The organism is Arthrobacter sp. Soil764 (assembly GCF_001428075.1).
Taxonomy (GTDB): Bacteria; Actinomycetota; Actinomycetes; order Actinomycetales; family Micrococcaceae; genus Arthrobacter.
The window spans coordinates 228,087-340,051 of the sequence record NZ_LMSI01000001.1 but is presented as its reverse complement, the minus strand read 5'-3'; the positions used below and the strand labels follow the sequence as shown (position 1 = coordinate 340,051).

114 protein-coding genes (2 of these 114 cut by a window edge) are annotated in these 111,965 nt (G+C 64.5%); 66 read left to right on the top strand and 48 right to left on the bottom strand.

The window, feature by feature from the left end:
* Positions 1-276, top strand: partial view of a DMT family transporter gene (locus ASG86_RS01560; RefSeq protein WP_056329214.1) — the final stretch only. The gene continues 630 nt to the left of window position 1, outside the view; only the last 276 of its 906 coding nucleotides appear in the window; its start codon lies beyond the left edge, outside the window; it ends in the stop codon at positions 274-276.
* Positions 277-278: 2 nt separating this feature from the next.
* Here the strand turns inward: ASG86_RS01560 and ASG86_RS01555 are convergent, their stop codons facing one another.
* Positions 279-659: a hypothetical protein gene (locus tag ASG86_RS01555; RefSeq protein ID WP_056329211.1), complete on the bottom strand. Its 381-nt coding sequence runs from the start codon at positions 657-659 to the stop codon at positions 279-281.
* A 46-nt stretch (positions 660-705) separates the two neighbouring features.
* On the bottom strand, positions 706-1,266 hold the full coding sequence (locus tag ASG86_RS21170) for a LysM peptidoglycan-binding domain-containing protein (protein WP_442854281.1): 561 nt from the start codon (positions 1,264-1,266) through the stop codon (positions 706-708).
* 689 nt (positions 1,267-1,955) lie between these two features.
* Between ASG86_RS21170 and ASG86_RS01545 the strand changes: the two genes are divergently transcribed.
* Positions 1,956-2,687 (top strand): hypothetical protein, encoded by a 732-nt coding sequence (locus tag ASG86_RS01545; RefSeq protein ID WP_156386088.1) that lies wholly within the window; start codon positions 1,956-1,958, stop codon positions 2,685-2,687.
* A 125-nt stretch (positions 2,688-2,812) separates the two neighbouring features.
* Positions 2,813-3,352: a hypothetical protein gene (locus ASG86_RS01540; RefSeq protein WP_056329202.1), complete on the top strand. Its 540-nt coding sequence runs from the start codon at positions 2,813-2,815 to the stop codon at positions 3,350-3,352.
* Positions 3,353-3,367: 15 nt separating this feature from the next.
* Here the strand turns inward: ASG86_RS01540 and ASG86_RS01535 are convergent, their stop codons facing one another.
* Both ASG86_RS01535 and ASG86_RS01530 read right to left on the bottom strand, forming a co-directional pair.
* Entirely contained in the window at positions 3,368-4,237 is an 870-nt protein-coding gene (locus ASG86_RS01535) for a class II glutamine amidotransferase (RefSeq protein ID WP_056329695.1), read from the bottom strand.
* Between the two features lie 451 nt (positions 4,238-4,688).
* A complete protein-coding gene (locus ASG86_RS01530; protein ID WP_056329200.1) occupies positions 4,689-5,390 on the bottom strand; it encodes a GntR family transcriptional regulator in 702 nt (233 codons plus the stop codon).
* A gap of 234 nt (positions 5,391-5,624) precedes the next feature.
* Here ASG86_RS01530 and ASG86_RS01525 point away from each other — a divergent pair, with 234 nt between their 5' ends.
* The 4 genes from ASG86_RS01525 to ASG86_RS01510 are packed head-to-tail and all read left to right on the top strand — an operon-like array spanning position 5,625 to position 9,421.
* Positions 5,625-6,494 carry an ABC transporter substrate-binding protein gene (locus ASG86_RS01525; protein WP_162253487.1) on the top strand — a complete coding sequence of 290 codons (870 nt, stop codon included), beginning with the start codon at positions 5,625-5,627 and terminating at the stop codon, positions 6,492-6,494.
* Positions 6,495-6,498: 4 nt separating this feature from the next.
* Positions 6,499-7,461, top strand: coding sequence for an amino acid ABC transporter permease (locus tag ASG86_RS01520; protein ID WP_056329194.1), 963 nt, complete (start codon positions 6,499-6,501; stop codon positions 7,459-7,461).
* Entirely contained in the window at positions 7,458-8,222 is a 765-nt protein-coding gene (locus ASG86_RS01515; RefSeq protein ID WP_056329192.1) for an amino acid ABC transporter ATP-binding protein, read from the top strand. Before ASG86_RS01520 ends, ASG86_RS01515 begins: the two co-directional genes overlap by 4 nt.
* A 23-nt stretch (positions 8,223-8,245) precedes the next feature.
* Positions 8,246-9,421, top strand: a complete 1,176-nt coding sequence (locus ASG86_RS01510) for an alpha-hydroxy acid oxidase (RefSeq protein ID WP_056329189.1) — start codon at positions 8,246-8,248, stop codon at positions 9,419-9,421.
* Positions 9,422-10,124: 703 nt separating this feature from the next.
* Here ASG86_RS01510 and ASG86_RS01505 read toward each other — a convergent pair.
* From ASG86_RS01505 to ASG86_RS20375, 6 genes are all read right to left on the bottom strand, one after another.
* Positions 10,125-11,477 (bottom strand): O-antigen ligase family protein, encoded by a 1,353-nt coding sequence (locus tag ASG86_RS01505; RefSeq protein ID WP_235565049.1) that lies wholly within the window; start codon positions 11,475-11,477, stop codon positions 10,125-10,127.
* A gap of 1,041 nt (positions 11,478-12,518) precedes the next feature.
* Positions 12,519-12,806 (bottom strand): acyltransferase family protein, encoded by a 288-nt coding sequence (locus ASG86_RS01500; RefSeq protein WP_056329183.1) that lies wholly within the window; start codon positions 12,804-12,806, stop codon positions 12,519-12,521.
* 147 nt (positions 12,807-12,953) lie between these two features.
* On the bottom strand, positions 12,954-14,021 hold the full coding sequence (locus ASG86_RS01495) for a MinD/ParA family ATP-binding protein (protein WP_235565048.1): 1,068 nt from the start codon (positions 14,019-14,021) through the stop codon (positions 12,954-12,956).
* Positions 14,022-14,576: 555 nt separating this feature from the next.
* Positions 14,577-14,723 carry a hypothetical protein gene (locus ASG86_RS20380; protein ID WP_156386086.1) on the bottom strand — a complete coding sequence of 49 codons (147 nt, stop codon included), beginning with the start codon at positions 14,721-14,723 and terminating at the stop codon, positions 14,577-14,579.
* A 283-nt stretch (positions 14,724-15,006) separates the two neighbouring features.
* Positions 15,007-15,834, bottom strand: a complete 828-nt coding sequence (locus ASG86_RS01490) for an MBL fold metallo-hydrolase (protein ID WP_056329178.1) — start codon at positions 15,832-15,834, stop codon at positions 15,007-15,009.
* Positions 15,835-15,890: 56 nt separating this feature from the next.
* Positions 15,891-16,112, bottom strand: coding sequence for a hypothetical protein (locus ASG86_RS20375; protein ID WP_156386085.1), 222 nt, complete (start codon positions 16,110-16,112; stop codon positions 15,891-15,893).
* Positions 16,113-16,500: 388 nt separating this feature from the next.
* Between ASG86_RS20375 and ASG86_RS20370 the strand changes: the two genes are divergently transcribed.
* The 3 genes from ASG86_RS20370 (at position 16,501) to ASG86_RS20025 (ending at position 19,385) form a co-directional block, all read left to right on the top strand.
* A complete protein-coding gene (locus ASG86_RS20370; protein ID WP_156386084.1) occupies positions 16,501-16,836 on the top strand; it encodes a hypothetical protein in 336 nt (111 codons plus the stop codon).
* A gap of 54 nt (positions 16,837-16,890) precedes the next feature.
* Complete coding sequence (locus tag ASG86_RS20030) at positions 16,891-18,249, top strand: nucleotide sugar dehydrogenase (RefSeq protein WP_235565047.1); 1,359 nt, start codon at positions 16,891-16,893, stop codon at positions 18,247-18,249.
* Positions 18,250-18,443: 194 nt separating this feature from the next.
* Complete coding sequence (locus ASG86_RS20025; RefSeq protein WP_235565046.1) at positions 18,444-19,385, top strand: glycosyltransferase; 942 nt, start codon at positions 18,444-18,446, stop codon at positions 19,383-19,385.
* A gap of 510 nt (positions 19,386-19,895) precedes the next feature.
* Here the strand turns inward: ASG86_RS20025 and ASG86_RS01485 are convergent.
* From ASG86_RS01485 to ASG86_RS20015, 4 genes are all read right to left on the bottom strand, one after another.
* Complete coding sequence (locus tag ASG86_RS01485; protein WP_056329176.1) at positions 19,896-20,279, bottom strand: transposase; 384 nt, start codon at positions 20,277-20,279, stop codon at positions 19,896-19,898.
* A gap of 491 nt (positions 20,280-20,770) precedes the next feature.
* Positions 20,771-21,934 (bottom strand): lipopolysaccharide biosynthesis protein, encoded by a 1,164-nt coding sequence (locus ASG86_RS20360; protein WP_156386082.1) that lies wholly within the window; start codon positions 21,932-21,934, stop codon positions 20,771-20,773.
* Positions 21,931-23,076 carry a glycosyltransferase gene (locus ASG86_RS20020; RefSeq protein ID WP_156386081.1) on the bottom strand — a complete coding sequence of 382 codons (1,146 nt, stop codon included), beginning with the start codon at positions 23,074-23,076 and terminating at the stop codon, positions 21,931-21,933. The genes ASG86_RS20360 and ASG86_RS20020 overlap by 4 nt, the downstream gene beginning before the upstream one ends.
* 4 nt (positions 23,077-23,080) lie before the next feature.
* The gene (locus ASG86_RS20015) at positions 23,081-24,190 is read right to left on the bottom strand and encodes a glycosyltransferase (RefSeq protein ID WP_082566620.1); all 1,110 of its coding nucleotides are present in this window, start codon (positions 24,188-24,190) and stop codon (positions 23,081-23,083) included.
* 259 nt (positions 24,191-24,449) lie between these two features.
* On the opposite strand from ASG86_RS20015, the gene ASG86_RS01480 reads away from it, so the two are divergent.
* The 6 genes from ASG86_RS01480 (at position 24,450) to rfbA (ending at position 31,865) form a co-directional block, all read left to right on the top strand.
* Entirely contained in the window at positions 24,450-25,841 is a 1,392-nt protein-coding gene (locus ASG86_RS01480; RefSeq protein WP_056329172.1) for a polysaccharide biosynthesis tyrosine autokinase, read from the top strand.
* A 203-nt stretch (positions 25,842-26,044) separates the two neighbouring features.
* On the top strand, positions 26,045-27,526 hold the full coding sequence (locus tag ASG86_RS01475) for a sugar transferase (protein WP_082566638.1): 1,482 nt from the start codon (positions 26,045-26,047) through the stop codon (positions 27,524-27,526).
* 21 nt (positions 27,527-27,547) lie between these two features.
* Complete coding sequence (locus tag ASG86_RS01470) at positions 27,548-29,413, top strand: DUF4012 domain-containing protein (RefSeq protein ID WP_235565045.1); 1,866 nt, start codon at positions 27,548-27,550, stop codon at positions 29,411-29,413.
* 181 nt (positions 29,414-29,594) lie between these two features.
* The gene (locus ASG86_RS01465) at positions 29,595-30,206 is read left to right on the top strand and encodes an LPXTG cell wall anchor domain-containing protein (RefSeq protein WP_056329166.1); all 612 of its coding nucleotides are present in this window, start codon (positions 29,595-29,597) and stop codon (positions 30,204-30,206) included.
* A gap of 293 nt (positions 30,207-30,499) precedes the next feature.
* The gene (locus ASG86_RS01460; protein ID WP_056329689.1) at positions 30,500-30,913 is read left to right on the top strand and encodes a VanZ family protein; all 414 of its coding nucleotides are present in this window, start codon (positions 30,500-30,502) and stop codon (positions 30,911-30,913) included.
* A 46-nt stretch (positions 30,914-30,959) separates the two neighbouring features.
* Positions 30,960-31,865 carry a glucose-1-phosphate thymidylyltransferase RfbA gene (rfbA, locus tag ASG86_RS01455; RefSeq protein WP_056329685.1) on the top strand — a complete coding sequence of 302 codons (906 nt, stop codon included), beginning with the start codon at positions 30,960-30,962 and terminating at the stop codon, positions 31,863-31,865.
* Between the two features lie 71 nt (positions 31,866-31,936).
* Here the strand turns inward: rfbA and galU are convergent, their stop codons facing one another.
* The 3 genes from galU to ASG86_RS01440 all read right to left on the bottom strand — a co-directional run bounded on the left by galU (position 31,937) and on the right by ASG86_RS01440 (position 37,497).
* Positions 31,937-32,827 carry a UTP--glucose-1-phosphate uridylyltransferase GalU gene (gene galU, locus ASG86_RS01450; RefSeq protein WP_056329163.1) on the bottom strand — a complete coding sequence of 297 codons (891 nt, stop codon included), beginning with the start codon at positions 32,825-32,827 and terminating at the stop codon, positions 31,937-31,939.
* A 105-nt stretch (positions 32,828-32,932) separates the two neighbouring features.
* The gene (locus tag ASG86_RS01445; protein ID WP_056329160.1) at positions 32,933-35,779 is read right to left on the bottom strand and encodes an FAD-binding and (Fe-S)-binding domain-containing protein; all 2,847 of its coding nucleotides are present in this window, start codon (positions 35,777-35,779) and stop codon (positions 32,933-32,935) included.
* Positions 35,779-37,497, bottom strand: a complete 1,719-nt coding sequence (locus tag ASG86_RS01440) for an L-lactate permease (protein ID WP_056329158.1) — start codon at positions 37,495-37,497, stop codon at positions 35,779-35,781. The genes ASG86_RS01445 and ASG86_RS01440 overlap by 1 nt, the downstream gene beginning before the upstream one ends.
* A 143-nt stretch (positions 37,498-37,640) precedes the next feature.
* On the opposite strand from ASG86_RS01440, the gene ASG86_RS01435 reads away from it, so the two are divergent.
* Positions 37,641-38,333 (top strand): GntR family transcriptional regulator, encoded by a 693-nt coding sequence (locus ASG86_RS01435; RefSeq protein ID WP_056329155.1) that lies wholly within the window; start codon positions 37,641-37,643, stop codon positions 38,331-38,333.
* Position 38,334: 1 nt separating this feature from the next.
* On the opposite strand, the gene ASG86_RS01430 is transcribed toward ASG86_RS01435, so the two are convergent.
* From ASG86_RS01430 to ASG86_RS01420, 3 genes are all read right to left on the bottom strand, one after another.
* Positions 38,335-39,060: a FadR/GntR family transcriptional regulator gene (locus ASG86_RS01430; protein ID WP_056329152.1), complete on the bottom strand. Its 726-nt coding sequence runs from the start codon at positions 39,058-39,060 to the stop codon at positions 38,335-38,337.
* Between the two features lie 96 nt (positions 39,061-39,156).
* The gene (locus ASG86_RS01425) at positions 39,157-40,527 is read right to left on the bottom strand and encodes an FAD-binding oxidoreductase (RefSeq protein ID WP_056329149.1); all 1,371 of its coding nucleotides are present in this window, start codon (positions 40,525-40,527) and stop codon (positions 39,157-39,159) included.
* Between the two features lie 100 nt (positions 40,528-40,627).
* A complete protein-coding gene (locus tag ASG86_RS01420; RefSeq protein ID WP_056329146.1) occupies positions 40,628-42,373 on the bottom strand; it encodes an L-lactate permease in 1,746 nt (581 codons plus the stop codon).
* A 228-nt stretch (positions 42,374-42,601) separates the two neighbouring features.
* Between ASG86_RS01420 and aceB the strand changes: the two genes are divergently transcribed.
* A complete protein-coding gene (gene aceB / locus ASG86_RS01415) occupies positions 42,602-44,218 on the top strand; it encodes a malate synthase A (RefSeq protein ID WP_056329143.1) in 1,617 nt (538 codons plus the stop codon).
* A gap of 80 nt (positions 44,219-44,298) precedes the next feature.
* Here aceB and ASG86_RS01410 read toward each other — a convergent pair whose 3' ends face one another.
* From ASG86_RS01410 to paaA, 6 genes are read right to left on the bottom strand one after another with little or no spacing between them, the layout of a single operon-like run.
* On the bottom strand, positions 44,299-45,084 hold the full coding sequence (locus tag ASG86_RS01410) for an enoyl-CoA hydratase/isomerase family protein (protein ID WP_056329141.1): 786 nt from the start codon (positions 45,082-45,084) through the stop codon (positions 44,299-44,301).
* A 29-nt stretch (positions 45,085-45,113) separates the two neighbouring features.
* Positions 45,114-46,340 carry a 1,2-phenylacetyl-CoA epoxidase subunit PaaE gene (paaE, locus tag ASG86_RS01405; RefSeq protein ID WP_056329138.1) on the bottom strand — a complete coding sequence of 409 codons (1,227 nt, stop codon included), beginning with the start codon at positions 46,338-46,340 and terminating at the stop codon, positions 45,114-45,116.
* 9 nt (positions 46,341-46,349) lie between these two features.
* The gene (gene paaD, locus ASG86_RS01400; RefSeq protein WP_056329683.1) at positions 46,350-46,871 is read right to left on the bottom strand and encodes a 1,2-phenylacetyl-CoA epoxidase subunit PaaD; all 522 of its coding nucleotides are present in this window, start codon (positions 46,869-46,871) and stop codon (positions 46,350-46,352) included.
* A 5-nt stretch (positions 46,872-46,876) separates the two neighbouring features.
* Positions 46,877-47,803 (bottom strand): 1,2-phenylacetyl-CoA epoxidase subunit PaaC, encoded by a 927-nt coding sequence (paaC, locus tag ASG86_RS01395; protein WP_056329136.1) that lies wholly within the window; start codon positions 47,801-47,803, stop codon positions 46,877-46,879.
* Entirely contained in the window at positions 47,800-48,180 is a 381-nt protein-coding gene (gene paaB, locus ASG86_RS01390) for a 1,2-phenylacetyl-CoA epoxidase subunit PaaB (protein WP_056329133.1), read from the bottom strand. The genes paaC and paaB overlap by 4 nt, the downstream gene beginning before the upstream one ends.
* The gene (gene paaA / locus ASG86_RS01385; protein WP_056329132.1) at positions 48,177-49,181 is read right to left on the bottom strand and encodes a 1,2-phenylacetyl-CoA epoxidase subunit PaaA; all 1,005 of its coding nucleotides are present in this window, start codon (positions 49,179-49,181) and stop codon (positions 48,177-48,179) included. The genes paaB and paaA overlap by 4 nt, the downstream gene beginning before the upstream one ends.
* Before the next feature lie 592 nt (positions 49,182-49,773).
* On the opposite strand from paaA, the gene ASG86_RS01380 reads away from it, so the two are divergent.
* The 11 genes from ASG86_RS01380 to ASG86_RS01330 all read left to right on the top strand — a co-directional run bounded on the left by ASG86_RS01380 (position 49,774) and on the right by ASG86_RS01330 (position 60,692).
* A complete protein-coding gene (locus tag ASG86_RS01380; protein ID WP_056329129.1) occupies positions 49,774-50,340 on the top strand; it encodes a hypothetical protein in 567 nt (188 codons plus the stop codon).
* 118 nt (positions 50,341-50,458) lie between these two features.
* Entirely contained in the window at positions 50,459-50,707 is a 249-nt protein-coding gene (locus ASG86_RS01375; RefSeq protein WP_056329126.1) for a hypothetical protein, read from the top strand.
* 19 nt (positions 50,708-50,726) lie between these two features.
* Positions 50,727-51,092, top strand: a complete 366-nt coding sequence (locus tag ASG86_RS01370) for a hypothetical protein (RefSeq protein ID WP_056329122.1) — start codon at positions 50,727-50,729, stop codon at positions 51,090-51,092.
* Between the two features lie 298 nt (positions 51,093-51,390).
* Positions 51,391-52,395, top strand: a complete 1,005-nt coding sequence (locus ASG86_RS01365; protein WP_056329119.1) for a hypothetical protein — start codon at positions 51,391-51,393, stop codon at positions 52,393-52,395.
* Between the two features lie 199 nt (positions 52,396-52,594).
* Positions 52,595-53,359, top strand: a complete 765-nt coding sequence (locus ASG86_RS01360) for an LPXTG cell wall anchor domain-containing protein (RefSeq protein ID WP_056329117.1) — start codon at positions 52,595-52,597, stop codon at positions 53,357-53,359.
* 281 nt (positions 53,360-53,640) lie between these two features.
* Complete coding sequence (locus tag ASG86_RS20865) at positions 53,641-54,081, top strand: sortase domain-containing protein (protein WP_235565044.1); 441 nt, start codon at positions 53,641-53,643, stop codon at positions 54,079-54,081.
* A 54-nt stretch (positions 54,082-54,135) separates the two neighbouring features.
* Positions 54,136-54,768 carry a hypothetical protein gene (locus tag ASG86_RS01350; protein WP_056329111.1) on the top strand — a complete coding sequence of 211 codons (633 nt, stop codon included), beginning with the start codon at positions 54,136-54,138 and terminating at the stop codon, positions 54,766-54,768.
* A gap of 222 nt (positions 54,769-54,990) precedes the next feature.
* Positions 54,991-56,202: an alcohol dehydrogenase catalytic domain-containing protein gene (locus ASG86_RS01345; RefSeq protein WP_056329109.1), complete on the top strand. Its 1,212-nt coding sequence runs from the start codon at positions 54,991-54,993 to the stop codon at positions 56,200-56,202.
* Positions 56,203-56,505: 303 nt separating this feature from the next.
* A complete protein-coding gene (locus ASG86_RS01340; RefSeq protein WP_056329106.1) occupies positions 56,506-57,024 on the top strand; it encodes a hypothetical protein in 519 nt (172 codons plus the stop codon).
* A 297-nt stretch (positions 57,025-57,321) separates the two neighbouring features.
* Positions 57,322-59,949, top strand: a complete 2,628-nt coding sequence (locus ASG86_RS01335; protein WP_056329103.1) for an AMP-binding protein — start codon at positions 57,322-57,324, stop codon at positions 59,947-59,949.
* A 278-nt stretch (positions 59,950-60,227) separates the two neighbouring features.
* Entirely contained in the window at positions 60,228-60,692 is a 465-nt protein-coding gene (locus tag ASG86_RS01330) for a hypothetical protein (RefSeq protein ID WP_056329101.1), read from the top strand.
* A 19-nt stretch (positions 60,693-60,711) separates the two neighbouring features.
* Here ASG86_RS01330 and ASG86_RS01325 read toward each other — a convergent pair whose 3' ends face one another.
* Entirely contained in the window at positions 60,712-61,593 is an 882-nt protein-coding gene (locus ASG86_RS01325; RefSeq protein WP_056329098.1) for a helix-turn-helix transcriptional regulator, read from the bottom strand.
* Between the two features lie 93 nt (positions 61,594-61,686).
* Here ASG86_RS01325 and ASG86_RS01320 point away from each other — a divergent pair, with 93 nt between their 5' ends.
* The 4 genes from ASG86_RS01320 to ASG86_RS01305 all read left to right on the top strand — a co-directional run bounded on the left by ASG86_RS01320 (position 61,687) and on the right by ASG86_RS01305 (position 65,034).
* A complete protein-coding gene (locus ASG86_RS01320; RefSeq protein WP_056329096.1) occupies positions 61,687-62,568 on the top strand; it encodes an aldo/keto reductase in 882 nt (293 codons plus the stop codon).
* A 28-nt stretch (positions 62,569-62,596) separates the two neighbouring features.
* Positions 62,597-63,625, top strand: coding sequence for an aldo/keto reductase (locus tag ASG86_RS01315; RefSeq protein ID WP_056329093.1), 1,029 nt, complete (start codon positions 62,597-62,599; stop codon positions 63,623-63,625).
* A gap of 48 nt (positions 63,626-63,673) precedes the next feature.
* A complete protein-coding gene (locus ASG86_RS01310; protein ID WP_056329091.1) occupies positions 63,674-64,504 on the top strand; it encodes an oxidoreductase in 831 nt (276 codons plus the stop codon).
* A 95-nt stretch (positions 64,505-64,599) separates the two neighbouring features.
* Complete coding sequence (locus tag ASG86_RS01305; protein WP_056329088.1) at positions 64,600-65,034, top strand: hypothetical protein; 435 nt, start codon at positions 64,600-64,602, stop codon at positions 65,032-65,034.
* 22 nt (positions 65,035-65,056) lie between these two features.
* Here the strand turns inward: ASG86_RS01305 and ASG86_RS01300 are convergent, their stop codons facing one another.
* Positions 65,057-65,617: a DinB family protein gene (locus ASG86_RS01300; RefSeq protein WP_056329085.1), complete on the bottom strand. Its 561-nt coding sequence runs from the start codon at positions 65,615-65,617 to the stop codon at positions 65,057-65,059.
* A 119-nt stretch (positions 65,618-65,736) separates the two neighbouring features.
* Between ASG86_RS01300 and arsA the strand changes: the two genes are divergently transcribed.
* Positions 65,737-67,500, top strand: a complete 1,764-nt coding sequence (arsA, locus tag ASG86_RS01295; protein ID WP_082566617.1) for an arsenical pump-driving ATPase — start codon at positions 65,737-65,739, stop codon at positions 67,498-67,500.
* A gap of 12 nt (positions 67,501-67,512) precedes the next feature.
* On the opposite strand, the gene ASG86_RS01290 is transcribed toward arsA, so the two are convergent.
* The gene (locus tag ASG86_RS01290) at positions 67,513-67,863 is read right to left on the bottom strand and encodes an ArsR/SmtB family transcription factor (protein WP_056329083.1); all 351 of its coding nucleotides are present in this window, start codon (positions 67,861-67,863) and stop codon (positions 67,513-67,515) included.
* A 120-nt stretch (positions 67,864-67,983) separates the two neighbouring features.
* Here ASG86_RS01290 and arsB point away from each other — a divergent pair, with 120 nt between their 5' ends.
* The 6 genes from arsB (at position 67,984) to ASG86_RS01260 (ending at position 73,330) form a co-directional block, all read left to right on the top strand.
* The gene (arsB, locus tag ASG86_RS01285) at positions 67,984-69,081 is read left to right on the top strand and encodes an ACR3 family arsenite efflux transporter (RefSeq protein ID WP_056329082.1); all 1,098 of its coding nucleotides are present in this window, start codon (positions 67,984-67,986) and stop codon (positions 69,079-69,081) included.
* A gap of 13 nt (positions 69,082-69,094) precedes the next feature.
* Positions 69,095-70,480 carry an FAD-dependent oxidoreductase gene (locus tag ASG86_RS01280; RefSeq protein WP_056329081.1) on the top strand — a complete coding sequence of 462 codons (1,386 nt, stop codon included), beginning with the start codon at positions 69,095-69,097 and terminating at the stop codon, positions 70,478-70,480.
* Positions 70,477-70,899, top strand: a complete 423-nt coding sequence (locus ASG86_RS01275; protein ID WP_056329080.1) for an arsenate-mycothiol transferase ArsC — start codon at positions 70,477-70,479, stop codon at positions 70,897-70,899. The genes ASG86_RS01280 and ASG86_RS01275 overlap by 4 nt, the downstream gene beginning before the upstream one ends.
* Positions 70,900-71,055: 156 nt before the next feature.
* Positions 71,056-71,832, top strand: coding sequence for a type I methionyl aminopeptidase (gene map / locus ASG86_RS01270; RefSeq protein WP_056329079.1), 777 nt, complete (start codon positions 71,056-71,058; stop codon positions 71,830-71,832).
* 217 nt (positions 71,833-72,049) lie between these two features.
* Positions 72,050-72,673, top strand: coding sequence for an AAA family ATPase (locus ASG86_RS01265; protein ID WP_056329078.1), 624 nt, complete (start codon positions 72,050-72,052; stop codon positions 72,671-72,673).
* 315 nt (positions 72,674-72,988) lie between these two features.
* Positions 72,989-73,330: a peptidase inhibitor family I36 protein gene (locus tag ASG86_RS01260; RefSeq protein WP_162253484.1), complete on the top strand. Its 342-nt coding sequence runs from the start codon at positions 72,989-72,991 to the stop codon at positions 73,328-73,330.
* Between the two features lie 607 nt (positions 73,331-73,937).
* Here the strand turns inward: ASG86_RS01260 and ASG86_RS21090 are convergent.
* Positions 73,938-74,072, bottom strand: coding sequence for a hypothetical protein (locus ASG86_RS21090; protein WP_268760550.1), 135 nt, complete (start codon positions 74,070-74,072; stop codon positions 73,938-73,940).
* Between the two features lie 71 nt (positions 74,073-74,143).
* Between ASG86_RS21090 and ASG86_RS01255 the strand changes: the two genes are divergently transcribed.
* Positions 74,144-74,344, top strand: a complete 201-nt coding sequence (locus tag ASG86_RS01255; RefSeq protein WP_056329073.1) for a hypothetical protein — start codon at positions 74,144-74,146, stop codon at positions 74,342-74,344.
* A gap of 62 nt (positions 74,345-74,406) precedes the next feature.
* On the top strand, positions 74,407-75,192 hold the full coding sequence (locus tag ASG86_RS01250; RefSeq protein WP_162253483.1) for a GAF domain-containing protein: 786 nt from the start codon (positions 74,407-74,409) through the stop codon (positions 75,190-75,192).
* Here the strand turns inward: ASG86_RS01250 and ASG86_RS01245 are convergent.
* Positions 75,189-75,431: a hypothetical protein gene (locus ASG86_RS01245; protein ID WP_156386080.1), complete on the bottom strand. Its 243-nt coding sequence runs from the start codon at positions 75,429-75,431 to the stop codon at positions 75,189-75,191. The genes ASG86_RS01250 and ASG86_RS01245 overlap by 4 nt on opposite strands.
* Positions 75,432-75,580: 149 nt before the next feature.
* Here ASG86_RS01245 and ASG86_RS01240 point away from each other — a divergent pair, with 149 nt between their 5' ends.
* The 4 genes from ASG86_RS01240 to ASG86_RS01225 all read left to right on the top strand — a co-directional run bounded on the left by ASG86_RS01240 (position 75,581) and on the right by ASG86_RS01225 (position 78,631).
* The gene (locus ASG86_RS01240) at positions 75,581-76,870 is read left to right on the top strand and encodes an MFS transporter (RefSeq protein ID WP_056329066.1); all 1,290 of its coding nucleotides are present in this window, start codon (positions 75,581-75,583) and stop codon (positions 76,868-76,870) included.
* On the top strand, positions 76,830-77,207 hold the full coding sequence (locus tag ASG86_RS01235) for an ArsR/SmtB family transcription factor (RefSeq protein ID WP_056329065.1): 378 nt from the start codon (positions 76,830-76,832) through the stop codon (positions 77,205-77,207). Before ASG86_RS01240 ends, ASG86_RS01235 begins: the two co-directional genes overlap by 41 nt.
* Before the next feature lie 43 nt (positions 77,208-77,250).
* Positions 77,251-77,859: a hypothetical protein gene (locus ASG86_RS01230; RefSeq protein ID WP_056329064.1), complete on the top strand. Its 609-nt coding sequence runs from the start codon at positions 77,251-77,253 to the stop codon at positions 77,857-77,859.
* Positions 77,860-77,980: 121 nt separating this feature from the next.
* Positions 77,981-78,631 carry a copper resistance CopC family protein gene (locus ASG86_RS01225; protein ID WP_056329059.1) on the top strand — a complete coding sequence of 217 codons (651 nt, stop codon included), beginning with the start codon at positions 77,981-77,983 and terminating at the stop codon, positions 78,629-78,631.
* Between the two features lie 49 nt (positions 78,632-78,680).
* On the opposite strand, the gene ASG86_RS01220 is transcribed toward ASG86_RS01225, so the two are convergent.
* The gene (locus tag ASG86_RS01220) at positions 78,681-79,199 is read right to left on the bottom strand and encodes a GNAT family N-acetyltransferase (protein ID WP_056329058.1); all 519 of its coding nucleotides are present in this window, start codon (positions 79,197-79,199) and stop codon (positions 78,681-78,683) included.
* A gap of 157 nt (positions 79,200-79,356) precedes the next feature.
* On the opposite strand from ASG86_RS01220, the gene ASG86_RS01215 reads away from it, so the two are divergent.
* Positions 79,357-79,797 (top strand): hypothetical protein, encoded by a 441-nt coding sequence (locus ASG86_RS01215; RefSeq protein ID WP_056329057.1) that lies wholly within the window; start codon positions 79,357-79,359, stop codon positions 79,795-79,797.
* Here the strand turns inward: ASG86_RS01215 and ASG86_RS01210 are convergent.
* From ASG86_RS01210 to ASG86_RS01200, 3 genes are all read right to left on the bottom strand, one after another.
* The gene (locus tag ASG86_RS01210) at positions 79,766-81,742 is read right to left on the bottom strand and encodes a hypothetical protein (RefSeq protein WP_056329056.1); all 1,977 of its coding nucleotides are present in this window, start codon (positions 81,740-81,742) and stop codon (positions 79,766-79,768) included. The two genes, ASG86_RS01215 and ASG86_RS01210, sit on opposite strands and share 32 nt — an antisense overlap.
* A 141-nt stretch (positions 81,743-81,883) precedes the next feature.
* Positions 81,884-82,567, bottom strand: a complete 684-nt coding sequence (locus ASG86_RS01205) for a response regulator (RefSeq protein ID WP_056329053.1) — start codon at positions 82,565-82,567, stop codon at positions 81,884-81,886.
* Entirely contained in the window at positions 82,564-85,137 is a 2,574-nt protein-coding gene (locus ASG86_RS01200) for a DUF4118 domain-containing protein (protein WP_056329044.1), read from the bottom strand. Before ASG86_RS01200 ends, ASG86_RS01205 begins: the two co-directional genes overlap by 4 nt.
* Positions 85,138-85,310: 173 nt before the next feature.
* Between ASG86_RS01200 and ASG86_RS01195 the strand changes: the two genes are divergently transcribed.
* The 6 genes from ASG86_RS01195 (at position 85,311) to ASG86_RS01170 (ending at position 92,219) form a co-directional block, all read left to right on the top strand.
* Complete coding sequence (locus ASG86_RS01195; RefSeq protein WP_056329041.1) at positions 85,311-86,057, top strand: ABC transporter permease; 747 nt, start codon at positions 85,311-85,313, stop codon at positions 86,055-86,057.
* A 93-nt stretch (positions 86,058-86,150) separates the two neighbouring features.
* Positions 86,151-87,464 (top strand): alpha/beta fold hydrolase, encoded by a 1,314-nt coding sequence (locus ASG86_RS01190; RefSeq protein ID WP_235565043.1) that lies wholly within the window; start codon positions 86,151-86,153, stop codon positions 87,462-87,464.
* A 158-nt stretch (positions 87,465-87,622) separates the two neighbouring features.
* Positions 87,623-88,999 carry a TrkH family potassium uptake protein gene (locus tag ASG86_RS01185; protein ID WP_056329038.1) on the top strand — a complete coding sequence of 459 codons (1,377 nt, stop codon included), beginning with the start codon at positions 87,623-87,625 and terminating at the stop codon, positions 88,997-88,999.
* 4 nt (positions 89,000-89,003) lie between these two features.
* Entirely contained in the window at positions 89,004-89,684 is a 681-nt protein-coding gene (locus ASG86_RS01180; protein ID WP_200946089.1) for a potassium channel family protein, read from the top strand.
* A 66-nt stretch (positions 89,685-89,750) separates the two neighbouring features.
* Complete coding sequence (locus ASG86_RS01175) at positions 89,751-90,863, top strand: FAD-dependent monooxygenase (RefSeq protein WP_056329035.1); 1,113 nt, start codon at positions 89,751-89,753, stop codon at positions 90,861-90,863.
* Between the two features lie 141 nt (positions 90,864-91,004).
* The gene (locus tag ASG86_RS01170) at positions 91,005-92,219 is read left to right on the top strand and encodes a sensor histidine kinase (RefSeq protein WP_056329032.1); all 1,215 of its coding nucleotides are present in this window, start codon (positions 91,005-91,007) and stop codon (positions 92,217-92,219) included.
* 9 nt (positions 92,220-92,228) lie between these two features.
* Here the strand turns inward: ASG86_RS01170 and ASG86_RS01165 are convergent, their stop codons facing one another.
* Both ASG86_RS01165 and ASG86_RS01160 read right to left on the bottom strand, forming a co-directional pair.
* Complete coding sequence (locus ASG86_RS01165; protein WP_056329029.1) at positions 92,229-93,590, bottom strand: phenylacetate--CoA ligase family protein; 1,362 nt, start codon at positions 93,588-93,590, stop codon at positions 92,229-92,231.
* A 21-nt stretch (positions 93,591-93,611) separates the two neighbouring features.
* A complete protein-coding gene (locus ASG86_RS01160; RefSeq protein WP_056329028.1) occupies positions 93,612-94,157 on the bottom strand; it encodes a YceI family protein in 546 nt (181 codons plus the stop codon).
* 145 nt (positions 94,158-94,302) lie between these two features.
* On the opposite strand from ASG86_RS01160, the gene ASG86_RS01155 reads away from it, so the two are divergent.
* Entirely contained in the window at positions 94,303-94,731 is a 429-nt protein-coding gene (locus ASG86_RS01155; RefSeq protein WP_235565042.1) for a hypothetical protein, read from the top strand.
* 42 nt (positions 94,732-94,773) lie between these two features.
* A complete protein-coding gene (locus ASG86_RS01150; RefSeq protein ID WP_056329027.1) occupies positions 94,774-95,517 on the top strand; it encodes a CDP-alcohol phosphatidyltransferase family protein in 744 nt (247 codons plus the stop codon).
* Here ASG86_RS01150 and ASG86_RS01145 read toward each other — a convergent pair.
* Genes ASG86_RS01145 through ASG86_RS01135 form a run of 3 tightly spaced genes read right to left on the bottom strand, consistent with a single transcriptional unit; the run spans position 95,504 to position 97,700 of the window.
* On the bottom strand, positions 95,504-96,331 hold the full coding sequence (locus ASG86_RS01145) for an alpha/beta fold hydrolase (protein WP_056329024.1): 828 nt from the start codon (positions 96,329-96,331) through the stop codon (positions 95,504-95,506). The two genes, ASG86_RS01150 and ASG86_RS01145, sit on opposite strands and share 14 nt — an antisense overlap.
* A 45-nt stretch (positions 96,332-96,376) precedes the next feature.
* Positions 96,377-97,051: a haloacid dehalogenase type II gene (locus ASG86_RS01140; protein ID WP_056329021.1), complete on the bottom strand. Its 675-nt coding sequence runs from the start codon at positions 97,049-97,051 to the stop codon at positions 96,377-96,379.
* Between the two features lie 40 nt (positions 97,052-97,091).
* A complete protein-coding gene (locus ASG86_RS01135) occupies positions 97,092-97,700 on the bottom strand; it encodes a flavodoxin family protein (RefSeq protein WP_056329018.1) in 609 nt (202 codons plus the stop codon).
* 187 nt (positions 97,701-97,887) lie between these two features.
* Here ASG86_RS01135 and ASG86_RS01130 point away from each other — a divergent pair, with 187 nt between their 5' ends.
* The 3 genes from ASG86_RS01130 (at position 97,888) to ASG86_RS01120 (ending at position 99,427) form a co-directional block, all read left to right on the top strand.
* Entirely contained in the window at positions 97,888-98,223 is a 336-nt protein-coding gene (locus ASG86_RS01130) for a hypothetical protein (protein ID WP_156386079.1), read from the top strand.
* Positions 98,224-98,276: 53 nt separating this feature from the next.
* Positions 98,277-98,684 (top strand): four-helix bundle copper-binding protein, encoded by a 408-nt coding sequence (locus ASG86_RS01125; protein ID WP_056329013.1) that lies wholly within the window; start codon positions 98,277-98,279, stop codon positions 98,682-98,684.
* Between the two features lie 167 nt (positions 98,685-98,851).
* Positions 98,852-99,427 (top strand): DUF305 domain-containing protein, encoded by a 576-nt coding sequence (locus ASG86_RS01120; RefSeq protein WP_235565041.1) that lies wholly within the window; start codon positions 98,852-98,854, stop codon positions 99,425-99,427.
* A gap of 62 nt (positions 99,428-99,489) precedes the next feature.
* Here ASG86_RS01120 and ASG86_RS01115 read toward each other — a convergent pair whose 3' ends face one another.
* Positions 99,490-100,071 carry a TetR/AcrR family transcriptional regulator gene (locus ASG86_RS01115; protein WP_056329010.1) on the bottom strand — a complete coding sequence of 194 codons (582 nt, stop codon included), beginning with the start codon at positions 100,069-100,071 and terminating at the stop codon, positions 99,490-99,492.
* Between the two features lie 66 nt (positions 100,072-100,137).
* Here ASG86_RS01115 and ASG86_RS01110 point away from each other — a divergent pair, with 66 nt between their 5' ends.
* Positions 100,138-101,316, top strand: coding sequence for an MFS transporter (locus tag ASG86_RS01110; RefSeq protein WP_235565040.1), 1,179 nt, complete (start codon positions 100,138-100,140; stop codon positions 101,314-101,316).
* Positions 101,317-101,345: 29 nt separating this feature from the next.
* Here ASG86_RS01110 and ASG86_RS01105 read toward each other — a convergent pair whose 3' ends face one another.
* Together ASG86_RS01105 and ASG86_RS01100 are read right to left on the bottom strand one after the other, a co-directional pair.
* Positions 101,346-101,765, bottom strand: a complete 420-nt coding sequence (locus tag ASG86_RS01105) for a DUF302 domain-containing protein (RefSeq protein ID WP_056329009.1) — start codon at positions 101,763-101,765, stop codon at positions 101,346-101,348.
* Between the two features lie 44 nt (positions 101,766-101,809).
* The gene (locus tag ASG86_RS01100; protein ID WP_043452296.1) at positions 101,810-102,067 is read right to left on the bottom strand and encodes a metal-sensitive transcriptional regulator; all 258 of its coding nucleotides are present in this window, start codon (positions 102,065-102,067) and stop codon (positions 101,810-101,812) included.
* A 126-nt stretch (positions 102,068-102,193) separates the two neighbouring features.
* Between ASG86_RS01100 and ASG86_RS01095 the strand changes: the two genes are divergently transcribed.
* From ASG86_RS01095 to ASG86_RS01065, 7 genes are all read left to right on the top strand, one after another.
* Positions 102,194-102,811: a rhodanese-like domain-containing protein gene (locus ASG86_RS01095; protein WP_056329008.1), complete on the top strand. Its 618-nt coding sequence runs from the start codon at positions 102,194-102,196 to the stop codon at positions 102,809-102,811.
* Entirely contained in the window at positions 102,808-103,566 is a 759-nt protein-coding gene (locus tag ASG86_RS01090; protein ID WP_056329006.1) for a sulfite exporter TauE/SafE family protein, read from the top strand. The genes ASG86_RS01095 and ASG86_RS01090 overlap by 4 nt, the downstream gene beginning before the upstream one ends.
* A 21-nt stretch (positions 103,567-103,587) precedes the next feature.
* Entirely contained in the window at positions 103,588-103,929 is a 342-nt protein-coding gene (locus ASG86_RS01085) for a rhodanese-like domain-containing protein (RefSeq protein ID WP_056329004.1), read from the top strand.
* 47 nt (positions 103,930-103,976) lie between these two features.
* Positions 103,977-104,273, top strand: coding sequence for a rhodanese-like domain-containing protein (locus tag ASG86_RS01080; protein ID WP_056329003.1), 297 nt, complete (start codon positions 103,977-103,979; stop codon positions 104,271-104,273).
* A 42-nt stretch (positions 104,274-104,315) separates the two neighbouring features.
* Complete coding sequence (trxA, locus tag ASG86_RS01075) at positions 104,316-104,678, top strand: thioredoxin (protein WP_056329002.1); 363 nt, start codon at positions 104,316-104,318, stop codon at positions 104,676-104,678.
* Positions 104,679-104,790: 112 nt separating this feature from the next.
* Complete coding sequence (locus tag ASG86_RS01070) at positions 104,791-106,191, top strand: MBL fold metallo-hydrolase (RefSeq protein WP_056329001.1); 1,401 nt, start codon at positions 104,791-104,793, stop codon at positions 106,189-106,191.
* Between the two features lie 142 nt (positions 106,192-106,333).
* A complete protein-coding gene (locus ASG86_RS01065) occupies positions 106,334-107,611 on the top strand; it encodes an MFS transporter (RefSeq protein WP_056329000.1) in 1,278 nt (425 codons plus the stop codon).
* Positions 107,612-107,620: 9 nt separating this feature from the next.
* Here the strand turns inward: ASG86_RS01065 and ASG86_RS01060 are convergent, their stop codons facing one another.
* The 5 genes in view from ASG86_RS01060 to acsA are tightly spaced (at most 29 nt apart) and all read right to left on the bottom strand, a layout consistent with a single transcriptional unit that may run on beyond the window.
* On the bottom strand, positions 107,621-107,863 hold the full coding sequence (locus ASG86_RS01060) for an acyl carrier protein (RefSeq protein ID WP_056328994.1): 243 nt from the start codon (positions 107,861-107,863) through the stop codon (positions 107,621-107,623).
* Positions 107,864-107,892: 29 nt separating this feature from the next.
* Positions 107,893-109,374, bottom strand: coding sequence for a dihydrolipoamide acetyltransferase family protein (locus tag ASG86_RS01055; protein ID WP_056328993.1), 1,482 nt, complete (start codon positions 109,372-109,374; stop codon positions 107,893-107,895).
* Entirely contained in the window at positions 109,367-110,359 is a 993-nt protein-coding gene (locus tag ASG86_RS01050) for an alpha-ketoacid dehydrogenase subunit beta (protein ID WP_056328992.1), read from the bottom strand. Before ASG86_RS01050 ends, ASG86_RS01055 begins: the two co-directional genes overlap by 8 nt.
* Complete coding sequence (gene pdhA, locus ASG86_RS01045) at positions 110,356-111,411, bottom strand: pyruvate dehydrogenase (acetyl-transferring) E1 component subunit alpha (RefSeq protein ID WP_056328990.1); 1,056 nt, start codon at positions 111,409-111,411, stop codon at positions 110,356-110,358. Before pdhA ends, ASG86_RS01050 begins: the two co-directional genes overlap by 4 nt.
* Positions 111,408-111,965: the end of an acetate--CoA ligase gene (acsA, locus tag ASG86_RS01040; protein WP_056328987.1), read on the bottom strand. 1,293 nt of this gene lie beyond the right edge of the window; 558 of the gene's 1,851 nt are visible here — the last part of the coding sequence; its start codon lies beyond the right edge, outside the window; the stop codon is at positions 111,408-111,410. Before acsA ends, pdhA begins: the two co-directional genes overlap by 4 nt.

Genomic DNA, 111,965 nt, shown 5'->3' with positions numbered 1-111,965 from the left:
TGGCTTTCCCTGACGTGCCTGGCGGGGCTGCTCATTGCCGCCCTGGGCGGCAGCTTCCTGGTCCAGAATGCCCACACCCGGGGCTCCCCGGAACTCGTGGTGGCCGGCCTGACAGTCATCGATCCTCTCGTCGCCGTCGCCATCGGCATCACCATCCTCGGCGAAGCCGACGCAGCTCCCCCGCTGGCGATCGTCCTGTTCCTCCTGTCAGGAGCCACCGCCGTGGCCGGAGTCATCCTGCTTGCCACGGTCAAGAAACCGGTCACAACTGGGTAGCTCTACAGCGCCTGGCCGGCTTTCCCATCACCGGCGGAGCCGGCGAAAAGCCGGATACGGACTATCCGAACCACCACTCCGGTCAGGACCAGGCCGACGCCCAGGGCCATGAGGATCCAGACAGGGACGGAATCGGCTTCGATAGTCCGATAGCACGTGGCCGCCGCCCCAACATTGCCTTGCGCAAAGTCGAGCTGTTCAGCAGCACGGCTGTTCGGGAACAAGGGGCTGCCGCAGAGAGGGCCGGAGGGCTGCAGCCCGATGACGAAACCAAGGATGTACACGTCGAATCCCGCGGCGACAATCCACATCCATGTCCGCTGCTGCCAAAAACCCAGTTTGCCGGCAGGAACAGGCTTCGCCTGGGGATCACGCATCTTCATAGGCCGAGCATAATCGGCACCCGGCGCTTTGCAGAGGCGTGGCAGGTCAGGCTTCGGGTTTGTTGATGGGACGGGCCAGGGAGAGGCTGATGACCTGGCCCGGAGCGAGGTGTCCGGTTGGAAGGTCGGAGAATTCGTACCAGACGCGACCCGTGCCAGTGGACGGGCGGTTTGCCGCTTCCAGATCCGCCAAGTCCGGCATCCCGAAGCGGAAGGATATCTGGCGCTCGGTGTCACCAGGAGCGGTGGTGTAGGTGAGGGGGATTCCTTCGGGGTCTGCGGTGTACGTGCCTTGGGCGCCCTCAATCTTCACATCCCCGGCGATCAGCCGAAGCTTGCTGCCGGCACCAAGTTGGTTTTCAACGAGTCCAGGGTTGTAGGCCAGGAGCTGGGCCGTGGTGACACGGAATTTGTATCCGATGCCGTCGAAGGAGTCGCCTTCAACCGTGGTGTAGAAAACCGTTTGGCCAAATGAGTTGTTGACGGCTGTTCCGGTGCCGGACCTGCTGTCCACGGGGTTCTTCTGAAGTTGAATCGTGTGTCCGGCTTGGATGAAGTAGACGTTGCCCTTTTCGTATGTGAAGGGGACTTTGTTTGCCTCTGCCAACTGCTCTTCTGTGATGTTGAATCGGTAGGTGATACCGCTGAGAGTGTCCTCAGGTTCGAGTACGACACTTGTGGGGATCCCGTTTGCGTCCGTTGTGGCGGCCCCCTTGGCGCCCGTCGTCGGCCCGGCCGGTATCAACCGGAGCTTTGTGCCCGGGGTCAAAGACGCCCCTGGCTGGATTCCGTTGAATTCGGCGACCTTCGCTTCGGAAAGTTTGTAGGTGACAGCTACGTTCGCCAGAGTGTCGCCTGGGACTGTCGTGTAGAAGTCCACATTCCCAAAAGAGTCGGCCTGGGTCTCCCCGCCCAAAACCGGCTTTGACTTAGCCGTGCTAGCCGGCGACGCGGGCGCGGCAGTCGATACCACTGCCGAAGAAGGCTCGGAGTAGCTGCATGAGGTGAGTCCCATCGGCAGGAGTAAGAGACCAGTGGCGAGCGCCCAGGTCGCCGTGAGCCCTTTCCGCATCTTTGAACCACCGACGATTTTCAGCACGAGCATCCCCCCAAAAAAGCCCGGTCAAACCGGGAGTACAGTCCACCAGACCAGATCCGAGCATAGTTGATGGATTTGGAGTGGTGCCTGCTGAGGACGGCTCTCAGCATTTCCCCAGCCTGCGCTCCTAAAGTGAAACTGCGTGCGCCGGCCCATGCCCCGGCGCGAACGCATGCGCAAATGTGGAAGGACACACCGTGGTGAAACCATCTATCCCGTCAATGAAAGCCCGCATCGGCGTCGGAGCGGCAGCCCTCCTGGCCGCCGGTGCCATGGCCGCCGCGGGCGTCGGCGCCGCGTCCGCATCACCCAGCCCAACACCCTCCTCGGCAGCTTCCCCCGCTGCAAGCAGCGAGACCAAGGCGGTAAAGGGTGCCGGCGGTCTTGAGGCCTTCCTGCGCCTGAACGCGGACAGCCCGCAGGCCGCCGGAGACCACGCGGCGAAGGCGGCCGCGGCGCTGGTCAACCACCCGAAGCTGTTCGCCAAGCTCCCCGCGGCCCTCCAGGCGGATGTGACCACGCTCAAGGACGCCGCCCCGGCAGACCGGGTGAAGGACGCCTACAAGATCAAGACCACCGCCCTCTCCGGCGGCTACGGCCCCGAGATCCAGAAGCGTGCCGAAGCGCTGGAGAAGACCGCCACTGGCCTGGCCGGCCTGCGCCAGGAGCTGCGCACTGCATTCAGCTCGGACAATCCTGGCGCGGGGCTGCAAAAGGTGGCGGACCAGCTCATCAGCCACCCCAAGCTGTTCGCCAAGCTCCCCGCAAACCTCCAGGCGGACCTGACGGCCCTCAAGAACGCCGCCCCGGCGGACCTGGACGCCCAGGCGAAAATGATCAAGGACACCGCGCTGAACGGCGGCTACGGCGCCAAGGTGCAGAAGATGGCAGAGGCCTTGCAGAAGAAGGCGGCCACGCCCAACACGTAAAAGAAGCACCTGGCGTCAGGACGTTTACGACGGCGGCGCGGACGGTTGCAGGATGGCCAGCGTGAGCGGTTGGCAGGTTTCCCTGGTGCACCCCATTGTCAGGGACGTGAGCGCATCATATTCCCATGAGAAGGATCATCTGGTGCCTGGCGGCGGTCATCATCACCACACTCGCCTTTGGGAGCATCTACGTCACCCTCCAGCAGATTGGCCGCCAGTCGGCCAACATGGCGCCTGCCGCCGCGGCCGCAGCGCGGCTTCAACAAGCGGGATCCGATCCAATGACAGGCCCCCGGCTGGAACTGACACATGACAGTGGCGTCTTCCTCATCGTTTACGGGGACGGCAACAGCCCGCTTTCCTCCACCGTGACCCTGCACGGGACCATTCCCGTGGTACCGGCCGGGGTGCTCAATGCGGCAAGGGCGTCGGGCAGCGACACGGTGACCTGGCAGCCCGATCCCGGCTTGCGGATGGCAATCGTCGCCAAGCAGGCGGCCGGCAAAGTGGTAGTGGCCGGTCAGTCGCTGGCACCCTTTGAGGAAATCGACCGCAGGACCTTGATGTTCCTCGCGGCTGGATGGCTGGGCAGCATGCTGGTCCTCGCAGCGGCGTATAGCGCGGCCACGTTGATGCGGCGGGGCACGCCACCGCCAGCGCGATAGGAGCGGCCGGGCCCGTCAGGACGTTTGCGACGCCGCCGCGGATGGATCGAGGTCGGCGAGCGTGAGAGGGTGGGCGGGTTGGTCCGGGAAGGGGTAGGTGCAGGTCACCGCCAGGTCCGGGCCAACGTGCACCAGCTCCCCCGGCGCCAGCGGCCGCCAGCCGGGGTTCTGGTTCATCGGCTTCGTGGCAAAGAGGACCGAACGGGAACCCGACAGTTCGGTGCTTCGGGAGTGGATTCGGGCACTCCTGGCGTCCAGCGGTGCTGCCGGGGCGGGCTCAGCCGAGGGGTCCCTTTCCAGGATGTACAGCGGGTGGGTTGCCGGGTAGCGGAGCGCCCAGAGGTCCGCCGCCGTGGTCACAATGATGTTCAGGGCCAGGACGGGCAGTTCGCCGGCCGCCCAGCCCACCGCCCGGATGATGCCTTCCGCCACGTCCCCGCCGGCCCTGCGGGTCTCGGCAGTGATGAGGGCAAAGAGGCGTTCGCTGTCGGTCTGGCCCTGCACCAGCCCCGCCACGCCCAGTTCACGAATCCGCTCCTCCAGCCGGCCCAGCCCGTGGAAGGCGCCGTTGTGCGCGAACAGCCGCCCGTCCTGCTCGAACGGGTGGGTGTTCACCATGGTGTGCGCACCGGTGCTGGCGTACCGGACGTGGGCCAGGAAGGTGGTGCTTCTCAGCTCCCGTGCCTCCCGGGCAAAGGCGTGGTCCTCCCACGCGGCGAGCGGCCGTTTGGTGACCCGCGCGCCGCCGTCGGAATCGAAGGTCCCGATCCCCGCACCGTCGGGCTCTTTCCTGCTCTGCTCTGACAGGCTGTCCGGGGCGTCCAGGAGCCAGAAGGTAGCGCGGACGGGCCGGGACCCGGCGTGCAGCCCGAACAACCGGCACACGGAACGCTCCTTCCCTGCAACCTTGAGTGCCAGGCTTTCAGTCCGGCTGACTTCCGCCGCCACGTACCAGCCAAAAATGAAGCTACTGTTCGTGGCGGGAAGTGTCGTTGCTGGCCTGGTAGCTGTCGTAGCAGTCGCGGGAGCAAAACATCGCGGAGGGATTTTGAGGCAGCGGCCGTCCGCAGAAACGGCATCTCGATTTACGTCTGCTTCGGAACACGGCTTTTAACATGGATGCAGGCTATGCGCCCGCTCTGGACATTGGACCAGTAAAGCGATACCTGAATCTGCCGGCCGGGATACTTGCCCCAAGATGCTCCACGGAACCTAACGGTGGGCTTTGGAGGCCTGACGCCGGAAAAGGTATGCCAGCGTGCTCTCCTCACGCCCAAACCTTGACTTTTATTTACGCCCGCATTCCACGGGGCCACAAGTCTGTGGCTGCTGCACTTCAGGCCTGCTGTCCGAACTTGGCGAGACTAAGGGAGCGGGACCTGATCCCCTCAATGTGTTTGTCCATGGCCGCGGTGGCAGTTGCGGGATCACCGGCTTTGATGGCATCAATGATGGCTTGGTGCTCCTGTACCGTATGGTCCCCGCTCATGTCGTTGTGAACCATGAGCCGGAACCGCTGGATACTTCCCTCAATGGCGGAGTAGGCCCTCAAGAGGAACTCGTTGTCCGTGGCCTCCACGATCCGCCGGTGAAAGTTCTCGTCCGCCTTCCAGTAGGCGCGGTAGCCGGCAAACGTGTCACCGCCCCGTCGGGACGCCTCGAGGTCGCGGTGAAACCCTTCCAGGTCCGCCACTAACTCATCCGTTGAATTGCCGGCGGCAATGTTGGTGCAGGCGGGTTCAAGAATCTGCCGGGAAGTCAGCAGCGCGGCAATATCGCTGGCCGTGGGTTCCGGCGCCACCTTGTATCCGCGCAGTGCTTCCCGCCTGACCATTCCGGTTGTTTCCAGGCGTGCCAGCGCTTCCCGCACCGGGGTTGAGGAAACCTTGAAGCGCTTGGCCAGTCCATCGATACTCAGCGGCGATCCGGTGGAGATCTTGTCATCCAGCAACAGGGACAGGATGGCCTCAAACACCTGGTCCACCAACATCGGCCGGCCGGGGATTAGGACTTCTTCTTCAGGCGAAGCGGCGTTCATTTCGGAATCCTATGCGAATCTTCGGGCAGTTGGAGGAGGTGCTGACACCGTCCCCGTCACAAACCGGAGAAAGGGGAAAGCTGTTTGCAGAAAATCGTGCATGATGTACGGTACATGATACCGGACAGCAAAGTGATCTGTAACACAGCTCTCCCATCACCCTCCTCCCCCAGATCCGAAGGCGTGTAGATGATTCAGTTTCGATCGATGTTGGTAACCGTCGCCGCAATTTCCATGGCAAGCGTCCTTCTCTCCGGGTGCTCCAACCCGGAAATGACCAGCTCGGCCCAGTCCGACGCTCCTAAATCCACCGGTTCCGCGGAGGCCGTCAAAGTCGACGACGCCGCCGCGGCTGCCCTCCCCAAAGACGCACGGGACAAGGGAACCCTGACCGTCACCATGAGCCAGAGCTCCCCGCCGCTACACTTCATGGCCGCGGACGGAACAACCATCCAAGGCGTGGACCCTGAGATTGCCATGGCCCTGGGGCAGACGCTCGGCCTGAAAACGGAGGTCAAGAGCGGCCCGTTCGATGGCATCATCCCCGGTATAGCGGCCGGCAAGTTCGACATGGCCGTCTCACAGATGTCCCCGTCAACGGAACGCATGAAAGTGCTTGATTTCGTCGACTACTACCAGTCAGGCAGTGGCATTGGCGTGGCTCCGGGCAACCCGCAGCACCTCACGCTGGACACCCTCTGCGGCAAGCGCGTCGGCGTGCTGAAGGGTTCCTTCCAGGACCTCAAGCGCCTCCCCGCCCTGTCCCAGGCCTGCACGGCGGCCGGCAGCCCGGCGATTGAGGCCATGACCTACCCGGACATGCAGGCCCCCAACCTCGCGCTGACCGCCGGCCGGATTGATGCCGTCTACATTGACGGACCCACCCTGGGTTATGCCATCAAGCAGGGCGGCCAGATCGAGCTGCTGGGCGAGAAGGACGTCTCCCCCGTCAGCATCGGCTTCAAAAAGGGCGCGGGACTGGAGAAGGCCATCCAGCTCGGCATGGAGTCCCTTGCCAAGAGCGGCAAGTACAAGGAAATCCTCGATAAGTGGGGTGTAGGCAGCGGTGCAATCTCTGACTTCGCCTTCAACAAAGCGCAGTAGCCCCATGGCCAACACAGCCACGGAACCTGACGCCAAGGCACCAGCCGGGGACGGGCTGGACCGCCAGCTTCTCCAGGGCCGTCCCCACCAGCGCCACGGAGGGTTGTGGCTAACCGCGGCAATCGTCCTCTTCGCGATCTTCCTGATCAGTTACTCCCTCATCACCAATCCTCGTTTCGAGTGGAACGTGGTCTTCGGCTGGTTCACCTCGGAGCGGCTGTTCACCGGTCTCCTGCGGACACTGGGACTGACGGCCATCTCCATGGCCGTGGGAATCGTCGTCGGCGTCCTGCTGGCGCTGGCCAGGCTCGCGCCTAACGCCGTCGTGGCAGGGACCGCCGCGTTCCTGGTGTGGCTCTTCCGCGGGGTGCCGGTCTTCGTCCAGCTCCTCTTCTGGGGCTTTATCGCCGCCATCTACCCGCGGATTGCGGTGGGCGTGCCGTTCGGTCCTGAGTTCTTCTCCGTGGATGCCAACGTGCTCATCACCCCGTTCATGGCGGCGATCCTCGGGCTGGGCCTGAATGAAGGCGCCTACATGTCCGAGATCGTCCGCGCCGGGCTCCTCAGCGTCAACCGGGGGCAGACGGAAGCGGCCACAGCCCTCGGCATGCGGCGCTTCGCCATCCTGTCCCGGGTTGTGCTGCCCCAGGCCATGAAGATCATCATCCCGCCAACGGGCAACCAGACCATCTCCATGCTGAAGACCACCTCCCTGGTGAGCGTCCTGGCCTTCCCCGAGCTGCTGTACTCCGCGCAGCTGGTCTACAGCGCCAACTTCAAAACCATTCCGCTGCTCATCGCCGCCAGTATGTGGTACCTGCTGGTCACCAGCATTTTGAGCCTGGGGCAGTACTTCATTGAGCGGCACTTCAACCGGGGCGGCATCACCCCGGGACGCAGCACCCGGCGCACACGCAAAGCCAAAGCAGAGAACTCCCGCACCGCACCCCAGGAGGTCCAGCCATGACCGAGGTAATGATCGAGGCCCAGGGCGTCACCAAGAGTTTCGGGGACCTCGAAGTCCTCAATGGCATCGACCTCACCATCCCCAAGGGCAGCGTCACCTGCATCATCGGGCCGTCCGGCTCCGGCAAGTCCACGTTCCTCCGCTGCATCAACCAGCTGGAAACGCTCGACGGCGGGTACATCCTTGTGGAGGGACAGCCGGTTGGGGTGAAGGTCAGGAAAGGCCGGCTGCACGCGCAGAACAACGCGGAGGCGGCGAAGATGCGCGAGAACATCGGCATGGTGTTCCAGAGCTTCAACCTCTTCCCGCACATGACGGTGCTGGAGAACATCTGCGAGGCACCCGTCAGGGTGAAGAAGGAGAGCCGGAAGGCCGTCCAGGACCGGGCAAAGATCCTCCTGGAGCGGGTGGGACTCTCCGAGAAGGTCCACGCCTACCCTGCGTCGCTGTCCGGCGGCCAGCAGCAGCGCGTGGCCATCGCCAGGGCACTGGCCATGGAGCCGCGGCTGATGCTGTTCGATGAGCCCACATCGGCCCTGGACCCGGAGCTTGTGGGCGAGGTGCTAGACGTGATGCGCAAGCTCGCGGACGGCGGGATGACCATGATCGTGGTCACCCACGAGATCGGCTTCGCCCGGGAAGTTGGCGACCACCTGATCTTCATGGACGGCGGCGGCATCGTGGAGCAGGGCGACCCCCGGACGGTCCTGAGCGACCCCCAGCATGTGCGCACCAAGCAATTCCTGGCGAAAGTAATTTAGACCTTCACATTGGAGCAGGACTCTTGAGAAACAAATGGATTGTCAGCGTTGAGGACTACCGCAAAGCCTCCCGCAAGCAGCTTCCGAAAATGATTTCGGACTATTTGGAGGGCGGTGCGCTGGACGAGACCACCATGCGCGCGAATGAAGACCGTTTCGATGCCTTGATGCTTCGCCAGCGGTCCATGGTGGACCTGCGGGGCATGAATACGTCCACCACCGTGCTGGGCCATTCCCTGGCGATGCCGCTGATGGTGGCACCGATGGGAATGCTCACCATCTTCCACCCGGGCTCGGATCCTGCCGTTGCCAGGGCCGCGGTCAGGGCAGGATCGATCTTCATCCACAGTGCCTGGGCCGGCTGCTCGCTGGAAGAGGTGGCGAAGGTGGCGCCCAACAATCTGTGGGCGCAGATCGCCTTCTGGAAGGATCCGGCGGAAACCGCCAGCTACATCAACCGGGCACGGGCTGTGGGAGTTGAGACGCTGGTGGTGGCAGGCGACGTCGGGTCGTCCAGCAAGCGGGAACGGGACCTGCACCATGGCCTGTCCATGCCGCCGCGCCCGCCGGTTGCCGACTACTTCAATGCCGCCACCCGCCCGGCCTGGCTGTGGCGCTGGCTCACCGGCCGGAAGATGACGTACGGGAACTACCAGATCAACGGCCGCCCGCTGCGCATGGACGAGATGAACAACTGGATGGCGTCCAACAAGAACCCGGGCGCCAACTGGGAGGACTTCGCCAGGCTCCGCTCGGAGTGGAAGGGGAACCTGGTGATCAAGGGCATCATGGACGCCGAGGACGCAGCCCGGGCAGTGGATGAGGGGGCGGACGGCATTTTCGTCTCCAACCACGGCGGCCGGCAGTTCGACTCCCAGCCCGCCACCATCGATGTGCTGCCGTCCATTGTTGAGGCAGTTGGCGGCCGCGCGGAGGTTTATCTCGACGGCGGCGTGCGGCGTGGCCACGACATCGTCAAGGCAGTGGCGCTGGGGGCCAAGGCTGCACTGGCCGGACGTCCGTTCGCGTACGCCCTGGCCACCGGAGGTGAGCCCGCCGTGGACCGGGTGTTCGGAATCCTTCAGGAGGAGCTGAAGGGGGCCATGGGATTCGTGGGGAAGTCCTCCGTCGCGGACCTGGACAACACCATTTTCGCTGCCACGAGCCCCGCTGCCCTTCCGGAAAGCCTGCTCGTCTAAAAGCCGCACTACAAACTGCCCGCCTATCACCCAGATAGGCGGGCAATTCGGCGTCTCCGACCTTTTTGCCGGACATCGGCAGCATGAGCAGCGGACGCCTTCTTGCCCTGATGCGGAGACCCGTGTGACTGGCCAGGACGGCGATGCTGGGCGCTGCGATCCTTCTCCAGCTCACCAGCCTGCGGTTTTCACCCTGATCGTGGTGCAGCCCATTGGGCACCCCGGCGTCGGCGCAAACGTCATGGGCCGAGGCTGACTTCGCTGGGGCTGTGGCCTACGAGGCAGCATCCGGCGCTGCCATCCGCACCTACGGGGATGCTGTCAAGGAAGGTCTGCGGCGCAGCGCCGATCCTTAAGCGCGTGCAGACGGATATTGCAACCCCCGAACCATACGGTTGCCAGCTCTACGACATCGGCCACCGTGGCGGGGATGACTGTCACCTTCACATCCAACAGCGCCGCAGCCATCCACCAGATCACCGTCCGTTTTGACATCAAAGCGGACGGTGGCGCGGCGACGATGCTCGGAAAAGTTTTGACGGGACCGCGAACGCCCCTTCGCTGAATTTCTCCGAGCCGTCCCTGGTCCGTCCCGGGGGGCGACGAAGGAATGGACGGTCACGGGGTTGCAGCCAGGAACTCAACCCGCAGAGTTTCAGACGGCTGCGCCGCGACTCGAACGACAGGGTTCACGATCTATGCATCATCGACTATTGAGGTGGTATCCCCGCCGGCCATTTAGCAATGGCAAGGGGCGGGCTTCCAGTTCCTCCCTGGTGCTGGAAGCACTCCCGCCCTCTGCCCGGACGCCGAGCCCGGCAACCATGAAGATCAAGTAGGTCACCGGCAGTGCCTCAATAGCAGACCCGGTGAGGCCAAGGCCGAACATGCCCAACACGGACACGACAGCCAACGAACCTGGCGGCGTGCGGGTATCCAGCGCGTGCCACAGAACCATAATGAGCAGCAGCCACAGGCTCATCCCGATAGCACCGCCCTCAACGAGGATCTTCAGGAGCAGGTTGTGCGGGGTGACGTGTTCGTGAGCGCCGAATGCCGGGCCAAGCGTGTCACCAGCAGACCCAGCACCCTTGCCAACCAGCTGGGACTCGCCAAACATTTTGAAGCCCAGAGCGTACTCGGGTAGCCGGTTCAAGAACCTGCCATCGGTGGCGAAGTTACCAATGGACTCAATAACTGTGAGCACTTTCCCGCCGCCGAAGGCTTCCACGAACATCAGCGCTACAAGAGCCAGCCCGGACACTATACCGAGCCGTTTCATGAATGACACGAACGATGACGCGAGGATCACCAGCGCCGCAACCACCAAGGCCACGGCTATGTAGGCGGTCCGGACCAGAGTCAGGTACATCCCCAGCGCGCCCACGACGAGTACCACCTTGGGCAAGACGCGGGACGAACGCCAGCGGACAATCGCCCAGCCGATCAGGAACACCCCGGCAATGGCGGCGTGGAACGGGCCGGCAAACAGGCCCTGCATCCGGACCTCGCCGCCGTAGAGCCCCGTGTACATGTCAGCGTCGTTCTTGGGAAAGAGTTTGTTGATGGCCGGTATCCAGAGGTGGCCAACGATGGACAACCCGAGGACGGAAGTGACGAGGTTGATCACAAGACGCTCCACCGGCACGCGCAGGCGCTCACGGATAGCACACCCAAACACAACACCGGCAACAGCCAGTGCGGTCTTGCGGAAGCCCAGCAGGCCGGTGGAAATGTCAGGTACGTTCGGGTGGAACATCAGCAAAGCCCAGAAACCGATGAACAGACCGGCCGTTAGGACTACGCCGTTGCCCCGGCGCTCAGCAGCAGGCGTGCAAAGCCACTCAAGGAACGCCCCGACAAGGGCAACGATTTGTAAGGGCAGGCCGACGCTCTGCGGCAGCACTGACGAGAACGCAAACGCGCTCAGGAACACAACATACCGGCGGGGAATCGCCCCCTCCTTGCGCGGCCACACCAGCCACATCAAGCCAAGAATCGCGGCAAGGAGACCGGCCCCGAGCATCGGCGTACCACTAGACGCCAGAACCGCCACAACAACCAGCCCCGCCGTCACCGCAGCGGCAACGGCCGCAATCCCCCACTTGTGCATCAGTCAAGGCTATCTGACGGCACGACCTCTACGAGGTGCCGCATACGCATCACTACACGATTGGTCCAGTAGACCTAAACAACGAACCCACTAGTCCTGCAGCGACAACCGCCCAGGGATTACGACTATCAAGCCCATCGCATCCATAAATAACGCAACCACCTCAGCGGCAGGCGTCGACCATCACCGGTGTTCAGTCCACTGTGACGCCATCCGAGGTTCAGGGCCGGTTGGTGTTCGTGCGGCTCCGGTCGAGGATGTCGGTAACGGCGGGCACGGGTTCGCTTGCCGTTAGTGAAGTCCAGCAGGGCCGGTCGTTCCCCGTATTCGGGACCATCTCAACAGCGAACACGTCAACGCAGCTACAGGCCGGACCGTGGATGCCGTGGAAGTTTAGGCCGCCCATGTTCGGTGACTCGTTCCTCCGCATCTTCGGTTCATGCACGGCAGGCGGAACACTCACCCTGTCTCCTTGCACGCTGGAATAGGCGTTCTGGAAGGGCGTGGCACCCCTGCGAACTAACCGCGACTAGTCGCGGTTAATAAGACACGGCTGTCTAGGATCACAAAGCCCCTGCCTTCCATCATTTCCCGGAACGCAGGGGCGATCACCGTCTGATAGGCGGGGGACATGTGCATTCGGTCATGCTTCATGGGAACCTTGCCAGCAAAGCTGGGACAGCTCCTCTGATAACCGAACCACTGATGGCAATGCCAGCCCCCTGGCGCGCTGCGCCGGGGCGCCCCATTTTGCCAACGAGGCCGAACACCAGGAGCATCGCTCACGGCCACACGAAGTAGAACTGTTCCTCAACCGCAAGTGACCAGTAGTGCTGTAGACCGGACCGTCAGCCTGAAAATAGTCGGTGCCCAGTGTTGCGAAGCGCCAGTTGCCGGCGAATACTGCAGCAGCTAAGGCGTCCCACGCTGTGGCTACGAATCGCGCCCACCCGAAGACGAGGAATGCTGCCGCAAGTGTAACTGTCAGGACGAGAACGGAAGCCGGAAGGATTCGTTTGGCCCGACGCCTGTAAAACCCGAGAAACGAGATGGTCCCGTCCGCTCCTGCTCGCGCAGCAGAATGCCCGTGATTAGGAACCCTGAAATCACGAAGAAGATGTCCACTCCGACGAACCCTCCCGAAGGCCAGCCGATAAGGTGGTCCAGGATCACAGCCACGACGGCGAATGTCCCGAGACCTTGGATGTCTGGGCGGAACTTCTTCCTGGTCGGGGTGCTGGCGGTCTTCTTGCGCCGCAGCGAATTGGGCACGACTCGTTCAAGAAACAGCGACAAAGAATCCCTCAGATATCAGACCAGCGAGTAGGCGCTATTCTTCGGCCTGTATAGGGCTTCTATCGACCGGTTAAGTTCGGTTCTGCAACTGTTGGAGAGAGAGGAGAAATCTACTCCGTGCGGTTACTGATACCCGTCCACGATGGCGGCAGCAATCTCCTTGTAAGCCCGCCGCGTCTCCGGCTTCAAAACGTCCAGAGTCACTAGGTCGCCGTCAGCCACGCCACGGTCGTGCGGAACCGCGATGAGTTCGCGGCAGATCCCGGCCAGGTGCTCCTCGATGGCATCCTTGTCCACCCGGGAGGACACCTCGTCCTTGTCGGTAATCACCACAATGGCGTTCCGGGCTAACTCCTCGTAGCCGTGGCTGGCCAGCCAGTGCAGGGTGCTGCGGGCCCGCTTGGCGCCCGACACCGCATAGCCGGCGGCAATGACCAGGTTGTCGGCCGACTGCAGGATCCCGCTCATGGCGTTGTGGGTCACGCCGGTGCCACAGTCGGTCAGCGCCACCGAGTAGTAGCTGGAGATGAGCTTGCGGATCCGGAGGTACTCCTCGGCCGTCAGTGAATCCGAGACCTCCGGGTCCTGCTCCCCCGCTATCAGGTGCAGCCGGCCGGCGTGGTGCATGTACCGGGCCAGCGCCGTCAGGGAGTCGATGGACTCGATGTTTTCCAGCAGGTCGGTAATGGTCCTCGGGCTGGCCTGCTGGTAGATGCCCTCGCCCAAGGCGCGCTCCACCAGGTCTCCCGAGTCCGGGTTGGCGTCGATGGCACACGGAGCATCCCCGCGGAATTCAGCGAGGGTCAGGCCCACGCCCACGGTGGTGGACGTCTTGCCGATCCCGCCCTTGAGGCTCAGGATCGCGGTGTTGTAGCTGCCTTGGAGCTGGCGCGAGATCCGGCGGGCCAGCTCGTCCTCCTGGCGTTGCTTGGGTCCAGGACCCATGTTCCAAGCGCCCCCGGTGAGGTTGTACAGCGCACCACGGATGCCACCCCTGGGACGGGGCTTCTGCTCCTTGACGAACAGGCCCGGCGAGCTGATGAAGTCCGGCATCGGGCTCTCGGCGATGGCGTCCGCAACAGTGGGTCGGCTGCGGCGGAAGGACGGCGCCTCGGTGGGAGCGTCCGACAGAGGTTCGGCAGCTTCAGTCGCCACCTCGCCCGGAGCAGCCGCGGGTCCAGAGGACGGCACGGCGGAAGGCACTGAGGCGGTCGGTGCCTCGGGATCGGCTGCAGGCTGCCTGGCGGGTGGCGCCGGTTGTTCATCAGCGACGGGTGCAGGTGATGGTCCACGGGTCGGCCTGCTGGCGTCGGCTGCCGCAGCCGCCTCGGCCCAGGACGTGCGGCGCGTAGCCGGCTTCCCGGCGTCGTTTGAACTGGAAGGGGAAGGGGTTACTGCTGGCATGGTTCCTGTCCAGGCATCCTGAACTGAGCCGTCGGCACGACGTAGGTCGCGGCGTCGGCGCAGCTGCGGCTGCCCTGCATCCTCTGCTTGGGCGCCTGCATTCTGATCCGCCGGATCTGGCATATCTGTCCCCCGGACGTTTCGGCAAACGGTTCTGCGGCACTGGTTCAATCAGTAAGTCTAGGGGGTCAGATAGGAGCTCCTGCCCCGTATCCGCTGGTCAGTGGTGGATGAGTGCCGCTGACACCACGGCTGCGGTGAGCACCAGGAGAACGGCAAGAATGGTGTAGCCCACCCACTTGGGACGGCCTTTGTGGGGGTTGATGTCGACGTACGGCATGGTCAGCGGTGGTTACCTCGGGGTGCGGGCCGGACGGGGATCCTGAGTGCGCGGCGCTTGAGCCGCAGCATCTGGTACAGGACAGCGAAGGGAACCAGCAAGGTGCCCAGCAAAGCGCTCAGCGCCAGGGCGTAGTCCGAAAAAGCCACAATAGCCTCCATTGGTCAAGGTGATCCCCATCGCCTTGACCTAATCACGCGACCTATCGATTGACAAGTCACGTCGAAAAGCGGGACCTAAGCCTCTAGTCCCCTGAGTTCGGGTGGGAGTAAGTGCGACCAGCCTGTTGTAACCACCAAGGCAGCCAATAAACAATGAGAAGTAGGCTTAGATTTCACCTTCAGCATTCCTGCCCGGGCGGCCGACACCATCGGCCCCCTATCGAGGCGCCCAGGGACCAAAGCTCAAGGTTTCGTCAAGAAAGGCGTATTGTTACGGCGTTTCCTGGGGATTGCGTCGGGTCTCCTGCAGCCGTTTGATGAACCAGCGGGACTGCTCAGGCCCATATGGCAGCACGGGAATGGCCTTAGTGGCGTCATTAGGGGTATCCCGGATGGATTGGCGGGCCTGGCGAACAGCGGTAGTCATGGTGTTAGCCATCGTCTTGACGAACTGGTCGCTGCAAGGCTTTCCGTGTCCTGGTATGAGGAACTCGTAGCGGTGACGCAGTGCAGAGATGTGCCGGAGCACATCGGCCCACTCCTCCGGATAGGAGTCCTCGAAGGAGGGATAAGCGCCCTGTTCCACAAGGTCGCCCACGTAAAGAGTGGTCGGCGTGCCAACCAGAAGGTCCCCGTCGGTGTGGCCGCGGCCAAGGTAGAAGAGGGTTGCAGTCAAGCCACCGAGGTCGACCAGGACGGGCTGATCCTTAACTATGGCGTTGGGAACAACGAGTTCCACGTTCTCGCCTTCAGCGGTGAACATCTCAGGTTCGAGCGTCCCTACGTACCGGCGCTGCAGGTTCCCACGCTGGTCTATTTCGGTGGCGCAGTTCTGGTGGCTCCAGAACTCTGTGACGCCAGCTTCGGCAAACGCGGCGTTTCCGAAGAAGTGGTCGTAGTGCGCATGCGTGTTGACTACCACGAGGGGGAGATGTGTTCTCCTACGGACTGCCTCAAGGATCTCGCCTCCCTGACGGGGACCACAGCCCGTGTCGATGACCATGGCCCGCTCGGACCCGACGACAATGCCCGTATTCAGCAGAGATCCTTCAGTAACCAGTACATAATTGTCCGTGCCGACTTCACGCCATTCCGACATCGTTTCTCCGTACCTCCGGCAAAGCAGCCTGCATTCGTCTAGGTGACCGATTGTACCTATCCAGCCCGACGCGGATCCCTGACGACGGTCACGTCGCAACGGACTGCCGTGCCAGCGGCACCGAGATCACAGTCGTTTTGTTCGAAGAAGGTAACGGCAGAAGACGGCGGCGAACTTGAAAGCTTCTCTGAATCTACCTGGCTGGTGGCGCCGTCACCGCATATGGCCAGGACTCCGATCTCCTCGCCGCGGCCCTTGGTGGTGTGCGTTACGCTCATGGCTTGCAGCAGCTAGGTGGTCGGATGCATTGCACTGGATGCCCACCTTGTATTGGGAAAGTTGAACCCGCAGTGCCAGTCCTCGCGGAATATGATCATCACCTAGAGGGGCCCGGACCGTGCGTCTCCAGAGTTCCCCTCCGGTGGACCGGCCGCCCCGCCCCGCCCCGGAGCAACAAAACTTCAAAGTCTTCCTCAGCCCGGTGACTAGCTCCCCGTAACTAGTCGCGACTCAGTGGTATAAGGCAAGAGCGCGCTTCTCGGCTCCGCTGTCAGACGTGGATTTCTCTGCGCATGTTGGGCACAAGCTCTGCAACCATGAATATCAAATACGTAATTGGCATGCCTTAATTGCAGACCCCGTCAGACCCGCCGGAACAATCCCACGATGGAGACACGCTATAGCACCGACCTCAGCGTGGCTGTCGACAGCCTTACAAATGACCCACAGCAGGATCAACCAGAGAATCATACCTATGGCGCCGCCCTCGACATCGTTCTCCTCGCTCCTGCAGAAGAACGTCCAGGACCGTCAGAAGGTGGTCCAGAACGGCAGGGAACTTTGGCTGGCGATCACAACATCTATCAACTTCCCGAAGCCCGCCGTGGTCAGGGCCAAGAGACACTTGGGAAACTCCCGGTCAACGGATACGAAAAACAGAGCGCCAAAGAGGCACAATGCCGTGAGTCAGCAAAAGTCAGGGCAGTCCCTACTCGACGCTAACTACCGTCGACTCAGACTTCAGCGGCTCCCTGGGCAACCCATATACTGGCGGTCGTGCTTTCTCAAGAATCCCATTCCGTTAAGGAGCACGCTTCAATATTGATGATCAAATTAGGGGGGCACTGCGTGAAGACAGGGCAAAACCACAAAGTAGACGTGGTTGTCATCGGACTCGGTTACGTTGGATTACCGCTGGCACAACGAGCAGCTAGTCAGGGGCTTCGGGTAGCTGGCCTCGACAAGAGCAGCGAAACCGTAGCACTGCTGAATTCCGGTAAATCGCACGTAGACGACATCTCTGACTCGGCCGTTCAGCAGATGGTGGATCAGGGCTTCGAGGCAAGTACCGACGACCGTATTCTCAACTTAGCTAAGAACGTCATCATCTGCGTGCCTACTCCGCTGTCAGAAGATGGCTCTCCAGACTTAGCGGCTGTCAGGTCTGCTTCGGTAGCCGTGGCTAAAAACATTTCTCCAGGTACTTTGGTTTCCCTCGAATCAACGACCTCACCCGGCACGACGGAGGAGATACTGCTTCCGCTACTGGAGGACCAAGGATTCGTAGTGGGGGAAACGGTATTTCTTGTGTTTTCCCCCGAGCGCATAGACCCAGGGAACACGAAGTACACGCTGCAGAATACTCCAAAAGTTGTAGGAGGTGTAACTTCCAAATGCCGAGACAGGGGTGTGACCCTGTACCAGTCCTTGGTGGACGTAGTTGTCCCGGTCAGCGGCGTCAAAGAGGCGGAGTTAAGCAAGCTGCTCGAAAACACTTACCGCCAACTTAACATTGCTCTGGTGAATGAACTGGCACGCTATTGCCATGAACTTGAAATAGACATTTGGGAAGTAATCCGAGGCGCCGCCACAAAACCCTTTGGATTCCAAGCTTTCTATCCTGGTCCAGGCATTGGTGGACACTGCATCCCGATCGACCCTAGCTATCTTTCGTATACGGTAAACGCTAAATTAGGGTATCCTTTTAGACTAGTTGAGCTCGCCCAAGAGGTGAATAATTCAATGCCGCAGTACGTGGTTTCGCGAGTTCAAGAAAAACTCAATGAAAAAAAACTCGCGGTCAATGGTGCCTCTGTAGTGCTAATTGGCATCACATACAAGGCGAATATCTCCGATAAACGCGAATCGCCAGCTCGTGAAATCGCAAGACGGCTTTCATCACTTGGAGCACAAGTTTCATTCAACGACCCCTATTACAGCGAGTGGGACCCGTTGAATGAGGGTGCCACTTTGCCGTTCGTTTCCGTCGAAAAAATAGTTCCCGAGGCTGCAGACCTCGTGGTTCTCCTACAACACCATGACGCCACCGACGTTGCCTCGATCGAGAGGTCGGGCTGTACAATCTTGGACACGCGGGGCAAGCTGGCAGCTTCCAACACCGTCTCCCGACTCTGAATCGAAGAGACAAGACGATGCATATGTCACCCACCACATTTCACGCCTTTCCCATGCACGGCCACCATAAGATGCTGGCGGAAGGTTATCGAACACGCGACGCACATGTCTTGGAGTGGATGTCGAAGCTCTTCCCAACTTCCGATATTCAAGTTCACTCACGACCTGACCCGTTCCCACTCAGGCGCTTGGCTATGCGCGGTGCCAGCACTGATGCCCAACTTCCAAACGTTCATGACGACTACAAAACTGTATTGACCGTTCCTCCTCTCCGGCATCCTAAGAGATGGTGGGTTAACTCGATTCGTCATTACGGAACAGTTGTGAAAAACGAGGCCACAATCGTTTGGAATCCGATGATGGGCCTTCGCGGCGAAATCAAAGAACACCAAGGTCCCCTCCATGTGGATTTGCTAGACAATTGGTTAGAGCATGAAGCCTTCAGAACCTTCCGCAATGAGGTAGCAACGAGTTACGCGAACCTCTTTAGATATGCAACTTCTGTAACAGCAAATTCTGAATCCACGCTTAGATTGGCATTGGATCACGGGAGGGATGACGCAGTACTAGTTCCGAATGGATGCGACCCCGACAAGTTCAGTTCGAATAGTACAGCGAGTGGACGCCCCACAGTGGGATACATTGGGAAAATAGGTAGGCGGCTCGACGTCTCACTGATTCGTTCAACCGCCGAGAGTAATCCGAATTGGAAATTCGCTTTTGCGGGGCCAGTTCTTGATAGGGAAGTCGGGATCGCCCTAAAGAGATTACAAAATATTGTCATGCTCGGTGACGTGCACTACTCAAATATTCCGGCATTACTACAGACGTTCGATGTGGGATGGGTGCCTCACGGCGTTTCGAAGGGACAGGTTGGCGGGGATGCAATAAAGATCTACGAATATCGGGCGGCGGGACTTCCCGTAATCACGACGCCAATTATAGGAACCCGGGAAAGACCGATGCCAGGAGTAACGGTTGCGGATGCAAATGCTCATGGAAAACTGATCCGATCGCTCGACTTGCACAACGGAAGAGTGCCACGGATGCCGTATTCCACGCCTCCAGAGCTTACTTGGAAGGCAAAGACAGAGAAAATTCTCGCCCTTATGGAGGTCCATCCGTCCGTTTCTTAGCTCCGCTCCGTCGAACCACTCAGCCGGAGGTCCTCACCTTGCGAGGATCCCACTGTAGCGAAGCGGAGAGCCCAATCTAGGGTTAGGGGCTCTCCGCGGCTGACGACCTTCCTGGTCGTGGGGAAGTGGGTTCGTCCCTTGAAAAGAAGCGGCCAGTAGCCCGGCTGGGATGAGTGTCGCCAGGCGTTCTCGTATCGGTGGGCCAGTCTCGGTCGCGGCCCCTGATCCCCGTTGACGGTGCCGGCGAACGGCCGAAGCGGGCAGAGACAGCGGGCAGGATGTTGTGGACTTTGGAGATGTTCAGATGCAGGTGGTATGCGCTTCTGAACGGACCCCAGCGCCTGGTCACCCGCAGCCCTAGAACACATCGCTCGGTGCGCATTCGGGTCCGGCGCGAGTACGTCAGCGGCTCGCTCCTACGGCCCTCCAGCCCGTCTTCACGGCTCAGTACGGTTTGTGGGGACAAGGATCCCTGGGATAAGCGTCATGCCGCCGTCCGGACGGCAATTCTCAGAGAAAAACCGATTTGTAGTTATCTGCATTGCGATAGCCGCGGGTAGTTCGCTTGATGTTCTTGATCGCTGTGTTTTTGGCTTCAACCTTGCCTGTCGCGGCGCCGGTGATGATGAGCACCTTGACCTCTTTCCACCTCCTGCAGACGGTGCGGTAGAGCCCGTTGGTTTCCGGCCGCGCGGCAGCCTTGACCAGTTCCTCGAGTTCTTTCTTGGCCGCTGCGGCCTCCTCCAGCGAGCCGGTGCGGAGCAGGGTCCGGAGTTGTTCCTTGACCTTCCAGACGACGTGGAGCGTGCCGGTTGGATCGTCCAGGGCGAACACCTCCTCCAACCGGAGCGCCGCCCTGCAGCTGAGGTTGTCGCCGCCACGGAAAAGCAGCATGCGGTGCGCCCAGGCCTTGTCGATGGCCCGGCAGGACCATCTCGCGGCTGCCGGTACATAGACATTGACCCTTTCGGCAGCCCGGTGCAACGGCCACCATCATCAAAAATGCAAAGGGTCAACTGCAAACGCCCCGAATGAAGCCAAAAACCCGCTTGAGGTGAGACACGAGGACTTCGTGTTTTGTTTTACGTCTTGACAAGCACCAAACAGCGCCCGGAGGTCCTCTTATTGCCCCAAATCAGTCCCCACGTCACCTAGCGGGAGAGTTCAGCTAGAGGCCCTTCAACTTTCAAAAGACGCAGCCTGTCTCATCATCAATCACGCAGAGCCAGTTCAGCCAATAGAACTCATAGCAGCGGTCGCGGTTGAGTAGCCTAAGAAACCTTTTCTACTTCCACCTCGACGCTGCGGGTCGATATTGCGCGCTCAATAGCACCCGAAGTTGCCTTTGCTCGCTATGACGGATGCGTTCGCGCAACACCTAGTTCTCAGTCAGATGCGGACATCATACGTCTGGTTCTCAGCGCCAGCCATACCAGCCACATTATGTAGGAACCTAGCGAAATGGAAGCGGCACCCAATATACCAAAATAACCGTCGAGTGATGCATTAAAGGTTATATTAAATACTGCAATGAGACCGACAATAATGAGACTGCCTTTATATTGAGCGCCTGCCAGTAAGGCAACGTAAAACGGTGCACTCCACAGCATGGCCAGTCCGGCTCCCGCAATTAGCAGCGAAAGAAGAATGCTCGGCGAGTATCGCCCACCCGAAACTATTTCAACGGCCCATCCTGCGCCAAGAACAACACCAAAATAGAGTAGCAACGTAACAAGGAAATACTTAACATCGGGAATGGTATGCGCACCGCTAAAAGATGCGCCAAGTGAACGCGTAATATAAGCATTAGACAGCGCTCTAAAGAACCGGTCCATCAATCCGTAGGTAAGAGCATATAAAGCCAGATCCGTGGGGTCGACTAGGGGCTCAAGAATGATCCGATCTGCGCTTGCCATTACCCACAGGCCGAAATTTAGCGAACCAACCATGTGGCTTGAGTAGGAGACCCCCGTATACCGCCTTGCGGACCAGCGCCACAGGGACGGGACAATACTGAGTACATTGCCCAAAAGCACCGCCATGAAAGCCCAAGTTAGAGACAGTATGTCGAATAAAATACCGCTCATTAAAACAATAATTGGACTGACTACGCGAATTATCAGAAGAAACAAATATCTTTTGAAGCGAGCTGCGCCAATTTCAAATGAGATACTGGCTTCCGCGAGAACGAAAGTCATCATAGAGGCTGCTGCCAGCACGCCATCTATATAAGAGGCGCGAAGAATAACTACGTAGCCGCCGCATAGTATCGACACAACAGAAGCTATAAGAAGCTCCGAGAGCCTGAAAGAGATCTTATGAGCGCCTTCAGCAGCGGTCCGCGCAATACGAGTACCGGTGGCTGTTCCAACTACAGCATTGCCTATAGCCCAAATCGCGGTCACCACGGCGTAGTGAGCATAATCCTGAGAAGGCATCCAGCGAGAAAGTATCACTATTGCGATAATGGCACTTAGAGCTGATAGGATTTGCGCAACAACGGTCTGGTGCACAAAGACTTTTCCCAAAAGGTCAAGTGCCTTTTTCATGAACAGTCTTTGCGCCCAAGAAGGTTCTCGAGCTCAACAGCAGCAGCTTGGGGAGTAAGGACTTCCATGAACCTATTACCGCTAGAATGAGATAAGTTACTCATGGCCGCCTTCCGGATCAGGCCTATGATTTCGCCGTAAGTCTGATCATGCCTCAGTGGCGATATCGCATCCCCCGCGATTTCTTCGATCGCAGGTGTCGGCGTTGCGACTATCGGAACCCGCGCGCGCATCGCGTCCACAATCTTGGCAGGCAGCTGATATTGCGCGCCCGCATTTGAATCAGTGATCGGAATAACGGCGACATCAATATTTGCGTAGGCACGATCTAGCGGGGTCGCGGGGTCAATTTCCAGCCAATTACAATCCGTAGAAAGCGGCACACCCAGCCCACAGTTTCGAAAGGTAACTAAAGTAAGGTCTCGATCAGCGCGCATGATGTCAAGTAAAAGCTGGCTCCCTTTATGGGGTCGGAGTGTACCGAAACACCCGAAGTGCAAATTTCCGTCCTTTAAACGACTTTGCCTCGCCTTCACCGAGGCCGGTACGCGGACGTGCGGCACCCTAGCGTACGGAACATAGGAATTGGGATACCTTGTAGCGAGCGCATGTGTGGAAAAGGTGAAGCTGTCAGCCACGGAAGCAATAGCATCTTGCGATTTACGGATCCTCCACGGGTTTCCGCGTCGAAACCATGACAGTTTGAGATGGTTGGTCATCGAGCTTTTTCGAAAGGCGATTGCCAGCGCTGCATCATCATCATCCAAATCCAAAATAACGGTCGTGTCGGGATAGCGCCGGCGCACGTAGCTTGCGACCTTAGACAAAGGATCTAAACCTTTGGAGAGCCATACAACGGATGAGTGACCGCGATGGCCCAACAACACGCGGTCAAGATCTTTTCGCCAGTTCCGGGATACACGCAATACAGGCGTGTCGAACTGGGATACTCCTGGCCAGATTTTTCCACGTCCGAACGAGATCAGCGTGGTTTCTCCCAACTCTTTAGCGACTAAGGCCATTGATAAAGCCCGGCCAAGCGCGTTAGAACTTATATTCTGGTTGACGATAACAAAGTGAGGCTTCATACCACCGTTTAGTGAAGGGCTGGTATCCTCGCTTCTTTCCAATTTGTAGTTCAATCGGCTACACCGAAACCTTGGTTAAGTGAGCGCCGATAGTTGCATCGTATAATCCACAGACATACATCCAGCTGTATTCGTCTTCCGACCTGACTTTGACCTTTTCCGATACCTGTGCTTGTAGTTCATCCGAACCCATCATGGCTTCCACGCCCGTGGCTATGGAGTCACAATCAGGATTCACGAAAATTGCATCAGTTCCTTGTAAGACCTCACGGTTGTAGACCGTATCCCTAGCGACGACTGGAGCGCCACATGCCATCGCTTGCACTAGCGCGGGATTTGTCCCGCCTACACTATGACCATGGAAATAGGCACCTGCGTTTTGCCACAGGGCCATGAGCATTTCATCGTCACTAACATGCCCAAGCCAGCACACATTCTCGTTTTTTGCTAGGGTCGCGGCGCGGGCATCAAGATCGCCGCCATAACCCGAAGACCCAACAATCACGACCTGGTAATTCTTGGAAATTCGATCTACCGCCTCAAAAAATTCAGGAACCGAATTTTCAGGAACAAAGCGAGCGACAAGCAAGACGTATTTGCGCTTACTGAGCCTAAGAGGAGGATCCAACCGGCCGGGTATTTCACCGCCGTAAGGAATGAAGACGCTGTCGCGCATAAATTCTACTTGCCAGCGTCGCTGAATCTCAAGGGCATCGGTGATGAGAGTGGTGGCAAATTTAGCTGTCAAGAAGGCGCCAAGCCTGAATATCGTCTTAGCAAGACGCCCCCATTTTGCACGCTCCCACTCCATGCCATCAACATTGACGACTACTGGTATTCCACGAAGTCGCAAAAGTGGAAGCCAAAAGCCATTTGCAACATTCATCACCAAAGCGACGTCCGGTTTGTGATGCAGGGCATGCAACACCGCTGTGAGTCCGTAAGATAGGGTGCTAACGGATTTTCTTTCGACTCCTACGGTGACAACTGTCTTGACCCTGGAGTCGGTGGCCGGATCATTGATCTTGGTAGCGCCTCTGCGACCGTAAACTGTAACATCCCAGCCTTGGTCCGCAAGATATGGGGCCAGCTTTCGCACCGCGGTCTCGAACCCACCATAGTAACTCGGGTACCCCCGAGTACCGATAACTGCCACAGATTTTGTCATGCAGGACCCCAATCCAGATCGCGGAAACAATTTCAAACACCGGATACTATACGTGGCAGCCAAGACGTTGAAGGCTTCGATGCGCCGGGCGCATACCCCGACGCAATGTGGGGTGAGTGAGCAAGGTCCGGGTGTATATTTGTCTGCTGGGGACGTGCATTCCGGATAACATCGATTAGCGATCGGCCGGCTTCACAGACGCCGAAGTAGAGATCTCCTGCTGGGGTCGGAGACCAGAACGCTCTGAGAGGTAATTAGTTTGGAAATTGGCGATTACTTTCGGATTCTAAGACGTCGATGGCTAGGCGTAGTATCATCTGCACTTCTAGGTCTTCTCGTGGCCGGAGCGGTCTCACTAGCGCTCAAGCCTACTTACCGAGCCGAGACGCAGTTGTTCGTGGCGATCCAGTCGTCTGGTTCTGTCCAAGACTTGCAGCAAGGGAACACCTTCAGCCAGTCGCGTGTGCAGTCGTATGTACAAACCGTCGCAACCCCCTCAGTCTTGCAGCCAGCGATCGATACCCTTGGGTTAGACGTAACGCCGACGGCCCTTGCGGAACGTGTTAAAGCTAATGCAGATCTCAACACGGTCATCATCACAATTTCTGCTGAGGACGAGTCCCCCGTTCAAGCCGCTGCTATCGCAAAGGCTGTGGGCGACAGTCTGGTCAGGACAGTAGCAAACCTTGAACGGCCCTCCGTCGATGGCACTTCTCTTGTCAAACTTTCCGTAGTCACGCCCGCGTCAGCCCCCCTCAAGCCCTCTGCCCCGGCGACAAGCCTTAACCTGCTCCTGGGGCTCATGATAGGTAGCGCGGTGGGAATTTCCGTGGCCATCCTGCGCACGACCTTGGATACTGCGGTTCGTGGTGAGGCTGATCTAAGGCAACTGTCCGACGCTCCTGTTCTGGGCGGCATAGCCTTCGACGGAGACGCCGAGAGGCGGCCTTTGCTGACACACGCACGTGCACAGAGCCCGAGGGCGGAAGCTTTCAGACAGATTCGCACTAACCTGCAATTCGCGCACGTGAGCCACAACTCTAAGGCTGTTCTAGTGACGTCCTCATTGCCGGGAGAAGGTAAGACAACGACCGCTGCAAACCTCGCTATAGCTATCGCACAAGCGGGAAAGACTGTGGTCTTGGTTGATGCGGACCTGCGGCGCCCACGCATTGACGACTACCTAGGCTTGGATCGCAATGCTGGGCTCACAACTGCTCTTATAGGTGCCGCTGACGTGAATGATCTTCTTCAGCCCTGGGGAGAAGATCAGCTTTACGTGTTGACGTCGGGCCAGATACCCCCTAATCCGAGTGAACTATTGGGCTCCAGCACCATGAAGGACCTGATTAAGGGTCTCGAGCGCGCTTTTGACGCTGTGATTATTGATGCTCCCTCTCTTCTCCCTGTCACGGACGCTACGGTTCTATCCCAGCAAGTCGGTGCTGTAGTGCTGGTCGTAGGGTCGTCCAAGGTCAAGCTTCCTGACTTGAAAAGATCTCTAGAGGCATTAGAAATGGTCGAGGCCCATCTTCTAGGAGTCGTCCTCAACTTGCTTCCTTCCAAGGGGCCAGACGCGTACTCGTATAGCTACTACAGTTATGAGGCGCCGAAGAAGAAAGTTTCTGGTTCCGCAGCAGGCATTCGTTAGGCAAGCAAAGCCAAAACAAGTAAATCTGTGTGGATCTACTCGTCCTTCCGTTGTCGCACGTACCTCGGTTATTTAGCAAGCAAAATCGTGATGGACGTCAGTACCAGAAGTCATTGAAAAACGACATTGGATTTTAAGTTTCGGTGCAACAGCGTGATGATTAATGAAGTCCTGATGGTCACGGCATCACAGTAGTTCTATTGATGAGTCTTGGTCGAGTGCGACTTCGACGAGGAAGGTTAAACAAATTGGGGGCTAATGACAATTGGCGCGTTAGGACTTCGCACTTGCTACGCGCGGTTGATGCATTTGTTATTGTTTGGGCTGTTGTCGGTGCTTATATCACACGCTTTGGTCTTGACCCTAATTTTCCTTTGGCTGGGGGGGAAGCCGCCTACGGTATTTTTTCTTTAGCCCTTATTGTCGCTTGGTGGTTGATGTTGGGAGCATGGAGTAGTCGACAGAGCCGTGTGCTCGGTGCTGGACCCGAAGAATATAAACGTGTAGCGGCAGCCTCTCTATGGCTGTTCGGCCTTGTTGCAATATTTTCCTATGTCTTCCGCGTCGATACAGCGCGCGGTTTTGTAGGCTTCGCGTTGCCCGTTGGGATTGTCGGGCTCCTCTTGGCTAGATGGCTGCTACGGCAACATTTGAACGTAAATCGTCTTAAGGGTCATAGCATGTCTCGGTTGCTAATCATAGGAGGAGCCAGTGCGGTCGCGCACCTCGCCAGATCGCTCCAGCGGTCTAAAGAAGCGGGTTATTCACCCGTAGCCGCATATATACCAGGGGTTCAGGGCTGCATAGATTTGGAGCCAGAATCTGGCCTTCCCGTACTCGGAAACGCAAGCGATACCGCCTCCATATTGGAAGCAATAAAGCAGAGTGGCGCCGACGCCGTAGCAGTGTCTGCCGGTGTACAACTGCATCCTCAAACTCTTCGCCATCTCGGTTGGGAGCTGGCGTCGAGAAACATCGGTCTGATCATGGCCCCAGCCTTAACTGACATTGCTGGTCCTCGGATCCACACCCAACAGGTATCAGGGCTCCCACTTATTCACGTCACGACGCCAAGCCTCGAAGGAGGGCAGCGGGTAGCTAAGCGTCTCTTCGATATCTCCGCCTCGGCTTTGCTTATTGTCCTTTTATCCCCATTGATGTTCATAGTTTCGATTTTGATTCGATTCGACAGTTCCGGTCCCATCCTATTTAGGCAAACGCGCGTCGGCATTGAAGGCAAGAACTTCTATATGCTCAAGTTCCGATCAATGGTCGCAGACGCAGAACAAAGACTGTCGGAGCTGGTGGAACTGAACGAGGGCAACGGTGTCCTATTCAAGATGAAGAGAGATCCGAGGATAACGCGCGTTGGGCAATACCTGCGGAGATTTAGTCTGGACGAACTTCCCCAGTTATTCAATGTCCTTGAGGGAACAATGAGTCTCGTCGGCCCACGTCCGCCACTTCCACGAGAAGTCGAATCCTACGAGAGTGATGTTAGGCGGCGGCTACTCGTCAAGCCTGGACTAACTGGCCTCTGGCAAGTGAGTGGGCGGTCGAACCTATCTTGGCAGGACTCTGTGCGGCTAGACCTCTATTACGTGGAGAACTGGTCGCTTCTTGGAGACCTCGTTATTATCCTCCGTACCATTCGCGCCGTATTCGGCAGCGCAGGTGCATACTGACGTCCACGAAAGGCTGCCACGATGAAACCCTTTGAAGGTGCAGGTCCGCCTAACAATGCATCGGACAGATTCTCAATAACAGGGATGAAGAAAACCGCCAAGACACGTCTTTTTGCAGTCGTTGCCATTTTTTTGACTTTCATGCTTGCCGGATTCGTCTGGTTGGGATTGAAGACTTCGACTATCAATGAAGAGTTAAATGCTGCAATAAGCCTCGGGCCAAAGCTTAAGTCACAAGTTCTGAATGGTGATTCCGAGGGAGCGACAGAGACCATTGGCACTCTCAAAATTCACACTGCCAAGGCTCGAGAAGCCACATCCGACCCTCTGTGGATGACGGCTTCGGTCCTACCTGGGATAGGTTCTAATTTGCAGGCTGTAACTACAGTGGCTACATCCGCCGATGACGTCGCCCGCCTTGCTGCCGAACCCCTTGTTTTGAGTCTCCACAGTCTTGGGTGGGACTCCCTTCGCCCGGGTCCAGAGGGTATGGATCTACAGCCTCTCGTGGACGCCCAACCGCTGATAGCCAGGGCAGCAAACGCTGTGGAACAATCCTTAGACAGGCTGCGGGCAATTGAGACCCAGAACCTCATTGCAGAAGTAGCAAGCCCTGTAGTGGGCGCACGGAAACAACTATCTTCTTTGAGCGGAGGTATCACTACAGCCGCCGACGTCGCACGCCTAGCCCCGAACATGATGGGCAACTCCGGGCGCCGAGAATACCTCCTCATGATTCAGAATAATGCGGAAGTCCGTGCAACCGGAGGAATTCCAGGAGCGTTAGCAGTACTCACAATAGACGGTGGGCGATTGAGCCTAGGGAATCAAACGAGTGCCACGGAGCTTGGCGTCATATCTCCTCCGGTCGTAATCGGGGGAGAGCAACAGCAGATCTATTCAGCTCGTTTGGGAAAATTCATGCAGGACGTCAATCTAACGCCTGATTTCCCTACGGCTGCTTCAACTGCTCGTGCCATGTGGGAGAGAAAAACCGGGCAGCTTTTAGACGGGGTTATCTCCATTGACCCCGTGGGCCTGAGCTACATCCTCCGGTCTACAGGACCAGTTTCGGTCACCGGTCCCGAACTCGCGGCGGTCAAGGGATCTGGCCTGCCAACGGAACTGACGGGGGACAACGTCGTGTCGACACTACTCTCAGACGCCTACGCCAAGATTCAGCAGCCAAAGCTACAGGATGCTTACTTCTCTGGTGTGGCCCAGGAAGTCTTCGCCGCTCTTTCCAGCGGCAAAGGCGAGGCCAAAGGCCTTATTACTGGCATTACCCGCGGGACGGAAGAAGGACGTGTCTTGGTTTGGTCTGCTAATTCGGACGAGCAGTCTGTGCTGGGAAAGTACACGTTAAGCGGCTCCGTTTCAGGGGTGAGTGTTTCCCCCGCCGAGTTCGGCATCTACCTCAATGACGGCACTGGCGCCAAAATGGACTACTACGTCAAGCGCACCGTTCAACTCGTTAAAGATTGCCCGGTGGACGGCTATGAACAAACAACGGTACGTGTGACCAGTACAAACACTGCACCGGCCAACGCCGCAACCTCATTGCCGTCATACGTCACCGGGGCTGGGGCGTTTGGGGTTCCACCTGGAACGGTGCAGACCAATATCGTTGCATACGGACCAGTTCAGGCAAACATCGAATCAGCCGCCCTCGAGGGCCAAAAAATTGCCTTCGCTCCCTACTTGCACTCGAACCGGCCTGTCGGCGTCGTAAGCCAACAACTGGCACCAGGTGAAACCAAAACTTTGGAGTTCACCTTTGGAAAGATCGTGCAGCACACGGAACCTAACGTGGTTGTCACGCCCACTGTCCAGTCTGTAAAGGACGTTGTCTTGCCTAACGTAAATGCAAGCTGCGACCAAGGCTGAAAGCTATGTGACTCTTGCGTTAACACTGTGTAAATCAACTGGATTGAGGTTGGTTGCGCAGGCGCTGGGATGGTATCTTCTATCTGGGATATCTATCCGTGGTTCTGCACTGGTCTCGTGCGGAGGGGACATTTCCCCATATCGGGTATCAAAGAAAATTAACGTCTCCGGGGGGACACACATGAAGAAGACTTTCGCTGCACTCGCACTTGCGGGCTCCATTGCACTCATCGGTTCCGCGCCCGCGATGGCCGCAACCTATCCGGCACTTCCGCCGCAGGCGGCCGTTTCCGATGGCACCGTTGGCCCGGGCGAGACCTTTGTCTTCCGGGGCCAGGGCTTCCTTGCCGGAGAACGGCTGATCATCCGCGTTACGCCGGGCCAGGCACCCGCTTCCAACGGCGCCAACATTGCCGGTAGCCGGGCAGTGGCAGCACGTATCGCCGTTGTCGCCGAAGCGCAGGAGCTTTCCACCACGGCCGACGCACAGGGTGCTTTCGCCCTGCCGATCGCCATCAACGAGGCCGGCACCTATAGCCTGACCGCAACCGGCACCACGTCCGGTGTTGTCGTTGGCCCCGTCACGGTCACCGTGGCAGCTTCGCTGGCCAACACCGGTGGCAACGCTGCCGGCACCACGGGCGGCGCTCCGCTGGCCAACACGGGCCTGGCCAACACCGGCGCCGACTCCGGCCTGGTTCTCTGGACCCTGGTCGGCGCTGGCGCACTGGCCGCAGGCGCCACCTCGGTAGTAGTGGTTCGCCGCCGCGCCAAGGCAGAGGCTGCTGCTTAGCCGCAACCCTTCATAGCACCAACGAAGGTGGGTGCCTCCCCGATATTGGAGAGGCACCCACCTTTTGCTTTGTGTGGTATCTATTGGATCTATGGGGAGACATTGGCGCAGAGCACCACGCGAGTACGACTTTTCCGTTCCACTCCCCCAGCCTCAAGTAGTCCGTTACGCCCTACTGTCGCTCCTCGCCCTCTCTGCCCTCGGAACCGCGGCCTACGCCCTTCTAGTGACCGCTTGAGACGTCTTTGACAATCCTCCAGAACCAGCGGCTTTGGCGCACTGCCCTGGCGGCTATGCTCATCCCCCTCGCCTTCATTGCGTTCTGGCCCTCCCCCATAGATCAGCCAGTCCAGGGGCAATTAGCAAGTGTCCTAGACATTCTTCACCGGCTCGGCGTTCCCGGCTGGCTGAACTACACGTTGGTTGAAGCGGCTGCCAACGTCCTGCTGTTTGTTCCGCTCGGAATTGTCAGCAGCCTTGCTTTTCCCAGGAAATACTGGTGGCAGATAGCTGCCCTGGGACTGTTGGTTTCAGGGTGCATCGAGCTGGGTCAACTTTTGTTTCTCCACAGCCGCTTTGCAGCTTTGTCAGACATTGTCACGAACACTGCGGGATCGACAATAGGTGGTCTTCTCGTGGTGCTGTTGAGGCGTGAATTCGAGGTCAGCCCAGGTCCAGGCCCAGGAGCGATCTCTGGCCCATCGTGACGTGAACAAATTTGGTTCCATTTCCGGCGTCACGGAAAATACAGTAATGCGCGGAATTATCCTCGCCGGGGGAACCGGTTCACGTCTTCATCCAATCACTCTGGGCATCAGCAAACAGCTGGTCCCGGTATACGACAAACCCATGATCTACTACCCGCTGTCCACACTCATGCTGGCCAGCATCCGGGACATCCTGATCATCACCACACCGCACGACGCAGACCAGTTCCAGCGACTGCTGGGCGACGGCAGCCGCTTCGGTGTCAATATCACGTACACCCAGCAGCCCTCGCCGGATGGTCTGGCTCAGGCCTTTGTCCTGGGTGCTGAGCACATTGGTGACGGCCCCGTCGCTCTGGTGCTTGGCGACAACATTTTCTACGGCCAAGGCATGGGAACCCAGCTGCGGCGGTTTGAAAACATCGATGGTGGAGCTGTCTTCGGCTACCGTGTCGCGGACCCTTCTGCCTACGGCGTGGTGGAGTTCGACGAGAACGGGCGGGCAATCTCCCTTGAGGAGAAGCCTGCCGAACCCAAGAGCCATTATGCAGTGCCCGGCCTTTACTTCTATGACAATGACGTAGTGCAGATTGCCCGCAACCTGAAGCCCTCCGCACGGGGCGAGCTGGAGATAACCGACGTCAATCGCGTCTACCTGGAGCGGGGCAAGCTGCAGGTGGAGATCCTTCCCCGCGGCACCGCCTGGTTGGACACGGGGACCTTCAATGACCTTAACGACGCGTCTGAGTTTGTCCGCACAGTGCAGCACCGGCAGGGACTCTCCATCGGCTGCCCGGAGGAAATCGCGTGGCGTCTCGGCTTCCTCAGCGACGACGAGCTCCGGGAACGCGCCGAGCCGCTTGCGAAGAGCGGCTACGGCAAGTACCTGCTGGAGCTCCTGGCAGAAAGTGCCGAGACATCCGCCGAGCGGCTGGAGCTCGTAACTCGCTAATCACCGACAATCGCCTTAAATGACATCGGGCCCATCACGAACAGTGATGGGCCCGATGTTTTGCGTCAAAACTACCCGACGAAGCTCTTCATCCAGGTCTTCAGGTCCTCGCCGAACTCCACGCGCTCGGATGCGAGGGTGATGACGGCCTTGAGGTAGCTGAGCTTGTCCCCGGTGTCGTACCGGCGGCCCTTGAAGACCACACCGTAAACGCCAGAGCCTTCGCCCTCGCCGGCGGCAAGGGTCTGCAGGGCGTCCGTCAGCTGGATCTCGTTGCCGCGGCCGGGCTCGGTGTTCTCCAGGACGCCGAACACGGAGTGGTGCAGCACGTAGCGGCCGATCACGGCCAGGTTGGACGGCGCCTCGCCGACAGCCGGCTTCTCCACCAGGCTGTTGACGCGGACGTAGTCCTCGCCTTCCACAGCGGTGATGTCTGCGCAGCCGTACGCACTGATCTGCGACGGATCAACCTCGATCAGCGCGATCACGGAACCGCCGGTCTTTTGCTGCACCTCCATCATGGTGCTCAGCAGGTCCTCAGCCTCGTCAATGAGGTCATCACCCAGGAGCACCGCAAAGGGCTCGTCGCCCACGTGCTGCTGCGCGCAGAGCACTGCGTGGCCCAGGCCCTTGGCCTCGCCCTGGCGGACATAGTGGATGGGGCCCAGATTGGAGGCGTAGTCCACCATGCCCAGCTTGTCCTTGTCCCCCTTGGCCTCCAGCGCGGCCTCCAGGCCGGGCTCGCGGTCAAAGTGGTCCTCCAAGGCGCGCTTGTTGCGGCCCGTGATCATCAGCAGGTCCGTGAGGCCCGCATCAACCGCTTCCTCCACCACGTACTGGATGGCCGGGCGGTCAACCACCGGCAGCATTTCCTTCGGCATTGCCTTGGTGGCGGGCAGGAAGCGTGTCCCCAATCCGGCAGCAGGAATGACGGCTTTGGTAATAGCTTTCCCCTTAGTCATAGCTGAACCTTACAAATCAGCGGGAGACAAAGGCAATTTGCCGCCTGTGAAGTTCGGCTCACGCTTCTCCTGGAAAGCCCGTTTCTGCCCGCGCGCGCAGAAGGCCTACCGCGTGACCTCTTCCAGCAGTTCCAGTACGTGCCGGTACTCCTGGCCGGTTGCGCGGGTCATGCCCAGCTCGCAGGTGCGGTTGCACGAGGCGTGCGCCGACGCGTCCAGTTGCCCCACTTCCAAAGCCTGCTTCCGGGTGGCGGACGCCGTGAGCTCGGGGTGGAGCATTCCGCGGTCCCCCGCGAAGGCGCAGCAGCCCCAGTTCACCGGCACATCCACCCTCTCCGCCACGGCCTGGGCCACCGACTCCAGGGCGCCGTTGATTCCCAGCCGTGTGGAGGAGCAGGTGGGGTGCAGAGCCAGCGATTCGAGCTTTGCGTGTTCCGGCAGCCTGGGCAGGATGTGCTCGGCGACGAAATCAACGGCATCCACCATCCGCAACGGCCGCTGGCCAACTAACGGGTTATCGGCTTCAACCGCCTGCCGGAGGCCCTCCGTGCAGGACGACGCATCGCAGATGATGGCCAGCTCGCCGTCCCGGGTTGCCTCCCGCAGCGCTGCCAGCGTCTTCTCCTTCATGGTGGCCTGGCCAGCCTCCATTCCCTTCGAAGACCACGGGGTGCCACAGCAGAGTGAATCAATTCCCTCCGGCACCAGCAGCGTGATCCCGGCCCGTTCACACAGCTGCTCAAAGCTGTACTGGACGCCGCTGTACTGGACGCCCCGTCCGGCAGCAGGCCCGCCGGGTTCGGAACCTGCCCCGGCCGGCCCGAACATCGTCCCCACGCAGGCGGGGAAGTAGACGGCGTCCGGTGCCCGGTCCGGCGTCGGGCGTTTCCGTGCGGAACCGCCGCCGGGCAGCTCCGGCGAGTACAGCGGCACAGTGTCCGTGCCCAGCACTGCGCGCGCCGCCTTGTTGGGCGCCATTACGGCCGGGGCCGGCAGCTTGTTCACCACGGTCAGGGCCAGTGACGCCCCCCGCGTGACCCCGCTCCAGTGCTTGGCCGCGGCGTTCCAGGCGCCGTTGGCCACGGGCCCGGCCTCGGAACGCCGGATCCGCTTGACCAGCACGCCGGTGTTGATGTCCACCGGGCAAGCAGTCTGGCACATCCCGTCCACGGCGCAGGTCTGCACGGACTCGTAGTCGTAGTCCCTCTCCAGCTCCTTCACCAGCGCCGTGTCGCCGGCGAGCCGTGCGGCCTCGATGGCGCGCAGGGTGACGATGCGCTGGCGCGGCGTCAGGGTGAGGTCCTTGCTGGGGCACACCGGCTCGCAGTACCCGCAGGAGACGCAGCGGTCCACTTCCTCTGCCACCGGCGGCGCCGTCTTGATATGCCGCATGTGCGCCTGGGGATCGTCGTCCATGAGCACGCCCGGATTGAGCATGCCGGCAGGATCAAACAGCTCCTTGATCCGACGCATCACGCCGTACAGCTCATCCCCGTACTGCCGCCGCACATACGGTGCCATCACCCGGCCGGTGCCGTGCTCCGCCTTGAGCGAGCCGCCCTCCCCCAGGACCAGGTCCACCATGTCCTCGGTGAACGCGCTGTACCTGTCCAGCTCCTCCGCCGTGGCGAAGCCGTCCGTGAGCATGAAGTGGACGTTGCCGTCCTTCGCGTGTCCAAAGATCACGCTGTTTTCGTACCGGTACTTGTCGAACAGCCGTATCAATTCACGGCATGTGCGCCCCAGGACCGGGACCGGCACCACTATGTCCTCCAGCAGCGCCGTGGTCCCCTGCGGCCGCGCACCCGCCACCGAGGCGTATAGGCCCTTGCGCAGGTGCCACAGCTGCGCACGTGCGGACGCGTCCGCGGTGAACTGCGCCGGGGCAGCCAGCTTCAGGCCGGCGAGGGTGCGTTCGCCCAATTCCCGCAGCGCCGCAACCTGGTCCTGCTGCCCGGCGGAATATTCCACCAGCAGCGCCGCGTGCTCGCGCACCGCAAGGTCGCGGACGACGGCGGGAGTCCCCTTCAGCGTCTGGCCCACCTTGAGCGAGAGCGCGTCCAGGAGTTCCACCGTGGCGGCCCCGGTCTCCACCAGCGCCGGCAATGCGGCGTTGGCGGCCTGCAGGTCCGGGAAGACCAGCAGGCCGGTGGCGGAATGCGGAAGCCGCGGGATGGTCCGGAACACCGCCTCCGCCACGAAGCCCAGAGTGCCTTCGCTGCCGACGATCAGGTGCGCCAGCATGTCCACCGGACGCGTGTAGTCCAGCAGGGAGTTAAGGCCGTAGCCCATGGTGTTCTTCATGCTGAACTGCTGCCTGATGCGGTCCACGGAATCGCTGTTTCCCCGCACCCTGGCCCCGAGCTGCGCCAGGCCCTCATACAGTTCCGGTTCCAGCGTCCGCAGCCGGGTGTCCGCGTCCGCTGCCCCGGTATCGATCACCGTTCCGGACGGCAGCACCACGGTGAGCGACTCGAGTGTGCGGTACGCGTTGTCAACCGTGCCGCAGTTCATGCCCGAGGAGTTGTTCGCCACCACGCCGCCGATGGTGCACGCGGCCTCGCTGGCCGGGTCCGGCCCGAACTTGCGCCCGTAGGGTGCCAGCCGCGCATTCAGGGCCCGGACCGTGACCCCAGGCTGCACGCGGACCCTGGCGCCGCCGTCGAGCACTTCGACGTTTCGGAAGTTGCGCCGCACGTCCACCAGCACGCCGTCCGTGACCGCCTGTCCGCTGAGGCTGGTGCCGCCGGAGCGAAGGGTGAGCGGAACGCCCTGCGCAGCGCTGGCCCGGAGCAGGGCGCCCACCTCTGCGGCGTCCCTGGCTACGGCCACCGCCTGCGGGATGAGCAGGAAGTGCGAGGCGTCATGGGCGTTGGCGTGCAGGTCGATGGCACGGGTCTTCACCTGTGCCGGATCGGCCACAGCCTGCCGGAAGATGTCGAGTTTCTGCATCAGGGCACCATCCAGCCCAGGACCGGGGTGGACTGCAGGACAATCAGCACAGTGATGAGGGCCAGCAGCCCCAGGCTCCAGCCGATCAGCTTACGGAACAGGGTTCCCTCGGCGCCTTCCAGCCCCACCGCGGCCGCGGCGACGGCCAGGTTCTGCAGTGAGAGCATCTTGCCCATGACACCGGCGGAGGAGTTGGCGGCGGCCATCAAAATCGGCGAGAGTCCTGTCTGCCCGGCGGCGGTGGCCTGCATCTGCCCGAACAGCGAGTTGGACGACGTATCCGAGCCGGTGAGCGCCACGCCGATCCAGCCGATCAGCGGCGAGAGGAGCGCGAAGAAGCCGCCGGCCGAGGCAAGCGCGAATCCCAGCGTGGTGGTCTGCCCGGACAGGTTCATGACGAAGGACAGGGCCAGGACGGTGGTGACCGTGAGGATGGTCCAGCGCAGCTGCTTCAGGGTCTCCCAGTAGATGCCCAGTCCCTTGATGGCAGAAATTTTGTACAACGCCATGGTGAGCAGGCCGGAGAGCAGCAGCAGCGTCCCGGTGGATTTGAGGTGGTCCAGCTTGAACTTGGTGGCCGCAACCGCCTTGCCGTCCGAGTCCTCGATGTGCAGGCCGGGCCAGGCGAACGTCGTAGTGCCCACCTGCCCCAGCCAGGTCTTGATGAACGGGATCTGGGCGATGGAGAACACGGCGATGATGATCAGGTAGGGCGCGACGGCGAGCCACACCTCACGCGGCGCCGGGCGGGTATTGTCCGCGGGGACTCCGGAAAGGTCCGGAACGCTCCCCTGCCGGCCGCCCGCCGTCGTGCGTTCCTGTCCGCCGTTGCTGCCCGCACTCTTCCCGCCGGCCATGGCGGGAACGGACGCGTCCTGTACTGATCCTTCCACGCGCACCGACTCCTTCGGCTGCCAGGCCTTCAGCATCAGCAGCACCGCCGCTACCGTGACCACCGCCGCCACCACGTCAGTCAGTTCCACGGCAAGGAAATTGGACGTGACGAACTGTGCGGCGGCGAACGCTCCGCCGGCCACCAGTGCAACGGGCCAGGTCTGCTTGACGCCGCGTTTGCCGTCCACGATGAAGACAAGCAGCAGCGGCACGATCAGGGCGATGAAGGGCGTCTGCCGGCCGGCCATGGCGGAAAGGTCGTGCAGCGGCAGGCCGGTCACGCCGTTGAGGGCGATGATGGGCGCGGCCATGGCGCCGAAGGCCACCGGTGCGGTGTTCGCCAGCAGCGAGACGACGGCGGACTTGAGCGGTTTCATGCCCGCAGCCATCAGCATGGCCGCCGAGATGGCGACAGGCGCGCCGAAACCTGCGAGCGACTCGAGGAGCGCACCGAAGCAGAACGCAATCAGGATTGAAAGGACCCGGAGGTCGTTGGAGATGGAGCGGATGGTCCGCCCCAGGGCATTGAACCACGGCGTGGCCACGGTGAGCTTGTAGATCCACAGCGCGTTGACCAGGATCCACAGGATGGGGAACAGGCCATAGAAGATGCCGGCCGCGGTGGCACTGAGGGCCTGGTCCAGGGGCATCCGCCAGCCCGCGACGGCCAGGACGAAGGACAGGGCCAGGCTGGCGATGGCAGCTTTGGCGGCCTTGACCCGGAAGACGCCCAGCAGGACGAACAACAGGACCAGGGGAAGTGCCGCGCACAGGGCGGAAAGCAGGAGGGACCCGGCGATGGGATCGAGGATCTGCTGAAACATATGACTCCAGATGGTGAGCAGCGCCACATCGGCGTGACGACTTCTCGATTGTCTAACAAGTACACATGTAGGTCAATAGAAGTGAATACTTGTCTGGCAAAATGGAAACCAACACGCACCCTTGTTTGTTGGAACGGAGATTTGTGGCCGGCCGTATTGCAGCTGTCTCGATTGTGGAAGCGGTGGCCTCGGACCTGCGGCTCCGCATTTTTTCCGGTGAGCTGCCCTCCGCCCACGCGCTGACGGAGACCGAGGTGGCCACGTCCTACGAGGTGGCACGGCCCACCGCCAAGGCCTCCATCGAGAAGCTGGTGGCCGAGGGGCTGCTGGTTCGCGGCGTGCACAAGACCGCCCGGGTGGCGGACCTGGGACCGGAATCCGTGCGCGATATCTACCTGGCCCGGGCGTACCTGGAGAGCGAAGTGCTGCGCCGGCTCGCCGCCGCCCGCACGGTGCCCGCAGGGGCGGTCCAGGCCAACCGGGATATCGCTGCACTGGCAACCGGCGCACCGCTGGACGTGGTGGAACCGGACATGCGGTTCCACACCAGCCTGATCGACGCCGTGGGGAATGAGCGGATCAGCAGGATGTACTCGTCCCTGGTGGCCGAGGTGCGCCTGTGCATGTCCCGGGTGCAGTCGCTGCACCTCCTGGACACCAACCTGATCCAGGCTGAACACCAAAAGCTCCTGGAGCTGATCGAGGCCGGAAAGGGCGAAGAGGCCGCCCAGCTCCTGGACCAGCACCTGGGCCGCGCCCGCGAGCGCCTGGTGGCCGCAATGGGTGGCGAGGCGGGCCCGGAGGCGGACCTGCCGTCCGGCCTGGCGGGGCAGTAACTCAGCCCGCCCTGCTGGCTGTCTGCTCGTACAACCAGGCAATATGGCTCCGCAGCAGCTCCGCGGCGCCATCAGCGTCCTTGGCTTCCACAGCATCGAAGATCCCGTGGTGGTGGGCCCTGAGCTGCTCGAGCACCACGGGCCACTGCCCGAGGGCATCCAGTGCATCCTTGATGTAGCCACGGATTGAGCCGCTGAGGGATTCCATGATCGTTTCAATGACCGTGTTGCCGGCCAGGGCACTGAGGGCCAGGTGGAACTGTGCGTCGAGGGCGTGGAAGGCGTCGGGGTCTATGTCCGGGGCATCCATGGCCTCGAGCAGTTCCCTGGCGCGTTGGATCCCGGCCGGATTGTCATGCTGGGCCGCGGTCCTTGCTGCCCACGTTTCCAGAAGGATCCGGGCTTCTACGATCTCCTCCACCGGAAGACTGCTGCTGGCAACGTGCAGGCGAAGCGTGGCGGACAACCCGGCTGACGGCTCGGAAACGATGACCGCGCCCGATTTGGGGCCAGACCTGTTGGAACTCCGGAGGACCCCCATTGCGTCCAGCAGGCGCATGGCCTCGCGCACTGAAGCGCGCGAGATCCCGTAGGTTTCCGCGAGTATCCGTTCGCCGGGCAGCTGGTCCCCGACCTTGAACCGGCCTGAGCGCAGGCCCGCCTCAATGTCCTCCACCAGGACGTCGTACGTCCGCTTGGACCCGGGTGCCACCGAAGGTTTGGTCATGGATCCATCCTGCCCTAACAACCGGCGCCGGCGTCCGATCCTGCTGCGCCGGCGGAAACCGGCGCAGCAGGATACACGGTGGGACGGGTTTCCGGCTCAGATCGCCTTGCCGGGGTTCAGGATTCCCTGCGGGTCGAACACCTTGCGGATGGAGCGCTGGAGTTCCAGCGAGATGCCGCCGAGCTCATCCTCGAGCCAGTCGCGCTTGAGCAGCCCGACGCCGTGTTCCCCTGTCAGGGTGCCGCCCAGGCGCTGGGCCAGGTAGAACATGTCGCCGAGGGCCTTTTTGGCCGGTCCTTCAGTGATGGACTGGTCGGGTTCGACGACGATCATCGGGTGCAGGTTGCCGTCCGCCGCGTGGGCCACGTTGAAGATCCGGACCCCCGTTTTCCGGGAGATGTCTTCGAGCCCCGCGAAGACATCCGCCAGCCGGTTCCGCGGCACTCCGATGTCGCAGATGGACACGCGGCCCATCTTCTCAAGGGACGGGATCGCTTCCCGCCGGGTGGCCACGAGTGCCTCCGCTGCCGCCGCATCCACAGCTTTCTCGACGTGGCTGGCGAAGGGTGCAATGGCCCTGAGGAGGACGTCCTGCTCGAGGAACGCGCCGTACCCGTCCGTCTGGGCCAGCAGGAATGCCCCGCCCTTGGACCGGTGGTTGGTGCCATGGACCGTGTCAACGGCTTCCAGGGTGGGGCCGTCCATGAGTTCCAGCACCGAAGGCTGCAGCCGGGCAGCGATGATGGCGGATGCGGCCAGCGCGGCGGCGTCCACGTCCGGGAAATAGGCGGCGACGGTGGCGGTCTGGATGGGCTTGGGCCGCAGGCGAAGGGTTGCTTCCACCACCACGCCCAGCGTTCCTTCGGACCCGATCATCAGGGCGTTCAGGTCATACCCCGTGACGCCCTTGATGGTGTTCCGCCCGGTCCGCAGCACCCGGCCATCGGGCAGGACCACGCGGAGGGCGAGCACCGATTCGCGTGTCACGCCATATTTCGCGCACCACATCCCGCCGGCGTTGGTGGCAATGTTGCCGCCGATGGAGCAGATGGCCGTGCTGGCCGGGTCCGGCGCATAGAAGAGTCCGTGCTCCCCCGCGGCGGCATTCACCTGCGCATTGAGCACGCCGGGTTCCACCACGGCCAGCTGCTCCACGGGATCGATGTGCAGGATCCGGTTCATCCGGGCCAGGTCAAGGACCACTTCGCCGGCCTGCGCGGAAGCTCCGGCAGCAAGGCCGGTTCCGGCTCCCCGGGGGACCACCGGGACGTTGTGGGCCGCGGCAAGCTTCATGGTGGCCACAACCTCTTCGGCGCTCGTGGCATAAACCACGCCGTCGGGCAGGCTGGGCGGTACGTAACCGGAACGGTCCGTGCTTACCCTGACCCTCTCATCCAGGTCTGTGGAGGCGTGGGCGCTTGCAGCGAGGACCGCTGCTGATGCTGTGACAGCTGTAGTTGTGCTCATGGGAAGGAAACCTCTTTGTTTTCTTGAGTGTGTTCTTTGGGAACCCGGCCAGGCGGAACCACTCCGGCGGCCGTATTTCCATGTGTAAAGGTGGCGCCGGCTAGGGGACCATCCAGCCGAGTACCGGGGTGGACTGCAGGACGATCAGCACCGTGATGAGGGCCAGCAGGCCCAGGCTCCAGCCGATCAGTTTGCGGAACAGCGTTCCCTCGGCGCCTTCCAGGCCCACCGCGGCGGAGGCGACGGCCAGGTTCTGCAGCGAAAGCATCTTGCCCATCACGCCGGCGGAGGAGTTGGAGGCGGCCATCAGCACCGGCGAGAGGCCGGTCTGCGCGGCGGCAGTGGCCTGCATCTGCCCGAAGAGTGAGTTGGACGAGGTGTCCGAGCCGGTAAGGGCAACACCGATCCAGCCGATCAGCGGCGAAAGGAAGGCGAAGAAGCCGCCGGCGGACGCGAGGGCGAGGCCCAGGGAGGTGGTCTGCCCGGACAGGTTCATGACGAAGGACAGGGCCAGGACGGTGGTGACCGTGAGGATGGTCCAGCGCAGCTGCTTCAGGGTTTCCCAGTAAATGCGCAGGCCCTGGGCTGCGGACAGGCGGTACAGGACCGTGGTGACGAGGCCGGAGACCAGAAGCAGGGTGCCGGTGGCTTTGAGGTGGTCGAACTTGAACTTCTGCGCGGCAACATGTTTCCCGTCGGCGTCCACGACGTCCAGGCCCGGCCAGGCGAAGCTCACGCTTCCGTTTGCGCCCAGCCAGTCCTTGACTGCCGGGATCTGGGCGATGGAGAAGACGGCCATGATGATCAGGTAGGGCGCTACGGCCATCCAGATTTCCCGGCGGGCGGGACGTTCCGCGGTGGTTGCCGGCACCGCGACCCGGGTGGTCGCAGCCGCGGAGATAGCCTCGGTAACCGACGCGGATGCCGGGGTCCTTGCCGAACCGCGGCCGGATGACGACGGACCGGACGGACGTCCTTCCTCAAGGTCGCCTGATCCGCCGGCCTGCCCGGACATGTCAATGATCTCCCGCGGCTGCCAGACACGGAGCATCAGCAGCACGGCGGCCACCGTAGCCACGGCAGCCACGACGTCGGTCAATTCAACGGCGATGAAGTTGGACGTGATGAACTGGAAGATCCCAAAGACTGCCCCGGCCACCAGCGCAACGGGCCAAGTCTGCTTCAGGCCGCGCCTGCCGTCGACGATGACAACGAGCAGCAGCGGCACGATCAGGGCGATGAAGGGGGTTTGGCGGCCGGCCATGGAGGACAGATCGTGCAGCGGCAGGCCAGTGACGCCGTTCAGGGCGATGATGGGTGCGGCCATGGCGCCGAACGCGACCGGCGCGGTGTTGGCCAGAAGCGAGACGATGGCGGATTTCAGCGGCTTCATGCCGGCGGCCATCAGCATCGCGGACGTGATGGCAACCGGGGCGCCGAAACCTGCGAGCGATTCAAGGAGCGCGCCGAAACAGAACGCGATCAGGATCGACAGGATCCGCAGATCGTTGGAGATGGAGCGGATAGTCCGGCCCAGGGCATCAAACCAGGGCGTGGCCACAGTGAGCTTGTAAACCCAAAGGGCGTTGATGAGGATCCACAGGATAGGGAACAGACCGTAGAGGACTCCTTCGGCCGTGGCGCTGAAGACCTGGTCCACCGGCATTCGCCAGACCAAAAGGGCCAGGATGATGGACAGCGCCAGGCTGGCGAGAGCGGCTTTGGCCGCTTTCACGCGGAAGACGCCCAGCAGGACAAACAAGAGAATCAACGGCAATGCCGCGCAAAGCGCGGACAGTCCGAGTGAACCCCAGAGGGGGTCCACGGCTTGCTGGTAAGTGCTCACAAAAAACTCCTTTGTATTTGGAGCGGGGAGGGTGGGGCGCGATGGAAGGGTTTATAAACGCCGAGCAGAAAATTCCACGATGTGAGATTGAGATATTGTCTCGTGGACAAACTGTATGTATTGGTCTGACCGCTAGTCAATGGTCTGACCGATTTATCTGGAGCCCTTGTTTTTTCATCTGGCAGAACCTAATGTCCGTATCGTGAAAATTCCCGAAAGGACTATGTAATGCCCCTGACACGAACCGCTGACCTGCCCTTTGACCGCGCCGCGGAAATCCTGACACCGGAAGCCCTGGAGTTCCTGGCCGGCCTCCATGGCCGTTTCGCTGCCGAACGCGAAGCCCGCCTGTCTGCACGGCAGGAGCGCCGCGCGGAGGCAGCACAGACCGGAATCTTGGACTTCCTGCCGGAGACAGCAGAGGTGCGCGAGGGCGACTGGACCGTTGCCCCGGCGCCGTCCGCCCTCCAGGACCGCCGGGTGGAAATCACCGGCCCCTGCTCCCCCGCGAAGATGGCGATCAACGCCCTGAACTCAGGTGCAAAGGTATGGCTGGCAGACCTGGAGGACGCCAGCTGCCCAACATGGTTCAACGTCATCGACGGCCAACTCTCGCTGTACGATGCCGCACGCGGAACCCTGGCCTACACGTCCCCCGAGGGCAAGACCTACGCCGTCCGCACCGACGCGCCCACCGCCGTCGTCATCATGCGTCCCCGCGGTTGGCACATGGAGGAGCGGAACCTGGAATTCGACGGCAAGCCCGCCATCGGCGCCCTGGTGGACTTTGGCCTGCATTTCTTCCACAACGCCAAGCAGCTTCTCGACAACGGCCACGGCCCTTACTACTACCTGCCCAAGATGGAAAGCCACCTCGAAGCCCGGCTGTGGAACGACATCTTCGTTTTCGCCCAGGACGCCCTCGGCATCCCGCAGGGAACCATCCGGGCCACCGTCCTGGTGGAAACCATTCCCGCGGCCTTCGAGATGGACGAGATCCTGTATGAGCTGCGGAACCATGCCTCGGGCCTCAACGCCGGGCGCTGGGATTACCTGTTCAGCATCATCAAGTACTTCCGCGATTCCGGTTCGAAGTTCAGCCTGCCGGACCGTGCAGCCGTGTCGATGACCGTTCCCTTCATGCGCGCCTACACCGAACTGCTGGTCAAGACCTGCCACCAGCGCGGCGCGTTTGCCATGGGTGGCATGGCAGCGGTCATTCCGAACCGCCGCCAGCCGGAAGTCACCGAAGAGGCATTCGCAAAAGTACGGGGTGACAAGACCCGCGAGGCCAACGACGGATTCGACGGCTCCTGGATTGCGCACCCGGACCTGGTCCCCATCTGCATGGAGGTATTCGACCAGGTTCTGGGAGACGCCCCCAACCAGGTGCAGCGGACACGCCCGGAGGTCCATGTCACCGCCGAACAACTGCTCGACATCGAGTCAGCACCCGGCGAAGTGACCGAGGCAGGTCTCCGCGGGAACCTGTACGTTTCTGTCGCCTACACCGCAGTGTGGCTGTCCGGGAACGGGGCTGTTGCCATCCACAACCTGATGGAAGATGCCGCGACGGCCGAAATCTCCCGGTCGCAGGTCTGGCAGCAGATCCGCAACGGGGCAGTCTTCGCAGACACCGGGAACACGGCCACGCGCCAACTGGTTGAGCGTCTGCTGGCGGAGGAAACGGAAAAGCTCCGGGGCGAGGTGGGCGAGGCACTGTTCAACCGGTACTACGCGCCGGCGTCCGGTATCATTTCCCGGATCTGCCTTTCCGAGGACTACACCGACTTCCTCACCACACCGGCCTACGAGGTACTGGAATCAGAAATGGCGGTCCGGTAGGAGGACTCGTCCCGCGCTTGGCTGGATGGAGGGCCGCGGCCATGTGTCAGCGGCCCTCCAGCCCAGCTCAATGACCAGGGTCAGCGGCCGCCTGTGAACTTCGGCTCACGCTTCTCCTGGAAGGCCCGGAAACCCTCCGCGTAATCGTCCGTTTTGCAGAGCCGCGCCTGCTCCTCGTTTTCCTCCTGCATGGCCTCCCACAGGCCCAGGCGCTGGTCGCGGATGTGCGCCACCAGCTCCTTGGACGCGACGAACGCCTCGGTGGCACCGGCGGCAACCCGCTCCACAATGGCGCGCGTCGTATTCAACAACGAGTCCGCCGGCATGGCGCGGCTGAACATCCCCTGCGCCACCGCCTCAGCGCCGGAGATCAGATCCGCCGTGTAGATCAGGTCCAGCGTCCGGTGCATGCCCAGCCGCTCCGTGAAATACCAGTGCCCGCCCGAATCCAGGGTGGCCCCCAGCTTGGCGAACGGCGAGCCGAACTTCGCGTTCTCCGCCACGTACACCACGTCCGTGGCCAGCAGGAGCCCCAGCCCCACGCCAAGGCACGCCCCCTGGGCCGCGGCAAAGGTCGGGGCCGGGAAAGCAGCCATCTTCTTCAGCAGCGGCTCCACCAGCCCGCCCAGGTACGCCGCGGCGTCGTCACTCTCCGGGGTGACCCCCGCGATGTCCCGGCCCGCGCAGAAGGCCCGGCCCTCTCCCCTCAGCAGCAGCGCCCGCACCTCACCTCGTGAGGCGGCGGCAGCAGCGTCGTCGTACGCCTGGGTTAAATCCCGCAGCGCCTGCTCATCCAGCGAGTTCAGCTTGTGCGGCGCGTCCAGGACGACTTCTGCAACACCGTTGCTGATGGAAAGGGAAATCATGGAACTCCTATGTTCGGGAAGAGAAAGGCTTAGACGTCGAAGTCGACCGTGACTTCCTTGCTGGTGGGGTGGCTCTGGCAGGTCAGGACGTAGCCCTTGTCCAGCTCATCCTGCTCCAGCGCGTAGTTCTCGTCCATGGTCACGCTGCCGGTGACCACCTTGGCTCGGCAGGTGCCGCACACTCCCCCGGCGCACGCGAACGGCACGTCCGGGCGGACCCGCAGCGCGGCGTTGAGAATGGACTCGCGGGCGTGGGTGGGGCTGGCCACCTCGCCCTGCAGGCCGTCCAGCTTGAACCTGATCTTGTACGTCTCCTTGGACTCGTCCACCACCACCGGACGCCCGGCGTTGCCCTCCGGGCGGTCCGGCTTGCCGGAGGTGAACAGCTCGAACCGGACGTTCTCCGGCTTCACCCCGCGCTCGGCCAGGGTGTCCCGGCACAGCTGCACCAGCTCGAACGGACCGCACAGGAACCATTCGTCCACATCGTCCGCGTGCAGTGCGGTGCCCAGCAGCTGCTGCAGCTTCTCCGAATCGATCCGGCCACTCAGCAGCGGCGCGATCCGCTGCTCGCGCGAAAGCACGTGGTGGATGGCCAGCCGCTGCGGGTACTTGTCCTTCAGGTCCGCCAGCTCCTCCAGGAACATCACGTCCATGGCGGCCTTGTTGGCGTAGATCAGGTCGAACCGGGTCTCCGGGTTGGCGGCCAGCAGCGTCCGGGCGATGGCGATCACCGGGGTGATGCCGGACCCGGCGGCGATGGCCACGAAGTTCCCCGCCTCCCCCGCCAGCTCCTCCGGGTGGTTCATGGAGTTCATGACGTTCTGGTCTACAGCCACGCCGTCACGGCCGTGCTTGGACACGAACGCTCCCATGGGGCTCATCACCTCGAGCGTGTCCCCGGCCTTCAGCTCCGCGTTGGCCCACGTGGAGAACAACCCGCCCAGGTCCTTCTTGATGGCCACGCGGATCTCGCTGGTGCCGTCCGGGAAGCTGCGCGGCTCCGCGCAGATGGAGTAGCTGCGGCGGATTTCCTTGGGCTCACCGGTCTCGTCCGGGAGCGTGGTGCGCAGGGCCACGTACTGGCCGGGCAGGTAGTCGAACCTGCCGGCGAGCTCCGCCGGCACATGGAAGCTGACCTCGATGGCATCGTCGGTGAGCCGGCGCACCTCCTTCACGGTGAGGGTGTGGAAGGACGGACGACGGCGGCCGGTCACCTCAGCCTCTTCGGCGGCGGTCTGGCGGACAACAGGCATGGCGGTTCCTTACAGGACTTTGAAGTAGTCGAACGGTTCCTTGCAGTCCTGGCACACATACAGCGCCTTGCAGGACGTGGAACCGAAGCGGGTGAGTTCCTTGGTATTGAGGCTGCTGCACTGCGGGCACTTCACGGCCAGGCTCAGCCGGATGGGGCCGGAGTGGCCGCCGGCCCTGGAGTTTCCGCTGGGCGGGGCGATGCCGTACTCCTGCAGCTTCTGCTTTCCGGCCTGCGTCATCCAGTCCGTGGTCCAGGCCGGGGCCAGGACCAGGTCCACGTGCACGTCCTCGTAGCCTTCCTTTTTGAAGGCCGTGTAGAGGTCGTCGCGGATGGCGTCCATGGCCGGGCAGCCCGAGTAGGTGGGCGTGATGGTGACGGTGACTTTTCCGTCTTGTACGTCCACGTTGCGCAGGATGCCCAGGTCCGCGATGGTGAGCACGGGGATCTCCGGGTCGCAGACGGTGGCCGCGATGTCCCACGCGTCCTGCTGCGGGGTGCGGGCACGGGTTTCGAAGTCCGAGATGTACATTTCGGTCACCAGCTGGCTCCGGGATGCTCGCGGGCCAGCACCTGCATTTCGGCGAGGATGTAGCCCAGGTGTTCGGAGTGCTTGCCGTGCCGGCCGCCGCCCGGGGCTGCGGGGACGTCCGGAACCTCAAGTTCGGCCTCCGAGAGGATTTCACCGGCCAGGCGGTCAAAGTCCTCCTTCAGAGAGGAAGGCGCGACGGCGGCACCCGCCTCAGCGAGGCGCTGCGTCAGGTCATCGTCCCGGAACAGTTCGCCCACGTACGGCCACATGGTCCGCAGGCCGTGGACCATCCGCTTGCGTGATTCTTCGGTGCCGCCGGCCAGGCGCAGGACCCACTGGGCGCTGTGGTCCCGGTGGTAGTCCACTTCCTTCACGGCCTTGGCGGCGATGGCGGCCAGGGTTTCATCCGTGGATTCGGTGAGGCGGCGGTAGAGCAGGTATTGGTAGATGCTCACCACGAACTGGCGGGCGATGGTGGCCGCGAAATCACCGTTGGGCTGCTCGAACAGCTGGACGGAACGGAACTCGTGCTCGCGGCGGAAGTAGGCCAGGTCATCCTCGGACCTGGCCGAGCCGTCGTCGTTCGTCATGGCGGCACCTGCGTAGGTGAGGAAGCTGCGGGCGTGGCCCAGCTGGTCCAGGGCGATGTTGCCCAGGGCGATGTCCTCCTCCAACTCGGGGGCGCGGGAGATCCAGTGGCCCAGGCGCTGGGCGAGGATGAGGGCGTCGTCGCCCAGGCGCAGTGCGTACTCGGCGATGTCTCCCGACGGCTTTACCAGGCCGGTGCGCACCTCGAGCGCGATGTCCTCCGGGCGCAGGGCGTTGCCGGGGGTGATTCTTGTTGCGCTGGCGTTGGAGTCGCCGCCGGCCACGCCGGTGGAGATGTCGCCGTGGCCGGTGGTGGTTTCGGGGTTCGTGTGGGCGGTGCTCACAGGTGCTTTACCCCTTCGCTCTTGGTGTAGTACGTGGCGTGCCGGTAGTCCTTGCCCTGCGGGGATTCGAAGAAGGAGCCCTTGGAGTCGGGATCGCTGGCGGCGATGGCGTCCGCCGGGACCACCCAGATGGACACGCCCTCGTTGCGGCGGGTGTACAGGTCCCGCGCGTTCCGGAGGGCCATGGCGGCGTCCGGGGCGTGCAGGGATCCGGCGTGGACGTGGCTCAGGCCGCGGCTGGAGCGGACGAAGACCTCCCAGAGGCCCCAGGCGCTCCGGTCATGGTGTTCCTGGGGAGCCGGGCTTGCCTTGGGGGCTTCGCGGTTGATTTCGGTGGCGGCGCTTGCGGGGGCGTCCGGGTTGCCGTGCGGGCTCATGCTGCGTATTCCTTCGTCGTCATTGACTCTTTTGCCTGCTGTTTTGCTGCGTAAGCGGCCGCTGCCTCGCGGACCCAGGCGCCGTCGTCGTGCGCTTCCCTCCGCCGCTCAAGGCGCTGGGCGTTGCAGGGACCGCGGCCGGCCAGGACTTCCTGGAACTCGTGCCAGTCAAGGGGGCCGTGCTCCCACTTCTTCGTGTCCTCGTTGAAGCAGATCTGGTCATCCGGGAGGGTGAGGCCCAGGACCCTGACCTGCTCCACCATCATGCCCACGAAGCGGCTGCGGAGCTCGTCATTGCTGAACCGCTTGATGTTCCAGGCCATGGACTGCTTGGAGTTGGGAGAATCGTCGTCCGGCGGGCCGAACATCATCAGGGCCGGGGCGTACCAGCGGTTCACGGCGTCCTGGGCCATTTGCTTCTGCTCGGGAGTGCCGTTGGAGAGTTCAAGGAGGATCTCGAAGCCCTGGCGCTGGTGGAAGGACTCTTCCTTGCAGATGCGCACCATGGCCCGGCCGTAGGGGCCGTAGGAGGCGCGGCACAGCGGGACCTGGTTGCAGATGGCTGCGCCGTCCACCAGCCAGCCGATGGCGCCCATGTCCGCCCAGGTCAGTGCCGGGTAGTTGAAGATGCTGGAGTAGCGGGCCTTGCCGGCGATGAGGTCGTCCATCATCTTGTCCCGGGACTGGCCCAGGGTCTCGGCGGCCGAGTAGAGGTAGAGGCCGTGGCCGGCCTCGTCCTGGACCTTGGCCATGAGGATGGCCTTGCGCTTGAGGCTGGGGGCGCGGGAGATCCAGTTGGCTTCCGGCTGCATGCCGATGATCTCGGAGTGCGCGTGCTGGGAAACCTGGCGCAGGAGGGTCTTGCGGTAGGCCGCGGGCATCCAGTCGCGGGGCTCGATGCGCGAGTCCTCGGCGATGATGCGGTCGAAGTGGGCCTGGCCTGCGGCTTCTTCTTCCGGGGTTAGCTCAGCGGGCACTGACTGCAGGTTCTGCGCTGCCATGGTTGCTCCTATGCAAAGACCGTCTGGGACGTGCCGAATTATTTACCGACCGTTCGTTCAGGATATGCGGGAGCGGCGGACCCCGTCAAGCGTTGCCCCTTCTTGGCGCTTCCGTCGCACGACCGGCCCTGCACCGCATAACCGGCGCCGGCCCGCACCGGTTATGCGGCGAAGCACCGGTTATGTGATCTGGCCCCTCCAACGCCCGCTCACCTCTGGCGCCCCTTCCCGCAACGCCCGCTCAGCTCTGGGGCCTCTTCCCGCGACGCGCCATCAGGCACGGCCACTTTCCGAGCGTAGATGGTCTCCGGGAACTGGCTTCCAGGGGCAAGTACCCGCGTTCCGGGAGCAGAAGAATGTCTTGAAACGAAGTTTTTCAAGGCACTTTATTTCTGCCGCGGGGTTGACTACTCAGCATACTTACTAATATTTTGGGAGTGCTGGCAGGGTAGTGATTCAAGTCACAATGCCAGCCGGGGTCCAACAGAGGGCCTCACAACCAGCAATCAATAGTTCCGCCGGAGTTCCAGCTTTGGGGGCGGGGCACCGGGGGTTCATGCGCCAATGGATGGCGCTGAAAGGAACACCTGAGATGCGAACACGACTTATGGCATCAGCCACCACTATTGCCCTATCCGGCGCCATGCTCTTCGGCGTCGCGGCACCTTCTTCGGCCGCCGCGCCGGCAGCGCCTACCGCGGTCACCCAAGCGCAACAGCTGGCCTCTGCAACCGGGACAATTACAAATCTGCCGCTCATTGACGCCACGGGAACCACGGTGGGTAGCTTTACCGGATCATTTACTCCGACTTCCTTCAAGGTTGTGAACGGCGCTCTACAGGTGACCGGACAGCTGGTGGGAACGGCAACGCGACTGAGCGACCAAGCCACTGAAGATGTCAACAAGACAATCACAACCACAGTTCAATCCGCGACTGCGAATCAGCCTGCCTGCGACATCCTGAACCTGGTCCTTGGCCCGCTGCATCTGAATGTGCTGGGCCTGGTTGTCGATTTGAACCAGGTGGTCCTTAACATCACGGCGCAGCCTGGCTCGGGTAACCTGCTCGGCAACCTGCTATGCGCGGTGGCGGGCCTGCTGGACGGCAACAACCTGAGCGGCTTGGGAACCCTGCTGAACCGGCTGCTTGGTCTGTAACCCAAAATTCGGCCGCTGGCTTTGACTCCCCAGTTGCTGAACGAGGCGGGTGGCTCCTTCCGCAGCCACCCGCCTCGCCGGTCCAGATCCTGCGTGACGCCCTTGGGAAGGTGGAAGCATGAGCACTACATCGTCTGCCGGTCACGAGGGCTGGATTCTGCCCTGGTACGGCTTAATCCTCGGCCTATGCATGTCAATTCCAACCCTGCGGTGGTCGGTGCAGGAAGGCTGGACGGGGGATGACATCTTTTTCGTGGCAGCAGGCATAGGCCTGGACATCGTCTGCGCGACCAGTCTGGCGATCATTCTGAGGCGTGCGCTGCAGAACCGAGCGAAAGCAGAAACTGAAGGGCTCAGCTCTTCATAAGACTCACGCAGAAGAGCGCATGATGCGCACCCCCAACTGGCGACATGAAGGGCAGCGGATCAAGCGTTCGGCAGATGCCTTCCGGGAGGCCGACATGATCTATTCCGATCCTCGCCCAGCAGCACTGACCTTAATCGAGTCAGGCGACCTTTCCGTTGAGGATCTCTGGCATCAGTACCGCTCCAACGGAGGAAGAGCGGATGCCTTCGAGCTGGAGGCATTCATCCACGACATCCCCCTCCTGCATGGAGTGGAGGTTGAGATTCTCGGGGAGACTCTGAACCAGCTTCTTCCAATAGGGTCTAAGTCCGGGATTTCCAAGCGGGGCAGCGGGAGGTTCACGCGTCCCCTTTCTAGTGCCCTGAAGCGGGTACTGGGGATATAAATTACGAGCCTCCGGGCCAGATACCGAATGAAGTTTCCACGCGCACAGAGTGCGCTGCCTCTCATCCGCGCTCAGGCATAAACGAGGATCCCAGGTCCGTCACGTCTCGCGGCAGGTGCGCGCCGCCGTCGTAATACACCCAGCCACTCTGGTCTGCCGTCTCACGCCCGTCATATACTGACCGGGCCCCAGTTGGGCATTTACGCGAATCCTCACGGTCCGGCGTTTCGAACGCCGGCGACAGCCACAGCGCACTCGCAGCATTCCCGAATCAACAGACACCGGCGGATGAATGGGCATGAGACGTTTCCTTGCACTCATATTTGCTGTTGTGCTGGCCTGCACCGTTATGCCCGCACTCGGCTCCGGCACCGCCAGGGCTGCGGCCGGGCTGTGCATCGGGGCACCTCCCGCCGACGGCACGGTGTACCAGGAGACCCGGCAGTTCGTGGACACCCAGTCGTGGTGGATGCCGGACACCGACCAGGCCAACAACTCAATCACCAACACCGGCCATGCCCATATGGGGGCGTGCATCCCGGAACGCGAAACGATCAGTTCGGGTAATGTCACCGTGAATGTCCGGATGACCCTCCACGACAACCCGGGGACAGCCGATTACGTGGCGATGGTGTTCAAGACCGCCGACAGGGAAACCACCGTACAGAAGTGCTACCTGCGGGCCTCGGCGCCGGACTTCAGCTGCCCCGGCCCGGCCGGCTCCGGCACCGGAGACTTTACGTGCACCGGGACTTGCCAGCGCTGGCTGACCTTCTCGTGGCCAATTTCGGCGTTCAACCATTCGGGCCTGCAGGAGGTCCGCTTCCGCGGGTTCGTCCAGGAGCCCGACGGCAACGAGATGCGGACCAACTTCAACTGGCAGGTCAACATCCAGAACGGCAAGTCGGAGTCCGACGTGTCCAGGGATGCGTTCCTGCGGGGCAAGGGCTGGTACACGCACGCCGGGTACTGCGAGGCCTCGCTCCGGACTGCTCCCCTTCCCGACGGCCCGGTCTCGGGCATCTGGTCTCCCCTGGCGGACCTAGCCTCCCACGGCGACGGCTCGCGCCCGGCGACCCATTCGTTCATCTCCATCGACCCGGATTTCCACGCCGTTCCGGCCAACCCCGGAATGGTCCTGTGGGACGCTGCAGGCCCTTACGGAGCCGATCCCGTCTCGATCGACACCCGCACCCTGGCCAACGGCGTCCATAAGCTGCACCTGCGGACGTCATGTCGGGACGACAAGCTGGGGTCCACCAACTCCGGGGTGACCGTCGTTCCGTTCACCGTGGCCAACTGAGCGCACATCTGTGCGAGCGGGATGGCAGAACAGCGTCCGCGGGGCAGGCAGTCTGCTGCGAAGGACCAGGCCCGCAACGTGGAAGAAGTGAATTAGGCCACCTCCCCACCCATCCGTTGTTTGATGCGCTGCGAAGTACCGGTGTCTCCTCCCTGGGGACGGCCAACATCACACGGACGTGTATGAGGAGATTTTCCCAATGAATAAGTCACTTCGCTTTATGGCAGTGCCCACCCTTGCCCTCGCCGCTCTTGCCCTGTCCGGTTCCCCTGCAATGGCTGCAGACGGCTCCTACCAGTCCACCCTGAAGCAGATCAACGGCAGCCAAGGCTCCGGTACGGTCACCCTTGATGTCACCGGCAACCAGGCACACGTCGTCCTCAAGGTCTCGGGCATGCCCGCCACCTTCATGGACGCCCCGTACCCTCACGTCCAGCACATCCATGGCGGGGCCAAGGGCGCCTGCCCGGACCCTTCAGCTGACAAGGACGGCGACAAGGTTGTCTCTACCACCGAAGGCGCACCGTCCTACGGTGGCATCGTCACTACCCTCTCCACCAGTGGCGACACCAGCCCCGCAGCAGGCCTTGACCTGAAGGTTGCAGGACAGGGGGCTTCCTACACAGTGGACCGCACCTTCGAACTGAACGCCGAAACAAAGGCAGCCCTGGAATCCGGCACGGCAGTGGTTGTTGTCCACGGCCTTGATCCGGCCACCCTCAGCGCCGCAGGCCAGGCCGCCAAGAGCGATCTGGTCCCCTCCCTGCCGCTGGCCGCTACGTCCCCTGCCCTGTGCGGGACTCTTACGGCCGGTCAGATGAAGATGCCTGCGGGCGGCGCCAACACCGGCCTCCCTACTGAAACCGGCACCGATACCGGAGCCCTCGCCATTGGCGGCGGTCTGGCCCTGGTGGCCCTCGCCGGTGGAGCCTACGCCGTACGCCGCCGCAACGCGGCAGCCTAAGCCAGAGCTGAACGGATAATTCTGTGACATCCAGGAATCCCGGCCGCCGCGGAGGTCTCGGGGCCTCCACGGTGGCCGGGGTTCTGCTCGCGCTTTCCCTTGCCGGTTGCGCCGCAGGGCAGGCTACAACGCCCGACGACGGACCTTCCCCTTCAGCCTCCGCCTCACCGCTGGCTTCCGCCCCGGCCACGCCTTCGGCTGAGCCCCCGGCGCCGCCTGCTGCAGCAGTAGCAGTTCCGTCTACGCCGCAGCCCCAGGCCGTGCTTGGCGCTTCGACTCCCGTGACCCTGAGCATTGACTCGATCGGGGTCCGGACGGACCTTCTTCACCTGGGACTGGAGGACAACGGCTCACTCAAAGTGCCTGAGGACATCGGCAACGGCGCTCCGGCCAGCTGGTACAGCGGCTCCCCGACCCCCGGTGAACGCGGCCCCTCAGTGATGCTGGGCCACGTCAACGCCCTCGGGGGCCACAGGGGTGTATTCGCGGACCTCCGCAAGCTCAGCCCCGGTGCCGAGATCACCGTTTCGCGAACCGACGGCAGCATCGCCGTGTTCACGGTTGAGCGCGGCGCCCTCTATTCCAAAAACGAATTTCCCACCCTTGAGGTGTACGGCAACACGGCCGGAGCGGAACTCCGGCTCATCACCTGCGACGGCTACGACCCCGCCACCGGGCTCTTCGACGACAACTACGTCATCTACGCCAAGCTCAAGGCCTGACAACCGAAACTGCTGCTCCTTCCGGGAGCGGGCAGTGGTGCGAATGGACTGGACATGAAGAACCGAAAAAGCACTTTGGCCGCAATTGGCATCACGTCCCTGCTGCTTGCGGGATGCGCTGCAGCCGCAGGATCGGTGACCGCACCGTTGGATGTTTCGACGCCAGCCCCGCCTGCCGCAACATCGGCACCCGGTCACGCAGGCGGCGGGCATCATGGCCAGGGATCCGCATCCGCTGGCTCGACGGCGGCGGGGCCGAGTTCCGCCGCCCTGATGGTCTGCGGAGACCAGCCGAAGGAGAGGCTGCGGTCCATCCTGAAGCTGAACTCCGACCCGCACACGGTCGATGCCTGGGCGGACAGCACCTTCACCTGCACCTACCACCTGGCCGAGGGAGCGCTGGTCATCTCCGTACAGGAGGCAGCGGACAAGGCGTCAGCACTCAAATACTTCACCGCCATGCAGGCCCTCGCAAAGGAAGCGTCACCCATCGAAGGCCTCGCGAACCTCGGTTTTCCAGCCTATGAAACCGCCGACGGATCCGCCGTTTTCCAAAAAGACAGCTTCGTGCTGCACGTAGACGCGTCACGCCTCCCGGCCACGTTGGGGCCGGACGGCATCACTCGCAACGCACTCGCCTACCAGCTTTCCACCACCATTCTGGCTTGCTGGGTGGAACATCCGTAACTCCTCACTGTGCCGCCCGCGCCCGGCGAAACCACGACAGAGTTGCACGTGGACCAGAACCTCAGCTTTCACCACCGGGACCCAGCCGCCGTCGTGAACTCCCCGCAAACCCTCGCCCCGCTGCAAAATAGGCAGTAGGCTTACTATCTTGCAGCTGGGCACCTCCTGTGCCTGATGACCAGAACCCCAACCGGCGGCGTGAAACCGTAAAGGAGTCCCATCATGAAAGCTCTCGTATGGCACGGTGAAGGCGATATCCGCCTGGACACCGTTGATGACCCGGCCATCCTGGACCCGAACGACGCGATTGTCCGCATCACCCGCAGCGCCATCTGCGGCACGGACCTGCACTTCATCCGCGGCACGATGTCCGGCATGAAGGAAGGCACCATCCTGGGGCACGAGGCCGTGGGCGAGGTTACCGCCGTGGGCAAGGCCGTGCGCCGGTTCGCCCCCGGGGACCGCGTGATCGTGTCCTCCACCATGTCCTGCGGCGTGTGCTGGCAGTGCCGGGCCGGGCATACGGCGCAGTGCGACACCGCCAACCCGAACGGGCCGCAAGCGGGGACCTGCTTCTTCGGCGGACCCGAGACCACCGGGCCCATCAATGGCCTGCAGGCCGAGTATGCGCGCATCCCTTGGGCGTCGAACACCCTGACATCGCTGCCGGACAATGTCAGCGACGAACAGGCCATCCTGCTCTCGGACATCTTCCCCACCGCATGGTTCGGCGCGCAGCTGGCCGGCATCCAACGCGGTGACACCGTGGCCGTCTATGGGGCAGGCATTGTGGGGCAGCTGGCCATCGCGTCGGCGTTCCGGCAGGGGGCGTCCCGGGTGTTCGCGATCGACGGGATCGAGACGCGGCTGGTGCAGGCGCTGGACCAGAACGCGGACGTCATCAACTTCAACAGCGAGGACCCGGTGGAGGCGCTGCAGGAAGCGACGCTGGGCATCGGCGTGGACGCGGTGATTGACGCCGTGGGCGTGGATGCGCAGCGCCCCTGGGCCGGGCCCGCGGCAGCCAAGGGCGAGGAGCAGGCGGAGCAGTTCGCGCAGGAGGTGTCCGAGGTGGCCCCGAAGACGAATGTCCAGGGCGATAACTGGGTGCCGGGCAACGCCCCGTCACAGGTGTCCCAGTGGAGCGTGGAGACGGTGCGGAAGTACGGGCGGATCGGAATTATTGGGGTGTACAGCCCGACCATGACGACCTACCCGATCGGCCAGGCCATGAACAAGAACCTAACCATCCGGATGGGCAACTGCGACCACCGGTCCGTCACGCCGCCCCTGGTGGACCTCGTGGCCTCCGGCGTCTTTGACCCCACCCGGTTCATCACCCAGCACGAACCCATTAGCGACGTGGTGGACGCCTACCTGAACTTCGACCGGCGCGAGGAAGGCTGGCTCAAGACCGTGCTGACCACGGCTTAGCCTCCACCTGCATCACCCGGCGGTCCGCTCCTTGTGGCGCGGGCCGCCGTCGTGCTTCCTACCCAACCTGTGTCCCGGGGGCTCCCGCAGCAATACGGCCTACCTAACAATGTCCGGTCTACCTAATTCAATTGGCGAATATGTCTTTTTGTCATGCCCGGACGTACGGTTTTTCTTGGGGGCGTACGGAGAAACTTGGAGGTTCTCCATGAAGCATGCCGTGCCTCGGCATGGTGTGCGTGCCGCTTAAGCGCTGGGGCGAGCGGATCTCAATGTGCATTATTCGCTTAGAGAGTTACCCCAATGTCAATCAAAAAAGTCTTTACCTTGCTGGTAGCCGTTCTCGCCGGGCTGCTGCTGTTTGCTTCGCCGTCACAGGCGGCCAACGGCAACGCACACTTCATCAAAAACGCTACCGGCGCATCCCTGTCGGGCTCCAGCCTCGTAGTCCATTTCAAGGAAACCGGCCTGGCATCAGGCGCTGTCGAGACGGTTACGGCCACAGCGAACGCTGCGACGACGTACGAGTGCGTGAACAACGGCGGGAAGAACCCCGCAGCATCGAACAAGTCCACATTCAAGACCGAGATCAGCAAGACCGAGCCGTTCGAGGCGGACAAGAACGGCAACATCGTCGGCACCATAACCCTGACCCCGCCCACCGCTCAGGAACTCGGCTTCAGCTGCCCTCCAGGCCAGGATGTGACTTTCGTGGGCGTCACGTACAGCAACGTGGTCATCACGGACAGCACCTCGGATGCAAGCATCAGCCTCCCGGGTTCCTTCAGCTACACCAATCCGGCAGCCCCGCCCGTGCGCTGATCCAGACCTAGGAGAATCCATCGGGGCAGGGGGCTAAACCCTTTGCCTGAACGACTACGGAGCGCAGCGCCTGTGAAAGCCGTTGCGCTCTGTTGTTGCTGGCCTTGTTGGGAAAGGGAAAGCGGATGGGCTTGCATTCACGTTACTAAGCATGCTTACAATAAGTGCAGTCGGATGGGGATCCGGTGCGAGGGGAATCGAAAAGGGTGCGCTCAGCGAACGGGGCGCACCTTTTTCGTGCCAGGATGCCTATACATCCATTTGAGTTAGGTTAGGTTTACCTTCTAAAGTGCTCCGGTGACGTTAGAGACAAAGCTCGCCGGAGTTCCGTTTGCCGCCGATCTGGCGCGCTTCGGCGACCGCGTGGCTGTCAGCACCCCGGGCCGGTCCCTGAGTTACCGGGAACTGGCGGGGCAGGTGGAGGACATGGCCCGCGCGTTCGGGCCCGGCCGGCGGCTCGTCGCGCTGGAGGCCGGGAACACGCTGCCGGCGCTGGTGGCCTACCTGGCTGTCCTGTCCGCCGGGAACCCGCTGCTGATCCTGCCCACTGGCGGCGGCTCCGCCGGGGACGCGCTGCTGGCGGCCTATGAGCCGGACGTGGTTGTCCGCGCGTCGGGCAGTGAAGCGGTCCTGGACGTCCGGCGTGACCAGGCCCGCCACGAACTCCACCCGGAACTCGCGCTGCTGCTCAGCACGTCGGGATCCACGGGGTCGCCCAAACTGGTGCGCCTTTCCGCGGACAGCATCCAGGCCAACGCCGCCGCGATCGCCGAGTACCTGCAGCTGCGCCCCTCTGACAAGGCGGCCACCACGCTCCCCCTCTCCTACTGCTACGGGATGAGCGTGGTCAACAGCCACCTCCTGGCCGGCGCGTCCCTGGCGCTGACGGACCTCTCGGTGGTGGACCCGTGCTTCTGGGACCTGGTCCGCACCGAACACGTGACCTCCTTCGCGGCAGTGCCCTACACCTTCGACCTCCTGGACCGCGTGGGCTTTCAGGACATGGACGTGCCGAGCCTGCGGTACATCACCCAGGCCGGCGGGCGGCTCGCCCCGGACCGCGTGCGCTCCTACGCCGAACAGGGCCGGCGCCAGGGGTGGGACCTGTTCGTCATGTACGGGCAGACCGAGGCCACCGCCCGCATGGCCTACCTGCCGCCGGACCAGGCATTGCAGAATCCGCAGGCCATCGGCGTGCCGATCCCGGGCGGGTCCTTCCGGCTTGAGCCCGTGCCCGGCCTGGACGCCGCCGAGCTGGTGTATTCCGGGCCCAACGTGATGCTGGGCTACGCCGATCGGCCGGAGGACCTGAGCCTGGGGCGGATGGTCACCGAGCTCCGCACGGGCGACCTGGCCCGGGTTGGTCCTGACGGGCTTTATGAAATTGTGGGCAGGCGCAGCAGGTTCGTGAAGATCGTGGGGCTCCGCGTGGATCTGGGCCAGGTGGAGCGGCTGCTGGCGGACCTCGGGGTGGCCGCGGCCGCCGCAGGCTCCGATGACGCCGTGGTGGCCGCCGTCGAAGGCGACCACGACCTGGCCCTGATCGCCAAAACCCTCGCCCAGGACCTGGGCCTGCCCCGCGCCGCCGTCGAACTCTACCCAGTGGAGGCCATCCCCCGCCTGGGCAACGGGAAGCCGGACTATCCCGCGGTCGCCGCCCTCGCCTGTGCAGGAGAAGAGGACGACGGCGGACCGGCCGAGGTCCCGGACGCAGGTTCCACTGACGTGCGGCGCATCTTCGCCGAGGTGCTGGAGGTGGATGACGTCGCCGGAACCGATTCGTTCGTGTCCCTGGGCGGCGACTCGCTGTCCTACGTGGCGGCGTCCGTCCGGCTGGAGCGCGCGCTCGGTTACATTCCCGAAGGCTGGCACCTGATGCCGGTCTGCGAACTCACGCCTGCGCCGCACGTGGCGGATGCCGCCGTCGAGCCTTCCGGGAAAGCTGCGCCGTCCCGGGACGGTGCCGGCACTCCGGCGCGCCGCGTCCGCCGCCGGCTCTTCGCGCCGATGGAGACGGGGATTGTGCTGCGCGCGGTGGCCATCATCGCGATCGTCTCCACGCACATCGGGTTCTTCCACTGGCAGGGCACCGCGCACGTGCTGATGGCGGTGGCAGGCTACAACTTCGCCCGCTTCCAGCTGACCGGGAACCGCATGGAACGGTTCCGGCGGCACCTGCGCAGCATTGCGCGGATCGTGGTGCCCTCCGTTGCGGTGATTGCGCTCGCGTTCGCCGTGACGGACAAGTACGCGCTCCACAACGTGTTCCTGCTGAACGCGCTGGTGGGGCCGGAGGGGTGGAGCGATTACTCGCGGTTCTGGTTCGTGGAGGTCCTGGTCCACATCCTGACCGGGCTGGCCCTGGTGCTGGCGGTACCGGCCGTTGACCGGCTGGTGCGGCGCTGGCCATGGGCGTTCGGCATGGCCCTGGTGGTCGTGGACCTGCCCCTGCTCTTTGGCCTGGTGGAGAGCCGTTATCCGGGCCAGGGACCGGTGCTGTGGCTGTTCGGGCTGGGGTGGGCGGCCGCCACCTCCCGCACCTTGTGGCAGAGGTGGGCCGTGACGGTTCTTGCCATCCTGGCGGTGCCGGCGTCCTTCGACAATCCGTACCGCAGCGGCACCATCCTTGCGGGGTGCCTCATCCTGCTGTGGCTGCCCACGCTGCGGGTGCCGCGCGGGCTTCACCGGGTCACGGCGCTGCTGGCGAGCGCGTCGCTGTACATCTACGTCACGCACTGGCTGGTGTACCCGCTGTTTGATTCCGACAACCCCTTGGACAAGGGCCTGGCCGTGCTGGCATCCCTGGCCTGCGGCGTCCTCTACTGGGCTGCGGCCACCCGGGTCATGGGCCTGGCGGAACGGTGGCTGAAGCGGCGGCCGTTTTCGCGGGCCACTGTTGAACCGGCGGCTGCGCAGCGGTCCTAGACGTTAGGGGCGGGTATCCGGGCTCTGAGAAACGCGTACTCAATACGGGGGCGGCGGGGCAGGTGCAGACCGTAGGCTCGTCACGAGAGGTGGCGGCGAAGGTGTTCTCCTGAGACCGTGAACGCCTACCCCCAGCCGCCGCCAGCTCTCCACCCCCTGCCCTTTATGCAGCCGCAGCCGGTTCCGCGCGGCCGCTGACTTCCTAGTTCCAAAAGACCCTTTCTCCACGTTTGTGCAGGCCGTACGCTGTGGTCATCCATCGCTCAAAGGAGACATCCATGCGCACAGCAGAACCACTCACCGAGACCGAGCACGCCCACCGTCTTTCCGAGAACCTCATGCATCAGCTGGCCAGGGGCAGGGAATGGGCCACCCCCGGCGTACAGGCTGCGGTCCAGAGAGCGGTGGCAGGACTGGATACCGGCATTGAGACCGCTTCCCCGCGCCTTCAGGTGCTCCTGCGCCGCCTGGCGGACGAGCTTGCCGGCGGCGTGGAAACCTATACTCCCCGGGTCCAGGAACGGTTGAGGCGGGTGGGACCGAAAGCTGCCCCGGCCCAGGCTCCCCGGCGGGCGGGCAGGATGTTGTGGTGGATCGGCGCGCTCATGGCCCTGGCAGGCGGGGCAGCGGTGTGGCGCTCCATGCAGGCGTCAAAGAAAGAGCCGCCGCCGTCACTCACTTCCCAGGAAAGCAGCAGCACGGATCCGAACGTGGATGCAGACCTGGCTTCCGGCCGGATGTAGCTGCTGCATTGGGGCTGGCTTAGCTGATGTTCTGGGCGGCGGCCTCGGTGATGCTGCCCTGCGTGGCCGCCCAGCTGGCCAGGACCTTCAGCGCGTCCTCGGACGGCGAGCCGGGCTCGGCCGTGTAGATGTTGATCCGCAGCCCGGGATCGGCGGGGAGCTCCAGCGCCTCATAGGTCAGGTCCAGGTCCCCCACGATCGAATGGTGAAGCCGTTTCCGGCCGGCGCGGTGGTACTTCACATCGTGCCGCGCCCAGCGGGTGCGGAATTCCTCGCTGCGTGTGGAGAGCTCGCCGATCAGGTCCGAGAGGTCCTTGTCGTACGGGTTCTTCCCGGCCGTGGACCGCAAAACAGCAACAATGTCGTCCGCCGCGCGCTCCCAGTCGACGAAAAACTCCCGCGACTTGGGGCTTAGGAAAGTGAAGCGTGCGCTGTTGGGCGGGGTCCCGCCGTCGGCCATCATGTCCAGGTAGAGGGCCCGGCCCAGCTCATTGGACGCCAGGACGTCGCCGCGGTCGTTGCGGACCCAGGCCGGCGCCGCGGTGATCGCATCGATCACCCGCTGCACGCTGGGCCGGACCGCCTGCGGGCTCCGCCTCCGCCGCACCCGCGGCGCGGCGGTGGATGCACGGGCCAGATCGAAAAGGTGGGCCGTCTCGGCGTCGTCCAACTGCAAGGCGCGGGCCAGCGCCTCCAGGACGCTGTCCGAAGCGCCGGACAGGTTCCCGCGCTCCAGCCGGATGTAGTAGTCGACGCTCATCCCGGCGAGCATGGCCACCTCCTCCCGGCGCAGGCCGGCCACCCGCCGGTTGCCGCCGTACGCGGGCAGCCCGGCCTCCTCGGGCGTGAGCCGGGAACGCCGGGAGGTCAGGAACTTCCGGACGTCGTCGCTGTTGGTCATGGCCCCCACGCTACGCGCCGGACCTGCAGCGAGGGAGGGACTGGCAGTCCCTCCCACAAACCTCCATACCCGAATAGCGTGATGAGCATGGTTATGGAACTCACGCTCAACAACGGAACCACAATGCCCGCGCTCGGCCTGGGCGTCTTCCAAAGTCCCCCGGAAGAGACGACGGCGGCCGTCCAGACAGCGCTGGAGGTGGGCTACCGGCACATCGACACCGCCGCCGCGTACGGCAACGAGCGGGAGGTGGGCGAAGGAATCCGCCGCTCCGGCCTGGACCGTTCCGAGGTGTTCATCGAGACGAAGGTGTGGGTCAGCGACTACGGCTACGACGAGGCACTGCACGCTTGGGACAAGTCGGCCGGCAAGCTGGGCGTGGATCAGCTGGACCTGCTCATCCTGCACCAGCCTGCCCCGGACCGGTTCGAAAAGACCATCGCCGCCTACAAGGCCCTGGAGACCCTGCTCAAGGACGGAAGGGTGCGAGCTATCGGCGTCAGCAACTTTCTGCCGCACCACCTCACGCAACTGCTGGAGGAAACGTCCGTGGTTCCGGCCGTGAACCAGATCGAGCTGCACCCGTACTTCGCCCAGCGGAACGTCCAGGTGGCCGATGCCGAGCATGGCATCCTCACCCAGGCGTGGTCCCCGATCGGCGGCATCACGTTCTACCCGGGGTGGGGCGAGAACCGGAAGAACGTCATGCGCGACCCGGCGATTGCCGCCGTCGCGCAGGCCCACGGCAAGACCGCCGCGCAGGTGATGCTCCGCTGGCACCTGCAGCAGGGCCGCTCGGCCATCCCCAAGTCCACCAATCCGGCACGCATTGCGGAGAACTTCGCCGTGTTCGACTTCGAGCTTTCCGCGGCCGAACTCGCCGCCATCGACGCCCTGGACACCAACGTCCGCAGCGGCCCGGACCCGGATGTGGCCCGCCCCGAGCGGTTCGCCATGGTCATCCCCGAAGCCTAGAACCGCCTCCTAGAGACAAGGAACCAGCATGGAATACCGCCCGCTCGGCCGCACCGGTGTGCAGGTCAGCCCCCTCTGCCTCGGCGCGATGATGTTCGGCCCGTGGGGCAACAATGACCGCGCCGACGCCGCCCGCATCATCCACCGCGCCCTGGACGCCGGCATCAACTTCATCGACACCGCGGACGTCTACTCCGGCGGCGTTTCGGAAGAGATCGTCGGGGAGGCACTGCAGGGAAGGCGCGACGACGTCTTCCTGGCCACCAAGTTCTTCATGCCCATGGACGAGAAAGACCCCAACCAGCGCGGCGGCTCACGCCGCTGGATCTTGCGCGCGGTGGAGGACTCGCTGCGCCGGCTGAACACGGACCACATCGACCTCTACCAGGTGCACCGGCCCAGCCCGGACATGGACGTGGAGGAGAGCCTGGGCGCCCTCACCGATCTAGTCCGGCAGGGCAAGGTCCGCTACCTCGGCTCCTCGTCCTACTCCGGCTCGCAGATCGTGGAGGCGCAGTGGGCGTCCCGGGAACGGAACCTGGAGCGGTTCGTCACCGAACAGCCGCCCTATTCCATCCTGACCCGCGGCATCGAGGAGGACGTGCTTCCCACGGTGCAGCGGCACGGGATGGGCACCCTGACCTACAGCCCGCTGGCCGGCGGCTGGCTCTCCGGGCGGTGGCGGAAGGACTCAGCGTCCAGGCCCACCTCTTCGGCGCGGCCGAGTGCCCGGTTCGACATGGCCCAGCCCGCCAACCAGCGCAAGCTGGACATCGTGGAGGAGCTGGCCCAGGTGGCCGAATGGGCCGGCGTGACCATGATTGAGCTGGCCATCGCGTTCGTGATCAACCATCCCGGCGTCACATCGGCCATCGTGGGCCCGCGCACCATGGAGCAGCTGGAGTCCTACCTGCCGGCCGCCGACACCAAGCTGGGCCATGAAGTGCTGGACCGCGTCGACGAACTGGTGGCCCCCGGCGTCACCGTCAACCCTGACGACAACAGCTACGGCGCCCACGAACTCACCGCCCAGGCACGACGGCGGCATCGGGCTTAAGCCCCGGGCCGCACCTTATTTCCCCATCCCCTTATGAAAGGAACACCCATGTCAACGTGGCTCATCACCGGCTGCTCCACCGGACTTGGCCGGGCACTGGCCGAAGCCGTGCTCGCGTCCGGGCACAACGCCGTCGTCACCGCCCGGAAGGTGGAAACGCTGCAGGACATCACCGCCGGCTTTCCGGACACCGCACTGGCGCTCCCCCTGGACGTCACCGACAAGGCGCAGATCGGCGCGGCGGTGAAGCAGGCGGAGGAGAAGTTCGGCAGCATCGACGTGCTGGTCAACAACGCCGGCTACGGCTACCGCGCCGCCGTGGAGGAAGCGGACGACGGCGACATCCGGCGGCTGTTCGACACGAACTTTTTCGGGGCGGTGGACATGATCAAGGCAGTTTTGCCGGGCATGCGCGCCAACAAGGCGGGCTGCATCCTGAACATTTCCTCCATCGGCGCCCGGATCACGCCGCCGGGCTCGGGCTATTACGCGGCCACCAAGGCGGCGCTGGAGGGCATGTCCGGGTCGCTGCGCAACGAGCTGAAGCCGCTGGGCATCAACGTCACGGCCATCGAACCCGGCGGCTTCCGGACCGACTTCGCGGGCCGCTCGCTCACCCAGTCAGCGACGCCGATCGACGACTACGCGGACACGGCCGGCAAGCGCCGCAAGGAACACGACACCGCGCATGGCAACCAGCCCGGCGACCCGGACAAGGCAGCCCGGGCGATCATCGCCGTCGTCCAATCCCCCAACCCGCCGGGCCTGCTGGTCCTGGGCACGGACGCTTTCGGTGCCTTCGGTAAGGTGGCCGACGCCCAGCGCGCGGAACTGGAGCAGTGGCAGGAGCTGAGCACCGGCACCGACATCACCGACTGACCCAGCTGGGTACTAAATACTCATGACACGGCGCGAACCCGGTGCGAGAGTGGACTTGTTCCGTCAACATGTCGAGACAAGTTGGATACCGCACCATGGCAGCAAAACGGCGTCGTTCACGCAGCAAGGGCGGCGGCACCCTCGGGTGTGCCCCGTTCTTCGCCCTCATCGTCATTGCCCTCATCATTCAGTACTGGTGGGTCCTCCTGATTGCCGCGGGCGTGGTGGCGCTGACCGTGGCACTCGTGCACACAGCCAAGGCCCCACCACGTCCGGCCAGGGTGCCGCCGCCCAAGCCGCAACCCGTCATGGCTCCGCCGCGCCAGGTCCTCGGCGGGGATGACCTCGCGGCCCATATGCGCGCTGTTAAGCGGGCCGGCCGCGTACGGGACATGCAGGAGTGGGACTACGAATGGATCCGGCTGGCCTACCCGCGGAAGAGTCTTCGCGAGGTCAATGACATCGCGAACGCCCATTTTGCCCGCGGCCGTTCCATCGGTATCAATGACGGGGACCCGTCCGCCCCGTGAGCCAGGCCAACCTGGGCGGCGCCTAGTTGGGAGGGGACTTGCTTGGGGGCAGGGACGGCAGCGTGGTCAGGCTGAGTTGTGCGCGGTGGTGGCGGTAATGCTTGGGCGCCCATTCGAGGATGTCCCGGCGGCTCATCCAGGGCAGGAAGTACGGGTCCCAGCGGATGGGCATGGTCATGCCGCGGCCCAGCGCTTTGTTGTCCGCGTGGTCATACCAGGCGACCGTGATCCGCGTGGTCCGGTCCATCATTCCACGCATGCGCTCCGGCTTCAGGACCTGTCCACCGGCAGCACTCCCGGCCCAGTTCACCCAGTTGTAGGGACGTGCGCAGGAGTCGAGGAGCTTGCTCCAGTACCGGGGGGCGGGCGGCGGCAGGCGGGAGAACAGGCCCAGGAGCGGTATTCCCGCCAGTGCGATGTTCTGTCCCAGGGCCATGTGGAAGAGCAGCTGCCTGTTGGTCCACCGCGTTCCGTTGGAGGGCAGGTCCAGTTCGTCGCTGCGGGCGCTGGACACGATGTTCCGGAAGTCGTCCGCGATCCACAGCAGGTCCGCCTTCACGGGGTCGCCCTCGGATACCGCCATCGGAGCCTCCCGTCCACCGGCATCAGCCGGTCTCCACATCATAGGCTCGCGGTTCCGCTCCCCCAGCCACCGCCGGGCGGCTCTGTCATGCATCGACGCCTATCGATAGCATGAGGCCCATGAAGTTCCTCCAGGACGCGCCCCGGTTCCTCTTCTTCACAGGCAAGGGCGGCGTGGGCAAGACGTCGGTGGCGTGTGCAACGGCGCTCACCCTTGCCGGGACGGGAAAACACGTCCTCCTGGTCAGCACCGACCCCGCCTCGAACGTGGGCCAGGTGTTCGGCCAGACCATCGGCAACACCGTCACCCAGATCAGCGGCGTGCCGGGGCTCCGGGCGCTGGAAATCGACCCCGAGCAGGCAGCCGAAGCCTACCGGGAGCGGATCATCGGCCCCGCCCGGGGTGTCCTGCCGGATGCTGAGCTGGCAGGGATCGCGGAGAGCCTCTCCGGTTCCTGCACCACGGAGATCGCCTCCTTCGATGAGTTCACCAGCCTGCTGGCTGATGACAGCAGCTACGGCGAGTACGACCACATCGTTTTCGATACCGCCCCGACCGGCCACACCATCCGGCTGCTGCAGCTGCCGGGTTCATGGACGGACTTCCTGGCGGCCGGCACCGGTGATCCCTCCTGCCTGGGACCCCTCTCCGGCCTCGAGAAGCACAAGCAGGTCTACGCCAAGGCAGTGCAGGCCCTCACGGACCCGGCCCGCACGCGGCTGGTGCTGGTCAGCCGGGCCCAGACGTCGTCATTGACCGAGATCGAGCGGACCTACCTGGAGCTCAACCAGATAGGGATGGGCAGCGGGTACGTGGTGGTCAACGGGGTGCTGCCGGATGCGGCCGGCGACGAGGACCTGGCGAAAGCACTTCGCGCCCGGGAAGCCGCGGCCCTCGCCGCGATCCCCCGCACAGTGGCCGGCCTTCCGCTTGACGTCCTGGAGCTGAAGCCGGGGAACATGGTGGGGATTCCCGCGCTCGAATCCCTGTTCACCACCGCCCCTGCCACCCCACGGCAGCCACCTGCAGCGCCGGCTCCGGGTGCGAAAGATGCCCCTCTGGCAGCGCTGGTGGACGAGGTGGAGCGCGATGGCCGCGGCCTTGTCATGTGCATGGGGAAAGGCGGCGTGGGAAAAACAACTGTTGCTGCCGCCGTCGCCATAGCCCTGGCCAGGCGCGGGCATGACGTCCACCTCACCACAACCGATCCGGCCGCGCACCTGACCGAGACGCTCCACGGCTCTGTCCCCGGCCTAACCGTCTCACGCATCGATCCCGAGTCAGCCATCCGCGAGTACCGGGCCCATGTCATGGACACCAAGGGCAGGAACATGGACGATGAAGGCCGCGCTGCCCTGGCCGAGGACCTGATGTCCCCGTGCACCGACGAGGTGGCGGTCTTCCGGCAGTTCTCCAAAGTTGTCCAGGAATCGCGCCGGCACTTCGTGGTGATTGACACCGCACCCACCGGGCACACCCTGCTGCTCCTGGACGCCACGGGTTCCTACCACCGCGAAATCGCCCGCCAGGTAGGCAACACCATGGGCTTCGTGACGCCCCTCATGCGGCTGCAGGATCCGGCGCAGACCAAGGTGGTCCTGGTGACCCTGGCCGAAACCACACCGGTCCTCGAAGCCAGGGAGCTGCAGGACGATCTGGAACGGGCCGGGATTCATCCCTGGGCCTGGGTGATTAACAACTCGATCGCCGCCGCACACCCGCAAACACCATTTCTGCAGGCGCGCGCAGCCAGTGAGCTTGAACAGATTTCACAGGTGTACCAGCTGGCGGACCGGGTGGCCCTCATTCCACTGCTTCCCGACGAACCCATCGGCGAAGAAAAACTCTCCGCCCTCACGGCCTACAGTTCCCAGCCCGCCTGACAATCGCAGGGTTTACAGGGACGCCAGGAGGCCGGCCGTCCGTTCGATCGCTCCTGGGACCAGGGAGTAATAGGCCCAGGTGCCGCGCTTTTCGCGGTGGAGCAGGCGGGCGTCCACCAGGATCTTCAGATGGTGGGACACCGTGGGCTGGCTCAGGTCCAGCGGCTCGGTCAGATCGCAGACACACGCTTCGCCGCCTCCGGTGGCCTTGACAATCGAGAGCAGTCGCAGCCGGTTGGGATCGGCCAGCGCCTTGAACACGAGGGCGGTGCGCTGGGCTTCCTCCGCATCGAGGGCAGCCTGGCCGGAGGGAGCGCAGCAGGCATCATCGACGGCGGGCTCGACCGTTTGCAGGGAAGTCATGGATCCATTATGCACAAGATTGACAATCATCGATATAGTCGCCAATACTTCATATCGACGATCATCAATGTTTCCCCAGGCATTCAAGCCTGGGTAACAGCCCAGCATCACAGGAGACCCGTGAGCACCCAGACTGACCCATCCGCCCGCCTTGACGGTGAGGCTGCCGTCGTCGGCAAGCTCTCCACCCTGGACCGCTTCCTGCCGGTGTGGATCATCGCTGCCATGGCGCTGGGACTGCTGCTGGGCAACGTGATCCCGGGGCTGAACACCACGCTCGAAGCCGTCAAAATCGGCGAAGTGTCGCTGCCGATCGCCATCGGCCTGCTGGTGATGATGTACCCGGTGCTCGCGAAGGTCCGCTACGACCAGACGCACCGGGTAATCGGTGACCGCAGGCTCATGGTCACGTCGCTGGTGCTGAACTGGGTCCTGGCTCCGGCGTTCATGTTCGCGCTGGCCTGGATCTTCATTCCCGACCTCCCGGAATACCGCACCGGCCTGATTATCGTGGGCCTGGCCCGCTGCATCGCCATGGTGATGATCTGGAACGACCTTGCCTGCGGCGACCGGGAAGCTGCGGCCGTACTGGTGGCCATCAACTCCGTCTTCCAGGTCCTCGCGTTCGGCGCCCTGGGCTGGTTCTACCTCCAGCTCCTGCCGTCCTGGCTCGGCCTGCCCACCACCAGTGCGGACTTCTCCTTCTGGTCCATCACCGCCTCGGTGCTGGTGTTCCTGGGAATCCCGCTGCTGGCCGGATTCCTGACCCGCACCATCGGGGAAAAAGCCAAAGGCCGCGACTGGTACGAAGACTCCTTCCTGCCGAAGCTCGGCCCCTTGGCCCTCTACGGCCTGCTCTTCACCATCACCCTGCTCTTCGCGCTGCAGGGCGGCACCATCACTTCCCGGCCGCTGGACGTGGCCCGGATCGCGCTGCCGCTGCTGGTCTACTTCGTAGTGGTTTTCGGTGCCGGCATGGTGATCGGAAAATGGCTGGGCCTTGGCTACGCGAAAACCACCACACTGGCCTTCACGGCCGCCGGCAACAACTTCGAACTCGCCATCGCTGTGGCGATCGGCACCTTCGGCGTCACCTCCGGCCAAGCCCTGGCCGGCGTCGTCGGACCCTTGATCGAAGTCCCCGCCCTCGTTGCCCTTGTGTATGCGGCACTGTGGGCCCGCGCACGCTTTTTCACCACCACCCACGCCAACGGATGAAACAGAGGACATCATGGCTGTAACCAACACCCTCCCCGTAGCTGTCATCGGCGCCGGCCCCATCGGCCTCGCCGCGGCGGCGCACCTGCTGGAACGCGGCCTGGAACCGCTGATCTTTGAAGCCGGCCCGGCCCCCGCCGCGGCGATCGAGCAGTGGCGGCACATCCGGCTGTTCTCCCCGTGGCAATACAACACCGACGCCGCCGCCGTCCGCCTCCTGGCCGAAACGGGCTGGACTGCACCCGGGCCGGCGGAGCTGCCCACCGGCGGGGACCTCATCGACCAGTACCTCACCCCGCTCGCCAGCGTGCCCGCCATCGCGTCCCGCCTCCATACCGGCGCCCGTGTGACCGCTGTGACCCGCCAGGGCATGGACAAGACCCACAGTCGGAACCGGAACAGCACGCCCTTCCTGGTTCGTGTTGCACACGCCGACGGCGACGTCCGCGACTACCAGGCGGCGGCGGTCATCGATGCCTCCGGCACCTGGTCCACCCCCAATCCGCTCGGAACCTCGGGACTGCCGGCCGTTGGTGAAGCTGCCGCCGCCGCCCACATCTCTTCCCCGCTGCCGGACGTGCTGGGCCGGGAGCGGGCAGCGTTTGCCGGGCACACCGCCGTCGTGGTGGGCGCGGGCCACTCCGCCGCCAACACCCTGCTCAACCTGGCCGACCTCGCAGCCGGGGAGCCCGGAACAAAGATCGTGTGGGCCATTCGCGGCGCCTCGCCGGCCAAGGTCTACGGCGGCGGCGACGCCGACGGGCTCGCCGCCCGGGGCCAGCTGGGCAGCCGGCTCCGCGCCGTCGTCGAGTCCGGCACCGTTGAACTTCACACCGGCTTCGGTATCGCCTCCCTCGCGGCAAACGACGGTGCCGTCACGCTGACGGCCACGGACGGCCGGACCCTCCGCGCGGACGTGGTGGTTCCGGCCACCGGATTCCGTCCGGACCTGAGGATCCTCCAGGAGCTCCGGCTGGAACTGGACCCCGGCGTGGAGGCCCCCCGAGAGCTCGGGCCCCTGATCGACCCGGAATTCCACTCCTGCGGCACGGTGGAACCGCACGGCGCGGCGATGCTCTCCCACCCGGAACAGGACTTCTACATCGTGGGAATGAAGTCCTACGGCCGGGCGCCCACCTTCCTGCTGGCCACCGGCTACGAACAGGTCCGCTCCGTCGCGGCCGCCCTGGCCGGGGACCGCGAGGCAGCGGACACGGTGCAGCTCGAACTGCCGGAGACCGGCGTCTGCTCCTCGGACATCGGCACCAGCTGTGACGTCCCGGCGGCAGCGTCTGCAGCATTCGTGGCAGAAACCGCCGGTGGCTGCTGCGGCACCCCCGAGCCGGTGCTCATCGGCTTCCCCACGGGCCTGGCCCACGGCCGCTCCGGTGACGCATGAGCACGGCACCGAAGACCCCCAGCGTCCTGTTCGTCTGCAGCAAGAACGGCGGCAAGTCCCAGCTCGCCGCCGGACTCATGAACCGGCTGGCCAACGGGACGGTTACCGTGCACTCGGCAGGCACCACCCCGGGCAAGTCGCTGAACGCCCAGTCCGTGGAGTCCCTGGCTGAACTTGGCATCGACATCACCGGCGAACACCCCAAACCCATTACCGATGACGTGCTGAACAGCGTGGACGCAGTCATCGTCCTGGGCACGGAGGCGAAAGTCCAGGCACCCGAAGGCACCCGGTTTGAGGTCTGGGATACGGATGAGCCCTCCAAACGCGGCATCGAGGGCATGGAACGCATGCGGCTGGTGCGGGACGACATCAAGGCCCGCGTCCAGAAGCTGTATGCGGAGCTCACCGGGAGCTGAGGCATGCCGGGCCGCTGCGCCGTCCCGGCCCGGCCCTCGCCCTGGGGGACGGGCGCCGTACCGGCTGAAAGATTCCGCTTCGGCTCTTGCCGCTGTTCGTTGCCGGGCCAATAGGATGGGGCGCATAGTTAATGGCCGCACACGAAGGGGCGCCCCGTGATCGAGATCCTCAACCCCTCCGAAGTGGCCCGCGCCCGGGAGACCGGCGCCCTGGTGGCTGACATCCTGCAGGCCATGAAAACCCGCGCCACCGTGGGCACCAACCTTTTGGACATCGACCAGTGGACCAAGGAGATGATCACCGAGGCCGGGGCCGAATCCTGCTACGTGGACTATGCGCCCTCCTTCGGCCGCGGCCCCTTCGGCCACTACATCTGCACGGGCGTCAACGATGCCGTGCTGCACGGGCTCCCCCACAACTACGCCCTGGCCGACGGCGACCTGCTGACCCTGGATCTCGCCGTCGTCAAGAACGGCATTGCCGCGGACGCTGCCATCAGTTTCCTCGTGGGCGACTCACAGCCTGCGGAGAGCGTGGCGATGATCGAGGCGACCGAACGCGCCCTGGCCGCCGGGATCGCCGCGGCCGGGCCGAACGCCAAGATCGGGGACATCTCGTACGCCATCGGCCGCGTCCTCATCGACGCCGGGTACCCGGTCAACACGCAGTTCGGCGGCCACGGCATCGGCTCCACCATGCACCAGGACCCGCACGTGCCCAACACCGGCCGTCCCGGCCGCGGCTTCAAGCTGCGGCCCGGGCTGCTGCTCGCGCTCGAGCCATGGATCATGGCGGACACGGATGAGCTGGTAACGGACGACGACGGGTGGACGCTAAGGAGCGCCACCGGCTGCAGGACGGCCCACACAGAGCACACCATCGCCATTACGGCCGACGGCGCCGAGATCCTGACGCTGCCGACGCAAAAGTAGCGTCGGGCCAGGTCAGCGGCATGGAGTTCTGTGGGCGGGTTTCAGTAAAGCCGGTTCAGTAGAGGTAGACGTCGACAAGAAGGGCGGCGAGCGCCGTCACCGCTGCTGTTGCCGCAACACTGCGGGGCGTATCGCGGCTGCAGGGCCCGGTCATCAGGGCCAGAGCCGTGCCGGCAAAGGGTGATCGTAATTCGACTCCCTATGGCAGGGTTACTGCATGCGCTTGCTCGTGATTTTTGGCCCGCCCGCCGTTGGCAAGATGACCGTTGGACGCGAGATCGCCCGGCGGAGCAACTTCCGCCTGTTCCATAACCACACCCTCATCGAGCCCCTACTCGAAGTGTTCGACTACGGGACACCACCGTTCACGCGCCTACTTAACGAATGGCGGGCGGGGGTCGTCCAGGAAGCAGCCATGTCAGGCACCGACCTGCTGTTCACGTTTGTCTGGGGCCTAGAGTTGCAGGCAGACGCCGACGATCTAACGAGGTACATCCGCCCTTATGTCGAGAAGGGCGCAGACGTAGCATTCGTGGAACTGTCGGCGGACCTGAACACGCGCCTACGACGGAACCGGACCGAGTTGCGACTCGCCGAGAAGCGATCGAAGCGCGACGTGGAATGGTCCGACGCGAATGTTCGTGAGATGGAGCGCTTTCTCATGAATACTCACCTGAATGCGACTGTTGGCCGGGCTTTGCCAGGAACCGCACTCCTAGCTGAACACCGGCATATGCGGCTAGACAACGGGGACCTCACACCACAGGAGGCAGCGGCTCAGATCCTCGCTTGGCTAGACAAGGCCCCAACGGAACGCGACAGTCTAGAGTCCCCGTCCTAGCGTGGTTCGAGAAAAATCGAGGTCGTGAATTGTGAACAGGGGTGCAGGGGCAAACGGGCACTTGTGCACAGGAGTAGCGAGCAATCACGGATCACAACGAGTCTGCACAAACCCCGGATTTCAGCGGGACGCTTGCAGTCAGATTGGCAGGCTTCGGGGCAAGAGTCGAGGGCGATGACAAGCCGAGTTGCTCGGGCGTCGTAGCGGGGAGGCTGGGTTCGGCTAACCTGAACACGAGATGGTCAGCGGCGTGAGCGTCACGTTGCGCATCGGCAGAAAACAGGGGGAGACATGCGAGTTTTTAAAGCTGGTTTGATGACGGTCGCGGCAGCGTTCGCGGGCATCGCGGGTGTAGCGACGCCGGCGCAGGCTGCCACAGGATGGGACCGGTGTGAGGTTGGGTACTTCTGTGCGTTCACCGGACCGAACGGCACTGGAGTGATCGCACAGTACAAGGTGGGCGATCCGGACCTCTCCGACGGTATCGGCCCGACAGGGATGGATGACAACATCGAAAGCATTTGGAACCGTACGGGTTCGATGTGGGCAGTGCATCGGCAGATCGGCGGCCAGCAGGGGTGGGCTATGGGGGCCGGCGCCAAGCTGGGATATCTCGGGGACTTTGCTAACAGGATCAGCGTAATTACCCGCTATTAATCACATATCGGTGTCCTGATCGGGGCCGGCGCTCAAGCGGCCGTCTCGCGGAAACGCCCAGGTTTCCGCGAGACAGGCGGCATCCAGCTTGCCTTCGTGTTCCTTGCTGAGGATTCCGTTGCGGAATCTTATTCGTTGCCCGTGCAACCACGCGCCCAGCGCCCGTTCTTCGTGGTTGGAGGCTTCCTGGAGCAGGGGCCAGTCGTTACCATCCTGCCGGTGTATCGTCCGTTCTGGGCGGGCATGATGGACAAATCTTGAGGCGCAGAAGCGAACATGGATCGTGCGCCGTTGCCGAGCACCAAACTACTAAGTACACTTAGCATAATGTTTCCGGTAGGGCTGGAGCGCACATGCAGCTCCTTTGGGGGAGCATCTGCCGCTATGTGAGCGAAGGTGAGACCCATGTACGGATACCAGGAAATGCCCTCCCATGTCTATGAGGACCCCTCCAGCTTGCCTATACAACTTCAGGCAAGGGAGATTATTGACGAGATTCTTAGTAGTCGGGTTCCGGATGAAGCTGATGTCCGCGCCTCACTGAGACAGCACGTTGCGAATCACCCCGGCGAGCCGGAAAAGGCGTTACTGATGCACATGCTCACCGTTAGCCGATCCCCTCAAGATTTGATGTCATCGAGCGGATGACCACCACGAAGGTGCGCCGTTCCCTCACCAACGAGCAGGTGACCATACTGTCGGCGGCTTCGATGGCAGCATTGGGACGTCTGCCAAGGTTCAAGACCTGGTTCCGCCCCGGACTCTGGCGGCAATTCCGCTCGGTGGGGAAACCAAGACTCCCAGGAGTGGCCCGTGACGGGGCAACTGCCTGATGATGTCCCGCAAGCGGACTTCCTCGAGCAGCACCAGGCCGTACAGCTTGCCAGTGCCGGCTATGACGGGATCACCGCATCGGACGTGGACGCTGACGAAGGAGACCTTATTGAGGGGAACCTGGAATCAACAGGCGAGGACGACGACGACTACCCCGGCGCCCGCGGGGAAGTGGTGTAGAACGGCAGGCACAACACCAGAACTTTATTCAACAGGGATCCCTATGGTTGGAGGTGAAGGTAGTGGATGACAACGCAAGGCGGTACAACGAACTCGCCGCCCGGCTCGGTTTAGATCCCGTAAAACTTCGGGCTGCTAGCAAGTCATCGGAGTTCGAGCTGGGCCTCTATTTGCGGGACCCCGCGGTCTGGTCGAAACTGGAACGCCGTCATAGTGGTGGCAGGAGGGGTGAAAAGCCCGCCCTGGGGCAGCGGCAGAAAACCTCACCGCCCGCGAAGCCGGGAAAGACCAGTGCGCGGCGCGCGGCGGACAGGAAAAGGAGCCGAGAGCATGCACTGGCCGCACTGGGAGCCGCCGGAAGGTACCTCCTTACGCCTGAACAGGCCGAAACGGAACGTCTGAAATCACTGCGGGAGACGGATCTTCTGCGTACCGGAGCGGAGGAATCATTCGACCGGGTCGTGGCTGCCACCCGGGAGTTCTTTAACGTCGGTGCTGCGTCGCTGTCACTTATCGGCAGGAACACTCAACACTTCAAGTCAGCTCTTGGGCCCCTCCGCAGCCAGACCCCCAGGCAAATTGCCCTCTGCGCGGCAACCGTGGAACAGAACTCAATGCTGATCATCAACGACACGCTTACCGATGACCGTTTCGCCTCCAACCCACTCGTCCTGGGAGAGCCACATATCCGTTTCTACGCCGGATACCCATTGCACGGGCCACGCGGCTGGAACATCGGCACCCTATGCATCATCGACCAAAAACCCCGCCCGTTTCCCCCTTCTGAACAACAGGTACTCCGGATACTCGCGGCCATCGCCCAGAAGTACATCGACGCAAAGACTTAACCGCGACGGCCGGCACCCCGCTTGTGCAGCCTTCTTGTGAAAACGACAAGGTCGTGGGAAAACAGGCCAATGGCTCCGGTCCGGTTCAGGATGGAATTCCACGGGATGGGCATCAGGAGCGCCTCAGCTGCCGCGGTGGCCACGACGCCGGCGCGTCGTTCCCTGCGCACCAGCAGCAGGAGAACCAACGCGGCAAGGGCGGACAACAGTGCGCCCAGGAACATCTCAGGCAGGCTCATTCAAGGCCCTGCTATCCAGCCCCGGACATCATGGGTCCAGTGTAGGACCGGGAGGTCTGGTGTTGAGGGTGCCCCAGGTTTTGCTGCCCATCATTCAAGGATAGGGTTATGTGCACAGCTACGCACATTTGCACTTGGAGGGGTCAGGCATGCTCTCGGTTCTTCGGGATACCACCTACCGGCGGTTGTTTGCCGCCCAGGTTGTGGCACTGCTGGGAACGGGGCTGCTGACCGTGGCGCTGGGTTTGCTGGCATTCGACCTGGCCGGGAAGGACGCCGGAGCCGTCCTGGGCACGGCCCTGACCATCAAGATGTTCGCGTACGTCGGCTTCGCCCCGGTGATCAACGCCGTGGTGGCACGGCTGCCCAAGAAGCCGGTGCTGATCGGCGCGGACCTGATCCGGGCCGGGATGGCGCTGTGCCTGCCGTTCATCACCGAGACCTGGCAGATCTACGTGGTGATCTTCCTGCTGCAGTCAGCCTCGGCCACGTTTACGCCCGCGTTCCAGTCGCTGATCCCTGCCGTGCTCAAGGACGAGAAGGACTACACCCGGGCGCTCTCCCTCTCCCGTCTGGCCTATGACATGGAAGCACTGGTGAGCCCGGCCATCGCCGCGCTGCTGCTGACCGTCCTCACCTACAACAATCTGTTCCTCGGAACAGTGGGCGGCTTCCTGTTCTCGGCGCTGATGGTGGTCCTGACCGTTCTGCCGGCCAGCGCCCCCGTCCAGCCGGGCGGGACATCTTCGCTCTGGCACCGCACCACCCTGGGCACCCGGATCTTCTGGCGGAACCGGAAACTGCGCTCCTTGCTCGCGTTGAACCTGGTGGTCTCCGCCCCCACCGCGCTGGTGCTGGTGAACAGTGTGGTGGTGGTCCGGCAGGTCCTGCACCGCCCGGACACTGACCTGGCCCTGGCACTTGCCTGCTTCGGCCTCGGGTCCATGGTGGTGGCCCTGTCCGCGCCGCGGATCCTGGAACGGCTGGGTGACCGGACGGTGATGCTTACCGGTGCCGCCGTGATCCCGTTGGCCCTGGCCGGGGCGGCCGTGCTGCTGTTCCTGCCCGCCGGCGATTCAACGTGGGGGTGGCTGCTGATGCTGTGGTCCGTGCTCGGCGCCGGCAACTCCACCATCCTGACCCCCTCCGCACGGCTGCTGCGGGAAGCGTCCACGGAGGAAACCCGGCCCTACGTTTTCACCGCCCAGTTCTCCCTCTCGCATGCCTGCTACATCATCAGCTACCCGCTGGCCGGCATCGCCGGGGCGGCTGCCGGTTTGGGCCCGGCTTCGCTGGCGCTGCTGATTCTTGCAATGATAGGGACGGCAGGAGCTTTCCTGTCATGGCCCCGGCACACCGACCGGACGGCCGGACCGACCGAGAGCAGGGAGCAAGGGGATGGGCAGCGAACCACAGCACGCCACCAGCCCCGCGCCTGACGCGCCTTCGCTGGTCCACCAGGTAGCTCCCGGACCCCAGCTCCTGGAAACAGCCGCCGGGACCCTGCGGATGCTGGCCGAACCCACCCGGCTGCACCTGCTGTGGCAGCTCGCTGACGGGCCCAAGTCCGTCACGGAACTGGCGCAGGCCTCCACCGTGCCCCGGACAGTGGTCAGCCAGCACCTGGCCAAACTGCGGCTCAGCGGCCTGGTGGACACCCACAGGAACGGCCGGCACATCATCTACTCCCTGCACGACGGACACCTGGTCCGCCTGATCCGGGAAACGATCAACCACGCGGACCACCGACTCACCGGCGAACCAACCCACGACTAACCCCCCGCATCCCAGGCGGGCCCAACGGCAGGAAGGCAGGAGAATGCCCACACAGGCACCCCTGACCCTGCCGCGCGCCCTCACCGTCACCGGCCTGATCCTGGGACTCGCGGCTGCCGCGCACACCGCCGCGGGCGGGCTCCTGCCCGCTCCTTCCGTGCTGGGGCTGCTGGCCGTCCTGGTCCTGCTCCCGGTCACGGCCCTGGCCCGGCGGCGGCTGGGTCCCGGCTCGATCACCGCAGCGCTGGCTCTTGGGCAGGTGGCCCTGCATGCGGCGTTCAACACCCTTCCCCAAACCGCCGAACACTGCATGTCCGCCGGCATCGCAGCCTACGGACACCATCAAGCCCAAACCGTCCCAGGCTGCGCCACAGCAGGGACCGGACTCACGGCACTGAACGTCCCGGCGCTCCCCGAACCGGCCATGACCGGGGCCCACATCCTGGCCGTGGCGCTCACCGCCCTGCTGCTGGCCCGCGGGGAATCGGCGCTGTGGCGGATGCTGGCCTGGTTCGCGCCCCTCGCCGTGATCCTGCGCGTCAAGGTCCTGCCGCTGTGGGCTCCCCCGGCGGCACCCAGGGTTTCGTTCTTCCCGCGGCTGCACCCGTGCCTGCGGATTCCTGCCCTCCGCGGCCCGCCGGTTTCCGCTTAGGGACTGCCGGCCTCCGCCACCCTGTGATGCCGCGGTCCCAACCGCTGCCAGTCATCCAGTCTTTCTTTGCCTGACCGCACCACGCCGGTGCTTCAGGTTGTCCCGAAAGGACACCCAGCACGTGAAATCTTCATTCCGCCGCGCCCGCACCGCCGGCGCCTTGGCCGCCCTCCTTGCCCTGTCCGCCGTTGCCGGCACGGCCCCGGCGCAGGCACACGACGCACTCGCCTCGAGCAGCCCCGCCAACGGGCAAACCATTACTACCAACCCCGGCAAGGTCTCCATCACCCTGAGCAACGCCCCGGACACCCGGCTGCCGGGATCGAACAGCATCAAGGTCACCGCCCCTGACGGGCATGTGGTCAGCGCCGGCGAGCCCACCGTGGACGGCAACACCCTCAGCACGGACGCGGACATCGACCACCCCGGCAAGCACACGGTGGAATGGCGCGCGGTCTCGGCCGACGGCCACCCCATCGACGGGACCTTCAGCTTCACCTACACCCCCGAAGAAGCAGCCGCCTCCGACGGAGCCGGTCACACCGAAGGAACCGGGACCCACCAGGAATCGTCGGCTCCCGCCACGGCACCGGCAGCTGCTGCAGCAACCACACCGGCGCCGGAAGCCCAGGCTGCAACGCCCGCATCCGCGCAAAGCGCTGACAATGCGGGCCTGTTCATCGGGCTCGGGGCGGTCCTGCTGGTCCTCGTGGCCGTGGGCGCCTACCTGATCGGCCGCCGTACGAAAGCGGCAGCCAGCAAGTCCGACTGACAACGCCTAAAACCCCGATAGCCCGTCCGAAGCCTCAGCTCCGGGCGGGCTATTCCGTGCCGGCCACCCCGCTGCGGCGTTCCAGGAGCAGGGTGTCCTGCCAGTGGCCGGCCTTGGGTCCGTGGCTGATCCTGGCAATCCGTTCCCTGGTTCCCACCACCCGGAAACCCAGGCGCTGGTGCAGGGCAAGGCTTGCCGTGTTCTCCGGGAAGATGCTGGACTGGATGGTCCAGATCCCTGCGGCTTCGGTGGACTCGATCAGGGCGTTCAGGAGGAGCCTGCCCACGCCGCGTCCGTGCGTTTCCGGCGCAACGTAGATGGAGTGCTCCACGACGCCCCAGTAGACCTCCCGGGACGACACGGACGATACCGCTGCCCATCCCAAAACCCTGTCCCTGTCCTCGGCGATCAGCCGGTGCCCGGGCAACCGCCCGCCGTCGAACGCTTCCCAGGTAGGCGGCTCGCTCTCGAAGGTGGCCTCCCCCGTGGCGATGCCCGCGGCATAAATGGCGTGGACCGCACCCCAGTCCTCCGGGCACATGGGGCGGACGCTAACGGGGTTTTGCATGGGTCCCATTATGGTGCCGCTGCCCCTCATCCTCCTGCTGCCCGCAACGGTGGGCGGCGTAAAGAATCCGTCATTAAAACGCCCCTGCCGCCCCGGCTGCGCCCTCGAGGCCCTTTGATGGAGGCACAGCCAGCGTGTGTTGAGGCAGGGAGAGCAGATGCAGTGGGATGAGGTGCCCGAAGACCGGGGCAGGGTCAGGTTCGCCGCGGCGGCCGGGGCGGTGGAGGGCTACGGCGGCCGCGGACTGAACGGCCGAGCCCTGCATCCGGCTGCGGGTTACCTCTTCCCCGACGAGGACGGCGAGGGCTGGTGGGTGATCTTCCAGCCCTGGCCGTCACCCGGTTCACCCGGGTACAAAGTCCCCGGTGACATCCTCGCCTGCAACGATTCCTACGGTGACATGGTGCACGTAGTGGTGCTGGCCGCGGGCGTTTGGGAGGACGACGCCGGGGCCGCCTTCCGCGTGCACCTCCCGTCAAGCCTCGCGGACGCCGCCCGCGTTGCAGCCTCGGTGCCGCACGTGGCGGGACGGGAGGACAAAGAACGGCGAACGGCGGGCCCTCCCGTCAGCCCACGTGGACCCATGGACGCTGGGTGACATCCGGCACGGCCTCGCGCAGCACCTCCCTGGTCACGGGCGCGATTTCGCCCTCGCCCAGGAACAGGAACCGGACGAGGTTGGTGATGGGGTTGCCTTCCGTCCACCGGAAGTAGATGTGGGGCATCAGCCCCGTGACGTCCCTGATGTGCAACAGCACGGAGGCGATGGTGTTGGGCACCACCGGCCCGTGGACTTCGAGGATGTGGTAGCCGTGCCGGTTCACGCCGCGGACATGCAGCTCCGTTTCGAAGTCCGAGGAGTCGTCCACGACGACCTCGAGGAACAGGGCGTCACCGGCCAGCGGGAGGTGGCTGACCTCGATGGCTGATTCGAGTTTGTCCCGGTATGCCTCCGGGGACAGCCGCAGGGGCTCGTGCGCGATGATGGTGATGGGCCCGTCGAGGGTGCTGGACATGAACTCCAGGGCCTGTTGGTCCAGGTGCACCCGGGTGGCGTGCAGTTCAAAGGAACGCCGGACCCTGGACAGCAGTGAGATGACGATGATGCCCAGGATGAAGATGGCGGCGATCCGGATGCCTTCCGGGCGTTCGAAGATGTTGGCCACCGTAGTGTAGGCGAATACCACCGAGATGGCGCCGAAACCCAGCGTGAGGTTCCGCTGCCCGCGCCGGCGCGCCGACAGCGTGACGGCGACGGCCGCGGAGGTCATCAGCACCAGGACGCCGGTGGCATACGCACCGCCCTGGGCGTCGACGTCGGCGTTGAAAATGAAGGTGATCAGGAAACCGATCAGCGTGAAGACGAGCACCAGGGGCCGGACCGCCTTGGCCCAGGCCGGAGCCATGCCGTAGCGCGGCAGGTACCGGGGAACCAGGTTCAGCAGGCCGGCCATGGCGGAGGCGCCGGCGAACCAGAGGATGCCGATGGTGCTGATGTCATAGACGCTGCCGAACCCTACGCCGAGGTACTCGTGCGCCAGGTAGGCCAGGGCACGGCCGTTCGCCTGGCCGCCGGGCTGGAACTCCTGCTCCGGGATGAGGACAACAGTGATGAAGCTGGTGGTCAGCAGGAAGACGCTCATGATCACCGCGGCGGTGGTGAGCATGCGCCGGGCACCCCGGATGCGGCCGGCGGGGTTTTCTTCCGTATCGTCCACATCTCCGCGGACCTGCGGCATCACGGCGACGCCGGTCTCGAAGCCCGACAGGCCCAGCGCCAGTTTGGGGAACACGAGCAGGGCGATGGCCACGGCCATCAGCGGGTTTCCATGGGATACCCATAAGTTGGTCCACCAGTCGCCCATGGCCGCGGGATGGGTGAGGACCTGGGCGAGGGTGGCAACCACCACCACCGCGTTTAGGCCCAGGTAGAGGACCACCAGGACCACGGCGACGCCGATGGCTTCCTTGAATCCGCGCAGGAACACCGCCGCCAGCAGGGCCAGCAGGAAGAGCGTGACCGGGACGTTCTGGTTCTGGAGCCAGCCGGGGGCGACAGGGTTGCCGATGAGGTGGGCGGTGGCGTCGGCTGCCGAAAGGGTCATGGTGATCATGAAGTCGGTGGCGGCGAACCCGAGGAGGACCAGCACCAGGAGCTTGCCTCCCCAACGGGGAAGCAGCCGCTCCAGCATGGCAATGGACCCTTCACCGCGGGGGCTTTCACCGGCAACCCTCCTGTATACCGGCAGGGCGCCCAAAAGGGTCACCGCCACCAGCACCAGGGTGGCCAGCGGGGAGATGACCCCGGCCGCCAGTGCCGCGATGGCCGGCTGGTAGCCGAGTGTGGAGAAGTAGTCCACACCGGTGAGGCACATGACCTGCCACCAGGAATGTTTCTTCTCGTGCTGGGTGGGCACGCCTCCCGGGCCTTGGTGGGCACCCTTGCTGTCCTGCAGCCCAAACAGCAGCCAGTCCTGGAGTGCCCTCCTGCCGTGCGGATGGGGCGCGGAAGGATCCGCGGGGGGCCTGCTCAACGTGGTCATCTTTGCCTTTCCGCGCTGCCCGATGCAGCGCGACCACTGCGAAGCTAGCACCGGCAAAAACTGCTGACCTGCGAAAAGGGCCTTTATTGACGAATCCTTTACGCGTGATTTAAGACGGCGGGCAGGCCCTTCCGCGGCGCGTCACGGTTCGAAGCGGTACCCCATGCCGGCTTCCGTCAGCAGGTGCCGCGGCCGGGCCGGGTCTGCTTCCAGTTTGCGGCGCAGTTGGCCCATGTAGACGCGCAGGTAGTGGGTCTCGGTGTCGTAGCCCGCACCCCATACCTTCCGGAGCATCTGCTGCTGGGTGATGAGCCGTCCGGGATTGCGCACCAGCAGTTCCAGGATGGCCCACTCGCGCGGGGTAAGGCGGACCTGTTCCCCCGCGCGGGTCACCTTCCGCTTCGCCAGGTCCACCTCGAAATCCCCCACGTCCACCGCAGCCGCAGTGTCCACCACTTCCGGCGTCCCGGCCCGCCGGCCGGCCACCCGCAGCCGCGCCAGGAGCTCGTCCAAGCCGAACGGTTTGGTCACGTAGTCATCCGCGCCGGCGTCCAGGGCCCGGACCTTGTCCACGGATCCGTGCCGGGCTGACAGCACGATGATGGGCATACCGCTGGTGCGGCGGATCCTGGTGATCACATCCACTCCGTTGATGTCCGGCAGGCCCAGGTCCAGCACCATGGCGTCCGGGTGGCCCGCCTCCGCGTACTTCAGTGCGGTCACTCCGTCCAAGGCAGTGAGCACCCGGTAGCCCTCCGCTTCCAGGTTGACCTGGAGTGCGCGCAGGAGCTGCGGTTCGTCGTCAACGATCAGTACGGTCCTCACGAGGTGCTGGTGCCTGCTTTCCCGGGTACGACCGCCACGGCCGGTCCGGCCGAAAGGGGCAGGCGGATAATCATCGTCAATCCTCCGCCGGGGGTGGGCTCGGCCAGCAACTGCCCGCCCATGGCCTCCGTGAAGCCTTTCGCGACGGCGAGGCCAAGCCCCATGCCGAGGCCAACGGGCGCGTCATCGAGGCGCTGGAAGGGCTGGAACATGCCCTCGACGGCGGCAGCGGGCACGCCCTGCCCGTGATCGACGATGCGCAACTCGCCGAAGGGGGTGCCGCCGTCGTCCGCTGCGTGGGATCCGCCAGGGACACCCACGATGGCAACATCGGACGACGGCGCGTATTTCAGGGCATTCTCGACGATGTTGGCGATGACCCGCTCCAGCATTCCCAAATCAGCCTGCACGGCGGAAATCTTGGGGGCGAGGTCAACCCGGACGCGGTCCGCCGGCAGGCCGCGCAGGGCGTCTTCGACCGCGTCGCCCCACGTGACCGGGGCGGTCAGCGGAGCGGCCGAACCGCTGGAGATCCGGGACATGTCCAGGAGGTTGGAGATCAGCGCGTCCAGGCGCTCGGTGTAGGACTCGATGGTTTCGAGCATCTCGGCCTGCACCTCTGCCGGCAGTCTGCGGCCTTGCCGCCGGAGCGCCGTAACGGCCAGCTTTATCCCCGCCAGCGGGGTCCGCAGGTCATGGCTGACGGCACGCAGGATGGCGGTACGGACGCTGTTGCCCTCGGCCAGTTTCGTGGTGCTCTGCAGCGTCCGCTGAAGGGCATGGCGTTGGCGCAGCAGCAGGAGATGGGCCCCGTGGGCGGCCAGGAGGAGCCGGTCACCGGCCGTGAGGATCCGCCCGGAGAGGACCAGCGCGGTCCCGGCATCGGGCAGTTCCACGCTGTCGGTCAAGGCTGCAGCATCCGGGAAGGGAGGCGGAGCGTCACCCGAAAAGGCCTGGAGTGCCCATGCGGCCTCCCCGTTCCCGGAGGTAGTAAAGAGCCCAGCGGACCTGACCTGGAAGGTCTCCCGGACCTTGTCCATGAACGCCGCGACGGTGTCGTCGGCGAGCAGGGCATCATGGGCGAGGTCAGCGAGGGTGGCGGCTTCCGCGCGTGCACGTGCCGCCTCCCGGGCGCGCCTGGCGGACAGTCCCACCACCAGCGACACAGCCACAGCAGCGCTCAGGAAGACCAACAGCGCGAACACGTTCTGGGGGTCACTGATGTTGAAGGTTCCCACCGGGTCCGTCTGGAAGTAATTGAGCAGCAGCGAACCCAGGACCGCCGCGAGTACCGCCGGCCACAGGCCGCCGATGAACGCCACCGCCATCACCCCGGTCAGGTGGACCAGCGCATGCGTGGCCAGGTTCAGTTCCGGGCTGACGGACAGCAGCAGTGTCAGCAGGACCGGAAGGAGTACGGCGAGGACGAAACCGACAGCGGTGCGCCTGCGGCTGAGCGCGGCGTGCGCCGGCTCCGGCAATCCAGGTCCGCCCTGCTGATGGGACACGATGTGCACGTCGATATCACCCGAACCGCGGACCACTTTTGCGCCTGTACCGGCGCCAAAAACCCGGTTCCAGACGCGTCCGGGCGAGGCACCGATGACTATTTGCGTGGCGTTGACGCTCCGGGCAAACTCCAGGAGTGATGCTGCAGGTTCCTCGCCGGAAAACGTGTGGGAGGTTCCGCCGAGGTCGGTGACCAACTGCCGCTGCGCGTCCAGCAAACGGCCCGGCCCTGCGCTGCGCCCCTCGGCCCGCCGCACATGGACGGCCAGCAGGTCCCCGCCACGGACTCTGGACAGGATGCGGGACGCGCGCCGGATCAGCAGTTCCCCTTCCGGGCCCCCGCTAAGTCCCACGACGATCCGCTCACGGGCGGGCCAGGTAGCCGTGATGCCCTGGCTTGCCCGGTAATCCGCGAGGCCTTCATCCACCCGGTCGGCCAACCAGATCAAGGCGATCTCACGGAGGGCAATGAGGCTGCCCAGGCGATAGTCGCCGGCTAGGGCCGCGTCGATCCTTTCCTTCGGGAAGACCTTTCCGTCAGCCACCCTTTGGCGCAGCAGTTCCGGTGATATGTCCACCAGCTCCATATGGTCGGCACGCCGCACCACAGCATCCGGGACCGCGCCCTCCCCCGGCTGGTCGGTGATCGCGGTCACAACGTCCTTCAGCGAGGCCAGGTGCTGGACGGCCAGGGTGGTAAGCACGTCGGTTCCGGCCGCCAGAAGGTCCTCGATGTCCTGCCAACGGCGTTCATTAGTGCTGCCTTCGGTGTTGACGTGCGCGTATTCGTCGACGACGGCCACTTCCGGCTTCCGGGCCAGCACGGCCTCAACGTCGAGCTCTGGTACCTCTGCCCCGTGGACGTCCATCAGGAGGCGCGGCGGCACGACGTCGAGCCCGTCAAGAAGCTGCCTGGTCTCCTGCCTGCCGTGGTCCACTGCAATGCCGACGGCGACGTCCCTCCCGCAGGCCGCAAGACGGTGCGCTTCCCGCAGCATGGAGTACGTGGTGCCGGTTCCTGCCGCCGCACCCAGGAAGATCCGAAGCGTTCCACGTGCCATAACCACAGTCTTATCCCCTCCGCCCTGCCGGACCAACTCTGGGGAACAAGAAGCAGCAGGTGAGCGGGCGTTGCGTGAAAAGGCGCTAGAGGTGAGCGCGCGTCGCAGGAAAACCGGCCCGAGGTGAGCGGGCGTCGGAGGGGCCGGTGGCGGGCAGTCAGTAAGCTGGCGGCATGCCCGCCGTCTCCGCCCTGCTGCCCACCCTCCTGGCCGTGGCCATCCTGGCGGCACTCACGGTGGGCATCCTGTGGGCGGCGCGGACGCCGTCGTACCTCTCCCCTGCCCTGGCCATCCTCCGCGGGGCGGCCCAGCTCGCGGCCATCAGCCTGGTGTTGGGCGGCGTCATCAGCAGCCCGCTCTGGGTGGCGGCCGCCCTGCTGGTCATGTTCAGCGTCGCTTCCGTGACGGCCACGCGGCGGCTCACCTGGTCCTGGCGGCGCTTTGCCCTGGTGGCCGCAACCATGGCTGCCGGCATCCTGGTGACCCTCGCCGTGGTCTTTGGAACGGGTGCCATCGAGTTCGCGCCGCGGTACCTGCTGGCCGTGGGCGGAATCGTGATCGGCAACTCCATGACCATCGCCACCCTGGCAGGCCGCCGTTTCTTTGAAGCCGTGCTGGAGCAGTGGGACCAGGTGGAGGGCTGGCTGGCGCTGGGCGCAACACCGCGGCAGGCAACCCTGATCCAGGCCCGGCAGGCGGTGCATTCGGCCCTGATCCCGTCCACGGACCAGACCAAGACCACCGGCCTGGTCACCCTCCCCGGCGCGTTCGTAGGCGCGATCTTCGGCGGCGCCTCGCCCCTGGAAGCCGGCCGGTTCCAGGTGGTGGTGCTGGCTTCGATCATGGCGGCGGGGTCCATCACCGCCGTCGCGCTGATCCGCTCGCTGGGCAACGTAAAGGTGCGGCCCGTGCCGCTGTAGGGGCGGCAGGCGCGGGACCTTCAGCCCTAGCCCGGCCGGGTGCACTGGGGGAAGGTCGAAGTGGCTCCCCGGGTCCTGAAACGGCCCATCCTTATGCCACCCCCGCATGCCATGAACTCCCGCCGGATCACCCCCGCCACAGACGCCGCCGCGGCTCAACCACGCGAACCCGGGGCGCGGCGTCGCGGTGTTGCCTGGAAGACAGCCCTGGCGCTCCTGGCCGCCGTCGTGCTTCTCCTTCCCGTCATGCTGCTGCCGCTCACCACCGGAGTACCGGTCTTCGCCTGGCTGCCCCTGCTCCTGGTGGGGCTGGCAGGCATGGTGTGGCTGGTGGTCCGGCGACGGAAACCGCACGCACAGCTGGCCGGCGTGGGCGTCCTGGCACTCGTGGCCGCAGTGGCCGTGGTCGCGTCCCAGATCCTGTCCGGCACCCCGCCGGTCACCGGTTCAGACGGCCAGCCGGTGCCGGGCAGCATTGCGGGCGCTGAGAAGGTGGAGCTGAACGGCAGCGAGCAGTGGATCCTGGTCCGGGGCCACAATCCATCCAACCCTGTGCTGTTGAACCTGGGGATGGGCGGCCCGGGCGGCGGCGGCTTCTTCAATGCCCAGGAGTTCAGGCAGCTGGAGGACACGTTCACCGTGGTCAGCTGGGACGAGCCGGGCACCGGGAAGTCATACGGTTCGGTGCCGGTCAAAGGCCTGAACAAGGAACGGTACGTGAAGGATGCTGTTGCCCTCACCAACCTGCTGCGGGAGCGCTTCAAGCAGGAGAAGATCTTCATCTACGGCGTTTCATGGTCCAGCATCATCGGCCTCTGGCTGGTCCAGGAGCACCCGGAGCTGTACCACGCCTTCGCCAGCAGTGGCCAGATGGTGAACACCACAGAGAACGATCGCATGGGCTATGGGCTGGCGCTTCAGCACCTCGAGGAACAGGGCGACAAGGACCGCGCGGAGGAGCTCCGGCGGAACGGCCCCCCGCCCTACCGCGGCAACAACGTGGCGTCCCCCTACGTCGCTTTCCTGGACGTACTGAACGAGATGATGGGATCCATGCGTTTCTCGGTGGCCGTGCCGCTCATCCCGTTCTTCGTCCCCGAGTATGGCTACATCGACAAGGTCAACCACACGCGCGGGGTGATCGAATCGTTCAACGCCGTCTACCCGCAACTCGAGAACCTGGACTTCCGTCAACAGGCCCTGAAGCTGGACGTTCCGGTCTACTTCTTCGTGGGCCGGCACGACATCAATGCCATGGCCTCACTGGTGGAGGACTACTACAACTCGCTCTCGGCACCGGACAAGAAGCTGATTTGGTTGGAGGGAGGGCACGGGCTGGGCAGCGCCGAGAACCAGGACGTCTTTTTCGATGTGATGCGCAACCAGGTGCGGCCGCTCGCCGGGTAGGTGAAGGTGCGGCCCGTGCCGCTGTAGGTCGTTGACGACATGCCACGGCGTTCCGCGGTGGTACCGTGGCCGCTATGCACCTGAAGGCTTACCAGCGCGGCACCCCAACGCCACGCCGGAAGAATAAGCCCAGTACACCCTCAAGCGGCAGCAACGCTATGGCCGGCTTTGCCGCATGGCTGCGCGGCCTGCCACACCTGGTGCGCCGCGCAGTGCCCCGCCACCCCGCCCAGCTGATTGTCCTGGGTTTCGCGCTGGCCATCGGCGCGGGAACAGGGCTGCTGATGCTGCCGGTTGCCAAGGCCGGACCCGGCGACGCCTCCCTTCTGGAAGCCCTGTTCACGGCCACGTCGGCAGTGTGCGTCACCGGGCTGATCACGGTGGACACGCCCGTGTTCTGGAGCGGGTTCGGGCAGGCCGTCATCCTTGTGCTGATCCAAGTAGGAGGGTTCGGCGTGATGTCCTTCGGCACCCTCCTGGGCGTGTTCGCGGCAAGGCGGCTGGGCCTGCGCTCACGGATGCTGGCTGCTGCGGAAACCAAAAGCGTGGGTTTCGGCGACGTCCGCCGGGTGCTGCTGGGCGTCTTCCTGATCACCGTCACCGTGGAGGGAAGCCTGGCCGGAATCCTCACCCTGCGGTTCCTGGCGGGGTACGGCTATCCCCCTGGCGAGGCCATCTGGCATGGTGTCTTCCATGCCGTCTCCGCCTTCAACAATGCCGGATTCGCGCTCTACACGGACAACCTGATGGGTTTTGCCCGCGACCCCTGGGTCATCCTGCCGATCGCTGCCGGCGTGATCATTGGTGGCCTTGGCTTCCCGGTGCTGTTTGAGTTGCGGCGGCAATACCGCCGGCCCGTCTTCTGGAGCATGAACACCAAACTGGTGCTGGTGGGCACAGCCCTGCTCCTCGCATTCGGCACGGCCTTCCTCACCGCAGTCGAATGGTCCAACAGCGCAACCCTTGACGGGCTGGCTCCGGGCGAACGGCTCATGAACGGCTTTTTCCAGTCTGTTATCACCCGCACCGCGGGTTTCAACAGCATCGACATCGGCCAGATGCACCCGGTTTCCTGGATGGGCATGGACATCCTGATGTTCATCGGTGCCGGCCCGGCCGGAACCGCCGGCGGTTTGAAGATCACCACCTTCGCAGTGCTGTTCTTCATCCTCTCGACCGAACTGCGCGGCGGCACCGCCGTCAACATCTTCGGCAAGCGGCTTTCCCGGGCCGTGCACCGGCAGGCCATCACGGTGGTGCTGCTCGCCATTGCCGTGGTCACCGCCGCCACCATGTTCCTGATGCTGATCACCGATTTCGGGCAGGAACGGATCCTCTTCGAGGTGGTCTCCGCATTCGCGACGGTGGGGATGTCCACGGGCATCACCGCGGCCATGCCGCCGGCCGGCCAGGTGGTCCTGATCCTGCTGATGTTCATCGGCCGCCTGGGTCCGGTCACGCTCGGCACGGCACTGGCGGTGCGCAGCAGGCCCATCATGTACGAATACCCCAAGGAAAGGCCCCTCATTGGTTAAGGACATGTTCACCCGGAAAGCCGGGCGCGTGGCGCAGGCGGACTCCGTGGTCGTCATCGGCCTGGGCCGCTTCGGCGGCGCGCTGGCGCTGGAGCTGGAAGCCCAGGGCACCGAAGTGCTGGGCATCGACAGCGACGAGGACATTGTCCAGTCCTACAACGGCAGGCTGACCCATGTGGTGCGCGCCGATTCCACCAAGGAGGAGGTGCTGCGCCAGCTGTCCGTCCACGAATTCGACCGTGCTGTGGTGGGCATCGGCACCGACCTGGAGGCCAGCATCCTCACCACCTCCCGGCTGTTGACCTTCAAACACCCGCAGATCTGGGCCAAGGCCATCAGCGAACCCCACGCCGAAATCCTGGTCCAGCTGGGCGTCGAAAACGTCATCCGTCCGGAGCATGACATGGGCAAGCGGGTGGCGCACCTGGTGCGTGGTTCCATCCTTGACTACGTGGAATTCGAAGATGACTTTGTCATGGTCCGCACCCAGCCGCCGTCCGAGGCGAGGAACCGGCCCCTGGGCGTGCTGGGCCTGCGGGACCAGTACGGGATCACGATCGTGGCCGTCAAGAGGCCCGGCTCGACCTGGCAGCACACCACTGCACAGACCGTCCTTTACGACGACGACCAGATCATCGTGCAGGGCCCCAAGAACCTTGCGGAGCGGTTCAGCACGATGCTGTAGGCCGGGTGCAGACGGGCGGCGGTCGAAGCCCTGTAGCCCGCCGTGCGGTTGGACTACCCTGAGGGGGTGGCACAGCCTACGGTACTGATTTGCGGGGCAGGAATTGCCGGACCCACCTTGGCGTTCTGGCTGGCCCGGCATGGATTCGCACCGACCCTGGTGGAACGGTCCAGCGGCTTGCGGTCCAGCGGCAACCCGGTGGACGTCCACGGAGACGCCACCGGCATCGCGCGGCGCATGGGTGTCCTCCCCCGGCTTCAGGCAGCCGCCACCCGGGCTCCGGGATTGGCGTTCGTGACCGCGTCCGGGCGCAGGATCGGCCCGCTGCGGCTTGGCCGCCCCCGCGGAGACGATGTCGAAGTGCCGCGGGCCGACCTCGCGGCGGTCCTCTGCGAAGCAGCCGCGGACGGCACCGAGTTCCTGTTTGGCGATTCAGTCACCGCGCTGGAGGCGGACGACGGCGGCGTGGACGTTGCGTTCGAACGCTCAGCGCCGCGGCGGTTCCACCTGGTGGTGGGCGCCGACGGACTGCACTCCACCGTCCGCAGGCTGGCCTTTGGCCGGGAGGCAGACTTTGTCCGCCCGCTTGGTCTGTACATTGCCACGCTCTCCCTCGGGCGGCCGGCGGCCGACCCCGCCACGGTCCTCATGTACAACCAGCCAGGCTTGTCGCTGACCATCCACCCCGTCCGTGGAACTGCCGGTGCCGGATTCATCTTCCGGGGACCAAAGCATCCCGGCGCCGGGTACCGGAACCCGGAGGCCCAAAGGGAGATCGTGGTAAACGCGTATGCCCGGCACGTTTGGCCTGTGCCGGAGTTGCCCCACCTGCCCGGACAGGTACGCAACGCGCCGGACCTCTACTTCGATGCCGTCAGCCAGGTGCGGCTGCCGGGCTGGTCCCGCGGGCGGGTGGTCCTGCTGGGCGATGCGGCCTCCTGCGTGTCCCTGTTCGGGGACGGTTCCAGCATGGCCATGGTGGGCGCCGTAACCCTGGCCGAGGAGTTGGGAGCAAGCCGCGGCGACCCCACAGCGGCGTTCCACCGGCACGAAACCCGCCACCGCAAGCTGGTGGCCTCGCGCCAGCGCGGGTACCAGCTCGGAGCGGCCCTTCTCGTTCCCGCTTCCCGTGCCGGCCTCACCGTCCGGAACCTGGCCGTCCGTCTGCTCCCGGGATGATCGCTTCGCCGGAAACCTTCGCGGCATCAACGGCCCGGCGGTCCGGATCTGCCATGATGGTGCGATGTGTGAGCACCCCATCCGCAGCCAGGACATCACCGTCGCCGGCGTCGCTTTCCCCGCACCTTCAGGCCTCCCGCGGTGACGGTGAAAGAGCTGGCCAGGGACGCCGTCCTGGCCAGGACCGGACTCCCCACGCCCGGGCCGGGTCTGGACGTCGCCGTCCCGATTCCCTCCCAGCGGCTGCAGAACCTGGTGGAACTGGCCAGGACGCTGTGCGGCCAACCGGTCACCGCGATCAACATCATCACCGAGAACCTGCAGTACCAGGTGGCAACGGCGGGCATGGAACCCTACCTGTGTTCCCGGGAAGATTCGATGTGCGCTGTGGGCTTCCTCAACGGGACCCCCACTGTCCTGGAAGATGCCTCCCTTGATCCGCGCTACAGCAACAACCCCTATGTGGACGGCCGGCGGGGCGAGGTCAGGTTCTACGCGTCCATCCCACTGGTGGCCGAGGACGGCTTCGTCCTGGGCACGCTCTGCGCGGGTGCAAGGGAAACCGGGCAGCTGAGCGACCGGCAGCTCAAGGGCCTGGAAATCCTCGCCGCCGAAATCGTCGAGGCCCTGCAGCTTGAGCACCGCGCCCGCCAGCTGGCCGATGCGCTGGCCGAGGCCCAGCGGAGCAACACGCTGCTGGCAGAGTTCGCCGGCCGGATCAGCCATGACCTCCGCAACCCGCTCACCTCCGTCCTGGGCTACGTTGAACTGGCCCGGGACGATGCCGAAGCGCTGGAGGACCGCCAGATCGCGGAGTACCTGGACATGGTGGCCAATTCCGGCCAGCGCATGCTGTCCATGGTCAGTGATGTCCTGTCCTATGCCACCATCGGCGGGGACATCCGGCCAACCTGCCTTTCCCTGCCGGACCTGGTCCGGGACGTAAGGCAGGACCTGGCGGCCAGCATCGAAGAGTACGGCGCCTCGATTGAATGCGGCGACCTGGCCTTCACGGCAGATCCCGTCCAGATGCGCGTGCTGCTGCAGAACCTGGTCCACAATGCCATCACCTACAGCCGGCCCGGCGTTCCTCCCGTTATCCACATCACCGGCCACCGTGCAGAGGACGGAACAACCCTGCGGGTGATCGACAACGGCAAAGGCATCAGCGAAGCGGACCGGAAACGCGTCCTGGACCCCTTGGTGCGCCTGCACCGGGAGGACGACCCGCCCGGCACAGGCCTGGGCCTGGCCACCGCTGCCCGGATCGCCGCCGCGAGCGGAGGACGGCTCGAAATCGGACCGGTGCCCGGGGACGGCACCATGGTCACCATCCACCTGGGCGCCAACAGCTGACGGAATGCCTCAGGGCTGGTCCTTCAGGGCACGGACGAAGGGCGCCTTCCCCAGGGCAGTCCGTTCAAGCCGCGCCACCACCTGAACGTCCACGCGAGCGTCCAGCGCGCCGACGGCGAGGAGGGCGCCAGCCACCGCCGCCCGGACTCCTTCCACCGAGTTCCCGGGCATGAGTCCTGCCAGCAGTACCCGCAGCCCGGTGGGTTCCTGGATTACCTGCCAGCCTGCGATGGCGGCCTGGTCCAGGACATCGTGGAAGACGATGGGGTGCACGCTGACGGTACCTGTCCTGCCGGGCAGGTGCAGGACGTCCTCGATGCGCCCTTCAATGTCTTCCATCAACGTGAAGGAGCGACCGCAGGGGCAGCCCCGTCCGCCCAGCCTTACGGTGTCGGACATCTCGTACCTGATCAACGGCAGGGTGCGCGAGAACAGGACGGTGACCAGGAGCCTGGCCCCGGTTGTCCCGTCGGGCACCGGGTTGCCTGCCTGGTCCACGGGCTCGATAATCACGAGGTCCTCGTAAACGTGCCGGTTCCGGTAGGCGCAGGGGGATGCGATTCCGGCCGTTTCGGTGGCGGCGTAGACGTCGAACGGGGCACTTCCCCATGCGGCTTCCAGTTCCGATGCGGCGTGGGGGCTGAGCACTTCGGAGGCTGACATGACCCCCTGCGGCGCGATGTGCAACCGCCCCGCCTGCTGTTCTGCGGCGAGGGGTTTGAGGGCTGAGGCGTAGCCGACGAGGATCCTGGGTTGGAACCGGTTCAGCGCGGCGACGTTTTCATCGATGGGAGCGGTTACGTCCAGGCGGAGGGTGGGGATCATCTTGGAGCGCACGGATGCACCGACGACGGCCGACTGGTGGGTGGGTACGCGCGAGCTGACCAGGGCAACCTTCAGCGGCATGGCCAGCCGGGCGGAGAGCCCGGCCCAGTCATTCGCGCGGGCGTACGAGGCCAGCACGGCAGCCCACTCCGCGCGGTTCCAGACAAAGATTCCGCGGCCGCCGGTGGTCCCGGCCGTCGCCGCCGCCCACCACCGGCCCCGCCACGGCCGGCCGGGATCCCCGCCGCTCCCGGCCAGGGACCGCAGATGCTCCTCCAGGTCTGCCAGCGTGAGGTCCGGGGTGGTGATGGCCTCATCGAAATGCGCCATCAGGTCGGCTTTGGTCACCGGCGGCAGCTGATCCAGCGGAGCGTCATGCAGGCCCGCGTGGTGGCGGCGGTAGAACTCCGAGCCGCCGTAGGCGGCCCGGCGCAGCTCCTTCAGGGCGTGGTCCTGATGGGCTGCGATCCGGGCAGCGTCCCAGCGGTCCCGCCTCCGCAACGCGGCCCGCAGGAACAGCACATGGGAGACAAGGCGGAGATCCATGGTGCGCCGCCTAATGGCCTGTCAGCCCTGTTTGACCAGCGCTGCCTCCAGGGTGATCTTCACCTTGTCGCTGACCAGCACGCCGCCCGCTTCCAGGGCCGCGTTCCAGGTCAGCCCGAATTCCTTGCGGCTGATTTCGGCTTCGGCGGAGAAGCCGGCCCGGGTGGCGCCGAAGGGATCCACGGCGACGCCGGTGAACTCCACCTCAAGCTCCACGGGACGGGTGACGCCCTTGATGGTCAGGTCCCCTGTCAGGGTGTATTCCTCGCCGTCCCCTTCGATGTGGGTGCCGCGGAACGTCATCTCCGGATACTGCTCGACGTCGAAGAAATCCGCACCCTTCACGTGTGCATCGCGGTTGCGGTCACCGGAGTCGAAACTGGCAGTGGACACCGTGGCGTGGACCGAGGACTCTTCCAGGGAATGCCCCACCCGGGCCTCGGCGCTGGCCTCCGTGAAGCGGCCGCGCACCTTGCTGATTCCGGCATGGCGGACGCTGAAGCCGATCTCGCTGTGCGACATGTCCAGGAGCCATGTTCCCGGCGTGAGTTCCTTGGGAAGGGTCATTGTCATTCTCCTTACTCGTAGGGCCGCAGGCTTCGCTGCCCGCTACAGGCGCAAGATTACGGATGCCCCTAAATATTCCCCATAAAACCCGCAGATATAAGGGGGCCGGGTGAACCGGGAGGGAACTTGCGGCGTATACATAAGCGTGGCACTACGACTACTGACCGCACTGGCGCTGTTCATCGATGCCGGCGTCCATCTCTTCCTGGCCCCGGGTTATCAGGACACGCAGCCGGGCACCGTCAGCCAGGGCACCCTGTTCCTCCTCGAAGCGGCCGCCGCCGTGGTGGCCGGGATCTGGGTGCTGGCGCGGGGCAGCCGCGCCGCCTACGCACTGGCTTTGGCTGTGGCACTCAGCGCGTTCGCCGCCGTCGTGCTCTACGCGCTGGTGGACATCCCGGCCATCGGACCGATTCCGGCCATGTACGACCCCGTCTGGTTCTTCTCCAAAACCCTGAGCGCCGTTGCTGAGGGAGCCGGAAGCCTGCTGGCGCTCGCCGGCCTGGTCCGCGCCGGCCGCAGGGGAAGGCCCGACGCCGGCAGCAGCTTCCCGGCGAAACGCCGCCGGCCGTGATGATCACCGCAGCCGTTGCTACCGTGCGGGTGGAGGTGGCAGATGAGCGCAGCTGACCGGGCGATGCCCGACGCCGCAGCCACCCTTGCCGCCTACCTCCTGGCGGCCCTCTGGCTGTCATCCCTGTCCGCCTCCGGCTTGGTCCCCCAGCTGGCAGGCGTGTGCGCCGGCGCCCTGGTGACCGCGGCCGCCGTCGGCTCTGTCCTGCGGCGCATCCCGCGCTTCTCCACTCCGGCAGACCGCGTCACCCTGCTGCGGGCCGTCCTGGTGGCGCTCTGCGCCGTGGTGGCTGTTCCGCAGCTGTTTACCGGCCGCGGCCCGGACCTCCTCCTGCCGGTCCTGGGCGGCGCCGCCTTCCTGCTCGACGGGGTGGACGGAGCGGTGGCGCGGCGGACAGGAACGGCGTCGCCGGCGGGGGCACGCTTCGATGCAGCCACCGACGCCGCCCTGGTGCTGGTGTTGTCCATCGCGGCCGCCGCGGTGGCGGGACCGTGGACCCTGGCCATTGGGGGCATGTACTACGTGTTCGTGGCAGCCGGGTTCTTCCGGCCCCACCTTCGGGCTGCGCTTCCGCCCAGCTTTTCCCGCAAGGCGATCGGCGCCTTCCAGCCGCTGGCGCTGCTGGTGTCACTTCTCCCCGGCATGCCGTTGCCTGCCGCCTTCCCGGCGGTGGCGCTTGTCCTGCTCACGCTTTCCTTCACACGGGATGTGGTCCAGTTGGAGGCCCTTCACCGTTCGGGGATGCTGGACGGCGGCCTGGCCCGGACCGGACCTACCGCCCGTTAGCCAGGTGGTCCAGCATGGCACCGGCCACGGCGTCCGGTGAATCCTCGGTGGGGATGTGCTTGCCGTCCACCTCCACCAGGTCTGCGTTGGGGATCTCTTTGACGTAGCGGCGGGCGAACTCGATCTTTTGGAAATCGTCGTCCCGGCCCCAGACCAGGCGCGTGGGAACGGCGGCCTCCTTGAGGGCAGGCACCAGGTCCAGGGTGTAGCGGGCATCCGCGGCCGCTGCCATGGCCATCCAGGACCGGGCCCGCGCCGGAGACTGCCAGGGAGAAAGGTAATCCTCCAGCTCGTCCTCACTCAGGGTGCGCAGCGCGCAGGCCTGGGTGGATTTGCGGCGCGCGGCGAGGAGATCCGCCTCCGTCGTGTTCCGGCGCACCTCGGGGTCCTTGAAGCGTTCGACGGCGGGCACCGGCCAGGAGTCGAACATGACGGCGTTCATCAGCACCATCTTCCGGATTCTTCCGCTGGTGGCGGCGAGCTGCTGCGCCACGCCGCCGCCGATGTCATGCGCGGCAACGTCGAACTGAGCGATCCCCAGGGCGTCCGCGGCCCGAAGCACTGTCTGCGCCAGGGCCGGGACGGTGGCCTGCTCAACGTCCAGTTCTCCCCCGCTGCGGCCGAATCCTGGAAAGTCCAGGGCGTGGCAGCGGCTTTGCGTGGCCAGTGCCGGCAGGACGGGCTGCCACACCCGGCTCCAGAAGGTGCCGTGCAGCAGGATCAGCGGCGGGGCGGCTTCATCCCCGGCCGTGAGGTAGGACAGCGGAACGCCGTCCACGTCAACGGTGCGGCGCTCGACGGCGTGTGCTGCCACGGGTGGTCTCCGTTTCCGATGGGATGTGCGCTGTCAGTGGCGTGCCTACGCGGCGAGTACCGCGGGCAGTTCCGTCAGCGCGCTGATGGTGATGTCCGGGGCCTGGAAGTACGACGGGTAGCGCGCGCCGGTCCTGTTGAGCCAGGCAGTCCGGAGCCCCGCCTTGGCTGCCCCGTGGATGTCCCAGGGGTGCACGGCGACCAGCAGCATGTTTGAAGGCTCCGCTTGGGCCGATGCTGCCGCGTACTCATAGGCGGCGCGGCCCGGCTTCCACGCGGGGGCGTCCTCCACGGACAGGAGCAGCTCAAAGCGGTCCCTGATGCCGCCGGCGGCAAACAGTTTGTTGGTGTTGGCCGCCGCCCCGTTGGTCAGGGTGATCAGCCGGTGCCCGGCGGCGGCCAGGGCACGCACGCCATCCGTGACGTCCGGGTGCAGCGAAAGGTTCTGCATGGCCGTCATGATCCGTTCGACGGCGGCATCCAGGTTCCCGGAGATCCCTTCGGCTGCCAGCAGGGTGCGGAGGGCTTCGGCGCCGATGGCCGCGAAGGCTTCGTTATCGCCGCTGGCCGTGAGGGCGAAGCCGTCCCGCAGCAGGGTGGCGAACCAGAGTTTGGCCAGCTCCCGGGGCGCCCCGACCTGTGCGAATGCTTCGCCGAGCGGGGCCATGTCAGACAGTGTCTCGTTGACGTCGAAAACAATGACCAGTGGTTGGGTGGGCATGGTCTTCCTTTCCTGTTCCCCGATGCGGGTTATGAGTGTGCTACTTGGCGGGGTATTGGCTGGAGCGCAGCAGGCGGGCCAGGTGCACGGCGTTGCGGGCCAGCCCTGCATTGGTGGAGGCCACCGGATCCGGCACCTGGTCAAGGTCCTTGAAGTCCACGGTCTGCATGGCCTCGCCCACCCAGTAGGTGCCGCCCTGCGCCGGCAGGCTGAAACCGACATCGTTAAGGCCCTGCATCATGTCGGCGATGACCTTGTGGGCCCCGTCCTCGTTGCCCACCACGGCCACCGTGGCCACTTTTCCGTACATGACGGGCCGGCCGTCGTCGTCCGTTTCGGACAGGTCGGCATCCAGGCGCTCCATGACCTGCTGGGCAACGCTGCAGGGGTGGCCCATCCAGATGGGGGTGGACAGGACCAGGATGTCCGCCGCCAGGATCCGCTCGCGGATGGTTGGCCACTGGCCGCCGTTGCCCATGTCCACCTGCACGCCGCGCTTCACGTCATAGTCCACGATCCGCAAAGACTCCGTGGCGACCCCCTGGCCTTCCAGCTCGTCCAGGATGTGCTGGGCCATCAGCTCACTGCTGGAGGGCTCCGGGGAAGGGGTCAGGGTGCAAACGAGGGCAAGAGCGGACAGTTCGGACATCGGCGGAAGCTCCCTTGATTTTCTCGGCGAAAATAGTCAGTCTACTTAGTAGTAGATCACAAAGGGTGCCGGCGGCACTACGGACGCTGCGGTGCCGGGAACCGCGCACTGAAGGAAGGAGTCGGTGACGAGGCCTGGGGTGATTGATGGAAATGCCGCTCGCGTGCCTGCAGCACCGCGAGCGGTTTTGACCTGGTTTCTCCTGGCCGTACTGCTGGTGGCCGCAGCCTCCTACTCGCAGGGCAGCAGATACACGCTGATGGCAGGGCAGGACCCGGTCCAGGCCGGAGCCGCATACGCATCCGCCACCCACTCACCGGACGACTTCCCACAGCATCATGCCTGCTGCCAGCGCTACCCCGCGTCACGCAGCGAACCGGCGCCACTTCGGGCAGCGGTACCGGACCCACCCGCCGTGGCGCTCTCTGCGGGTACGCATCCCGCCCTTGCCAACGGGCACCCGGACACCCAACCCAGGCGCCAGGCCCTCACACTGGATCAACTTTCCATCAGCCGGACGTAGACGGGACGCTGTTCCCCGCCCACACCCATGACGACCGGAAATGAGAGACCACAATGACCCACATCCAGTCCATGCTGGACACCTATCCCAAAGACCTTGGCAACCTGGACAAGGGCAAGCTCGCTGAATGCATCAAGGCCTGCTTCGAATGTGCCCAGACCTGCACAGCCTGCGCCGACGCCTGCCTCAGTGAAGACATGGTGGCGGAACTGACCAAATGCATCCGCACCAACCTGGACTGTGCGGACATCTGCGCAGCCACCGGCAACGTCCTCTCCCGCCACACCGGGTACGACGCAAACATAAACCGGGCGGTACTCGAAGCCTGCCGGGCAGCGTGCAAGGCCTGCGGCGATGAATGCGCCGAGCACGCCTCCATGCATGAGCACTGCCGGGTTTGCGCCGAATCCTGCCGCCGCTGCGAGCAGGCCTGCTCCGACCTCCTCGCCTCCCTGGGCTGACGCGGCCCGGCAGCAACCCGTAACGCTGGAACCGGCCCCGGCACGGAGCCCGCTGACCGCGCGGCTCCGCGTTGGGGTTTCGGCGTGCGCGCTGCAATCGGGCTGCCTGAACGGTCCTGCCCAGGCATCCGGCAAAGACCGTCCCAAAACATTGAAAGGAAATTCCCATGAGTTCAGCACAAGAGCGCCCGGACGGCCGGGCGGCCGATTCCGACCGCAGGAACCACCACGATCAGCATCAGCGTGAAGACCATAAAGCGGGTGGCCATCAGCAGGCCGGGGGAAACGGCGGCCACGGGTCATCCCGGATGTATCTGAAGTTTGCCATTATCCTGCTGGTCAGCCTCGCCCTGATGTGGGTGCTGTCCATGTCGATGGTCCGCTCGATCGACCACTTCTATTTCAACCTGAGCAACTTCTGGATGGCTTTGCTGATGGTGTCGGCCATGGCCATGGTCATGATCGTGGGCATGTGGTCCATGTTCAGGAACCGGAAGGCGAACATCGCCATGCTTGCCGGCTTCGCGGTGCTCTTCGTCGCGGTCTTCGCCTTGGGACGGACTGAGACGTTCGTGGGAAATGAGCAGTTCCTGAAGTCCATGATCCCCCACCACTCACGCGCGCTCCTCGTCTGCCAGGAATCGGATATCAGCGACCCTGAGATCGTCAAGCTTTGCGATTCGATCGTGAAGTCCCAACAGGAGGAGATCACCCAGATGAAGGCCATCCTGGACCGCTACTAGGCGGCTCGCAGCCCTTATCTGTAGCCCCGCCCAAACCACCGCGGTTTGGGCGGGGCCAAGCATCACTTTCTCCCGTGCGCTTCAGCTGCCGAGCGGGCCAGTCGGCGGCCGACGTCAATCGGAGAATGGGGGTATCCCCGCAGGAAAGCAGTCAGGGTTCCGCTGTAGGCCAGGAGTACCTCGTCGGCCAGGTCTTGAGCCCGCAGGCCGGCGAGGGGGCGTGAGAAATGCAGGAGCCGGGTGGCGAGCAGGGCGGTATCCGCGGCGAGGACGGCGCTGATCTCTTCTGCGGCTGCGGGAAGCTCGGTGGCGGCAGCCAGGAAAGCGCACCAGCGTGAAGGGTGGTCCTGGTCGCGCCGGTAGGAAGCAAGGGCGTCAAACACTGCCAATAACCGCGCCATATCGTTATCGGCCGCCACGATGTGCTGGTCCCAGACTCCCTGCCAGTCCGCCAGCCTGATCCTTAAGGCTTCAGCGACCAGTGCGTCCTTGCTCCCGAAATGCGTGTACAGGGTGGCGGCGGAGACCTCCGCCGCCTGCAGCAGCGCATCGACGGGAGTGGCCCGGATGCCCTGGTCGAACAGAACTTGGTCGGCTGCCTTGAGCAAGCGTGCGCGGGCTGGAAGTCGCGGGCCGGTGGTCACAACTCCACTGTAACTGCCCCTATTGCAGAACGCTAGTTCTACTGTACTGTAACGAGCGTTCTGTTTTTGGCGTTTGAGGAGGATCCCGTGCGGGCGATGGTGGCCAGCGGAATGGCATTGATAGCGGCGACCTACGGGCTGGCGCGCTTCGGCTACGGGCTTTTCCTGCCCCGGTTCAGCGAGACCTTTCAGATGGGTTCGGCCACTGCCGGGTTCATCCAGGCCGGGAGCTTCCTCTCTTTCTGCTTTGCGGCAGTTCTCGCTTTACGCCTTGCTGCCAGCCCAAGGCTCGTGGTCATGTGCGCGGGGATTACGGCTGCCCTGGGTTCGACGGGTGTGGCGGTTGCGCCTAATGTCGATGTCCTTGGAATGAGTGTCATCCTGGCCGGCGCCGGCGCAGGGTTCGCCACCCCGGGCCTGGTCACGTTGATCGAGCGCAACATCGCCCCGGCGCGCCAGGAAAGCGCGCAGACGATTGTTAATGCCGGCACGGGAGCGGGCATCGTGGTCGCGGGCATCCTCATGTTCCTCACCACTGGCCAATGGCGCCTGGGCTGGGTGGCAATCGCAGCCCTCGTCGCCGTCGCGGCCATTGCCACCCTCCGTGCTGACCGGACGGCCGGCCGGGACCGCGCGGTTGGCCGGCCATCTCACGTACGGGCCCGCGACCTGACGCCACTGGCCTGGCCCATCGCCGCGGCAGTCCTGGCCGGCGCGTCCAGTGCCGCGGTCTGGACTTTCGGCCGCACCGTCATGGCCGTTTCCCGTCCAGGTGACGAGGCATACTCCATCCTTGCGTGGATGGTCCTGGGCGCCTTTGGGGTACTCGGTGCAACAGCCGGAAAAATCGTTAAGGCCTGGAGCGTGCGGACGGCCTGGAACCTGACGTCATTGGCCATGGCAGGGGCCACCGTCGTGCTGGGCGTGGCACCGGGCAGCCCCTTCACCGCGTATACCTCCGTGGCACTGTTCGCCGCCAGCTACACCGCCCTGTGCGGGGTTCTGATCATCTGGGCCGTCCGATTGGTTCCCGGCTGCGCAGCCCAAGGCACTGCCGCGCTGTTCATTGCCCTTGCCATCGGTCAGGCGCTTGGCTCGGCAACACTTGGAGTCCTGTTTGACCACGTCTCACCGGTTTTGGCCTTCACCGCGGCCGGAATACTCGGAATCCTCACCGTTCTGCCGGCAACGAAATGCCAGCCTGACACGTCCTCCCGAACCGCACTACGACAGGGGACCCCATGAGATTCAAAGGATCCTGTACGCGAACGGCGCTACAGCCTGGTGGTTCCGTCCAGGTCGGCCAGGGCCTTCCGAAGCCGCGTACCGGCGTCGTCCGCCACTTCCTTAACGGCAGGGGCGCTGCTGAGCTGCACCATGGTCTGCGGGTCGATGGCTTCCACCGTGGTAACGTCCGCCGACTGGTTACGGCGCACCACCACGTTGCAGGGCAGCAACGCGCCCATTTCCGGTTCAGCGGCGAGGGCCCTGCTGGCAAGGGCCGGGTTGCAGGCACCGAGGATGATGTAATCCCCGACGGCGTCCGCGGCTTCGGCGCCGAGCTTGGCTTCGAAGGTGGAACGGACGTTGATTTCGGTCAGGATCCCGAACCCCTGCGCTGCAAGGGCCTCACGGGTGCGGTCCACTGCTTCCGCCCAAGGCAGGGAGACGGCGGTGGCCAATGTGTACGTCATGTTGCTCCTCAAAGTTGCGTCGGGTCCGGCGGTTCGGCGGCAGGTTAGGCGAGGGAGAGGAAGAGTTTCTCCAGGTCCTTCCGGTCCATGGTCTCGTCCTTCTGGACGATGCACTGCTCCAGCCCGGTGGCGATGATGGCAAAGCCGGCGCGGTCGAGGGCCTTGGACACGGCCGCCAACTGGGTGACCACGTCCTTGCAGTCGCGGCCTTCCTCAAGCATGCGGGTGACGGCGGCGAGTTGGCCCTGTGCGCGCTTGAGGCGGTTGATCACGGGTGTGAGTTCGGTTGGGTTCAGTTCCATAGGTGGGGTCTCCGTTGATGGGGGTGCTGCCCTCAACTATATACCCCCACGGGTGTTTTGACTACCCCCGGGGGTATCTGCGATACTCGGTGGGGTATCCATCCGACCCCTTCCGAGAGGCCACCAATGACTCCCCCTTCCAAGGCACCCGCCGTCACCGCACTCGCCCCTGAGGCTCTCCAGTCCTGGATCAAAGAGCACCAGGACCTTGTGGTAATCGATGTGCGTTCCGCCGCTGAATTCGAATCCATGCACATCCGCGGCTCCTACAACGTGCCGCTGCCGCTGCTGTCCGAGCACACTGACGAGCTCGCTGCCCGGCTGGGTTCGCGTGTAGTCCTGGTCTGCCAGTCCGGCGTCCGTGCCGAGCAGGCCCGGCAGCGCATGGCCACCGTTGGCCTCGACACCGCCTACGTGCTCACCGGCGGGGTTCCCGGGTTCGCTGCCGCCGGCGGCGACGTGGTCAAGGGCAAGGACCGCTGGGACCTGGAGCGCCAGGTCCGTCTGGCCGCAGGCTCCCTGGTGATGCTGGGCCTGGCAGGAGGCAAGTTCGTCTCGCCCAAGGTCCGCATGCTGGCCGGCGCCATCGGCACCGGGCTGACATTCTCGGCGGCCACCAACACCTGCGCCATGGGCAAGGCCCTCTCGGCCATGCCGTGGAACAAGGCCGCCCAGGAGCCCACCCGCGAAAGCGCCATCCTGCAGCTCCCTGTGCAGTCGGCTGAAGAGGGCGCAGCGGCATGATCCCGGCCCTGGGTCTGGGGCTCGTCGTCGGCATCGTCCTGGGCGTCGTGGGCGGCGGCGGGTCCATCATCGCCGTTCCGGCCCTGGTGTACGGGGTAGGCATGAGCCCCGCCCAGGCCATTCCCACGTCGCTGCTGGTGGTGGGGATATCCTCCTTGGCAGCCCTGCTCCCCCGGGTCCGGGAGGGCCTGAACTGGCCCGTGATCGCGCTGGTGGGGGGCGCCGGGATTCCGGCAGCCTGGGCCGGCGCCAGCGTGGGCGAGCTGTTGGACCCGAACATCCTGATGCTGGCATTCGCCGTGATCATGGTGGCCGCCGGCATCAGGATGCTCATGAAGACCCGCGAAACTGAGGGGTCCTGCAGCACGGGGCCGCACCGGGCGTTCCGGTCCTGCGCCCCGAAAGCGGTGGGGGTGGGACTGCTCGTTGGGTTCCTTACCGGGCTCCTCGGCGTGGGCGGGGGCTTCCTCATCACCCCCGCGCTGACCATCTTCCTGGGCCTGCGCATGAAGCAGGCCGTTGGAACATCCCTGGCGATCATCGTGGTCAACTCCGCCGCCGGGTTCAGCGCCCACGCAGCGGGCTACACCATCGACTGGGCCACCACCCTGGCGTTCGCGGTGCCGGCCATTGTGGGATCCGTGGTTGCCGCCCGGTTTGCCCGCCGCCTGCACGACAAGCACATCCGCATTTCGTTCGCGGTACTCATCTTCGCCGTCGCGGCGTGGGTCACCGCCGGCACGGTCACCGCCTGACCCACCCAACAGGAGATCACCATGGGACTTCTCGACTCCCTCAAGAAGGCCTTCAGCAAGCCCTACAAGACCATATCCGTGGCACAGGCCAAGGAACTCATGGGTTCCGGCGCCACCCTCATCGACGTCAGGTCAGCCCAGGAATGGCGGACCGGCCGGGCGCCGCAAGCCAAGCACATGCCCCTGGACCGGCTGCAGGCCAGCACCGCCGGCATCCAGAAAACCCGGCCGGTCATCGCCATCTGCGCCTCCGGAGTACGGTCCGCCTCGGCAGCACGGCTTCTCGCAGCCAAGGGCTACGACGCCTACTCGATCCGCGGCGGCATGGCCGCCTGGCGTCAAGCCGGCGGACCAGTCCGCTGACCCAGCTCCACCCCACCAGCCACAAACCATTTCAAAGGAGAACCACCATGGCTGAAATCACTATCACCGAAGCCGACCAGCGCCGCAACACTGCCCGGATCCTGGACGTCCGCGAGGACTTCGAGGTCGCCGAGGGCATGATCCCCGGCGCCCTGCACATTCCCATGGGCCAACTGCAGGCCCGCCTGTCCGAACTGGACCCGGCCGTGCCCGTGATCGCCGTCTGCCGCAGCGGCAACCGCAGCGCCGCCGTCGCGGACGCCCTGAACGGCGTTGGCTACAAAGCCGACACCATGGCCGGCGGCATGACCGCCTGGACCCGCGCGGGCCTCCCCACCACCTAATCCCTGCCGTACCAAAACCGGCCCGAAAGGACACGACAGACCATGGCAACCATCGACATCACCCAGCATTCCTTCGCCCAGACCCTGGAGGACAACCACATCGTCTTTGTCGACTTCTGGGCAGCCTGGTGCGGCCCCTGCCGCATGTTCGCCCCCACGTACGGCGCCGCGGCCGAGCGCCACCCGGACATTACCTTCGCCAAGGTGGACACCGAAGCCGAACAGGCCCTCGCCGCCGCCGCAAACATCACGTCCATCCCCACGTTGATGGCCTTCAAAGACAAGACGCTGGTCTTCTCCCAGCCCGGAGCCCTCAACGCCGCCGGACTCGAAGAGGTCATCCAGGCCGTCAAGAACCTGGACATGGACAAACTCCGCGCCGACGCCGGACACCAGCACGCCTGACCCATAGGGCTAAAACAGGCGCAGCTCTCTCGTTGCGGTATACCCCCTGGGGTATCTATACTAGATTCAGAATAAACCTCCCACCCCCCTTTCAACCGAAGGAGAGCACCAGATGCTTATTGAGCGCATTTACGACGAAGACCTCGCGCAGGCCAGCTACCTGATCGGCTGCCAGGCCAAGGGCGAAGCGATCGTGGTGGACGGCCGCCGCGACATTGCCGTCTACCAGGACATGGCCGCAAAGAACGGCATGAAGATCACTGCCGTCACCGAGACCCACATCCACGCCGACTACCTCTCCGGCACCCGCGAACTGGCCGCCGCCACCGGCGCGAAGATCTACGTTTCCGGTGAGGGCGGGCCCGACTGGCAGTATGAATTCGACGGCGAGCGGTTGTACGACGGCGACACCATCACCTTGGGCAACATCAGCATCAAGGCGGTCCACACCCCGGGCCACACGCCCGAGCACCTGTCCTTCCTGGTAACCGACGGCGCCTTCAGTGACCAGCCCGGCTACCTGCTCTCCGGAGACTTCGTCTTCTCCGGCGACCTGGGCCGGCCCGACCTGCTGGACGAAGCAGCCGGCGGCATCGACACCCGCTTCGTGGGCGCGAAGCAGCTCTTCGCCAGCCTGCGGGATAAGTTCCTCACCCTGCCGGACTACGTCCAGGTCCACCCCGCCCACGGCGCGGGCAGCGCCTGCGGCAAGGCATTGGGCGCCATCCCGTCCTCCACGGTGGGCTACGAACGCCTCTACGCCTGGTGGGGCCCCTACCTCGCCGCGAATGACGAGCAGGGCTTCATCGACGAACTCCTCGACGGCCAGCCCGACGCCCACGCCTACTTCGGCCGCATGAAGCGCGAAAACCGCGTCGGCCCGGACGTGATGGGCGAGCGTGAACCGCTGCAGGAACTGGACCCCGCCGTCGTGGCTGAGGGGCTGGCAGAAGACACCCTGACCTTCATCGACACCCGCTCCAACAGCGCCGTCCACGAAGGCACTGTAGTCCGGTCCCTGAACGTTCCGGCCGGCAAGTCCGTTGCCAGCTACGGCGCCTGGGTGGTCAACCCGGAGACGGACAAGAACCCGCTGGTGCTGCTGGCCAAGGACCAGGAGCAGGCCCAGGACATGTGGGACCACCTGGTCCGCGTGGGCATCGACAACGTGGCCGGCTACCTGACCAGCGTCGAGGGACTGCCCACCTTCACCCCCAAGCTGATCCAGCCCGAGGAACTCGAAGGCTTCGATGCAGCCATGGTCCTGGATGTCCGCAACAAGACCGAGCACAAGGCCGGACACGTCCCGGGCTCGTACCAGCTCAGCGGCGGCCGCCTCATGTGGCACTTGGATGAGCTGCCGGTTGGCGGACCCATCGTGAGCTACTGCCAGTCCGGCGTACGCAACTCCGTAGCCGCCAGCGCCCTGCGCCGGGCCGGGTACGACGTCGTCGAACTCGACGGCAGCTACGCAGCCTGGAACGCCTGGCGGAACAGCGTCCCTGCCGCCTAAGAACAGCGACCCCAAGACCACCCGGGCAGGACCCCCCTCCTGCCCGGGTTCCGGTCCGGATGCGTCCCCCGCGCTTCCGGCCCCGGCCCGGGCGCGCCCCCACGCGCCCGGGCCACCTTCATACCTACCGAAAGAGACACCCATGCGCCCCAGCACCCGGGCCTCCGGAAACGCCGGTTCAGCCGGCGCAGTGCTGGGCCTGCGGCAGAACCTGGCGCAGTTCATGCTGCTGGTGGCCGTCAACGCGCTGGTGGGCGGCACCCTGGGCCAGGAACGGACCGTCCTCCCCCTGCTCGCATCCCAGACATTCAACCTGGACCTGTACACCGGTGCGCTGACCTACATCCTGGCCTTCGGCCTGTCCAAGGCCGCCATGAACTACTTCGCCGGCACGCTCTCCGACCGGTACGGCCGCAAGCCCGTCCTGGTTGCAGGCTGGCTGGCCGCGGTACCCGTCCCCCTCATGCTCATTTTCGGTCCGTCCTGGGGCTGGATCGTTGCGGCCAACGTGCTGCTGGGCATCAGCCAGGGCCTCACCTGGTCCACGGCGGTGATCATGAAAATGGACCTCGTGGGCCCCCGGCAGCGCGGGCTGGCCATGGGCTTCAACGAGGCCGCGGGTTACCTGGGGGTTGCCGTGACCGCACTCGCCACCGGCTATCTGGCCACCGCCTATGGCCTCCGCCCGGCCCCGTTCCTGCTGGGCGCCGCCTACATTGCCCTCGGCCTGGGACTGACAGTCCTGGCCGTAAAGGAAACCCACCACCATGCCAGGACGGAGGCCTTCCAGCACGCCGGCGCCCACGGCAGCGCCCACGCCGGGCTCACCACGGGCCAGGTTTTCACCCTCACCAGCTTCAAGGACCGCTCCCTCTCAGCAGCCAGCCAGGCCGGCCTGGTCAACAACCTCAATGACGGCCTGGCCTGGGGCCTCTTCCCCGTCCTGTTCGCCGGTGCGGGGTTGAGCCTTGGCCAGATCGGCATCCTGGCCGCCGCCTACCCCGCCGCCTGGGGCGCGGCCCAGCTGGTCACCGGCGCCGCATCAGACCGGTGGGGCCGGAAATGGTTCATCGCGGCCGGCATGCTGGTCCAGGCCGTGGCCCTGGCCATCACCGCCTCAGCCCACAACTTTGGGCCCTGGCTCGCCGCCGCCGTCGTGCTGGGCCTGGGAACCGCCATGGTCTACCCCACCCTGCTGGCCGCTGTCGGCGATGTCGCCCACCCGGTCTGGCGGGCGCGCTCCGTTGGGGTGTACCGGCTGTGGCGCGACGGCGGATTCGCCGTCGGTGCCCTCCTGTCCGGCGTCCTCGCCGACCTGTACGGCATCCCCGCCGCCATCGCCGCCGTCGCGGTGCTCACCGCAGCATCCGGCGTGGTGGTCGCCGTCCGGATGCGCGGGAACGACCACGCCGCGGGCTGACGGGGTGCTTCACCCGTGCCCGGCGACGTACGTGACCAGCCCGGCCACGGTGGCCACCGCCGGGTAGTCCGCCTCCGGGATGTCCACCCCCGTGCCCTCCGCAATGACTTCCACCAGGCGGAGGAAATCCAGTGAGTCGAGTTCCAGGTCCTGGCGCAGGCGGGCGCCGTCTTCCAGGTCCTCGGGCTCGACGTCGGGCGCTACTTTGCCGATCGCCGCCTCCACCGCCTGGCGCGCGTCCTGTTCGTTCACGGCTCCTCCTCACTCACGGGTATGTCAGCTCACAACTTCTCCGGTGCCTGCAGCAGTTCGTCGATCCGGGCCAGGAAACGGCCGCCGCGCAGCCCGTCACTCACCCGGTGGTCCGCGGACAGCGTGGCGATGGCGGCCTGCCGGATGCCGAGCATTCCGTTGTGCGCCCACGGCTGCTCCAGGACCTTGCCGAAGCCCACCATGGCCACCTGGGGCGGGTAGATCACCCCGTACACGCTTTCCACCCCCAGATCGCCCAGGTTGGTCACGGTGATGGTGGGATCAGCCATCTCGGAGCGCTGCAGCCGGCCCGCCCTGGCCCGGCCCACCAGGTCGCGCAGCTGGACCATGAGCTCCTCGAGCGTCAGCGTGTCGGCGTCGTGCAGGGCCGGCGCCACCAGGCCGCCGTGCCGCAGGGCCACTGCCACGCCCAGGTGCACGCTGCTGCTGGGCTGGAACGTGCCTTTGGTGAAGAAGCCGTTCATGTCCGGCACCTCCTTCGCCGCAACCGCGGTCGCCTTCAGCAGCAGGGCGGACGGAACCAGGCGCGATGACACGGGCCGCTGCTGGTTCGCGGCCTGCATCCACGCCATCGCGGCCGCCAGGTCAAGGGTCGTGGACAGGTAGTAGTGCGGGATCTCCTTCTTGGAGCGGGACATCAGCGCGCCGATCGCCTGCCGCAGGCTCTCCGCCTTGCCGCCGGCCGCCGTCGGCTGTTTCCGCCCTGGTGCCTCCGCCAAGGGTTCGGGCCGGGCTTCCGGCTGTGGGGTGTCCGACGGCGGTGCTTCCGCAGGCCTTTCCGCGGCGGGTTCCTTGGCTGCCCGGCCCCTGGGCGGAACGGCGGCGAGCACGTCTTCCTCGGTGACCGCACCGCCGGGTCCTGTCCCCGCAACTGCCTGCAGCTCGACGCCGAGCTCTGCGGCCAGCCGCCGGGCCAGCGGGGACGACCGGACGCGGTGGGTTTCAGCCGCCGGTGCCGCTGGCGTTTCGGCAACCACTGGTGGAGCGGCCGGTGCTTTGGTGACGGACGCTGCCGCGGCGCGTTCGACGTCGGCCCTGGTCACCTCGCCGTCCGTGCCGCTGCCGCTGATGCGTCCGACGTCGACCCCCAGCGTGTGCGCAAGGTGCCGCACGGGCGGCGGGACTTTTGCGCCGTGCCCGGCCGGCGCGGCCTCCCCGCGCGGGTGAGCGGGCGTTGGCTCTTTAGCTGTCAAAGGTGAGCGGGCGTTGGGGGAAATGGTGCCGGAAGTGAGCGGGGGTGGCGGGAGTTCGGCGGGGGTGGCGGTGATCCGGGCGATGGGGGTGCCCACGTCCACGGTGTCGCCGATGTCCACCAGGAACTCGGCCACCACGCCTTCCTGGAACGACTCGATGTCCATAACGGTCTTGTCCGTGTCCACGGCCGCCACCAGGTCGCCCTTGTGGATGTAGTCCCCGGGCTTGACCAGCCACTCCACAACCTTGCCGTGCTCCATGTCGGCGCCCAGGGACGGCATCCGGAGCTCAGCCATTGGCCCCCACGGCCCTTCGCGCTGCGGCCATGACCCGAGCCACGGACGGCAGCGCGGCGTCCTCCAGGTGTTTGGCGTACGGGACGGGTACTTCCAGGCTGCACACGCGTTCCACGGGGGCATCGAGGTCGAAGAAGGCCTGCTCGCAGATCCTGGCCGAGATCTCGGCGGAGATGCTGCCGCTGCGCCAGCCCTCGTCCACCACAACTGCCCGGTGCGTCCTGGCTACGCTGTCCATAACGGTATGCGCATCCAGCGGGCGGAGGGTGCGGAGGTCAATGACGTCGGCGTCGATGCCTTGCCCGGCCAGTTGGTCCGCGGCCTCCAGCACCATGGGCAGGGTGCCGCCGTAGGTGATGAGCGTCAGGGTGTCCCCGTGGCCGTCTGCCCGGCGCCGGAGCGCTGCCTTGTCGATGTCCACGGCGCCGGCCTCGTCGTCGAGCTCCCCGGCCACGTTGTACAGCGAGCCGTGTTCGAAAATCAGCACCGGGTCGGGGTCCTGCAGTGCGGTCCACAGCATGCCGCGGGCGTCAGCAAGCGTGGCCGGCGCCAGGATGCGCAGCCCTGGAATGTGCGCGTACCAGCCCTCCAGGCTGTGCGAGTGCTGGGCACCCAGCTGCCGTCCGGCGCCGGTGGTCATCCGGATGACGATGGGCACGTTGAACTGGCCACCGGACATGTGCAGCAGGGTGGCGGCGTTGTTGATGATCTGGTCCAGCGCCAGCAGGCTGAAGTTGACGGTCATGATTTCGACGACGGGACGCATCCCGCCCAGCGCAGCGCCGATTCCTGCGCCCACGAACCCGGACTCCGAGAGCGGGGTGTCACGGATCCGCTCCGGACCGAACTCCTCCAGAAGTCCCAGGCTGACCGCAAAGCTGCCGCCGTACCGGCCCACGTCCTCCCCCATGAGGAACACCCGTTCATCGCGCTGCATGGCGTCGCGGAGGCCCGCGCGCATGGCTTCCCGGTAGGTGGTTTTCATCCTGCCGCCCCGCCTTTCCCTGCCTGGCCGACGCCGGTGGCCCCGGTGCCTGTACTGCTGTCATCGGTCCGGTCGCTGTAGACGAACCGGGTGAGTTCGGACACCGGTTCCGGCGTCCCGTTCTCGGCGAATCCCACCGCGGTGCTGATCTCCGCGTCCACGTCGGCCGTGAGCGCATCCCAGGTCTCCTCGGGCAGCTGCCCCGCCGTCTGCATGGTCCCCCGCAGCAGGCTGATGGGGTCCCGTTCCATCCACCGGGACACCTCGGATTTCTCCCGGTACAGCTCGGGATCGAACATGGAGTGGGCGCGGAACCGGTATGTTCGCAGTTCCAGGAAGTGCGGGCCGCCGCCGGAGCGGACAGCGTCCACCGCGCGGCGGGCGGCTTCCTCGACAGCGAACACGTCCATGCCGTCCACCGCCCAGGCGGAGATCTCATACCCGGCGGCCTTGAGGGCGATGTCCGTCTGCGACTCGGAGCGGCCCAGCGCGGTGCCCATGGCGTACAGGTTGTTTTCGCAGCAGAACAGCACCGGCAGCTGCCACAGTGCGGCCAGGTTCATGCTTTCGTGGAACTCGCCTTCGGCCACGGCCCCTTCGCCGAAGAAGCAGACGGTCACCCGCTGGCGTCCGGCCATCCGGTCCGCGAGCGCCAGGCCGACGGCGAGCGGCAGCCCGCCTGCCACGATGGCGTTTCCGCCGTAGAAGCGGGTGGCGGCGTCGAAGAGGTGCATGGAGCCGCCGCGGCCGCGGCAGCAGCCCTCGGCGTGGCCGTACATTTCGGCGAGGATGGCCCCTGCCGAGACGCCGCGCAGGAGGGCATGGCCGTGTTCACGGTAGGTGGCCACCACCGCGTCCTCCGGCGCCAGGGTTTCCATGACCCCGGCCGCCACGGCCTCCTCGCCGATGTAGACGTGCAGGAAGCCGCGGATTTTGGCGGCGCTGTACAGCTCGATGCATTTTTCCTCGAGCCGGCGCACGCGCAGCATCTGCCGCAGCAGGTGCAGGGCGTGTTCCGGGTCCGGGACGGTCTGGCCCCTGAGGGTGGTCATGGCCGCTCCTTCAGCGTCATAGCAGGTCCTGCCGGGGATTCCAGCGTTGAGGTGTCGCCTTCGGGCAGCCCCAGTTCACGCGATTTCAGGAGCCGCCGCAGGATCTTGCCGCTGCGTGTCTTGGGCAGGGTGGTGGTGAAGTCCAGCAGGCGGGGCGCCACGGCGGCGCCCAGCCGTTTCCGCGCGAACCCGATGATCTCCAGTTGCAGCTGCTCCGTGGGCTCGTTCCCGGGCTTGAGTTCCACGAACGCTTTGACCAGCTCGCCGGCCACGGGGTCCGGCACCCCGATCACGCCGGCTTCGGCCACTGCAGGGTGCTCCATGAGGCAGCTCTCCACTTCGAAGGGGCCGATCAGGTGGCCGGAGGATTTGATCACGTCGTCGCCGCGGCCAACGAACCAGAAGTAGCCGTCGGCGTCGCGCTTTGCCAGGTCCCCGGTGAGGTACCAGCCGCCGGCGAAGCAGCGCCGGTAGCGCTCCTCCTCGTTGAGGTAGCCGCGGAACATGGACGGCCAGCCCGGGCGCAGGGCCAGCTCCCCCATGGTGTCCGGCCC

Excerpts from the sequence above, each read along its gene's own strand:
- ASG86_RS01555 (WP_056329211.1), bottom strand. The coding sequence starts at position 659 with ATGAAGATGCGTGATCCCCAGGCGAAGCCTGTTCCTGCCGGCAAACTG.
- ASG86_RS01540 (WP_056329202.1), top strand. The coding sequence starts at position 2,813 with ATGAGAAGGATCATCTGGTGCCTGGCGGCGGTCATCATCACCACACTC.
- ASG86_RS01530 (WP_056329200.1), bottom strand. The coding sequence starts at position 5,390 with ATGAACGCCGCTTCGCCTGAAGAAGAAGTCCTAATCCCCGGCCGGCCG.
- ASG86_RS01525 (WP_162253487.1), top strand. The coding sequence starts at position 5,625 with ATGGCAAGCGTCCTTCTCTCCGGGTGCTCCAACCCGGAAATGACCAGC.
- ASG86_RS01520 (WP_056329194.1), top strand. The coding sequence starts at position 6,499 with ATGGCCAACACAGCCACGGAACCTGACGCCAAGGCACCAGCCGGGGAC.
- ASG86_RS01515 (WP_056329192.1), top strand. The coding sequence starts at position 7,458 with ATGACCGAGGTAATGATCGAGGCCCAGGGCGTCACCAAGAGTTTCGGG.
- ASG86_RS01490 (WP_056329178.1), bottom strand. The coding sequence starts at position 15,834 with ATGTCGGAATGGCGTGAAGTCGGCACGGACAATTATGTACTGGTTACT.
- ASG86_RS20375 (WP_156386085.1), bottom strand. The coding sequence starts at position 16,112 with ATGAGCGTAACGCACACCACCAAGGGCCGCGGCGAGGAGATCGGAGTC.
- ASG86_RS20370 (WP_156386084.1), top strand. The coding sequence starts at position 16,501 with ATGGAGACACGCTATAGCACCGACCTCAGCGTGGCTGTCGACAGCCTT.
- ASG86_RS20025 (WP_235565046.1), top strand. The coding sequence starts at position 18,444 with ATGCGCGGTGCCAGCACTGATGCCCAACTTCCAAACGTTCATGACGAC.
- ASG86_RS01485 (WP_056329176.1), bottom strand. The coding sequence starts at position 20,279 with ATGCTGCTTTTCCGTGGCGGCGACAACCTCAGCTGCAGGGCGGCGCTC.
- ASG86_RS20360 (WP_156386082.1), bottom strand. The coding sequence starts at position 21,934 with ATGAAAAAGGCACTTGACCTTTTGGGAAAAGTCTTTGTGCACCAGACC.
- ASG86_RS20015 (WP_082566620.1), bottom strand. The coding sequence starts at position 24,190 with ATGACAAAATCTGTGGCAGTTATCGGTACTCGGGGGTACCCGAGTTAC.
- ASG86_RS01475 (WP_082566638.1), top strand. The coding sequence starts at position 26,045 with ATGAGTCTTGGTCGAGTGCGACTTCGACGAGGAAGGTTAAACAAATTG.
- ASG86_RS01470 (WP_235565045.1), top strand. The coding sequence starts at position 27,548 with ATGAAACCCTTTGAAGGTGCAGGTCCGCCTAACAATGCATCGGACAGA.
- ASG86_RS01465 (WP_056329166.1), top strand. The coding sequence starts at position 29,595 with ATGAAGAAGACTTTCGCTGCACTCGCACTTGCGGGCTCCATTGCACTC.
- ASG86_RS01460 (WP_056329689.1), top strand. The coding sequence starts at position 30,500 with ATGCTCATCCCCCTCGCCTTCATTGCGTTCTGGCCCTCCCCCATAGAT.
- rfbA (WP_056329685.1), top strand. The coding sequence starts at position 30,960 with ATGCGCGGAATTATCCTCGCCGGGGGAACCGGTTCACGTCTTCATCCA.
- galU (WP_056329163.1), bottom strand. The coding sequence starts at position 32,827 with ATGACTAAGGGGAAAGCTATTACCAAAGCCGTCATTCCTGCTGCCGGA.
- ASG86_RS01445 (WP_056329160.1), bottom strand. The coding sequence starts at position 35,779 with ATGCAGAAACTCGACATCTTCCGGCAGGCTGTGGCCGATCCGGCACAG.
- ASG86_RS01440 (WP_056329158.1), bottom strand. The coding sequence starts at position 37,497 with ATGTTTCAGCAGATCCTCGATCCCATCGCCGGGTCCCTCCTGCTTTCC.
- ASG86_RS01430 (WP_056329152.1), bottom strand. The coding sequence starts at position 39,060 with ATGACCAAACCTTCGGTGGCACCCGGGTCCAAGCGGACGTACGACGTC.
- ASG86_RS01425 (WP_056329149.1), bottom strand. The coding sequence starts at position 40,527 with ATGAGCACAACTACAGCTGTCACAGCATCAGCAGCGGTCCTCGCTGCA.
- aceB (WP_056329143.1), top strand. The coding sequence starts at position 42,602 with ATGCCCCTGACACGAACCGCTGACCTGCCCTTTGACCGCGCCGCGGAA.
- ASG86_RS01410 (WP_056329141.1), bottom strand. The coding sequence starts at position 45,084 with ATGATTTCCCTTTCCATCAGCAACGGTGTTGCAGAAGTCGTCCTGGAC.
- paaE (WP_056329138.1), bottom strand. The coding sequence starts at position 46,340 with ATGCCTGTTGTCCGCCAGACCGCCGCCGAAGAGGCTGAGGTGACCGGC.
- paaD (WP_056329683.1), bottom strand. The coding sequence starts at position 46,871 with ATGTACATCTCGGACTTCGAAACCCGTGCCCGCACCCCGCAGCAGGAC.
- paaB (WP_056329133.1), bottom strand. The coding sequence starts at position 48,180 with ATGAGCCCGCACGGCAACCCGGACGCCCCCGCAAGCGCCGCCACCGAA.
- paaA (WP_056329132.1), bottom strand. The coding sequence starts at position 49,181 with ATGGCAGCGCAGAACCTGCAGTCAGTGCCCGCTGAGCTAACCCCGGAA.
- ASG86_RS01380 (WP_056329129.1), top strand. The coding sequence starts at position 49,774 with ATGCGAACACGACTTATGGCATCAGCCACCACTATTGCCCTATCCGGC.
- ASG86_RS01375 (WP_056329126.1), top strand. The coding sequence starts at position 50,459 with ATGAGCACTACATCGTCTGCCGGTCACGAGGGCTGGATTCTGCCCTGG.
- ASG86_RS01370 (WP_056329122.1), top strand. The coding sequence starts at position 50,727 with ATGATGCGCACCCCCAACTGGCGACATGAAGGGCAGCGGATCAAGCGT.
- ASG86_RS01365 (WP_056329119.1), top strand. The coding sequence starts at position 51,391 with ATGAGACGTTTCCTTGCACTCATATTTGCTGTTGTGCTGGCCTGCACC.
- ASG86_RS01360 (WP_056329117.1), top strand. The coding sequence starts at position 52,595 with ATGAATAAGTCACTTCGCTTTATGGCAGTGCCCACCCTTGCCCTCGCC.
- ASG86_RS01350 (WP_056329111.1), top strand. The coding sequence starts at position 54,136 with ATGAAGAACCGAAAAAGCACTTTGGCCGCAATTGGCATCACGTCCCTG.
- ASG86_RS01345 (WP_056329109.1), top strand. The coding sequence starts at position 54,991 with ATGAAAGCTCTCGTATGGCACGGTGAAGGCGATATCCGCCTGGACACC.
- ASG86_RS01340 (WP_056329106.1), top strand. The coding sequence starts at position 56,506 with ATGTCAATCAAAAAAGTCTTTACCTTGCTGGTAGCCGTTCTCGCCGGG.
- ASG86_RS01330 (WP_056329101.1), top strand. The coding sequence starts at position 60,228 with ATGCGCACAGCAGAACCACTCACCGAGACCGAGCACGCCCACCGTCTT.
- ASG86_RS01325 (WP_056329098.1), bottom strand. The coding sequence starts at position 61,593 with ATGACCAACAGCGACGACGTCCGGAAGTTCCTGACCTCCCGGCGTTCC.
- ASG86_RS01320 (WP_056329096.1), top strand. The coding sequence starts at position 61,687 with ATGGAACTCACGCTCAACAACGGAACCACAATGCCCGCGCTCGGCCTG.
- ASG86_RS01315 (WP_056329093.1), top strand. The coding sequence starts at position 62,597 with ATGGAATACCGCCCGCTCGGCCGCACCGGTGTGCAGGTCAGCCCCCTC.
- ASG86_RS01310 (WP_056329091.1), top strand. The coding sequence starts at position 63,674 with ATGTCAACGTGGCTCATCACCGGCTGCTCCACCGGACTTGGCCGGGCA.
- ASG86_RS01305 (WP_056329088.1), top strand. The coding sequence starts at position 64,600 with ATGGCAGCAAAACGGCGTCGTTCACGCAGCAAGGGCGGCGGCACCCTC.
- ASG86_RS01300 (WP_056329085.1), bottom strand. The coding sequence starts at position 65,617 with ATGGCGGTATCCGAGGGCGACCCCGTGAAGGCGGACCTGCTGTGGATC.
- arsA (WP_082566617.1), top strand. The coding sequence starts at position 65,737 with ATGAAGTTCCTCCAGGACGCGCCCCGGTTCCTCTTCTTCACAGGCAAG.
- ASG86_RS01290 (WP_056329083.1), bottom strand. The coding sequence starts at position 67,863 with ATGACTTCCCTGCAAACGGTCGAGCCCGCCGTCGATGATGCCTGCTGC.
- ASG86_RS01280 (WP_056329081.1), top strand. The coding sequence starts at position 69,095 with ATGGCTGTAACCAACACCCTCCCCGTAGCTGTCATCGGCGCCGGCCCC.
- ASG86_RS01275 (WP_056329080.1), top strand. The coding sequence starts at position 70,477 with ATGAGCACGGCACCGAAGACCCCCAGCGTCCTGTTCGTCTGCAGCAAG.
- ASG86_RS01265 (WP_056329078.1), top strand. The coding sequence starts at position 72,050 with ATGCGCTTGCTCGTGATTTTTGGCCCGCCCGCCGTTGGCAAGATGACC.
- ASG86_RS01260 (WP_162253484.1), top strand. The coding sequence starts at position 72,989 with ATGACGGTCGCGGCAGCGTTCGCGGGCATCGCGGGTGTAGCGACGCCG.
- ASG86_RS01245 (WP_156386080.1), bottom strand. The coding sequence starts at position 75,431 with ATGAGCCTGCCTGAGATGTTCCTGGGCGCACTGTTGTCCGCCCTTGCC.
- ASG86_RS01240 (WP_056329066.1), top strand. The coding sequence starts at position 75,581 with ATGCTCTCGGTTCTTCGGGATACCACCTACCGGCGGTTGTTTGCCGCC.
- ASG86_RS01235 (WP_056329065.1), top strand. The coding sequence starts at position 76,830 with ATGGGCAGCGAACCACAGCACGCCACCAGCCCCGCGCCTGACGCGCCT.
- ASG86_RS01230 (WP_056329064.1), top strand. The coding sequence starts at position 77,251 with ATGCCCACACAGGCACCCCTGACCCTGCCGCGCGCCCTCACCGTCACC.
- ASG86_RS01220 (WP_056329058.1), bottom strand. The coding sequence starts at position 79,199 with ATGCAAAACCCCGTTAGCGTCCGCCCCATGTGCCCGGAGGACTGGGGT.
- ASG86_RS01215 (WP_056329057.1), top strand. The coding sequence starts at position 79,357 with ATGCAGTGGGATGAGGTGCCCGAAGACCGGGGCAGGGTCAGGTTCGCC.
- ASG86_RS01210 (WP_056329056.1), bottom strand. The coding sequence starts at position 81,742 with ATGACCACGTTGAGCAGGCCCCCCGCGGATCCTTCCGCGCCCCATCCG.
- ASG86_RS01200 (WP_056329044.1), bottom strand. The coding sequence starts at position 85,137 with ATGGCACGTGGAACGCTTCGGATCTTCCTGGGTGCGGCGGCAGGAACC.
- ASG86_RS01195 (WP_056329041.1), top strand. The coding sequence starts at position 85,311 with ATGCCCGCCGTCTCCGCCCTGCTGCCCACCCTCCTGGCCGTGGCCATC.
- ASG86_RS01190 (WP_235565043.1), top strand. The coding sequence starts at position 86,151 with ATGCCACCCCCGCATGCCATGAACTCCCGCCGGATCACCCCCGCCACA.
- ASG86_RS01185 (WP_056329038.1), top strand. The coding sequence starts at position 87,623 with ATGGCCGGCTTTGCCGCATGGCTGCGCGGCCTGCCACACCTGGTGCGC.
- ASG86_RS01180 (WP_200946089.1), top strand. The coding sequence starts at position 89,004 with ATGTTCACCCGGAAAGCCGGGCGCGTGGCGCAGGCGGACTCCGTGGTC.
- ASG86_RS01165 (WP_056329029.1), bottom strand. The coding sequence starts at position 93,590 with ATGGATCTCCGCCTTGTCTCCCATGTGCTGTTCCTGCGGGCCGCGTTG.
- ASG86_RS01160 (WP_056329028.1), bottom strand. The coding sequence starts at position 94,157 with ATGACCCTTCCCAAGGAACTCACGCCGGGAACATGGCTCCTGGACATG.
- ASG86_RS01150 (WP_056329027.1), top strand. The coding sequence starts at position 94,774 with ATGAGCGCAGCTGACCGGGCGATGCCCGACGCCGCAGCCACCCTTGCC.
- ASG86_RS01140 (WP_056329021.1), bottom strand. The coding sequence starts at position 97,051 with ATGCCCACCCAACCACTGGTCATTGTTTTCGACGTCAACGAGACACTG.
- ASG86_RS01135 (WP_056329018.1), bottom strand. The coding sequence starts at position 97,700 with ATGTCCGAACTGTCCGCTCTTGCCCTCGTTTGCACCCTGACCCCTTCC.
- ASG86_RS01125 (WP_056329013.1), top strand. The coding sequence starts at position 98,277 with ATGACCCACATCCAGTCCATGCTGGACACCTATCCCAAAGACCTTGGC.
- ASG86_RS01120 (WP_235565041.1), top strand. The coding sequence starts at position 98,852 with ATGAGTTCAGCACAAGAGCGCCCGGACGGCCGGGCGGCCGATTCCGAC.
- ASG86_RS01105 (WP_056329009.1), bottom strand. The coding sequence starts at position 101,765 with ATGACGTACACATTGGCCACCGCCGTCTCCCTGCCTTGGGCGGAAGCA.
- ASG86_RS01100 (WP_043452296.1), bottom strand. The coding sequence starts at position 102,067 with ATGGAACTGAACCCAACCGAACTCACACCCGTGATCAACCGCCTCAAG.
- ASG86_RS01095 (WP_056329008.1), top strand. The coding sequence starts at position 102,194 with ATGACTCCCCCTTCCAAGGCACCCGCCGTCACCGCACTCGCCCCTGAG.
- ASG86_RS01090 (WP_056329006.1), top strand. The coding sequence starts at position 102,808 with ATGATCCCGGCCCTGGGTCTGGGGCTCGTCGTCGGCATCGTCCTGGGC.
- ASG86_RS01085 (WP_056329004.1), top strand. The coding sequence starts at position 103,588 with ATGGGACTTCTCGACTCCCTCAAGAAGGCCTTCAGCAAGCCCTACAAG.
- ASG86_RS01080 (WP_056329003.1), top strand. The coding sequence starts at position 103,977 with ATGGCTGAAATCACTATCACCGAAGCCGACCAGCGCCGCAACACTGCC.
- trxA (WP_056329002.1), top strand. The coding sequence starts at position 104,316 with ATGGCAACCATCGACATCACCCAGCATTCCTTCGCCCAGACCCTGGAG.
- ASG86_RS01070 (WP_056329001.1), top strand. The coding sequence starts at position 104,791 with ATGCTTATTGAGCGCATTTACGACGAAGACCTCGCGCAGGCCAGCTAC.
- ASG86_RS01065 (WP_056329000.1), top strand. The coding sequence starts at position 106,334 with ATGCGCCCCAGCACCCGGGCCTCCGGAAACGCCGGTTCAGCCGGCGCA.
- ASG86_RS01055 (WP_056328993.1), bottom strand. The coding sequence starts at position 109,374 with ATGGCTGAGCTCCGGATGCCGTCCCTGGGCGCCGACATGGAGCACGGC.
- ASG86_RS01050 (WP_056328992.1), bottom strand. The coding sequence starts at position 110,359 with ATGAAAACCACCTACCGGGAAGCCATGCGCGCGGGCCTCCGCGACGCC.
- pdhA (WP_056328990.1), bottom strand. The coding sequence starts at position 111,411 with ATGACCACCCTCAGGGGCCAGACCGTCCCGGACCCGGAACACGCCCTG.